The organism is Curtobacterium sp. RM9, assembly GCF_054956955.1.
Genome location: NZ_CM143271.1, coordinates 2,154,012 through 2,269,354 on the forward strand (window position 1 = coordinate 2,154,012; position 115,343 = coordinate 2,269,354).

At 72.6% G+C, this 115,343-nt stretch carries 101 protein-coding genes and 1 tRNA gene (2 of these 102 cut by a window edge); 37 read left to right on the forward strand and 65 right to left on the reverse strand.

The genetic code is table 11. The features are described from left to right. From ACY3FI_RS10165 to otsA, 13 genes are all read right to left on the reverse strand, one after another. On the reverse strand, positions 1-654 hold the 5' portion of the coding sequence (locus tag ACY3FI_RS10165) for a fumarylacetoacetate hydrolase family protein (RefSeq protein ID WP_462547409.1). The gene continues 117 nt to the left of window position 1, outside the view; only the first 654 of its 771 coding nucleotides appear in the window; its start codon is at positions 652-654; its stop codon lies beyond the left edge, outside the window. Between the two features lie 28 nt (positions 655-682). After that, the gene (locus ACY3FI_RS10170; RefSeq protein ID WP_462547410.1) at positions 683-1,792 is read right to left on the reverse strand and encodes a branched-chain amino acid aminotransferase; all 1,110 of its coding nucleotides are present in this window, start codon (positions 1,790-1,792) and stop codon (positions 683-685) included. Between the two features lie 14 nt (positions 1,793-1,806). Next, complete coding sequence (locus ACY3FI_RS10175; protein ID WP_462547411.1) at positions 1,807-2,889, reverse strand: 3-isopropylmalate dehydrogenase; 1,083 nt, start codon at positions 2,887-2,889, stop codon at positions 1,807-1,809. A 13-nt stretch (positions 2,890-2,902) separates the two neighbouring features. Continuing rightward, positions 2,903-4,492, reverse strand: coding sequence for a phosphoglycerate dehydrogenase (gene serA, locus ACY3FI_RS10180; RefSeq protein WP_462547412.1), 1,590 nt, complete (start codon positions 4,490-4,492; stop codon positions 2,903-2,905). A gap of 155 nt (positions 4,493-4,647) precedes the next feature. After that, positions 4,648-5,037, reverse strand: coding sequence for a hypothetical protein (locus ACY3FI_RS10185; RefSeq protein ID WP_462547413.1), 390 nt, complete (start codon positions 5,035-5,037; stop codon positions 4,648-4,650). Continuing rightward, positions 5,034-5,474, reverse strand: a complete 441-nt coding sequence (locus tag ACY3FI_RS10190) for a hypothetical protein (RefSeq protein ID WP_462547414.1) — start codon at positions 5,472-5,474, stop codon at positions 5,034-5,036. Before ACY3FI_RS10190 ends, ACY3FI_RS10185 begins: the two co-directional genes overlap by 4 nt. A gap of 60 nt (positions 5,475-5,534) precedes the next feature. Continuing rightward, positions 5,535-6,725 (reverse strand): mannitol-1-phosphate 5-dehydrogenase, encoded by a 1,191-nt coding sequence (locus ACY3FI_RS10195; RefSeq protein ID WP_462547415.1) that lies wholly within the window; start codon positions 6,723-6,725, stop codon positions 5,535-5,537. Between the two features lie 208 nt (positions 6,726-6,933). Then, positions 6,934-7,959: a ketol-acid reductoisomerase gene (ilvC, locus tag ACY3FI_RS10200; protein WP_462547416.1), complete on the reverse strand. Its 1,026-nt coding sequence runs from the start codon at positions 7,957-7,959 to the stop codon at positions 6,934-6,936. A gap of 48 nt (positions 7,960-8,007) precedes the next feature. Continuing rightward, entirely contained in the window at positions 8,008-8,508 is a 501-nt protein-coding gene (ilvN, locus tag ACY3FI_RS10205) for an acetolactate synthase small subunit (RefSeq protein ID WP_462547417.1), read from the reverse strand. Then, positions 8,505-10,325 carry an acetolactate synthase large subunit gene (locus ACY3FI_RS10210; RefSeq protein WP_462547418.1) on the reverse strand — a complete coding sequence of 607 codons (1,821 nt, stop codon included), beginning with the start codon at positions 10,323-10,325 and terminating at the stop codon, positions 8,505-8,507. The genes ilvN and ACY3FI_RS10210 overlap by 4 nt, the downstream gene beginning before the upstream one ends. A gap of 45 nt (positions 10,326-10,370) precedes the next feature. Then, the gene (gene ilvD / locus ACY3FI_RS10215) at positions 10,371-12,065 is read right to left on the reverse strand and encodes a dihydroxy-acid dehydratase (RefSeq protein ID WP_462547419.1); all 1,695 of its coding nucleotides are present in this window, start codon (positions 12,063-12,065) and stop codon (positions 10,371-10,373) included. An 89-nt stretch (positions 12,066-12,154) separates the two neighbouring features. Beyond that, on the reverse strand, positions 12,155-12,937 hold the full coding sequence (gene otsB, locus ACY3FI_RS10220; protein ID WP_462547420.1) for a trehalose-phosphatase: 783 nt from the start codon (positions 12,935-12,937) through the stop codon (positions 12,155-12,157). Further along, positions 12,930-14,519, reverse strand: coding sequence for an alpha,alpha-trehalose-phosphate synthase (UDP-forming) (gene otsA, locus ACY3FI_RS10225; protein WP_462547421.1), 1,590 nt, complete (start codon positions 14,517-14,519; stop codon positions 12,930-12,932). The genes otsB and otsA overlap by 8 nt, the downstream gene beginning before the upstream one ends. Positions 14,520-14,705: 186 nt before the next feature. Here otsA and ACY3FI_RS10230 point away from each other — a divergent pair, with 186 nt between their 5' ends. Both ACY3FI_RS10230 and ACY3FI_RS10235 read left to right on the forward strand, forming a co-directional pair. Beyond that, complete coding sequence (locus ACY3FI_RS10230) at positions 14,706-17,291, forward strand: hypothetical protein (RefSeq protein ID WP_462547422.1); 2,586 nt, start codon at positions 14,706-14,708, stop codon at positions 17,289-17,291. An 89-nt stretch (positions 17,292-17,380) separates the two neighbouring features. Further along, entirely contained in the window at positions 17,381-18,352 is a 972-nt protein-coding gene (locus ACY3FI_RS10235; RefSeq protein WP_462547423.1) for a magnesium transporter CorA family protein, read from the forward strand. A gap of 24 nt (positions 18,353-18,376) precedes the next feature. Here ACY3FI_RS10235 and ACY3FI_RS10240 read toward each other — a convergent pair whose 3' ends face one another. Next, positions 18,377-19,528 (reverse strand): SLC13 family permease, encoded by a 1,152-nt coding sequence (locus tag ACY3FI_RS10240; protein ID WP_462547424.1) that lies wholly within the window; start codon positions 19,526-19,528, stop codon positions 18,377-18,379. Between the two features lie 93 nt (positions 19,529-19,621). On the opposite strand from ACY3FI_RS10240, the gene ACY3FI_RS10245 reads away from it, so the two are divergent. After that, positions 19,622-19,813, forward strand: coding sequence for a hypothetical protein (locus tag ACY3FI_RS10245; RefSeq protein WP_462547425.1), 192 nt, complete (start codon positions 19,622-19,624; stop codon positions 19,811-19,813). A gap of 189 nt (positions 19,814-20,002) precedes the next feature. Here ACY3FI_RS10245 and ACY3FI_RS10250 read toward each other — a convergent pair whose 3' ends face one another. Continuing rightward, complete coding sequence (locus ACY3FI_RS10250) at positions 20,003-21,181, reverse strand: mechanosensitive ion channel family protein (protein WP_462547426.1); 1,179 nt, start codon at positions 21,179-21,181, stop codon at positions 20,003-20,005. A gap of 88 nt (positions 21,182-21,269) precedes the next feature. Here ACY3FI_RS10250 and ACY3FI_RS10255 point away from each other — a divergent pair, with 88 nt between their 5' ends. Together ACY3FI_RS10255 and ACY3FI_RS10260 are read left to right on the forward strand one after the other, a co-directional pair. Beyond that, positions 21,270-22,820: an amino acid permease gene (locus tag ACY3FI_RS10255; RefSeq protein WP_462547427.1), complete on the forward strand. Its 1,551-nt coding sequence runs from the start codon at positions 21,270-21,272 to the stop codon at positions 22,818-22,820. 41 nt (positions 22,821-22,861) lie between these two features. Continuing rightward, positions 22,862-23,167, forward strand: a complete 306-nt coding sequence (locus ACY3FI_RS10260) for a hypothetical protein (RefSeq protein WP_462547428.1) — start codon at positions 22,862-22,864, stop codon at positions 23,165-23,167. 108 nt (positions 23,168-23,275) lie between these two features. Here ACY3FI_RS10260 and ACY3FI_RS10265 read toward each other — a convergent pair whose 3' ends face one another. The 4 genes from ACY3FI_RS10265 to ACY3FI_RS10280 all read right to left on the reverse strand — a co-directional run bounded on the left by ACY3FI_RS10265 (position 23,276) and on the right by ACY3FI_RS10280 (position 25,504). Next, entirely contained in the window at positions 23,276-23,488 is a 213-nt protein-coding gene (locus tag ACY3FI_RS10265; RefSeq protein ID WP_462547429.1) for an SCO4848 family membrane protein, read from the reverse strand. A 182-nt stretch (positions 23,489-23,670) separates the two neighbouring features. Continuing rightward, positions 23,671-24,609 carry a hypothetical protein gene (locus ACY3FI_RS10270; RefSeq protein WP_462547430.1) on the reverse strand — a complete coding sequence of 313 codons (939 nt, stop codon included), beginning with the start codon at positions 24,607-24,609 and terminating at the stop codon, positions 23,671-23,673. After that, the gene (locus ACY3FI_RS10275) at positions 24,606-25,067 is read right to left on the reverse strand and encodes an ImmA/IrrE family metallo-endopeptidase (protein WP_462547431.1); all 462 of its coding nucleotides are present in this window, start codon (positions 25,065-25,067) and stop codon (positions 24,606-24,608) included. The genes ACY3FI_RS10270 and ACY3FI_RS10275 overlap by 4 nt, the downstream gene beginning before the upstream one ends. Then, complete coding sequence (locus tag ACY3FI_RS10280; protein WP_462547432.1) at positions 25,064-25,504, reverse strand: hypothetical protein; 441 nt, start codon at positions 25,502-25,504, stop codon at positions 25,064-25,066. The genes ACY3FI_RS10275 and ACY3FI_RS10280 overlap by 4 nt, the downstream gene beginning before the upstream one ends. 82 nt (positions 25,505-25,586) lie before the next feature. Here ACY3FI_RS10280 and ACY3FI_RS10285 point away from each other — a divergent pair, with 82 nt between their 5' ends. Next, a complete protein-coding gene (locus ACY3FI_RS10285) occupies positions 25,587-26,237 on the forward strand; it encodes a YigZ family protein (RefSeq protein ID WP_462547433.1) in 651 nt (216 codons plus the stop codon). A gap of 97 nt (positions 26,238-26,334) precedes the next feature. Here the strand turns inward: ACY3FI_RS10285 and ACY3FI_RS10290 are convergent. Beyond that, positions 26,335-26,407: transfer RNA gene (locus tag ACY3FI_RS10290), tRNA-Lys, on the reverse strand. Between the two features lie 114 nt (positions 26,408-26,521). On the opposite strand from ACY3FI_RS10290, the gene bcp reads away from it, so the two are divergent. Then, the gene (gene bcp / locus ACY3FI_RS10295; protein WP_462547434.1) at positions 26,522-26,992 is read left to right on the forward strand and encodes a thioredoxin-dependent thiol peroxidase; all 471 of its coding nucleotides are present in this window, start codon (positions 26,522-26,524) and stop codon (positions 26,990-26,992) included. 74 nt (positions 26,993-27,066) lie between these two features. Here the strand turns inward: bcp and ACY3FI_RS10300 are convergent, their stop codons facing one another. Continuing rightward, positions 27,067-27,489 (reverse strand): hypothetical protein, encoded by a 423-nt coding sequence (locus ACY3FI_RS10300; protein ID WP_462547435.1) that lies wholly within the window; start codon positions 27,487-27,489, stop codon positions 27,067-27,069. Between the two features lie 258 nt (positions 27,490-27,747). Here ACY3FI_RS10300 and ACY3FI_RS10305 point away from each other — a divergent pair, with 258 nt between their 5' ends. Beyond that, on the forward strand, positions 27,748-27,996 hold the full coding sequence (locus tag ACY3FI_RS10305; RefSeq protein ID WP_022904217.1) for a WhiB family transcriptional regulator: 249 nt from the start codon (positions 27,748-27,750) through the stop codon (positions 27,994-27,996). Positions 27,997-28,189: 193 nt separating this feature from the next. On the opposite strand, the gene ACY3FI_RS10310 is transcribed toward ACY3FI_RS10305, so the two are convergent. Then, on the reverse strand, positions 28,190-29,695 hold the full coding sequence (locus ACY3FI_RS10310) for a sensor histidine kinase (RefSeq protein WP_462547436.1): 1,506 nt from the start codon (positions 29,693-29,695) through the stop codon (positions 28,190-28,192). 114 nt (positions 29,696-29,809) lie between these two features. Between ACY3FI_RS10310 and ACY3FI_RS10315 the strand changes: the two genes are divergently transcribed. Further along, positions 29,810-30,292 (forward strand): Rv3235 family protein, encoded by a 483-nt coding sequence (locus tag ACY3FI_RS10315; RefSeq protein ID WP_462547437.1) that lies wholly within the window; start codon positions 29,810-29,812, stop codon positions 30,290-30,292. 101 nt (positions 30,293-30,393) lie between these two features. Here ACY3FI_RS10315 and secA read toward each other — a convergent pair whose 3' ends face one another. The 6 genes from secA to mtrA form a co-directional block, all read right to left on the reverse strand. After that, complete coding sequence (gene secA, locus ACY3FI_RS10320) at positions 30,394-33,171, reverse strand: preprotein translocase subunit SecA (RefSeq protein WP_462547438.1); 2,778 nt, start codon at positions 33,169-33,171, stop codon at positions 30,394-30,396. 179 nt (positions 33,172-33,350) lie between these two features. Beyond that, positions 33,351-34,046, reverse strand: a complete 696-nt coding sequence (gene hpf / locus ACY3FI_RS10325) for a ribosome hibernation-promoting factor, HPF/YfiA family (RefSeq protein WP_462547439.1) — start codon at positions 34,044-34,046, stop codon at positions 33,351-33,353. A gap of 187 nt (positions 34,047-34,233) precedes the next feature. Beyond that, a complete protein-coding gene (locus ACY3FI_RS10330; protein WP_462547440.1) occupies positions 34,234-34,902 on the reverse strand; it encodes a phosphoribosyltransferase family protein in 669 nt (222 codons plus the stop codon). Positions 34,903-35,012: 110 nt separating this feature from the next. Beyond that, positions 35,013-36,692, reverse strand: coding sequence for an LpqB family beta-propeller domain-containing protein (locus ACY3FI_RS10335; protein WP_462547441.1), 1,680 nt, complete (start codon positions 36,690-36,692; stop codon positions 35,013-35,015). After that, positions 36,692-38,359, reverse strand: coding sequence for an MtrAB system histidine kinase MtrB (mtrB, locus tag ACY3FI_RS10340; protein ID WP_462547442.1), 1,668 nt, complete (start codon positions 38,357-38,359; stop codon positions 36,692-36,694). Before mtrB ends, ACY3FI_RS10335 begins: the two co-directional genes overlap by 1 nt. Before the next feature lie 4 nt (positions 38,360-38,363). Beyond that, positions 38,364-39,038 carry an MtrAB system response regulator MtrA gene (mtrA, locus tag ACY3FI_RS10345; RefSeq protein ID WP_462547443.1) on the reverse strand — a complete coding sequence of 225 codons (675 nt, stop codon included), beginning with the start codon at positions 39,036-39,038 and terminating at the stop codon, positions 38,364-38,366. Between the two features lie 144 nt (positions 39,039-39,182). Here mtrA and ACY3FI_RS10350 point away from each other — a divergent pair, with 144 nt between their 5' ends. From ACY3FI_RS10350 to ACY3FI_RS10370, 5 genes are read left to right on the forward strand one after another with little or no spacing between them, the layout of a single operon-like run. After that, positions 39,183-40,781, forward strand: coding sequence for a glycerophosphoryl diester phosphodiesterase membrane domain-containing protein (locus ACY3FI_RS10350; protein WP_462547444.1), 1,599 nt, complete (start codon positions 39,183-39,185; stop codon positions 40,779-40,781). Then, entirely contained in the window at positions 40,778-41,410 is a 633-nt protein-coding gene (locus tag ACY3FI_RS10355; protein WP_462547445.1) for a DUF4129 domain-containing protein, read from the forward strand. Before ACY3FI_RS10350 ends, ACY3FI_RS10355 begins: the two co-directional genes overlap by 4 nt. After that, a complete protein-coding gene (locus ACY3FI_RS10360) occupies positions 41,407-42,663 on the forward strand; it encodes a DUF4350 domain-containing protein (protein ID WP_462547446.1) in 1,257 nt (418 codons plus the stop codon). The genes ACY3FI_RS10355 and ACY3FI_RS10360 overlap by 4 nt, the downstream gene beginning before the upstream one ends. Further along, a complete protein-coding gene (locus ACY3FI_RS10365) occupies positions 42,660-43,652 on the forward strand; it encodes an AAA family ATPase (RefSeq protein WP_462547447.1) in 993 nt (330 codons plus the stop codon). Before ACY3FI_RS10360 ends, ACY3FI_RS10365 begins: the two co-directional genes overlap by 4 nt. Beyond that, positions 43,652-45,010: a DUF58 domain-containing protein gene (locus ACY3FI_RS10370; RefSeq protein WP_462547448.1), complete on the forward strand. Its 1,359-nt coding sequence runs from the start codon at positions 43,652-43,654 to the stop codon at positions 45,008-45,010. Before ACY3FI_RS10365 ends, ACY3FI_RS10370 begins: the two co-directional genes overlap by 1 nt. 3 nt (positions 45,011-45,013) lie before the next feature. Here the strand turns inward: ACY3FI_RS10370 and ACY3FI_RS10375 are convergent, their stop codons facing one another. Next, positions 45,014-46,009: a stage II sporulation protein M gene (locus tag ACY3FI_RS10375; protein ID WP_462547449.1), complete on the reverse strand. Its 996-nt coding sequence runs from the start codon at positions 46,007-46,009 to the stop codon at positions 45,014-45,016. A gap of 82 nt (positions 46,010-46,091) precedes the next feature. Between ACY3FI_RS10375 and ACY3FI_RS10380 the strand changes: the two genes are divergently transcribed. After that, positions 46,092-46,961: an RDD family protein gene (locus tag ACY3FI_RS10380; RefSeq protein WP_462547450.1), complete on the forward strand. Its 870-nt coding sequence runs from the start codon at positions 46,092-46,094 to the stop codon at positions 46,959-46,961. A gap of 31 nt (positions 46,962-46,992) precedes the next feature. Here ACY3FI_RS10380 and ahcY read toward each other — a convergent pair whose 3' ends face one another. Further along, positions 46,993-48,471 carry an adenosylhomocysteinase gene (ahcY, locus tag ACY3FI_RS10385; protein ID WP_462547451.1) on the reverse strand — a complete coding sequence of 493 codons (1,479 nt, stop codon included), beginning with the start codon at positions 48,469-48,471 and terminating at the stop codon, positions 46,993-46,995. 164 nt (positions 48,472-48,635) lie between these two features. Then, complete coding sequence (locus ACY3FI_RS10390) at positions 48,636-48,851, reverse strand: DUF3499 family protein (RefSeq protein WP_462547452.1); 216 nt, start codon at positions 48,849-48,851, stop codon at positions 48,636-48,638. Positions 48,852-48,909: 58 nt separating this feature from the next. Here ACY3FI_RS10390 and ACY3FI_RS10395 point away from each other — a divergent pair, with 58 nt between their 5' ends. Continuing rightward, positions 48,910-49,350 (forward strand): metallopeptidase family protein, encoded by a 441-nt coding sequence (locus ACY3FI_RS10395; RefSeq protein WP_462547453.1) that lies wholly within the window; start codon positions 48,910-48,912, stop codon positions 49,348-49,350. Between the two features lie 46 nt (positions 49,351-49,396). Here the strand turns inward: ACY3FI_RS10395 and ACY3FI_RS10400 are convergent, their stop codons facing one another. The 5 genes from ACY3FI_RS10400 to manA all read right to left on the reverse strand — a co-directional run bounded on the left by ACY3FI_RS10400 (position 49,397) and on the right by manA (position 56,569). Continuing rightward, a complete protein-coding gene (locus ACY3FI_RS10400; protein ID WP_462547454.1) occupies positions 49,397-50,800 on the reverse strand; it encodes a DUF5719 family protein in 1,404 nt (467 codons plus the stop codon). Then, positions 50,797-53,658 carry a glycosyltransferase family 2 protein gene (locus ACY3FI_RS10405; RefSeq protein WP_462547455.1) on the reverse strand — a complete coding sequence of 954 codons (2,862 nt, stop codon included), beginning with the start codon at positions 53,656-53,658 and terminating at the stop codon, positions 50,797-50,799. Before ACY3FI_RS10405 ends, ACY3FI_RS10400 begins: the two co-directional genes overlap by 4 nt. Before the next feature lie 132 nt (positions 53,659-53,790). Beyond that, positions 53,791-54,123: a WhiB family transcriptional regulator gene (locus tag ACY3FI_RS10410; protein WP_462547456.1), complete on the reverse strand. Its 333-nt coding sequence runs from the start codon at positions 54,121-54,123 to the stop codon at positions 53,791-53,793. Positions 54,124-54,319: 196 nt separating this feature from the next. Further along, the gene (gene galE, locus ACY3FI_RS10415; RefSeq protein WP_462547457.1) at positions 54,320-55,282 is read right to left on the reverse strand and encodes a UDP-glucose 4-epimerase GalE; all 963 of its coding nucleotides are present in this window, start codon (positions 55,280-55,282) and stop codon (positions 54,320-54,322) included. 78 nt (positions 55,283-55,360) lie between these two features. Continuing rightward, the gene (manA, locus tag ACY3FI_RS10420) at positions 55,361-56,569 is read right to left on the reverse strand and encodes a mannose-6-phosphate isomerase, class I (protein WP_462547458.1); all 1,209 of its coding nucleotides are present in this window, start codon (positions 56,567-56,569) and stop codon (positions 55,361-55,363) included. Between the two features lie 40 nt (positions 56,570-56,609). Between manA and ACY3FI_RS10425 the strand changes: the two genes are divergently transcribed. Then, positions 56,610-58,742 (forward strand): acyltransferase family protein, encoded by a 2,133-nt coding sequence (locus ACY3FI_RS10425; protein WP_462547459.1) that lies wholly within the window; start codon positions 56,610-56,612, stop codon positions 58,740-58,742. 50 nt (positions 58,743-58,792) lie between these two features. Beyond that, positions 58,793-60,190 (forward strand): O-antigen ligase family protein, encoded by a 1,398-nt coding sequence (locus ACY3FI_RS10430; protein WP_462547460.1) that lies wholly within the window; start codon positions 58,793-58,795, stop codon positions 60,188-60,190. 48 nt (positions 60,191-60,238) lie between these two features. Here ACY3FI_RS10430 and ACY3FI_RS10435 read toward each other — a convergent pair whose 3' ends face one another. Then, entirely contained in the window at positions 60,239-61,612 is a 1,374-nt protein-coding gene (locus tag ACY3FI_RS10435; RefSeq protein ID WP_462547461.1) for a hypothetical protein, read from the reverse strand. A gap of 206 nt (positions 61,613-61,818) precedes the next feature. On the opposite strand from ACY3FI_RS10435, the gene ACY3FI_RS10440 reads away from it, so the two are divergent. After that, on the forward strand, positions 61,819-63,105 hold the full coding sequence (locus tag ACY3FI_RS10440) for an O-antigen ligase family protein (protein ID WP_462547462.1): 1,287 nt from the start codon (positions 61,819-61,821) through the stop codon (positions 63,103-63,105). A gap of 87 nt (positions 63,106-63,192) precedes the next feature. Here the strand turns inward: ACY3FI_RS10440 and ACY3FI_RS10445 are convergent, their stop codons facing one another. Next, on the reverse strand, positions 63,193-63,933 hold the full coding sequence (locus ACY3FI_RS10445) for a polyprenol monophosphomannose synthase (protein WP_462547463.1): 741 nt from the start codon (positions 63,931-63,933) through the stop codon (positions 63,193-63,195). After that, positions 63,930-66,419 carry a glycosyltransferase gene (locus ACY3FI_RS10450; RefSeq protein ID WP_462547464.1) on the reverse strand — a complete coding sequence of 830 codons (2,490 nt, stop codon included), beginning with the start codon at positions 66,417-66,419 and terminating at the stop codon, positions 63,930-63,932. The genes ACY3FI_RS10445 and ACY3FI_RS10450 overlap by 4 nt, the downstream gene beginning before the upstream one ends. A gap of 213 nt (positions 66,420-66,632) precedes the next feature. Here ACY3FI_RS10450 and ACY3FI_RS10455 point away from each other — a divergent pair, with 213 nt between their 5' ends. Beyond that, positions 66,633-67,919 carry a glycosyltransferase family protein gene (locus ACY3FI_RS10455; RefSeq protein ID WP_462547465.1) on the forward strand — a complete coding sequence of 429 codons (1,287 nt, stop codon included), beginning with the start codon at positions 66,633-66,635 and terminating at the stop codon, positions 67,917-67,919. Between the two features lie 76 nt (positions 67,920-67,995). On the opposite strand, the gene ACY3FI_RS10460 is transcribed toward ACY3FI_RS10455, so the two are convergent. Together ACY3FI_RS10460 and ACY3FI_RS10465 are read right to left on the reverse strand one after the other, a co-directional pair. Further along, the gene (locus ACY3FI_RS10460; protein WP_462547466.1) at positions 67,996-70,188 is read right to left on the reverse strand and encodes a hypothetical protein; all 2,193 of its coding nucleotides are present in this window, start codon (positions 70,186-70,188) and stop codon (positions 67,996-67,998) included. Then, complete coding sequence (locus tag ACY3FI_RS10465; RefSeq protein WP_462547467.1) at positions 70,188-70,766, reverse strand: hypothetical protein; 579 nt, start codon at positions 70,764-70,766, stop codon at positions 70,188-70,190. Before ACY3FI_RS10465 ends, ACY3FI_RS10460 begins: the two co-directional genes overlap by 1 nt. Positions 70,767-70,969: 203 nt before the next feature. On the opposite strand from ACY3FI_RS10465, the gene ACY3FI_RS10470 reads away from it, so the two are divergent. The 5 genes from ACY3FI_RS10470 to ACY3FI_RS10490 all read left to right on the forward strand — a co-directional run bounded on the left by ACY3FI_RS10470 (position 70,970) and on the right by ACY3FI_RS10490 (position 76,255). Further along, complete coding sequence (locus ACY3FI_RS10470; RefSeq protein WP_462547468.1) at positions 70,970-71,872, forward strand: ABC transporter permease; 903 nt, start codon at positions 70,970-70,972, stop codon at positions 71,870-71,872. 3 nt (positions 71,873-71,875) lie between these two features. Next, the gene (locus tag ACY3FI_RS10475; protein WP_462547469.1) at positions 71,876-73,105 is read left to right on the forward strand and encodes an ABC transporter ATP-binding protein; all 1,230 of its coding nucleotides are present in this window, start codon (positions 71,876-71,878) and stop codon (positions 73,103-73,105) included. Continuing rightward, positions 73,024-74,175 (forward strand): glycosyltransferase, encoded by a 1,152-nt coding sequence (locus ACY3FI_RS10480; protein ID WP_462547470.1) that lies wholly within the window; start codon positions 73,024-73,026, stop codon positions 74,173-74,175. The genes ACY3FI_RS10475 and ACY3FI_RS10480 overlap by 82 nt, the downstream gene beginning before the upstream one ends. Before the next feature lie 74 nt (positions 74,176-74,249). Further along, a complete protein-coding gene (locus ACY3FI_RS10485) occupies positions 74,250-75,398 on the forward strand; it encodes a glycosyltransferase family 4 protein (protein ID WP_462547471.1) in 1,149 nt (382 codons plus the stop codon). After that, entirely contained in the window at positions 75,395-76,255 is an 861-nt protein-coding gene (locus tag ACY3FI_RS10490) for a glycosyltransferase family 2 protein (RefSeq protein WP_462547472.1), read from the forward strand. The genes ACY3FI_RS10485 and ACY3FI_RS10490 overlap by 4 nt, the downstream gene beginning before the upstream one ends. Before the next feature lie 20 nt (positions 76,256-76,275). Here the strand turns inward: ACY3FI_RS10490 and ACY3FI_RS10495 are convergent, their stop codons facing one another. The 3 genes from ACY3FI_RS10495 to ACY3FI_RS10505 form a co-directional block, all read right to left on the reverse strand. After that, positions 76,276-77,991, reverse strand: coding sequence for a glycosyltransferase family protein (locus tag ACY3FI_RS10495; RefSeq protein WP_462547473.1), 1,716 nt, complete (start codon positions 77,989-77,991; stop codon positions 76,276-76,278). 99 nt (positions 77,992-78,090) lie between these two features. Next, complete coding sequence (rfbA, locus tag ACY3FI_RS10500) at positions 78,091-78,954, reverse strand: glucose-1-phosphate thymidylyltransferase RfbA (protein ID WP_462547474.1); 864 nt, start codon at positions 78,952-78,954, stop codon at positions 78,091-78,093. A 10-nt stretch (positions 78,955-78,964) separates the two neighbouring features. Beyond that, the gene (locus ACY3FI_RS10505; protein ID WP_462547475.1) at positions 78,965-79,573 is read right to left on the reverse strand and encodes a dTDP-4-dehydrorhamnose 3,5-epimerase family protein; all 609 of its coding nucleotides are present in this window, start codon (positions 79,571-79,573) and stop codon (positions 78,965-78,967) included. A 152-nt stretch (positions 79,574-79,725) separates the two neighbouring features. On the opposite strand from ACY3FI_RS10505, the gene ACY3FI_RS10510 reads away from it, so the two are divergent. From ACY3FI_RS10510 to ACY3FI_RS10530, 5 genes are all read left to right on the forward strand, one after another. Further along, the gene (locus ACY3FI_RS10510) at positions 79,726-80,667 is read left to right on the forward strand and encodes a glycosyltransferase family 2 protein (RefSeq protein WP_462547476.1); all 942 of its coding nucleotides are present in this window, start codon (positions 79,726-79,728) and stop codon (positions 80,665-80,667) included. Positions 80,668-80,693: 26 nt separating this feature from the next. Further along, entirely contained in the window at positions 80,694-82,235 is a 1,542-nt protein-coding gene (locus ACY3FI_RS10515; protein ID WP_462547477.1) for a DUF2142 domain-containing protein, read from the forward strand. A 101-nt stretch (positions 82,236-82,336) separates the two neighbouring features. Beyond that, positions 82,337-83,323, forward strand: a complete 987-nt coding sequence (rfbB, locus tag ACY3FI_RS10520; RefSeq protein WP_462547478.1) for a dTDP-glucose 4,6-dehydratase — start codon at positions 82,337-82,339, stop codon at positions 83,321-83,323. 14 nt (positions 83,324-83,337) lie between these two features. Further along, on the forward strand, positions 83,338-84,189 hold the full coding sequence (gene rfbD / locus ACY3FI_RS10525) for a dTDP-4-dehydrorhamnose reductase (protein WP_462547479.1): 852 nt from the start codon (positions 83,338-83,340) through the stop codon (positions 84,187-84,189). Beyond that, complete coding sequence (locus tag ACY3FI_RS10530) at positions 84,186-85,262, forward strand: lysylphosphatidylglycerol synthase transmembrane domain-containing protein (protein WP_462547480.1); 1,077 nt, start codon at positions 84,186-84,188, stop codon at positions 85,260-85,262. The genes rfbD and ACY3FI_RS10530 overlap by 4 nt, the downstream gene beginning before the upstream one ends. A 37-nt stretch (positions 85,263-85,299) precedes the next feature. Here ACY3FI_RS10530 and ACY3FI_RS10535 read toward each other — a convergent pair whose 3' ends face one another. Then, on the reverse strand, positions 85,300-86,457 hold the full coding sequence (locus tag ACY3FI_RS10535; protein WP_462547481.1) for a glycosyltransferase family 4 protein: 1,158 nt from the start codon (positions 86,455-86,457) through the stop codon (positions 85,300-85,302). A 128-nt stretch (positions 86,458-86,585) separates the two neighbouring features. Between ACY3FI_RS10535 and ACY3FI_RS10540 the strand changes: the two genes are divergently transcribed. Beyond that, entirely contained in the window at positions 86,586-87,728 is a 1,143-nt protein-coding gene (locus ACY3FI_RS10540) for a glycosyltransferase family 4 protein (protein ID WP_462547482.1), read from the forward strand. A gap of 24 nt (positions 87,729-87,752) precedes the next feature. Here ACY3FI_RS10540 and purE read toward each other — a convergent pair whose 3' ends face one another. The 4 genes from purE to ACY3FI_RS10560 all read right to left on the reverse strand — a co-directional run bounded on the left by purE (position 87,753) and on the right by ACY3FI_RS10560 (position 92,856). After that, positions 87,753-88,265 carry a 5-(carboxyamino)imidazole ribonucleotide mutase gene (purE, locus tag ACY3FI_RS10545; RefSeq protein WP_462547483.1) on the reverse strand — a complete coding sequence of 171 codons (513 nt, stop codon included), beginning with the start codon at positions 88,263-88,265 and terminating at the stop codon, positions 87,753-87,755. Between the two features lie 9 nt (positions 88,266-88,274). Further along, positions 88,275-89,423, reverse strand: a complete 1,149-nt coding sequence (locus tag ACY3FI_RS10550) for a glycosyltransferase (RefSeq protein WP_462547484.1) — start codon at positions 89,421-89,423, stop codon at positions 88,275-88,277. A 112-nt stretch (positions 89,424-89,535) separates the two neighbouring features. Further along, positions 89,536-91,521 carry a glycoside hydrolase family 6 protein gene (locus ACY3FI_RS10555; RefSeq protein ID WP_462547485.1) on the reverse strand — a complete coding sequence of 662 codons (1,986 nt, stop codon included), beginning with the start codon at positions 91,519-91,521 and terminating at the stop codon, positions 89,536-89,538. 198 nt (positions 91,522-91,719) lie between these two features. Beyond that, positions 91,720-92,856, reverse strand: coding sequence for a 5-(carboxyamino)imidazole ribonucleotide synthase (locus ACY3FI_RS10560; RefSeq protein ID WP_462547486.1), 1,137 nt, complete (start codon positions 92,854-92,856; stop codon positions 91,720-91,722). A gap of 139 nt (positions 92,857-92,995) precedes the next feature. On the opposite strand from ACY3FI_RS10560, the gene ACY3FI_RS10565 reads away from it, so the two are divergent. Next, positions 92,996-93,469: a GtrA family protein gene (locus ACY3FI_RS10565; RefSeq protein WP_462547487.1), complete on the forward strand. Its 474-nt coding sequence runs from the start codon at positions 92,996-92,998 to the stop codon at positions 93,467-93,469. Positions 93,470-93,522: 53 nt separating this feature from the next. Next, positions 93,523-95,187: a DUF2142 domain-containing protein gene (locus tag ACY3FI_RS10570; protein ID WP_462547488.1), complete on the forward strand. Its 1,665-nt coding sequence runs from the start codon at positions 93,523-93,525 to the stop codon at positions 95,185-95,187. Here ACY3FI_RS10570 and ACY3FI_RS10575 read toward each other — a convergent pair. From ACY3FI_RS10575 to ACY3FI_RS10585, 3 genes are all read right to left on the reverse strand, one after another. Further along, complete coding sequence (locus tag ACY3FI_RS10575) at positions 95,162-96,469, reverse strand: UDP-glucose dehydrogenase family protein (RefSeq protein ID WP_462547489.1); 1,308 nt, start codon at positions 96,467-96,469, stop codon at positions 95,162-95,164. The two genes, ACY3FI_RS10570 and ACY3FI_RS10575, sit on opposite strands and share 26 nt — an antisense overlap. Positions 96,470-96,533: 64 nt before the next feature. Then, positions 96,534-97,082, reverse strand: a complete 549-nt coding sequence (locus ACY3FI_RS10580) for a PH domain-containing protein (protein ID WP_462547490.1) — start codon at positions 97,080-97,082, stop codon at positions 96,534-96,536. Between the two features lie 4 nt (positions 97,083-97,086). Further along, the gene (locus tag ACY3FI_RS10585) at positions 97,087-97,959 is read right to left on the reverse strand and encodes a biotin--[acetyl-CoA-carboxylase] ligase (RefSeq protein WP_462547491.1); all 873 of its coding nucleotides are present in this window, start codon (positions 97,957-97,959) and stop codon (positions 97,087-97,089) included. Between the two features lie 74 nt (positions 97,960-98,033). Here ACY3FI_RS10585 and ACY3FI_RS10590 point away from each other — a divergent pair, with 74 nt between their 5' ends. Further along, entirely contained in the window at positions 98,034-99,629 is a 1,596-nt protein-coding gene (locus ACY3FI_RS10590) for an acyl-CoA carboxylase subunit beta (RefSeq protein ID WP_462547493.1), read from the forward strand. Positions 99,630-99,669: 40 nt separating this feature from the next. Continuing rightward, complete coding sequence (locus ACY3FI_RS10595; RefSeq protein ID WP_462547494.1) at positions 99,670-99,927, forward strand: acyl-CoA carboxylase subunit epsilon; 258 nt, start codon at positions 99,670-99,672, stop codon at positions 99,925-99,927. 468 nt (positions 99,928-100,395) lie between these two features. On the opposite strand, the gene ACY3FI_RS10600 is transcribed toward ACY3FI_RS10595, so the two are convergent. From ACY3FI_RS10600 to ACY3FI_RS10615, 4 genes are all read right to left on the reverse strand, one after another. Beyond that, complete coding sequence (locus ACY3FI_RS10600; RefSeq protein WP_462547495.1) at positions 100,396-101,454, reverse strand: DUF8320 family protein; 1,059 nt, start codon at positions 101,452-101,454, stop codon at positions 100,396-100,398. Then, positions 101,451-102,755, reverse strand: coding sequence for a sensor histidine kinase (locus tag ACY3FI_RS10605; protein WP_462547496.1), 1,305 nt, complete (start codon positions 102,753-102,755; stop codon positions 101,451-101,453). Before ACY3FI_RS10605 ends, ACY3FI_RS10600 begins: the two co-directional genes overlap by 4 nt. 5 nt (positions 102,756-102,760) lie before the next feature. Continuing rightward, positions 102,761-103,525: a response regulator transcription factor gene (locus ACY3FI_RS10610; RefSeq protein WP_462547497.1), complete on the reverse strand. Its 765-nt coding sequence runs from the start codon at positions 103,523-103,525 to the stop codon at positions 102,761-102,763. Between the two features lie 65 nt (positions 103,526-103,590). Next, positions 103,591-104,850, reverse strand: coding sequence for a class I SAM-dependent RNA methyltransferase (locus ACY3FI_RS10615; RefSeq protein ID WP_462547498.1), 1,260 nt, complete (start codon positions 104,848-104,850; stop codon positions 103,591-103,593). A 14-nt stretch (positions 104,851-104,864) separates the two neighbouring features. Here ACY3FI_RS10615 and ACY3FI_RS10620 point away from each other — a divergent pair, with 14 nt between their 5' ends. Both ACY3FI_RS10620 and ACY3FI_RS10625 read left to right on the forward strand, forming a co-directional pair. Next, complete coding sequence (locus tag ACY3FI_RS10620; RefSeq protein WP_462547499.1) at positions 104,865-105,674, forward strand: Maf family protein; 810 nt, start codon at positions 104,865-104,867, stop codon at positions 105,672-105,674. Between the two features lie 79 nt (positions 105,675-105,753). Continuing rightward, entirely contained in the window at positions 105,754-107,523 is a 1,770-nt protein-coding gene (locus ACY3FI_RS10625) for an acetyl/propionyl/methylcrotonyl-CoA carboxylase subunit alpha (RefSeq protein WP_462547500.1), read from the forward strand. A gap of 87 nt (positions 107,524-107,610) precedes the next feature. Here ACY3FI_RS10625 and ACY3FI_RS10630 read toward each other — a convergent pair whose 3' ends face one another. From ACY3FI_RS10630 to ACY3FI_RS10670, 9 genes are all read right to left on the reverse strand, one after another. Further along, positions 107,611-108,570 (reverse strand): hypothetical protein, encoded by a 960-nt coding sequence (locus ACY3FI_RS10630; RefSeq protein WP_462547501.1) that lies wholly within the window; start codon positions 108,568-108,570, stop codon positions 107,611-107,613. 227 nt (positions 108,571-108,797) lie between these two features. Then, positions 108,798-110,504: a phospho-sugar mutase gene (locus tag ACY3FI_RS10635; RefSeq protein ID WP_462550344.1), complete on the reverse strand. Its 1,707-nt coding sequence runs from the start codon at positions 110,502-110,504 to the stop codon at positions 108,798-108,800. Positions 110,505-110,533: 29 nt separating this feature from the next. Then, a complete protein-coding gene (locus ACY3FI_RS10640; protein WP_462547502.1) occupies positions 110,534-111,361 on the reverse strand; it encodes a purine-nucleoside phosphorylase in 828 nt (275 codons plus the stop codon). Between the two features lie 98 nt (positions 111,362-111,459). After that, positions 111,460-111,738, reverse strand: coding sequence for a PTS sugar transporter subunit IIB (locus ACY3FI_RS10645; RefSeq protein WP_462547503.1), 279 nt, complete (start codon positions 111,736-111,738; stop codon positions 111,460-111,462). Further along, positions 111,735-112,181: a PTS sugar transporter subunit IIA gene (locus ACY3FI_RS10650; protein WP_462547505.1), complete on the reverse strand. Its 447-nt coding sequence runs from the start codon at positions 112,179-112,181 to the stop codon at positions 111,735-111,737. Before ACY3FI_RS10650 ends, ACY3FI_RS10645 begins: the two co-directional genes overlap by 4 nt. A 3-nt stretch (positions 112,182-112,184) precedes the next feature. Continuing rightward, the gene (locus ACY3FI_RS10655; protein ID WP_462547506.1) at positions 112,185-113,297 is read right to left on the reverse strand and encodes an adenosine deaminase; all 1,113 of its coding nucleotides are present in this window, start codon (positions 113,295-113,297) and stop codon (positions 112,185-112,187) included. A gap of 44 nt (positions 113,298-113,341) precedes the next feature. Then, on the reverse strand, positions 113,342-114,631 hold the full coding sequence (locus ACY3FI_RS10660) for a thymidine phosphorylase (protein WP_462547507.1): 1,290 nt from the start codon (positions 114,629-114,631) through the stop codon (positions 113,342-113,344). Positions 114,632-114,635: 4 nt separating this feature from the next. Beyond that, positions 114,636-115,130: a cytidine deaminase gene (locus tag ACY3FI_RS10665; RefSeq protein ID WP_462547509.1), complete on the reverse strand. Its 495-nt coding sequence runs from the start codon at positions 115,128-115,130 to the stop codon at positions 114,636-114,638. A 19-nt stretch (positions 115,131-115,149) separates the two neighbouring features. Beyond that, positions 115,150-115,343 carry the 3' end of an ABC transporter permease gene (locus ACY3FI_RS10670; protein ID WP_462547510.1) on the reverse strand. The gene runs 1,096 nt beyond the window's last position, so 194 of the gene's 1,290 nt are visible here — the last part of the coding sequence; its start codon lies off the right edge, out of view; the stop codon is at positions 115,150-115,152.

Sequence of the window (115,343 nt, forward strand, 5' to 3'; positions counted from 1 at the left end):
GCCGGGCAGGAGGGTCCAGATGGACGACACGAACTCGACGAGCGACGGGATGTCGTGCACCATCTCGCTCGTGGAACCGACCTGCCGCAGGTCGCCGTCCACGCGGGTCTCGATGCGGATGTCCGACGGGTCGATCTCCGTCTCGATCGCCGGCCCGAGCGGGCAGAACGTGTCGAAGCCCTTCGCACGGGCCCACTGGCCGTCGCGCGCCTGCAGGTCGCGGGCGGTGACGTCGTTCGCGATCGTGTAGCCGAGGACGACGCTCGCGAAGTCCTCGCGCCGCACGTTCTTGGCGAGTGAACCGATCACGATGGCGAGCTCGCCCTCGTGGTCGACACGACCGACGCCGGCGGGCAGGCGGATCGGGTCCTCGGGTCCGATGACCGCGGTGTTCGGCTTGAGGAACACCACCGGGTCGTCCCCGGCACGCTCGTCCATCTCGGACGCGTGCTCGGCGTAGTTGAGCCCGACGCCGATGACCTTCGAGCGCGGGATGACCGGTGCGAGGAGCTTCGCCTCGGTCAGGGGTACCCGCTCCCCCGTGGTCTCGAACCCCTGGTACATCGGGTCACCCGCCAGCACGACCAGGTCGCGCTCGTCGAGGATGCCGTACCGGGGGTCTTCGCCCTTGCTGCTGAACCGTGCGATCTTCACCGTTGGAGCCTACCGACGCGATCCGCGATCAGGCCGGGTCCGTCAGGCGCGTCATCCACCCGTGCGGGTCGGGACGGCGGCCGTACTGGATGTCGGTGAGCTCCTCGCGCAGGGACATGGTCAGCTCGCCCGCCCCCTCGGTCGGCGACCCGATCGCGAACCCGTCGCCGCGGAGTTCCGCGATCGGCGTGACCACCGCGGCGGTCCCACACGCGAAGGCCTCGGTGATCGACCCGTCCGCGACACCGTCGCGCCACTCGTCGAGGGTCACGCGGCGACGCTCGACCCGCAGGCCGCGGTCTTCGGCGAGCTGCAGGATCGAGTCGCGGGTGATGCCCTCGAGGATCGAGTCGGAGTCCGGCGTGACGAGGGTGCCGTCGGACCGCACGAGCACGACGTTCATGCCGCCGAGCTCCTCGAGGTACCTGCCCTCCTCGGAGTCGAGGAACATCACCTGCTGGCAGCCGTGCTCGTACGCCTCCTGCTGCGGCAGGAGCGACGAGGCGTAGTTGCCGCCGGTCTTCGCCGCACCCGTTCCGCCCCTGCCCGCGCGGGCGTAGGTGGTCGAGAGCCAGATCGACACCGGCTTCGGCCCGGAGGTGAAGTACGCGCCCGCCGGGCTCGCGATGCAGTGGTACGCCACCGCCTGGGCGGCACGCACACCGAGGAACGACTCGGTCGCGATCATGAACGGCCGGAGGTAGAGGCTGGTCTCGGGGGCCGACGGCACCCAGTCGACGTCGGCCCGGACGAGCTGCCGGATCGAGTCGACGAACGCCTCGACCGGGAGCTCCGGGAGCGCCAGGCGCCGGGCGGACCGCTGGAAGCGTCGGGCGTTGGCATCCGGGCGGAACGTCCACACCGAACCGTCCGCGTGCCGGTAGGCCTTCAGCCCCTCGAAGATCTCCTGGGCGTAGTGCAGGACGCTCGCGCTCGGGTCGAGCGCGAGCGGCCCGTACGGGTGGATGCTCGCGTCGTGCCAGCCGGCGTCGATCGTCCACTGCACGGAGGCCATGTGGTCGGTGAAGTGCTTGCCGAAGCCGGGGTCGGCGAGGATCTCCTCGCGCTCGGCGGCGGCGCGACGCTCGGCTGACGGCGTGTGGGCGAACTCGAGGTCGAAGGAGGTGTCGGTGCTCAAGGGGAGGACTCCTGTCAGGCGGTGGTGGTGCGTGCCGTGGCCGCAGCGGCGATGGCGTCGCCGATCTCGGACGTGCGACGCTGCGTGGTGCCCCGGTCGGCGAGGTCGGCCTCGACCGCCTGGGTGACCGCCGCCGCGAGGTCCGCACGACCGAGGTGGTCGAGCAGGAGCGCGACGGACAGGACCGCGGCCGTGGGGTCGGCCAGCTGCTGACCCGCGATGTCCGGCGCGGAACCGTGCACCGGCTCGAACATGCTGGGGAAGGTGCCGTCCGGGTTGATGTTGCCCGAGGCCGCCAGACCGATGCCGCCGCTGATCGCGCCGGCCAGGTCGGTGATGATGTCGCCGAAGAGGTTGTCCGTGACGATGACGTCGAACCTACCCGGTTCACGCACCATGTGGATGGTCACCGCGTCGACGTGCTGGTAGTCGACGGTCACGTCCGGGTACTCGGCCCCGACCGCGGCCACCGTGCGCTGCCAGAGGGCGCCGGCGTTCACGAGCACGTTGCTCTTGTGCACCAGCGTCAGGTGCCTGCGCGGCCGACGCGACGCCAGGTCGAAGGCGTACCGCACCACCCGCTCGACGCCGTGCGCCGTGTTGAGCGACACCTCGGTGGCGATCTCGTGCGGCGTGCCGACGCGGATCGCGCCGCCGTTGCCGACGTACGGGCCCTCGGTCCCCTCGCGGACGACGACGAAGTCGACCTCGCCCGGGTCCGCGAGCGGGCTGCCCACCGACGAGTAGACCTTCGTCGGACGCAGGTTCACGTAGTGGTCGAATGCGAAGCGGAGCTTCAGCAGGAGCCCGCGCTCGATGATGCCACCGGCGAGCCGGGGATCGCGGGGATCCCCACCGACGGCGCCGAGCAGGACCGCGTCGTGCTCGGCGATGGCGGACATGTCGTCGTCGGTCAAGATGTCGCCGGTCTCCAGGTACCGCCCGGCACCGAGGGAGAACGCGGTCTCCTCGACCACGAGGTCGTCCGGCAGCACCGCGTGCAGGACCTTCAAGGCCTCGTCGACGACCTCGGGGCCGATGCCGTCGCCGCGGATGACCGCCAGCTTCACCGTCTGCACGGGGTTCTCCTCCGCCATGTCCACCACCGTCCTAGAGCGTGATGTCGATCTCGCGGAGCGACGCCGCGTCGATCGTCGACCGGACGTGCTCGAGGATCTCGGCCGGGACGGGCGAGTCCACCGTGAGCACGCTCAGCGCCTGGCCGCCGGCCTCGCGCCGCGAGATCTGCATCGCCGCGATGTTGATGCCGGCCTCGCCGAACTCCTTGCCGTAGACGGCGACGATGCCGGGGCGGTCGGTGTAGACCATCACGACGTGGTGCGACTCGAGGGCGACCTCGACGTCGTGGCCGTTGATCTCGACGAGCTTCTCGACCTGCTTCGGACCGGTGAGCGTGCCCGAGACGCTGATCGCCGGGCCGTCGGACTGGGCCCCGCGGATCGTGAGCACGTTCCGGTACTCAGGGCTGTCCGCGTCGGTGATGAGCCGGACGGAGACGCCCCGCTGCTCCGCGATGAGCGGCGCGTTGACGTAGGAGACCTGGTCGCTCACGACGTCGGTGAAGACGCCCTTGAGCGCCGCGAGCCGGAGCACGCTGACGTCGTACTGCGCGAGCTCGCCGTGCACCTCGACGTCGATGCTGGTGACCGGGGAGGTCGCGAGGCCGGTGAACACCTGACCGAGCTTCTCCATGAGCGAGATGCCCGGACGGACGTACGGGTCGATGACGCCGCCGGCGACGTTGACCGCGTCCGGCACGAGCTCGCCGCCGAGGGCGAGCCGGACCGACTTCGCGACCGAGACGCCGGCCTTCTCCTGCGCCTCGTCGGTCGAGGCGCCGAGGTGCGGCGTCACGACGACGTTCGGCAGCGCGAGCAGCGGCGAGTCCTTCGGCGGCTCGGACACGAAGACGTCGAGCCCGGCGCCGGCGATGGTGCCGGCCGTCAGGGCGCGGTGCAGGGCGTCCTCGTCGATCAGGCCGCCACGGGCCACGTTGACGACGAAGGCGCTCGGCTTCATCAGCGCGAACTGCGCGTCGGAGATCATGCCGACCGTCTCCGGCGTCTTCGGCATGTGGATCGTGGTGAAGTCGGCGCGGCGGAGCAGGTCCTCCAACGAGACGAGCTCGACCCCGAGCTGCTGGGCGCGGGCCGTCGTGACGTACGGGTCGTACGCGATCACGGAGACGCCGAACGCCTGCAGCCGCTGCGTGATGAGCGCGCCGATGCGGCCGAGACCGATGATCCCGACGGTCTTCTCGTAGAGCTCGACACCCGTGTAGGAGGAGCGCTTCCACGCCCCGGCCGCCAGCGACGCGTGCGCCGCGGGGATGTGCCGCGCGAGCGACAGGATGTGGCCGACCGTGAGCTCGGCGGCGGAGATGATGTTCGACGTCGGCGCGTTCACGACCATCACCCCGGCCGTGGTGGCGGCCTTGATGTCGACGTTGTCGAGGCCGACGCCCGCGCGGGCGACCACCTTGAGCTGCGGGGCCGCGGCGATCGCCTCGGCGTCGATCTTGGTGGCGGAACGCACGAGCACGGCATGTGCGTCGGCGAGGGACTCCAGGAGCGCGGCGCGGTCGGTACCGTCCACGTTCCGGATCTCGAAGTCGGGCCCGAGGGCGTCGACGGTGGCGGGCGAGAGTTCTTCGGCGATCAGGACGACCGGCTTCGGCACAGCTGCGTTTCCTCACACGAGACGGGCGGTATCCCACCATCGTAACGACGCGCGCAGGTGGTTACGACCGCACCATCGGTCCGGTACCGGACCGCAAGAGGACAGGAGGCACGGTGCCAGCCGGCACCGTGCCTCCTGTCCGTCGTCTGGCCGGGTCAGAAGTCGAGCAGTCGCGGGACGAAGAGCTGCAGGTCGAGCCACAGTGCGCCGGCCGCCGCGAACGCGACCACGAAGACCGCGATCGTCAGCCGCATGCTCGACCGCCGCGTGATGACGAGCGCCGCGACGAAGGCGACCGGTGCGATCGCGATGTCGAGGACCAGCCACAGCCACGGCGTGCTCGTCTTGAGTGACGCACCGCCCGAGGTGGACTCGAGGAAGGCGTTGAACTCGTCCACGCGCTGCGAGACCTGCGACAGGTTGCCGACGGCCTGCACCGTCATGTAGCCGAAGAGCACCGCGAAGACCACCCACACGACGATGCGGCCGACCAGCGGCGCCGGCGAGCGGCGCGCGGTCGGGGCGGTCGGCGTCGCGGCGGTCACCCGAAGCTCCGCGTCATGAGGAACGGCCACGGGAACAGCACGGCGGCACCGAGGAGCATCCAGAGCAGTCGCGTCCGGGTACGGCTCCCCCGGCCGGCCCACAGCACGACGGCGAACCAGAGCGCCGGCGCGAGGATCGACAGGAACCGGAGCACCTCGACGAAGAGGGTCAGGACGGTGTCCACCCCGGCGACGTACGAGGTCGACGCGGTGAGCAGCCAGGCGACGGTGTAGAGCAGGTAGAGCCCGCCGAAGACGCCGAAGCCGACCAGCGCGCCCGACGTCTCCGGGGCGTCGGGGTCGCGCGGAGCACGGTCCGCCACGGGCACCGGGTTGTGTGCGGCGTCGACGTGCGAGGCGTCGTCGGCGTCGCCCCAGCTGAGGGCGTCGTCGTCGTGGTCGACGGAGCCGTCGGGCGGGGATGCTGCCGTGGTCATGCCCCGATTCTACGAGGGGCCGCGGGACGGCAGGACCACCAGGACCGCCCTGTGCACGACTCAGACGTCGGCGGGCTGGGCCTCGAGGACCTCGGCGACGACCTCACGCAGCGCGGGGAACAGCGGGTGGCTCTCCATGAGCCCGGTGAGGATCTCGGTGAGTGCGTGCGCCGTCGCACCGGAGCGGAGCAGGGCGTGCAGCTCGATCGACTCCGGGTCGTTCTCGTCGTCGAACGCCAGCGCCACGCGGACCGCGCCGACGAGGTGGTCGACCGGCAGCCCCCGTTCGGCGAGCTGCGCCGCGGGGCCGACGAAGCGCTCGCGGCGGCCGAGCTTGCGGAGCGGGTTCCGACCGACGCGCACGGTGGTGTCCGGCAGGTGCGGGTTCGCGATCCGGGAGAGGTTCGCCGCGACGTAGCGGGCGTGCTCCGCCGGGTCGAAGCCGTGCTTGGCGACGAGCAGCGCGGTGGTCTCGGCGAGCACGCCGTCGACCTCGGCGCGGACGTCGTGGTCCTCGAGTGCCTCGCGGATCAGGCGGATGCCTCGGACGTAGCCGTGGTAGGCCGCCGTCGCGTGCGCCGTGTTCACGGTGTAGAGCTTGCGCTCGACGAAGGGCTGCAGGTCGTCGACCCAGGTCACGCCGTCGATGGCGGGCGGCTCGGCGTCGGACGCGGCGAACGGGGTGCGCTCGATGACCCACTCGTAGAAGGGCTCGAGCACGACGTCGAGGCCGCCGGACTGACCGAGCACGCCGGACTGGTCCGGAACGATGCGGTCGATCGCGCAGTTCGCGAAGACCGCGGCGATGTCGCGGTCCTCGAGGATCGGCGCACGGCGGATGCTGGCGTGCAGTGAGTCGGTGGCGTTGAACGCGTTCTCGCACGCCACGATCGTGACGTCACCGCGGTCGAGGGGGCGCGCGGCGAGGCCCTCGGCGATGACCGGGGCGACGAGCGGCAGGGTGCGCGCACCCACGGCGGTCGTGACGACGTCGGCCTCGGCGATGGCACGGACGACGGCGTCGCGGTCGGTCTTGCTGTTCAACGCGCGGAAGCCGTACACCAGGTGCTCGACCGGCTTCTCGCCGACCTCGTGCACGACGAAGCGTCCGGCCTCGTTGAGCGCCGAGACGACACGGGCGTCGACGTCCACGAAGGTGAGCTCGTACCCGCTGGCGAGGAGGAACTGGCCGACGAACCCGCGCCCGATCTTGCCGGCGCCGATGTGCACCGCTCGCTTCGTCACCGCCATCCGACGATCCTCCCATGTCGCGCGCCGCCGACCGGACGCGACCCGCGCACAGCGGACGACAGGTGTCGCGCAACGGGTGCGGGGTCGCCGGGGGGACGCCGTTCGGCGTCGTCGGGCTGGTTCGAGTGCTGCTGCATAACGTTCGGGTCACATCGAGAGGCGGCGGTGCAGTCGCACCGCCGCCTCGTCATCGAGTGGTGTCCGCAGACTACCGCGCGGCCGAGCCGTCCACGTAGTCGGCGTCGTTCGACTTCCACGCGAACAGGGCACGGAGCTCGCGGCCCGTCGCCTCGATCGGGTGCTCCTCGCCCTTGGCGCGGAGGGCCTTGAACTCCGGCGCACCGGCGTCCTGGTCCTCGATGAAGCGCTTCGCGAAGGTGCCGTCCTGGATGTCCGCGAGGACCGCCTTCATGTTCTCCTTGACCTCGGGCGAGATCACGCGCGGGCCGGAGACGTAGTCACCGAACTCGGCGGTGTCGGAGATCGACCAGCGCTGCTTCGTGAGGCCGCCCTCCCAGATGAGGTCGACGATCAGCTTGAGCTCGTGCAGGACCTCGAAGTAGGCGATCTGCGGCTGGTACCCCGCCTCGGTCAGCGTCTCGAAGCCGTACTGGATGAGCTGCGAGGTGCCACCGCAGAGGACGGCCTGCTCACCGAACAGGTCGGTCTCGGTCTCCTCCGTGAAGGTCGTCTTGATGCCGCCGGAGCGCAGGCCGCCGATGGCCTTCGCGTACGACCAGGCGAGGTCCCAGGCGCTGCCCGAGGCGTCGACCTCGACCGCGACGATGACCGGCACGCCGCGGCCGGCCTCGTACTCACGGCGCACGGTGTGACCCGGGCCCTTCGGCGCGACGAGCGACACGTCGACGCCCTCGGGCGCCTCGATGTAGCCGTAGCGGATGTTGAAGCCGTGACCGAAGACGAGCGTCGCGCCGTCCTTGAGGTTCGGCTTGATGTCCTCGGCGTAGACGATGCGCTGGACCTGGTCCGGCGCGAGGATGACGACGACGTCGGCCCACGCGGTGGCGTCGGCCGGCGTGTGGACCTCGAAGCCCGCCTCTTCGGCCTTCTGGCGGCTCTTCGAGCCCTCCTTCAGGCCGATCTTGACCTCGACGCCGGAATCGCGGAGGTTGAGGGCGTGGGCGTGGCCCTGCGAGCCGTACCCGATGACGGCGACCTTCTTGCCCTGGATGAGCGTCAGGTCGGCGTCGGCGTCGTACACGATGTCAGTCACGAGGGTGTGTCTCCTTGGTAGTGGTCTGGTGGGGCGGCCGGCGTCCGGTCAGCGCACCCGGTCGGTGATGCTCTTCGGCCCCCGGCCCATGCCGAGCAGGCCGGCACGCGCGAGCTCCTTGATGCCGTAGGGCTCGAGCACCCGGAGGATCGCCTGGATCTTGCCGGGGTCTCCGGTTACCTCGACGACGAGGGAGTCGGTGGCCACGTCGACGACCTGGGCGCGGAACAGGGTCACCGCGTCGAGGACCGCCGAGCGCGTCTGGTTGTCGACCCGCACCTTCACGAGCATGTGCTCGCGCTGCACGGACTGCGAGTAGTCCAGTTCGACGATCTTGATGACGTTGACGAGCTTGTTGAGCTGCTTCGTCACCTGCTCCAGGGGCAGGTCCTCGACGTCGACGACGACCGTGATCCGGGACAGGCCCTCGACCTCGGTGTTGCCCACGGCGAGCGACTCGATGTTGAAGCCGCGACGGGCGAACAGCCCGGCGACGCGCGTCAGCAGACCCGGCTTGTCCTCGACGAGCAGGGAGAGGACGTGGCTCATGCGGGGTCTCCGGTCATGTCGGCGTCCTCGACGTCCCAGCTGGGCGCGTGGTCGCGGGCGTACTCGATCGAGGAGTTGCCGACGCCCTGCGGGACCATCGGCCACACCATGCTGTCGCGGCTCACCACGAAGTCGATGACCACCGGGCGGTCGTTCGTCTCGAGGGCGAGCTTGATCGCGTCGTCGACCTGGTCGGCGCGCTCGACCCGGATGCCGAGGGCACCGTAGGCGTCGGCGAGCTTCACGAAGTCCGGCACGCGACGGCTCTGGTGGCCCGTCTCGAGGTCGGTGAAGGAGTGGCGGCCGTCGTAGAAGAGGGTCTGCCACTGGCGCACCATGCCGAGCGACGAGTTGTTGATGATCGCGACCTTGATCGGGATGTCGTTGATGACGCAGGTCGCGAGTTCCTGGTTCGTCATCTGGAAGCAGCCGTCGCCGTCGATGGCCCACACCACGCGGTCCGGCTCGGCGACCTTGGCGCCCATCGCGGCGGGCACCGAGTAGCCCATCGTGCCGGCACCGCCGGAGTTCAGCCAGGCGTGCGGCCGCTCGTACTTGATGAACTGCGCGGACCACATCTGGTGCTGCCCGACACCCGACGCGTAGACGGCCTCGGGTCCGGTCAGCTCGCCGATGCGGCGGATGATCGCCTGCGGCGCGAGGAGCCCGTCGGTCGGCTCGGCGTACCCGAGCGGGAAGTCCTTCCGGAGCTGGTCGAGCTTCGCCCACCAGGCGCTCGTGTCGGCACGGTCGGCGGCGACGTCGTTCCACGCGTCGAGGAGGTCGACGAGGACCTCGCGCGCGTCGCCCACGATCGGCACGTCGGCGAAGCGGATCTTCGAGATCTCGGCGGGGTCGATGTCGACGTGCACGACCTTGGCGTGCGGCGCGAACTCGTCGGCCTTGCCGGTCACGCGGTCGTCGAACCGCGCGCCCAGCGCGATGATGAGGTCGCTGTCCTGCAGCCCGAGCACCGCGGGCACCGTGCCGTGCATGCCGGGCATGCCGAGGTGCTGCTGGTGCGAGTCCGGGAAGGCGCCGCGGGCCATCAGCGTCGTGACGACCGGCGCACCGGTGGCCTCGGCGAAGCGGAGCAGCTCGGCGGTCGCGCCGGAGCGGACCACGCCGCCACCCACGTAGAGCACCGGCCGCTCGGCCTCGGCGAGCAGCTGCGCCGCGGCGACGATCTGCTTGCCGTGCGCCTTGGTGACCGGACGGTAGCCGGGCAGGTCGATCTTCGGCGGCCAGACGTAGGGCGCCGACTTCTGCTGGGCGTCCTTCGTGATGTCGACGAGCACGGGGCCCGGACGGCCGGTCGTCGCGATCTGGTACGCCGCGGCGAGGGTCGCCGGGATGTCGGCCGGGTCGGTCACGAGGAACGAGTGCTTCGTGATCGGCATGGTGATGCCGACGATGTCGGCTTCCTGGAAGGCGTCCGTCCCCATCAGGGTCGAGAACACCTGCCCGGTGATCGCGATGAACGGCACCGAGTCCATGTAGGCGTCGGCGATGGCCGTGACGAGGTTCGTCGCACCGGGGCCGGACGTCGCGATGGCGACGCCGACCTTGCCGGACGCCGAGGCGTAGCCCTCGGCGGCGTGGCCGGCGCCCTGCTCGTGCCGGACGAGGATGTGCCGGATCGTGGTGGACGCCATGAGCTCGTCGTAGAACGGGATGATGGCGCCGCCGGGCAGGCCGAAGACGTCGGTGATCCCGAGGTGCTCGAGCGTCCGGAGGACGGCTCCCGAGCCGGTCAGGGTCTCCGGCGACCGGCGTGCACCGGCGGCCGCGGACAGCGGAGTGGCTTCCGTGGGCATGAGGTGGTCCTTGCCTGGAGGGATGGCGGTTCGAACGTGTCGACGCTAGCCCGTGACCGCGCCCTTGGCAGCGGACTGGACGAGCTTCGCGAACTTCGCGAGGACTCCGCGGGTGTAACGCGGGGGCAGCGGGGCCCAGCCTTCGCGGCGGGCCTCCAGCTCGGCCTCGTCGACCAGTAGGTCGAGCGAGCGAGCCGCGATGTCGACACGGATGCGGTCGCCATCGCGCACGAACGCCACTGGACCTGCGTCCACGGCTTCCGGTGCGATGTGGCCGATGCACAGGCCGGTTGTGCCGCCTGAGAATCGTCCGTCCGTCAACAGTAGTACATCCTTGCCGAGTCCAGCGCCCTTGATGGCCGCCGTGATGGCGAGCATCTCGCGCATGCCCGGGCCGCCCTTCGGACCCTCGTAGCGGATGACCACCACGTCGCCCTTCTGGATGCGGCCCTCGGTGAGGGCGTCCATCGCGGCACGCTCGCGGTCGAACACCCGCGCGGGGCCCTCGAACACCTCGGCGTCGAAGCCGGCTGTCTTCACGACGGCGCCCTCGGGCGCGAAGGAGCCCTGCAGGATCGTCAGGCCACCGGTCGCGTGGATCGGGTTGTCGAGCTTCCGGAAGACCTCGCCGTCGAGCTCCGGCGGGTCGATCTCGGCGAGGTTCTCGGCCAGGGTCTTGCCGGTGACCGTCATCACGTCGCCGTGCAGCAGACCGGCCTCGAGCAGCGCCTTCATGATCACGGGGATGCCGCCGTTGCGGTCGACGTCGACCATGACGTACTTGCCGAAGGGCTTCATGTCGGCGAGGTGCGGGACCTTCGAGCCGATGCGGTTGAAGTCGTCGAGGGTGAGCTCGACCTCGGCCTCGTGTGCGATCGCGAGGAGGTGCAGCACGACGTTGGTGGAGCCTCCGAGCGCCATCGCGACGGCGATGGCGTTCTCGAACGCCTCCTTCGTCAGGATCTGGCGGGCGGTGAGCCCGAGGCGCAGCATGTTGACCACGGCCTCGCCGGAGCGACGGGCGTAGTAGTCACGACGACGGTCGGCGCTCGGCGGCGCGGCGGAGCCCGGCAGCGACATGCCGAGGGCCTCGGCGACGCTCGCCATCGTGTTCGCCGTGTACATCCCGCCGCAGGCGCCCTCGCCGGGGACGATCGCACACTCGATCTCCTTGAGCTCCGCTTCGCTCATGGTGCCGGCCTTGCACGCACCGACACCCTCGAAGGAGTCGATGATCGTGACCTCCTTGAAGGAGCCGTCCGCCTGCTTCACGTAGCCCGGCATGACCGAGCCCGCGTAGAGGAAGACGCTCGCGAGGTCGAGGCGCGCGGCGGCCATGAGCATGCCGGGGAGCGACTTGTCGCAGCCCGCGAGCAGCACGGTGCCGTCCAGGCGCTCGGCGTTGACGACGGTCTCGACGCTGTCGGCGATGACCTCACGCGAGACGAGCGAGAAGTGCATGCCCTCGTGGCCCATCGAGATGCCGTCGGACACCGAGATGGTGCCGAACTGCAGGGGGTACCCACCGCCCGAGTGGACGCCTTCCTTGGCGCCCTGCGCGAGGCGGTCCAGCGAGAGGTTGCAGGGGGTGATCTCGTTCCAGGAGGACGCGATCCCGATCTGCGGCTTGTCCCAGTCCTCGTCACCCATGCCGACGGCCCGGAGCATGCCACGCGAGGTGGTCGCTTCGATCCCGTCGGTGACGACCCGGCTGCGGGGCTTCACGTCGATGTCAGGCATGGAGCGAGTCTAGGCGCAGTTGGGATACCAGACCGACAACCCCATGCATCCGCATGGAGAATCGGGTCGGGAGGCGCGGGGCCGGGTCCTCAGCGCGTGGCGCGCAGACGGGCCAGCTGCTTCAGGACGTCGGTGAGGGCCGCCGGGTCGGCGACACGGACCGACGCACGGGTCTCGCCCTCCCCCACCTTGACACCCACGTCGCCGTCGCGGAGCACCGCGAAGGCGTCCTCGTCGGTGACGTCGTCGCCCGCGAAGAACACCGCGTCCGCGCCCCGGAGCTCGCGGAGCCGGTCGATCGCGTCGCCCTTCGTGACGTGTCGCACGGCGAACTCGACGATGTCCTTCCCGCCGCGTTCGAGCACGTCCGCGTCTGCCTCGTGTGCGGCGCGGCTCGCCGCTGCGTTCGCATCGGCGGCGACCTCGGCGCTCACCCGGCGTGTGTGCACGCCGTGCCCCGCGGGCTTGTGCTCGATGACGACGCCGGGGAACCGCGCACCGACCTCGTCGAGCGCGGCACCGACCCGGGCGACCCGGGCGAGTTCGTCCTCGGTGAGCGCGGCCTCGTCGTGACCGTCGACGCGCCACTCCACGCCGTGCGAGCCGACGAGCGCCATGTCCTCGGGCGCGTAGGACACCCGGGCGAGACTGTCGAGCGGCCGACCGGAGACCAGCACGACCTCGGTGTCACGGGCTCGCTGCAGGGTGAGCACCGCCGCCCACGAGCCGGGCAGCGCGCCGACCTGCGAGGGGTCGTCGGCGAACGGGGCGAGCGTGCCGTCGAAGTCGAGGGCGACGAGCAGTCGCGGCGCAGCCGCGAGCGTCTCGAGGGCCGACGTGACGGCGGACTGGTCGGTGGTCTGCTCAGGCACCGCGCGCCTCCCGGGTGTCCTCGGCGGCCCGCGCGGTCTGCGCGTCCTGGTCGAAGATCGACGTCGTGTCCTGCAGTTCCTCGACGTGCTCGTCGCCCGGGTCGGCAGCGGCCGGGTCGAGCTGCGCGCGACGCGGCGCGTGCCGGTCGAGCGCCTCGAGGAAGGAGCGCGACCAGCGCGCCACGTCGTTGTCCCGCACCCGCTTGCGCAGCGCGCGCATCCGGGTGGAGCGTTCGCGGCGGGGCATCTCGACGGCGCGCTGGATGGCGTCCTTCAGGGCGCCGATGTCGTGCGGGTTGACGATGACCGCCTGCTTCAGCTCGTCGGCGGCACCGGCGAACTCGGAGAGGATGAGGACACCGTCGTTGTCGAACCGGGCGGCGACGTACTCCTTCGCGACGAGGTTCATGCCGTCGCGCAGTGCCGTCACGAGCATGATGTCGGCGGCGAGGTAGAGCGCCACCATCTCCTCGCGCGGGTACCCGTGGTGCAGGTAGGCGATCGGCTGGTGCCCGATGACGCCGAGGTCGCCGTTGATCCGACCGACCGTCAGCTCGATCTCGTCGCGCAGGGTCGCGTAGGTGTCGACGCGCTCGCGGCTCGGGCTGGCGACCTGCACGAGGGTCGCGTCCTCGACCGCGATCCGGCCGTCCTCGACGAGCTCGCCGAACGCCTTGATGCGGTGACGGATGCCCTTCGTGTAGTCGAGCCGGTCGACGCCGAGCAGCACGGTCTTCGGGTTGCCGAGGCTCTCGCGGATCTCGCGGGCGCGCTCCTGCACCTCGGGCCGGTGCGCGAGCGCCTCGAAGCTCTCGGCGTCGATCGAGATCGGGAAGTGTCGCGCCTCGACGTGCCGGACCGTGATGCCCCGGCGGCTCCGCGGGGCGGCCGGGTCGTCGACGGGGACGTCGATCGTCGAGCCCTTCGTCGTGTAGCCCTTGATGTGGCGCACCGCGCGGAGGAAGTCGCTCGCGTCGTCGTGGCGCTGGAAGCCGATCACGTCCGCCCCGAGCAGGCCGTCGAGGATCTGCGCACGCCACGGGAGCTGCGCGTAGATGCCGACGGGCGGGAACGGGATGTGGTTGAAGAAGCCGATCGTCAGGTCGGGGCGACGCTCCCGCAGCAGCGCCGGGAGGAGCTGCAGCTGGTAGTCCTGCACCCACACGACGCCGTCCTGCTCGACGATGTCGACGATCTGGTCGGCGAAGCGCTCGTTCACCCGCACGTAGGCGTTCCACCAGTCGCGGTGGTAGCTCGGGTGCTCGATGACGTCGTGGTAGAGCGGCCAGAGGGTGTCGTTCGAGAAGCCCTCGTAGTACTCCTCGACGTCGTCCGCGCTGAGCGGCACCGGCACGATGTGGATGCCCTCGTTGTCGAAGGGCGCGACCTCGACGTCGGGCTGCCCCACCCAGCCCACCCACGCGCCGTCGTTGGCACGCATGACCGGCTCGAGCGCGGTGACGAGGCCACCGGGCGAGTGCCGCCACCCCTCGTTGCCGTCCGCGTCGACGACGCGGTCGACCGGGAGGCGGTTCGAGGCGACGACGAAGGCGTAGCGGGTCTGGTCGGTGGGTGCTGCCATGGGGTGGTGGGGTCTCCGTCTCCCCCGGCAGGGTCGCCGGGTCCGGACCCGAAGTTACCAGCGTGCCGACAGGGGACTCACGGTGGATCGGCGGACTCCGCTACGATCGGCGCCGTGTCGGGGGGACACGAAGGGACCGACACGGCGTCGGCGCCGGCCTCTCGGCGAGAGAGGACCCGCGCCACCGTGAGCGACCAGCCACCCGTCCCGCCCGTCCCGCCCGAGGGCGGTCCCGCACAGCCGGGAGGCGCGCCGCAGTGGTCGACGCACCCCGCGCCCGTGGCGGGGTCGGCCTCCACCTCCGCGGTCGCGTCCGACCCGCTCGGTCGGGTGCTCCGTGCCGTCCCCGGCCGCGACTGGCTCGCCGCGGTCCTCGCGGCCGTCGGCGGCTGGGTCGCCGCCTACGTCGTCGCGGCACTGTCGCTCCTGCTCACGGTGCTCGTGCTCGCCGCCGGCAGCGACTCGTCCGGGTCGTCCTCCGGGCTCGGCTCCTCGGGCGACCTCGGCTCGACCGGCGCCACCGGCGCCCCGGACGTGCAGTCGCTCGTCTCGGGCGTCAGCGTGCTGCTCGGCGCACCCGCGCAGCTCGTCGTGCTCGCCGACCTCGGGCGGCTCCACCTGTCCGGTTCGGCCGGGCTGTTCGGCGTCTCCGGAGCGGCCTCCGTCGGGTTCGTCCCCGCCGTCGTGCTCGCCGCGCAGGTCGTGCTCGCGGTCGTCCTCACGCGTCGCATCCGGACGAGGACCACCGGGTTCGTCGGCCTGCTCGTGCCGGCGCTGCTCTCCGGCGTCGTGCTCACCGCCGTCACGACGGTCACCGGACTCGCGCTCGCGATCCGCTTCCCCGACGTCCCCGGCGTCTCGATCGACCCGGTGCACGGCGTCGGCATCGGCAGTGTGCTCGGCTCCTTCGTGATCGGGACGCTGTCCGTCCTGCTGGCCCGCCCGTCGTCGCTCGTGCGCGGCGTGCACCTCGGCCGGGTGCTCGGCACGGTCCGGATCGCCGCCACGCAGTTCGTCGTGCTCCTCGCCGTCGTGTTCCTGGTCGTCGTGGTCGGCGCGCTCGTCGCCCAGCCGTCGTGGGGCTCGGCACTGCCGCTCGTCATCGGCAACGCGGCCGTCGCGATCACGGCGCTCGGGTTCCTGGGCGGCGTCGGCGCCTCGGGCATCGGCGCGGGCGGCGGCACCGCGACCGTGTTCGGCGGGACGAGCGGACTCGTCTGGCTCGCCGTGCTCCTCGTGCTCGTGACGGCGTTCGTCGCCGGCCTCGCACTCGCGGTGCGCCGCAACGACCGGGTCCGCACCACGCTCGACTGGGTGGTGACGCCGGCGGTCTGGCTGGTGGCGGGGCTCGTGCTGCTCGTGCTCGGCACCGCCGTGGTGTCGTACTCGGCATCCGGCACGTCGGTCGTCGGCGGTGCCGGTTCGCTCGGCGTCACGCCGTGGACCCCGCTCGTGACGGCGCTGTGGGGCGCGGCGATCGAGGTCGTCGCACGGTTCGTCGCGCCGGTGCTGCTGCCGATGCTCGGCGGGCGCGTGCTCCTCGGGACCGCCCGGATCGTGGGGACGGACCCGCGGGCAGCGGCCGGTCCGGCCGCTGCCGACCGGGAGGACCCGGCGGACGTCGACGGCGTCGTGCCCGGGCAGACGGTGTCCGGTCCGGCGCCCGTCGGCGTGCCGGCGCGGGACGGTGGCGTGCCGACCGACGCGGACGCCGCCGCCCCGGCGTCCGCGTGGTCCGCGACGCCTGCCCCGCAGGACGGCGCGGCCGCGCAGCCGTTCCTCGGCTCCGGGGCACCCGCCCCCGCCCCGATGTCGCCGAGGGCCCGGAAGGTCCTCGTCCGCTCGCTCATCGCCGGCGGCGCCGTCGTCGTCCTCGTGATCGCGGGCGTCGTGACGACCTCGGTCCTCAGAGCGAACGTCTGGGGACCCGCGCCGACCGTGCGTGCCTACGTCGAGGCGATCGCCCGCGGTGACGCCGCCGCTGCCGAGCGACTCAGCGAGGTCCCCGGCGACGCACCGATGCTCGACCGCGCCGTGCTCCGCAGTGCCTCCGACCGCCCGGAGGACGTGCGCGTCGGCCGGGTCTCGGCGAGCGGTGACAACGCACTCGCGACCGTCTCGTACCGCCAGGACGGCAAGCAGCGCTCGGGCCAGGTCACGCTCCGCCGCACCGGCACGGCCTTCCTGGTGAAGGACGAGTGGCGCGTCACCGAGCCGCTCGCCGAGACCGTCTCGATCACCGCCTCCTCCGCGCTCGAGGGCGCGCCGATCTCCATCGGCGGCAAGCGCGTCGGCACGATCCAGGACGGCGCCTTCCGCTCGCTCGCCTACCCGGGCACCTACGAGGTCACGGTCGGCGGCGACGAGTACTTCACCGGCGGAGAGAAGAAGCTGTCGGTCGGGTCCTCCACCTCGTCGTCGTACGTCGACTTCGAGCCGAAGGCGACCGAGAAGCTCGAGCAGGACGCCGAGCAGTTCGTCACCGACCTCATCCAGGACTGCGCCGCGAAGACCGAGGTCCGTGCGCTCGACGGCTGCCCCTGGTACGGCCCCTACGACGCGGACGGCCCGGTGAAGTACTCGGTGAAGACCATGCCGAAGCTGCGGGTCGACGCGTCGCTGTCCGGCTCGATCCTCGTCGAGAGCACCTCCGACGGCGTCATCGGGTACGACTACACGTCGTACTTCGGCGGCTCCGGGCACGCCGAGGACACCTTCGACGTGAACGAGTACCTGAAGGTCGAGGACGGCAAGCTCGTCGCCGCCTACTGAGCGAGCGCGGGGTCTGCATCGCGCACACCGCGACCGTGCGACGGCCGGCCTGGGGTCCCCAGGCCGGCCGTCTCACTAGGCTCGGGCGCATGGTGATGACACGCTCCTGGCGGAACGGCGAGCCGGGTGAGCGGGACTTCCCCGTCGAGCGCATCTCGGACCTGGTGGCGGAAGACGGGGCCTTCGTGTGGGTGGACTACACCGACCCGGGGGCCTCGGACCTCGAACAGGTCGAGGAGGAGCTCGGCATCCACGCGCTCGCCGTCGAGGACGCGGTCGAACGCGGGCAGCGACCGAAGCTCGACCGCTACCGCGACAGCCTGTTCCTGGTCGTGTACGACGTGGGCGGCCTCGGTGACGACGGTGAGCTCGCCGTGCACGAGGTGAAGGCGTTCATCACGCACCACGCCCTGGTCACCGTGCACGCCGCCGACGTCGACCCCGCCACCGTCGAACGCCGGCTGCACGCGAACGCCGACCTCGCCGACCACGGTGTCCCCTGGCTGGTCTGGGGGCTCCTCGACACGGTCGTCGACCACGCCACCGCGGCGGTCGCGGACATCGAGCGACGCATCGACGACCTCGAGGACGACCTCTTCGAGCACGGCAACCCGCGCGAGCAGCAGATCCAACGCCGGTCGTTCCGGCTCCGGAAGGCCCTGGGCGTGCTCCGTCGGCAGGTCGTGCCGACCCGGGACAGCGTCGGCTCGATGCTGCACGGCGACGCCGACACCATCGTCGACGGCATCCGTCCCTACTACCGCGACGTCGAGGACCACCTGGTGTCCGTCGCGGACTCGGTGGACCAGCTCCGCGACGCCGTGTCCAGCGTGCTCGACACGAACCTGAACCTGGCGTCGAACCGGCAGAACGTCGTGATGAAGAAGGTGACGAGCTGGGCGGCGATCATCGCCGTGCCGACCGCCATCACGGGCGCGTTCGGCATGAACGTGACCTTCCCCGGCGAGGGGCACTGGTCGGGGCTGTTCGCCGCCGTCGGCCTGGCGACCGCGTCGTCGCTGCTGCTCTACGGGTCGTTCAAGAAGCGCGACTGGCTGTAGCGCGCCGCGGCGACCGACCCTGCGTCAGAGCTGCAGCGCGAGCACGCCGGCGACGACCGTGAGCGGCGCGACGACGCAACCGAGCGCCATGTACCGCCCCCACGACAGGTGCACGCCCTCGGACGACAGCCGTGCATGCCAGAGCAGCGTCGCGAGCGAGGCCCACGGCGTGATGAGGCAGCCGGCGTTGACCCCGACGAGCAGCGCCGCGTAGCGCAGGGCTTCGTGCCCCGCGGCGGGTTCGAGCACCAGGTAGGCGGGCAGGTTGTCGATCGCGTTGGCCGCGACGCCGCCGGCGCCGCCGAGCAGCAGGAGCGAGCCGGTGTCGGTGCCGCCGGACAGCGCCCGCACGACGGGGTCGGTGACGCCGGTCGCGTGCAGCGTCTCGACCACCACGAACAGCCCGGCCGCGAAGATGAGCGTCGACCAGGGCACGCGCGACGGCCGGAGCTCGCCCGGGGCCCGGAAGGCGGCGACGACGACGAGCAGCACGGCGGCCGCCACCGCGGCGATCCACACCGTCACGCCGGCGGTGAGCGCGACGACGAGGGCGACGAGCACCGCCGACGCCGACCAGAAGAACACCGGGTCGGTCGCCTGGCGCACGGACACCGGCGTGTACCGGCCGAAGAGCTTGCCGCGGAACACCACGAGGAGCACGGCGCACGGCACGACGACCCCGGCGAGCGCCGCCCACACCATCAACCCCGCGAACGGGATCGGCCCGTCGAGCCCGATCCGGTCGACGGCGAGCAGGTTCGTCAGGTTCGACACCGGCAGCAGCAGCGACGCCGTGTTCGCCAACCACACCGTCGTCAGGGCGAACGGCATCGGCGGCAGACCGACCCGTCGTGCGAGCGTGATCACGATCGGCGTGAGCAGCACCGCCGTGGTGTCGATGGACAGGAACACGGTGCAGACGACCGCGAGGACGACGACCGCGCCCCACAACCCGATCGTCCGGCCGCCGCCGACCTTGGCGGCGACGTCGGCGAGCCGGTCGAAGACACCGGCGTCGGCGGCGAGCTCGGCGACGACGGTCAGCCCGAGCACGAACGCCAGGACCGGGACGACCCGGTCGGCGAGCTCGGCGAGGTCGGACAGCGGCAGCAGCCCGAGGGCGACACACACCGCGCCGACGACGAGCAGGACTCCCCCGATGACGGCCTGGCGCACGGTGACTCCTCGATCTGCACGCCGGCAGGGCGACCGGCGGCGCTCCAATGTAGCGGCCGGTAGCGTGGCGGGGACGACCAAGAGGAGGAACCCGTGCGGAAGTTCATGTTCAGCGGTGCGGTGTGGAGTTCGATCATCAGCGGCTACAGCGTCCTGCAGACGACGCGGCAGGGTCCGCGCGACTGGCGACTGGCCCTCACCTGGGTCGCGTGGATCGCGACGACGATCGTCGCGGTCGGCACGGTCGTCGAGGACGACCGCGCGGTGAAGGCGCGCCAGCCGTAGCAGGCGGGTCGCGTCCCCGACGCGACCCGACGACACACGGGAGGCGCGGTGCCGGCTGGCACCGCGCCTCCCGTGTGTCCGGGGGTCACCGACGAGCGGTCAGCGCTGCGGTGGTCGGCGCTGCGGTGGTCAGCGCTGCGGTGGTCAGCGCTGCGGTGGTCGGCGCTGCGGTGATCAGCGCTGCGGTGGTCAGCGCGCCTCGGGCGGGATGGCCTCTGGTCGGATGCCGGAGGTCTGGATCGGACCGGTGAAGAGCGCTGCACGCTCGTCGCCCTCGCGGAAGAGGGCGGTGTCCTGCTCGTCGGTCCGCGGTCGGCGTCGGACCGCCGTCTCGTCCCCCTGGGCGACCTGCACGCGCTGGCGCGGCAGCGCGTCGGGGTGCTCGCGCTGCACCCACTCGACCATCTCCTCGCGGACGTAGCAGCGCAGGTCGAAGAGCCCGCCGGCGTCCGGTGCCGTCACCAGGATCCGCACGCGCACCATGCCGCCCACCGCGTCGGTGACCTGCAGCACCTTGGTGCGGCCGTCCCAGATGGACGACGTGGCGAGGATGCGGTCGAGCTCGGCGCGCATCTCGGAGGGGTTGACGCGCCAGTCGAGGTCGAACTCGACGGCGCCGAGCAGCTCGCTGTTCGTGCGCGTCCAGTTCTCGAACGGCGTGCTCGTGAAGTACGTCGACGGCAGCACGAAGCGTCGGTCGTCCCACAGGTGCACGACGACGTAGGTGAGGGTGATCTCCTCGATGCGCCCCCACTGCTGCTCCACCACGACGACGTCGTCGACGCGGATGGAGCCGGAGAAGGCGAGCTGCATGCCCGCGAAGACGTTGCCGAGCGTCGACTGCGCGGCGAGGCCGGCGATGACCGAGATGAGGCCCGCCGAGGCGAGGACGCTCGCGCCGGCGGCCTCGACGCCGGGGAAGGTGAGCAGGATCGCGCCGACGCCGATGATGACGAGCACGGCGACGGTCAACCGGCGGAGGATGAGCACCTGCGTGCGGATGCGGCGCGCGACCCGGTTGTCCGGCACGTCCACGCGGTAGCGGTAGAGCCCGAGGCTCTCGAGGAACACGGCGACCTCGCACGCGAGCCACGTGCCGACGCCGATCGTGGCGATGAGGAACGTGTGCGACACCTCGTCCCGCCACGGGTACGCGCGGGTGTCCGGGACCGAGGTCGAGAAGGCCGCCCACAGCAGGACGAGCAACAGCATGATCCGGGTCGGGTGCTTCGTCCGCCGGGACAGGACCGACGCCCACCGTTCCCGGCGGGACAGGACCCGGAAGACCAGGTGCAGGACGAGGGCCGCGGCGGCCGTCACGAGCAGGGCGAACCCGATCGCGACGAGGAGTCGGAGGAGGATGTCCATCCCCCCATGCAACCAGCGCCCGTGCCCCGCATCGGAGGTTCGCGCCGGATGTCCGCCCCGGAACCGATCGACTAGTAGCGTGTCGCGCATGACAGCGCAGAACGACACCGGGGTGGACCGCGCCCCCGCGAACGACTTCTCGCACGAGCAGGAGGGCTACCAGCACGGTCTGAAGCCCCGGCAACTGCAGATGATCGCGATCGGCGGGGCCATCGGCACCGGGCTCTTCCTGGGCGCCGGTGGGCGTCTGCACACCGCAGGGCCCGCCCTGGCGATCACGTACCTCATCGCCGGGGTCTTCGCGTTCTTCATCCTCCGGGCGCTCGGCGAACTCGTGCTCCACCGTCCGTCCTCGGGGTCGTTCATCTCCTACGCCCGCGAGTTCTACGGCGAGAAGTTCGCCTACGCCGCCGGCTGGATGTACTTCCTGAACTGGGCGATGACGTCGATCGTGGACACCACCGCGGTCGCGCTCTACCTGCAGTACTGGAAGGCGTTCACGGCCGCCCCGCAGTGGCTCCTGGCGCTCATCGCCCTCGTCGTCGTCCTCGCCGCGAACATGGTCGCGGTCAAGGTGTTCGGCGAGCTGGAGTTCTGGTTCGCCCTCATCAAGGTCGCCGCCCTCGTGGCCTTCCTCGTCGTCGCCATCATCTGGCTCGTCTTCGCCTTCCCGGTCGAGGCCGGCGGTGAAGCGGTCCGCACCGGGTTCTCGATCCTCGGCGACAACGGCGGGGTGTTCCCGAACGGTCTGCTGCCCGCGGTGCTCGTGATCCAGGGCGTCGTGTTCGCCTACGCCGCGATCGAGCTCGTCGGCACCGCGTCCGGCGAGACCCAGGACACCGAGAAGGTCATCCCCCGCGCCATCAACTCCGTCGTCTTCCGCATCGCGGTCTTCTACGTCGGGTCGATCGTCCTGCTGTCGCTCCTGCTGCCCTACACGGCGTACAAGGAGGGCCAGAGCCCCTTCGTGACGTTCTTCTCGTCGCTCGGCAACCCGCACGTCGGCACGATCGTCGGGTCGATCATGAACTTCGTCGTGCTCACGGCCGCACTGTCCTCCCTGAACGCCGGCCTCTACTCGACCGGACGCGCCCTCCACTCGATGGGCATGAACGGCTCCGCGCCGAAGTGGACCACGAAGATGTCGAAGGGCGGTGTGCCGTACGCCGGCATCCTCCTCACCGCGGCCTTCACCGTGCTCGGCGTCGGGCTGAACTACTTCGTGCCGAGCCAGGCGTTCGAGATCGCGCTGAACATCGCCAGCCTCGGCATCATCACCGCGTGGGGCACGATCATCCTCTGCCAGATGCGTCTGCGGCAGTGGGCGAAGCAGGGCCTCGCGAAGGAACCGACCTTCCGCTTGCCCGGTGCGCCCGTCACCTCGTGGCTGACGCTCGCGTTCCTGGCGTCGGTCGTCGTCCTGATGGCCATCGACTACCCGGTCGGCACGTACACGATCGCGTCGCTCGTGATCGTCATCCCGCTGCTGATCGTCGGGTGGTTCCTGCAGCGCGACCGGATCCTCCGCATCGCTGCCCTCCGCGAGGGCGTCACCGGACCGTTCCCCGTCACCGGCCGGGACCCGGCGAAGCAGGTCCGTCGGGGCAGCGACGGCGACGGCGGCAGGAGCGGCCGCTAGCGGGTCGGACGGGTCCGGCACTCCTTCGGTACGATCAGCGCGTGCCGGACCCTTCTTCCTCCCCCACGCTCGACCTGCAGCTCACGTGGCGTCGGACCTTCGGTCGCGTGCGCGTGTACGCCGACCGGGTGACGGCGGAGACGAGCTTCGAGCGCGACCGGCTGACCGAGGTCCCGATGGCGTCGGTGCGGGGCTGGCGGATCGAGCAGTGCGACTTCGACGCGGTGTGCGTGGAGTTCGTGACGGCCGCCGAGACCTACCGCGTGCTGCTCGCCCCGGACGACGAGCGGGTCGCGGCGTTGGCGCTGCGACGGGTGCTCGGGGCGCCGCTGCCGTCGGCGTCCTGAGCGCGGCGCCCGCTGCTGCCCCTGTGCTCGCGCTTGCGCGTGGGGCGCCTGGCACGGCCGGACGCCTCGCTGCGTCGGGAGGGTCGTGCGCCCGCGGCGCGCGACGCGTCAGACGAGCAGCAGGATCGCCGCCACGACCGAAGCCGCCGCGATCGCGAGCGCGATGAGCAGCAGCACGAAGTGCACGCGCCAGAACGTCGTCGGGCGCCCCGCGGCGTCGCGCGCCCGGGAGTCCTTCGCGACGCGCTGGAAGAAGCGCGGCCAGGCGACGACGTTGAACACGGCGCCGACGAACAGGACGATGGCTGCGAAGACGGTCACGCCTCCAGTGTAGGAGCCGGGTGCCGCGCGCCGGGTGCGACGCGTGCCGCTCGCCGGGGCGGGTGGTGCTCGGCCGCCCCCAACGCGACCGAGTCCCACCCCGCTGCGACACCGCGGGTGTAGCAGGTGCTACAGACCCTACACGGCGCCTCGGACCGCGTCGAGGACCGAGCCGCTGCGGTTCACGTGCCGTCGGCCGGCCCCGCCAGCGCCGACTCGGCCTCGGCGAGGACCGCGCGCTCGGCGGTGGTCAGGGGCTGCCGGCTCCGGCGCGCTCCGTCCTCGATCTCGACGACCAGGCGGCTCAACCGGGTCACCGGGTCCGTCGAGGCCGGGTAGGCGTTGTCCGTGCCGACCCGCTCGTGCACCGGCGCGAGACGCTGCAGCGCGAGGTCGACCCGGCGAGCACGACGACGGCGGGACACCCGGTGCCCGATCACCAGCAGCAGCATCCCCGACGCCACGCAGATGACGGCACCAGGGGTGGTCACGTCGTACGGGAGCCCGAGGGCGCGGGTGACGTCGAGCCGCCCGACGACGTGTGCGACGTCCATCACCACGACGACGACCATGCGGACGACGCCGAAGACCCCGCCGAGCACGAGGACCCACAGCCCGACGAGGTCCGTCGCCGTGCGGGCCTCGCGCACGTGCAGGACGCAGATGACCCCGGTCGCCCCGAGCGTCACCCCGAGCCACGCCGTCTGCGCGATCGAGTACACCGCCGCAGCAGGCTGCGACCCGGCGTCGAGCATGAAGGTGGTGGTCGTCGGTGGCCTGTCGAGCACCGTGAACGCCGCGATCACCACGACGAGCACGACCACGCACGCGACGACGATGGCGTTCCGCAGCCAGGGCCGCGCGACGCCGACGGCCTTCGCCACGCCCCACAGCAGGGTGCTCGTGCCGGCCACCATGAGGCCGTCGCTGACCACCGTCACCAGGTTGACGCCGCCCACGAGCGGGTCCAGCCAGCGGTACAGCGGGTCGACGTTCGTGACGATCGTCGCGGCGAACAGCAGGAACGTCACCGCGAGCGTGCGGTCCTGCCCGCGCTGCAGCACCGCGAGCACGAGCGTCCCGGCGACGAGCAGCAGCGCCTGGACGAGGGCGATCGTCACCCGAAGACCCCGCGGAACGCGCTCGGGCGTCCGCGGTGCTGCCGGATCGCCTCGGCCAGCCGGTCGGCGAAGACCTCTGCCTCGTGCTCGTACTCGTTCGCGAAGAGCCCGCGCGCCATCGCCCGCTCGACCTTGTACCCGGGCAGGTCCGGGATCACGTCGCGGATGTACGCCGACTGCGCCGCGTGCTCCTGGTGCCGGTGCAGGACGTGGCCGAGCTCGTGCCCGATGACGAAGGACCGGAAGGTCGGTGACGGCGTCGGCGAGATCATCACGAGGTGCGAGCGTTCGAGCGTCGCGACGAAGCCGCACACCGGTTCGTCGAGGAGGAACGCCTCCTCGCGCACCACGATCGGCTTGCCGACGACGCGGGCGGCGGCGTCGACGGCCTGGTCGACGTCCGACCAGCCCTCGGCGGCCGCCAGGAGCCAGAAGTCCTCGACGAAGGAGCCGCTCATGCCACGCTCCCCCGCTCGGACTCCTCCTCGAGCACCTCGGCGATGCGGCGGAGCGCCTCGGGCGAGAGCTCGCCGGGGAACGTCCGGGCAGCGAAGCCGCTGACCCGGGCCGAGCGGAGCGACCGGACGAGCGCGAGCTGCGCCCCGATCCGTTCGGGCACCTCGCTGTCCTCGAGCAGGAAGCGCTCGTCGACGGTGAAGAACCCGGCGAGGTGGCGCAGCAACGCGGTGTCGCGGTTCCGTCGGCCGTCCCCGGAGAGCATGTAGGTCCACTTCGCCCGCGACAGCGATGCTCCGCGCGAGGCCACGTACTCCTCGATCGTGGCGAACGGCACGGGGGCGCCGCGCTGGGCCTCCTCGAAGTCGAGGAGCAGGTTCAGCCGGCGTGCGAGTTCGGCGGCGTCGAGCGTCCCGCCCCGCTGTTCCACGGTCGCCATGTCGATCGGACTCCTCCCCAGCCGCTGGTGGACGTCATGGTAGCGCGGCCTCCTGCTCCGTCCACGTCGTTAGCCTCGGAGTGTGCCCACCGTCTTCCCGTCCACCGTCGCCGCCCCGGTCGAGCACGAGATCGTCGTCACGAAGTCGCGCTTCGTCACGACGATCGCCCCGGTGTCGAGCGTCGCCGACGCCGACCGGACGATCGCCGAGGTCCGCCGCCGGTACTGGGACGCCCGCCACAACTGCACCGCGATGGTGACCGGCGTCCGCGGCGACCAGGCTCGCTCGTCTGACGACGGCGAACCCTCCGGGACGGCGGGCGTCCCGATGCTCGAGGTGCTCCGTCGCCGCGGGCTGACCGACGTCGTCGCCGTCGTCACCCGGTACTTCGGCGGGGTGAAGCTCGGGGCCGGCGGGCTGGTGCGGGCCTACTCGACCTCGGTGTCCGAGGCGCTCGACCGCGCTGCGCTCGTGCACCGCCGATCGTTGACCCGCGTGACCGTCGAGGTCCCGCACGCCGACGCCGGCCGGGTCGACAACGTCCTGCGGGACTGGGTCCGACACCACGACGCCCGGCTCGGCGACCCGGCGTACGGCGCCGCCGCGACGTTCGAGCTCTGGGTGCCCCGGGACGCGCTCGGACCGCTGCGCGCCGACCTCGCGTCGGTGTCGGCGGGCTCGCTCGAGCCCGTCGTGGGTGAGGAGCGCGTGGTCGACGTCGTCGCGGACTGATTCCCAAGCCGGACGCACCTCGGGCGTGTCTCCTTGACCGCGCGGGATCGCCCAACGAAGAAGGCCCCGATCGCAGCTGCGATCGGGGCCTTGGCGGTGCACCCCCTCGGACTTGAACCGAGAACCCACTGATTAAGAGTCAGTTGCTCTGCCAATTGAGCTAGAGGTGCGTGCTGTTCAGTTGTCTGTCGCTGTCCGGAAGTCCGTCCTGCAACGGGAAACAACAATAGCATGGCTTTCAGGTGCTCACGACCACTCGGGCACCGGACACGAACAGGAGCACCATGACCGACCGTCTCGTCGCCGGCGACACCGCCCCCGACTTCACCCTCCCGGATCAGGACGGCGTGCAGCACTCCCTCGCCGACCTCCGTGGCCGGAAGGTCATCGTGTACTTCTACCCGGCGGCGTCCACCCCCGGGTGCACCACCGAGGCGTGCGACTTCCGCGACAACATGTCCTCGCTGCAGGCCGCCGGGTACGAGGTGCTCGGCGTCTCGAAGGACGAGCAGCCGGCGCTCAAGGAGTTCCAGCACGAGCAGGCCCTCACCTTCCCGCTGCTCAGCGACCCCGACCTCGCCGTGCACCGGGCGTACGCCGCCTGGGGCGAGAAGAACAACTACGGGAAGATCGTCACCGGCACGATTCGGTCCACGATCGTCGTGGACGAGGACGGCACCGTGCAGCTCCCCCTGTACAACGTGAAGGCCACGGGCCACGTGGCGAGCCTGCGGAAGAAGCTCGGCCTGGTCTGAGACCCGGCCATGGCACGGACTGGAGGCGCGGTGCCAGCTGGCACCGCGCCTCCGGTCCGTGCGGATGGTCGCGTCTACTCGTCGCGACGTGCGAGCGCGGCCGTCACCGTCCGCGACAGCACGAGCGTGATGCCGAGCAGGGCGGGGACGAGCAGCGCCCAACCGACCCACGCGACGCGGAAGACGCCCTGGAACGCGCCGATCGCCAGTGCACCCTGCAGGACCTGCCAGACGATGATGCCGGCGCGCACCCAGGGGCGACGGTTGCGGAGGCCGACGAACAGCGCGCCGAGCCAGAGCGCGGCGATGGCGGTGAGGACGGTCAGCGCGATGCCGGACGCGATGCTCGAGGCCGGCGCGACCAGCAGTTCGACGACGAGCACGACGGTCAGCACGACGAGGGCGGCGAACTCCAGGCCGACGACCACGAGGAGGGCGACGAACGCCGGGGAGCGCCGTTCGACGGCTCCGGGGTCGTTCGGGATGGTCTCGTGCACAGCGATCCTCCAGCGTCGGAACCCTTGATTTGGCCCTACCAGTATGGAACGATATTCGAGGTCGTTTGGACGGCACGATGTGGTGTGCGTCTCCCGTGGTTCAGCGCTCCTCCCCCGAGCGTCACATGGGCGTCAGACTCGCTTCCAGCGGACTCCTCCCCCACGGGTGTCCCTCGTGCTCGTGCACGCATGCGTTCCGATCCCCCGAACCACGGCCCCGGCCTGCCGTTCGAGCATCGATCACAAGGAGCACCACACATGGACTGGCGTGACCAGGCAGCCTGCCTCACCGCGGACCCCGAGCTCTTCTTCCCCGTCGGGAACACCGGACCGGCCGTCGACCAGATCGAGAAGGCGAAGTCCGTCTGCGCTCGCTGCACCGTCACCGAGATGTGCCTGCAGTACGCGCTCGAGAACAACCAGGACTCCGGCGTCTGGGGTGGCCTCAGCGAGGACGAGCGTCGCGCGCTGAAGCGCCGCGCCGCTCGCGCGCGCCGCGCCTCCTGACGAACCGCGCCCTGCGCGTCCGACGCCCGTCGCTCCTCCGGGAGCGACGGGCGTCGTCATGTGCGGGGCGCGGGTGGGGGGGTGCGGATGGTCGTGCGGGGGGTGGGCGCCGCTCGGGAACCAGGTTCCGGACACAGCACCGGGGATCTTCGCGGTGTCGTGTCCGGAACCTGGTTCCCCCGGGCGCGGGCGGCTAGGCGGCGCCGGCGGCGGTGAGCCAGCGGAAGGGGATCGTGATCGTGACCTCGGTACCGCTGCCCGTGAGCGTGTGCCAGTCGATCGTGCCGCTGAGCTCGCCCTGGATGAGCGTCCGGACGATCTGCGTGCCCAGACCCGATCCGACCTTGCCCTCCGGCAGCCCCCGGCCGTTGTCCCGCACCTGGATGTCGAGGTGGTCGTCGAATCGCTCGGCGACGATCTCGACCTCGCCGTCGCGTCCGTCGAGGCCGTGCTCCACCGCGTTCGTCACGAGCTCGGTCAGCCCGAGCGCGAGCGGCGTCGCCGCCTCGGACGGGAGCACGCCGAACTCACCCGTCTTCTTCGGCCGCACGGTGGTGTTGTGGGAGGCCGCGACCTCGGTCACGAGCTTGAGCACGGAGTCGAAGACCTCGTCGAAGTCGACGTTCTGGCTGAGACCCGTCGACAGGGTGTCGTGTACGACGGCGATCGCAGCGACGCGGCGCATCGCGTTCTGCAGCGACGTGCGGGCCTCGTCGGAGTGGGTCCGGCGCGCCTGGATGCGGAGCAGGGACGCCACCGTCTGGAGGTTGTTCTTCACCCGGTGGTGGATCTCGCGGATCGTCGCGTCCTTGGTGATGAGCTCGCGCTCCTGGTGCCGCAGCTCGGTGACGTCGCGGCAGAGCACGATCGCGCCGATGCGGTCACCCTGGTCGCGCAGCGGGATGGAGCGCAGCGAGACCGTGACGCCCTTCGCCTCGACGTCCGCACGCCACGGGGCCCGTCCGGTCACCACGAGCGGCAGGGACTCGTCGACGTCGAGCTGCGAGCCGATGAGCTCGGTCGTCACCTCGGCGAGGGACTTCCGCTCGAGCTCCCCTTCGAAGCCCATGCGGTTGAACGCACTGAGACCGTTCGGGCTCGCGAACGTGACGATGCCGTTCGTGTCGAGACGGAGCAGGCCGTCGCTCGCGCGCGGCGCACCACGGCGGGGACCAGCGGGGGCGCCGAGGTCCGGGAAGTCACCGGTCGCGATCATGCCGAACAGGTCGTTCGCGCTCGCGGTGAAGTTGAGCTCCTGCCGGCTCGGCGTCCGCATCTCGTCCTGGTTCGAGTGCCGCGTGACGACCGCGATCGGACGCTCGGTCGTCTCGGAGCTGTTGGCGCTGAGCCGCCGGAGGACCGGGATCGCCCGCACACGGGTCGGGGTGTCCTCGTACCAGTCCGGTTCAGCGGAGTCGACGACCCGCGACCCGGCGAAGCACTCCGTGACCTGCTCGCGCCACTCCTCGCGGATCTCCTGACCCACGATGTCGCGGTAGAACAGCGTCGCCGCGGAGCTCGGTCGGGCGTGTGCGACGGCCACGAACGAGCCGTCCTCGGCCGTCGGCACCCACAGCACCATGTCGGCGAACGAGAGGTCGGCGAGCAGCTGCCAGTCCCCGACGAGCAGGTGGAGCCACTCCACGTCCGCTGCGGAGGACCGGCCTTGTGCGAGGACGAGGTCACTGAGGGTCGACACCCGCTCAGTCTAGGTGCGGTGCCGTGGGGACGACGTCGCTTCTCCACAGGTCCGACCAAGTTGTATTCCTCATGTTGCGTTCCTTCTACGCTCGCCCCGACGGAAGGGGAACAGGTGGAGGAAGCACGACGGGTCGAGGCGACGACGCCCCGGCAGGGCCCGACGGCGACGGGGCCCACGGCGACGGCGACGTCAGCCGGACCGGTGCCCGTCGCGCCGCACGACGACGTCCGGCGCGAGGTGGACGGCACGGCCTGCCCACAGACCGCCGAGGCCGTGGCCGGCGCGCTCGGACTGTGCGTCGCCGAGATCCTCACCGGCGCCCGCGAGGTCGACAGCATCGCCCGCTGGATCACCGACGACGTGCACCGGCACCTGCAGCACCGTGCCGCCCTCGCCGCCCGGGCCCGGTCCCTCGGACGACGTGCGCGAGCGCGACCGCTCCTCCGCGTGGGCAGCGTGCTGGTGAGTCATCCCGCCGACGGGGTGGCCGAGGCGACCGTGGTCGTGCACACGCGGCACCGCGCGCGGGCGGTCGCCCTCCGGCTCGAGGCGCGGCACGGCCGGTGGCGCGCGACGGCGATCGGCGTGCTCTGAGGGAGCACCTCCGTCACGACGGCGGGGTGTGGGCCCGCCACAGGACGGACAGGAGGCGCGGTGCCAGCCGGCACCGCGCCTCCTGTCAGGACCGGGTCGGGTCAGCCCTTGCGCGCCGCCTGACGACGGTCCGCACGGTTGTTCGCCGCCTGCCCCGAGGCCGTGGCCGCGTTGCCGAACGCGGAGCCCTGCTCCGGACCGGCCGCCGCCTCGGCCTCTGCCTGCGCCTTCTGCGCGCGAGCCGTCGCGGCCTGCTCGAGGCGCCCGCGCTCGTCGCGGACCTCGACCTCGCCGTCGATCGACGGCGCCGAGTACTCGAGACCGGAGACCTCGTCCTCGCCGAGGCCCTTCGCCTCGACGATCGCGTTCTCGCCGTCCGACTGGACCTGCACCTCGAGGTTGAACAGGTAGCCCACCGACTCCTCGCGGATCTGGCCCATCATGCTCTGGAACAGGGCGTAGCCCTCGCGCTGGTACTCGACGAGCGGGTCGCGCTGGGCCATCGCACGGAGGCCGATGCCGTCCTTGAGGTAGTCCATCTCGTAGAGGTGGTCGCGCCAACGGCGGTCGATCACCGAGAGGACCACCCGACGCTCGAGCTCGCGCATCGCCTCGTCGCCGAGGAGCTCCTCGCGCTGCTGGTACGCGAGCTTGGCGTCGGAGAGGATCTCACGCGCCAGGAAGTCGCGCGATGCCTTGCCCTTCGAGCCCGCCTCGGTGATGACCTCGTCGATGGAGATCGAGATCGGGAAGAGCGTGCCGAGCTCGGTCCACATGGCGTCGAGGTCCCAGTCGTCCGGGGAGCCCTCGCCGGTGTGCGTGTCGATGACGTCGTCGACGACGCTCTTGAGGAAGCTCTGCGCGCGGTCGTGGATGTCGTCGCCCTCGAGGATGTGGCGGCGGTCGCTGTAGATCGCCTCGCGCTGCCGGTTCAGGACGTCGTCGTACTTGAGGACGTTCTTGCGGATCTCGGCGTTGCGGCCCTCGACCTGGGCCTGGGCGGAGCGGATCGCACGGCCGACGAGCTTGTTCTCGATCGCCAGGTCGTCGGGGACGTTGGAGCGGCCCATGAGGCTCTCCGCCGCACCCGAGTTGAACAGACGCATCAGGTCGTCGGTCAGCGACAGGTAGAAGCGGCTCTCGCCGGGGTCGCCCTGACGGCCCGATCGACCGCGGAGCTGGTTGTCGATGCGGCGCGACTCGTGGCGCTCGGTGCCGAGGACGTACAGTCCGCCGACCTCGCGGACCTTGTCGGCCTCTTCCTTGATCTCCGCCTTCACGCGGGCGAAGACGTCGTCCCACGCGGCCTCGTACTCGTCGGGCGTCTCCGTCGGGGACAGGCCCTTCGCGTGCATCTCCTGCACGGCGAGGAACTCGGAGTTGCCGCCGAGCATGATGTCCGTTCCGCGGCCGGCCATGTTCGTGGCGACCGTGACGGCACCGAGTCGACCGGCCTGGGCGACGATCGCGGCCTCACGCGCGTGGTTCTTCGCGTTGAGGACCTCGTGCTTGACGCCCTTCTTCGCGAGGAGCTTCGAGAGGTACTCGGACTTCTCGACGCTGGTGGTGCCGACGAGGACCGGCTGGCCCTTCTCGTGGCGCTCCGCGATGTCCTCGGCGACCTGCTCGAACTTCGCCTTCTCGTTCTTGTAGACGAGGTCGGTCTGGTCGATGCGCTGCATCGGCTTGTTCGTCGGGATCGGGACCACGCCGAGCTTGTACGTCGACATGAACTCGGCCGCTTCGGTCTCGGCGGTGCCGGTCATGCCGGAGAGCTTCTGGTACAGGCGGAAGTAGTTCTGCAGCGTGACCGTGGCGAGGGTCTGGTTCTCGGCCTTGACCTCGACCTTCTCCTTGGCCTCGATCGCCTGGTGGATGCCCTCGTTGTAGCGACGGCCCATCAGGATGCGGCCCGTGTGCTCGTCGACGATGAGCACCTCGCCGTTCATCACGACGTAGTCCTTGTCGCGCTTGAACAGGGCGACGGCCTTGATCGCGTTGTTCAGGAACGAGATCAGCGGGGTGTTCGCCGACTCGTAGAGGTTGTCGATGCCGAGGTAGTCCTCGACCTTCTCGATGCCGGGCTCGAGCACGCCGACGGTGCGCTTCTTCTCGTCGACCTCGTAGTCCTCACCCGGGGTCAGGCGGGTCGCGATGGACGCGAACTCGGTGAACCAGCGGTTCGCCTCGCCCGAGGACGGGCCGGAGATGATGAGCGGGGTGCGGGCCTCGTCGATGAGGATCGAGTCGACCTCGTCGACGATCGCGAAGAAGTGTCCGCGCTGCACCATGTCGGAGGACTGCCACGCCATGTTGTCGCGCAGGTAGTCGAAGCCGAACTCGTTGTTCGTGCCGTAGGTGATGTCCGCGGCGTACTGCTCGCGACGCTCGGCCGGGGACTGGTTGGCGATGATGCAGCCGGTGGTCATGCCGAGCGCGCGGAAGACACGGCCCATGATCTCGGACTGGTACGACGCGAGGAAGTCGTTGACCGTGATGACGTGCACGCCGCGCGACGGGATCGCGTTGAGGTAGGCGGCGGTCGTCGCGACGAGGGTCTTGCCCTCACCGGTCTTCATCTCGGCGATGTTGCCGAGGTGCAGCGCCGCGCCGCCCATGAGCTGGACGTCGAAGTGGCGCATGCCGAGCGTGCGCTTGGCGGCCTCGCGCACCGCGGCGAACGCCTCGGGCAGCAGGTCGTCGAGCGTCTCGCCGTTGGCGTACCGCTCACGGAGCTCGGTGGTCTCGTTCTGGAGTTCCTCGTCGGTCAGACTCGCGAAGTCGTCCTCGAGGTCGTTGACCGCCGAGGCGTACGCCTTCAGCCGACGGAGGGTGCGTCCTTCACCGATGCGGAGGACCTTCTCCAGCACGTTTGCCACGTGAGCTCCTTACGGGGTCGTCCCGCGCGACCTGCGCGATGCGATCAGCCAGTCATGCTAGCAACCTCTGTCGATCCGCCCGCTGGGAACGACACGGGTGTGCGCGGCCCGCGAACGGGACCGCGCACACCGGGGACCGCGTCGACGACCGGGCGACGGCTGCCACCCGACCGGCAGCGTCAGGCCAGGGCGGCCGTCGCCTCGGCGTCGGCCGGGGCCTGCTGGCCGGCCCCCTGTTCGTCGATGCCGATCACGCCGTAGTCCCAGCCCTTGCGGCGGTACACCACGCTCGGCCGGTGCGTCTCGGCGTCCACGAACAGGTAGAAGTCGTGTCCGACGAGCTCCATGAAGTAGAGCGCGTCGTCGACGGTCATCGGCGCGGCCTCGAACACCTTCTGCCGGATGACGACCGGGCTGTACGGCGGCTCCTCTTCCTCAGAGGTCTCGGTCACGACCGGCACCGCGCCGGTGGCCACCTCCTCGATGAGCTTGCCGTCGGCGGGCGTGACCCCCATCCGCTCGAACGCCGTGCCCGAGGCCTCGGCGACGGAGGTCGGGCGGTGCCGTCCGCGGTGCACCTTGCGGCGGTCACGCGCTCGGCGGAGCCGTTCCATGAGCCGCGCGAAGGCCAGGTCGAACGCCGCGTACTTGTCCGACGCGGCGGACTCCGCGCGGACGAGGGGGCCTGGGCCGATCAGGGTCAGTTCGACCCGGTCCTCGCCCTGGCCGCCAGCCTTCTCGTTGTGGCGGCTCATCCGCACCTCGAACGCGAGGGCGCGGTCGGCGAGCACGTCGATCTTCTCGGACTTCTGCTCGACGTAGGTGCGGAATCGGTCGGTGACCCCGACGTTCCGTCCCGTGATCGTCACGTCCATGTGGCGGCTCCCATCCGTCAGTCAGCGCGTCGCCTCCGTCCGGCGATCCTGAACGCCTTGCCGTCACGCTAGACCCGCGGGGAGCTCGACGTCACGGCGTGTCGTGCGGTGGGAGCGGTTCGGTGCGGACACCCACCGGACGCTCAGTGGTCACGGAGCGTTCACGGACAGGGTGGGAGTTCCGTGCTCAGTCCGGCACGCTCGCGACGCAGACGCAGCGGACCGCCCGGCCGCCGGCTGCGCGCACGGCGCGGACCGCCTCGGCCATCGTGACGCCGGTGGTGACGACGTCGTCGACGATCACGACCGAGCGGCCGCCGAGGTCGGACGCGGCCAGGGTGCCCACGGTGGCGTCGATGCGCTCGATCGCGGTCCGCTCCTTCTGCCCACGTGCGCCGCCGCCCGCGGCTGCCGCCCGGACCCGGCGGAGCCGCGCCGTCCGGGCGGCGCCGCGGACGCCTCCCCGGGCCAGCAGCAGCACGACCGGGTCGAACCCGCGCCGCCGCGACCCGGAGCGGGACGGCGGGACCCGGACGAGCACCGTGCCCGGTGGCGCCTCGGCGAGCGCCGTCCGCACGAGCACGCCGAACCGGACGCCGAGCGGCCCGGCCAGGTCGACCCGGCCGCGGAGCTTCAGCTCCAGCAGCAGCGTGCGGACGAGTCCGTCGTACACGGCGGCCGCGTCGAGCCGGACCCCCGCCACGAGCCGCACGTGCCGCGGGGCCGCGTCGAGCTCCGTTCGGCATGCCGGGCAGAGCGCGTGGTCCGGGCGGCCGCAGCCCGCGCAGGCGACCGGCAGCAGCAGGCCGAGCAGCGCGCGCAGCGCAGCTGCCCAGGGGCGGTCCGTCGTCGTCATGCTCACCATGCTGGGTGGCGACCGGACGACGGACCCGGGCCGACGAGCACGACGGTGGACGCGCCTCCAGACCGGACCGGCTGTGCAGGACGACGCGAAGCGACGCGCCGTCAGCGCTGTGTGCCGAGCACGTCCGCCGTGGTCCCCGTCTCGACCCAACCGCCCCCTGTGGACTGCAGCACCTGTCCGTCCGCCATGCGGAGCAGCATCGAGCCGCCGCTCCCCCCGGCGACCGACGCTGCGCGTCCGTCCGGCTTCGGGAGCGTGCTCGACTGCCCGCCGATGGTGGTGCGGACCACCTCGGGGCCGGTCGTCGTCTGGGCCATCGAGGCGACGTCCGAGTCGCTGATCCAGGTCGCGCCGAGGCCGATCCCGGTCGCCGCCTGCAGGCGGACCGGCGACCCGAAGGCCGTCGGGGTGCGGTCCGACCCGCGGATGATGCCCATCACGTAGAGGCTCGGCCCGTCGTTCGTCTCGACGAGGGCCAGGGCACGGGCGGAGTCGCGCGAGACCTGGAACGAGACGAGCCGTCCGCTCGGCAGCGTCGTGCCGACGGTGTGCGGGTCCCCGTTCAGGCCGTAGGCGGTGATCTTCCGCGGGTCCTTCGCGGACCCGACCCACGCGAATCCGAGGTCGTCGATCGACGGGGCGACGAGACCGTCGGTCTGGTCGATCCGCACGGCCTTCCGGCCGCGGACGACGAAGACGCCGTCGCCGTTGCCGACCACCGCCACGGTGCCCGAGGCGGAGAGCGAGAAGGAGGTCGGGCGCAGGCCTGCGACCAGGTCGCCGAGTCCGTTGCCGAGTTCCGCGACCCGACCTGACCCGGACGCGTACCCGGCTGTGCCCTTCCGGACGACGAGCGGGCGGGCGTCGACGTCGGGGTTCTGCTGCGCCTCCGAGCCGTTCGGGTCGGGCACCGAGAACGTGGTGCCCTCGACCGTGATCGACACCGAGGACACGGTCGCGACCGAGGCGAGCGACTTCGTGAGCTGTTCGCGCATCCGGAGCTTGTCCTGACCGCTCGCGCGCAGGGCGTCGATCGACAGGTCGACGAGGGCGGCGCCGTTCTCGACGGTGACGGCGTTCAGCGAGAGCTGCGTGCCTTCCGGGAAGGAGGACACCACGGCCCCCTTCAGCCAGTCCGCTGGTCCGGCGAGGAGCGCACTCGCGATGCGCGTGCTCGTCGAGGACCGCGCGAGGAACCAGCGCTCGTCGGGCACCAGGAACTTGTACGTCGGGTCGAAGAAGTACAGTGCGTGCTGCTGGAAGACCGAGTCGAAGCTCGGCGGGGTCAGGATGATGCCGTCCGGGGCGTACGAGATCCGCCACTCCCCGTCGACGCGGGTGAACTGGAACGTCAGGGTGGACGACGTCGGGCGGACCGCCTGGGTGTACTCGCCGTCGGAGTCGACCGTGGCGCTCGCGGTGAGCGTGTAGGTCAGCTCGCGTTCGCCCACCCGCTCGACCGTCGCCGGATCGGGGCGGATCGTCACGCTGCGCCGCGGGTTCCACTCCTGGGCGAACCCGGGCGCGAGGAACTCCCTGGCGATCGCGTAGTCGTCCGCCGCACCGGTACCCGCCGCGATGAACCCGCGCAGGATCGCCGTCTGGTCGGCACCGGCGACGGGCTTGTCCGGGCGGTAGTCCACCCCGGAGATCGACTCGTCCTTGATCGACTGCCCGGTGCGGACGGCACCGTCGGTGGGGATCGCGGCGCACGAGACGACCGCGAGGGCGGTGAGTGCAGCGAGCGCGGTGGCGACGACGGTCCGGAGGCGGGTACGCATCAGTCGTCCTCTCGGACGGCGCGGGGGCCGTCGTACGGTTCGTCGAGTTCGGGGAGCGGGATGGCCGAGGTGGCGTCGCCGACCTGACCGGTGCGGGGCAGGGTGAGCACGAAGGTCGACCCGTTCCCCGGCTGTGACCAGACGTCGATCCGGCCGCCGTGCAGGTTCGCGTCGCCGAGGGAGATGGCGAGGCCGAGGCCGGTGCCGCCGATGGTGCGCTTGCGGCTCGGGTCGGCACGCCAGAACCGGTCGAACACCCTGGCGGTGTCCTCGGGGGGCATGCCGACGCCCTGGTCGCGGACGGCGATCGCGACCGACCGGGCGTCGCTGTCCACGATGACCTGCACGGGCTTGGCGTCGCCGTGCTCGATGGCGTTGCCGACGAGGTTCCGGAGGATCCGCCGGACCCGCTTGGCGTCGAGCTGCATCGTCGTGTGCCCGCCCGGTGTGACGAGCTGCAGGTCGGTGCCGGCGCGCTCGGCCAGCGGCCGGAACTCGTCGACGATGTCGGTCGCGAGCGCGGCCGGGATCACCGGCTCGGGGTCGAGCTGCACGGCCTGCGCGTCGAAGCGGGAGATCTCGAGGAGGTCGGCGAGGAGCAGCTCGAAGCGCTCCACCTGCGCGTGCAGCAGCTCGGCGGACCGGCCGACGCTCGGCTCGAAGGCGTGCCGCGAGTCGAACAGCATGTCGCCGGCGAGCCGGATCGTGGTGAGCGGGGTGCGCAGCTCGTGGGAGACGTCGGACACGAAGCGCTGCTGCACGCGGGACAGCTCGGCGAGCTGCGTGATCTGTCGGCTGACGGCGTCCGCCATGTCGTTGAAGCTCCGCGCCAGGATCGCGATGTCGTCGTGTCCGCGCACCGGGATCCGCTCGTCGAGGCGGCCCGCGGCGATCTTGCGGCTCGTCTCGGCGGCGCCGCGGATCGGCAGCACGACGAGACGGACCACGAGGGAGGTGACGAGGGCGATGAGCACCATCAGCGCGACGCCGCCGATCGAGAGTGTCTGGGACACGAAGTCGAGGGTCTGCTGCGCGTCGGAGAGGTCGTACACGAGGTACAGCTCGTACTGGCCGGCGCTCGGGATCTGCAGCGTGGACCCCACCGCGAGGCCGGGCTCCCGACGCCCGTCGTCCACCAGCTGGACCGGCTGGAGGCTCAGCTTGCCGGTGTTCTTCGCGACCTCGGCCCGCAGCGCGTCGGTGATCACCGCGTCCGGGAACCGCTGGCTCGCAACCGTCTGCAGGATCTGTGGGGTGGACTGCCCCGGCGTCCGCTCGATGGCGATGCTCGTGCCGCCCGGGCTCGTGGTGTTCGACTGGATCGCCTGCTGCGCCTCGCTCTGCAGCGTCTCCAGTTCGGCCTGGTTGTTGTCCTCGCCGGCGGTCGCCGCGTCGAAGATGCCCTGCGCGACGATCGTCGCCCGCGCCGACTCGGCCTCGATCTGGTCGCGCCGCTGCGCGTACACGTTGTTCGAGATGCTGATCATGACGGCGGTGCCGATGATCGCGATGGCGAGGCCGGTGGTCATCACGGTGATGGCCACCGACCGGAACATCAGGGAGCGTCGCCAGAGGTAGGCGACGGCGTGCCACCCGCGCCGCACCCACTGGCGCAGGCGACGGCCGACCCTGCCGAGGGTCCCGGGGCCGGGAGCGGGGCCCGGCACGGTCTCAGGCTCCGCCGGCCCGGTACCCGACGCCGCGCACGGTGGTCACGATCTTCGGGTTGTCGGGGTCGTGCTCGATCTTCGCGCGGAGCCGCTGCACGTGCACGTTCACGAGCCGGGTGTCCGCCTTGTAGTGGTAGCCCCACACCTGCTCGAGCAGCATCTCGCGGGTGAACACCTGGTTCGGCTTCTCGGCGAGCGCCCGGAGCAGGTCGAACTCGAGCGGGGTCAGCGCGATGACGGCGTCGCCGCGACGGACCTCGTGGCCCGCGACGTCGACGGTCAGGTCGCCGGCGTGCAGCACCGACGCGTCCGCCGCGGTCGGGCGGAGCCGTGTCTTGATGCGGGCGACGAGCTCCTTGGGGTTGAACGGCTTCACGACGTAGTCGTCGGCACCGTTCTCGAGGCCCGCGACGACGTCGGCGGTGTCGCTCTTCGCCGTCAGCATGATGATCGGCGTCCCGCTCTCGGCGCGGATGCGCTTGCACACCTCGATGCCGTCGATGCCCGGCAGCATCACGTCGAGGAGCACGAGGTCGGGCTTCGAGCTGTGGAACGCGTCGACGGCGTCGTTGCCGTCGGCGCTGAACTCCGGCTCGTAGCCCTCGGAGCGGAGGACGATGCCGATCATCTCGGCGAGGGCCTGGTCGTCGTCGACGACGAGGATGCGCGGTGTCATGGGATTGGCGGACTCCGGGTGGCGTGCGGCGGGTGCCGAGCGGCACCTGACCCCTCACGATAGCCGAGGCCCCGTCGAGGACCGATCTGCGCCAGGATGGAGGTGGTCGCGTCCGCTGCGCGGCCGGACCACGAGGGGGCGGGCATGTCGGACTGGCAGACACCGGGTGCGGGGCACCAGCCGGGCGGGGACGGGCACCAGCAGGGTGCCGCGGGGCACCAGCACGGTGACGCCGGGCACCGGGCTGGAGGCGCGGGGCCGGGCTGGGGCGGACCGCAGCCGTCCGGCGCGTGGCCCGGTCCGGGCTCCGGGCAGGTCCCGAAGGCACCGCCCGTCGCGCAGGGCGCGCGTCCGGTCATCCCGTTGCGACCGCTCGGCCTCGGCGACGTCCTCGCCGGCGCGTTCACCGTCCTCCGTCGCAACGCGCGGGTGCTGCTCCTCTGGAGCCTGCTGCTCAGCGGTGTCCTCGGCCTGCTCTCCACCCTCGTGAGCACGCTCGGACGCCAGGCCGTGCAGTCGCGGATGTTCTCGGCCATCGACACCGACGGCGGCAACACCGACGACGTGCTCGCCGGGTCGATCACCCTCTTCTTCCTCGTCTCCGTCGGGCTGCCCTTCCTCGCCTACCTCGGCCGCGCGTTCCTCGTCGCGCCCGTCGCCGCCGACACCGGGCAGCGCGTGCTCGGCCGACGCGCGAGCTTCCGCGGACTGTGGGCGCTGCTCGCCGGACGGCGCTGGTCCGTCGTCGCGTGGATCCTCGTGCAGCTCGCCGCCGGTGCCGTGCTCGGCATCGCCCTGGTCGCCGTGGTCGTCGCCGCGGTCGCGGGGCTGGCGGCCGGCGGCTCCGGAGCGGGCGGGTTCGTCCTCGTGGTGATCCTGCTGTTCCTCGGCGCGGTCGTGCTCATCGCCTGGCTCGCGACGAGGTTCGCGTTCACCGTGCCGACCATCGCGCTCGAGGGCCGGGGCGCCTTCGCCGCGGCCGCCCAGTCGTGGCGGCTCACCCGCGGGGCGTTCTGGCGGACCTTCGGCATCCTCCTGCTCGTGCACGTCGCCTTCGCCGTCGCGGCGTCGATCGCGTCGATCCCGCTGACGCTCGGCGCGGTGTTCGCCACCGGGGCGCTCGACCCCCTCGGCCAGACCGGGGCGTCCTCGGGCGTCGGGCCGGGTGCGGTCGTCGCCATCGTCGTCGGTTCCCTGCTGACGATCGCAGTGCAGTGCCTGACGGACGTGGTGAGCGCGTCGGTCGTGACGTTCCTCGCGATCGACCGGCGGATCCGGACCGAGGCGCTCGACCAGCGGATCGTCGCGCACCTGGAGACCGGGCAGCCGTCCGACCCGTTCGCGCCGGCGCCCGTGGTGGACCGCGGGCCGTGGCCGGGGGCGCAGCCGTTCGGCGGGCAGCAGTGGCCGGGCGCGCAACCGGCTCCCCAGCAGTACGGCGGGCAGCAGTGGCCGGGCGCGCAGCCGATTGCCCAGCAGTACGGCGGGCGGCAGTGGCCGGGCGCGCAGCCGGTTCCCCAGCAGTACGGCGGGCAGTCCTGGCCGGCCGCCGAGCCGGGCCCGCAGCCGTCCGGCGGACAGCCCCGCGACGCGAACCCGTGGGCAGGCGGGCAGCCGGGCCCAGGACAGCAGCCGTCGGCAACGGAGCCCACCCGACCGGACGGCCAGGAGCCGTGGCCGGGGAAGCCCACACCGCAGGAACCGGGTGCGCCGCGTCGCTACCCGCCGGACGGCACCGCATGACCCTCGGCCCGGACGAGGCGCGACGGCTCCTGGAACGCGAGCTCGAGCGCTCCGCGTACGACGGCGCCCGCGTCACGTGGTGGGACCGTGCGTCGAAGCAGTTCCTCGACTGGCTCGGCTCCTTGCGGATCGACGGCCTCGACTCCCCCGGGGTGGCGCACGCCTTCCTCTGGATCGCGGTCGTCGTGCTCGTCGCGGTCGTGGTCCTCGTGCTCGTCGCCCGCGGACTCCCCCGCCGGCGCTCCCGCGTGCAGCAGGCGGTCGACGGCGGTGTGTTCGACGACGACGACCTCCGCTCCGCCCGGGAGCTCGCGGAGGCCGCCCGGGCCGCCCTGCGCAGCCGCGACTGGTCCGCCGCGGTGCTCGACGGGTACCGCGCACTCGCGCGCGGCCTCGGGGAACGCGACCTGGTGCGCGACGTCCCAGGCGTCACCGCCCGGGCCGTCGCCGGCCGCGCCGCGCCGTTCTTCCCGGACGAGGCCGACCGGGTCGACGCCGCCGCACGGTCCTTCGACGCGGTCCGGTACCTCGGGCGAGACGCCGACGAGGCGACCGCCCGTGCGGTCCTCGACACCGAGGCCGCCGTCCGCGCGGCTCGGCCCCGGACCCAGCCGGTGGTGCCCGCATGAGCACGGCGACCGTGGCCGCGCCGGTGCGCGGGCGGTCCGGCCGGACCGGCCGGACCGTGTTCTGGGTCGTCGTCGTCCTCGTCGGCGTGCTGCTCGCCGCGCTGACGGCCGCGGTGCAGTCCTCGTCCGGACCGACCCGCGAGCCGCTCGATCCGCGATCGGCGACCGCGAGCGGCGCCCGGGCGCTCGTCCGGGTCCTCGGGCAGCAGGGGACGCGGGTCGACGTGGTGGACCGGGCGGACGGCCTCGACGCCGACGACCTCCGCGACACCACGGTGCTCGTCGACGACTCGGCGGGCGCGCTCGACGCCACCGTCGCCCGGCTCCTCGCCCGCGCGGCCCCGCACGTCGTGCTCCTGACCACGGACGACACCGCGCTCGACGCCTTCGGCCTCGACGTCGTGGCCGCCGGCCCGGTCGACGACGACGCGACGATCGCCGTCAGCGACTGTGCGATCCCGGCGGCAGCCGCCGCGGAGCGGATCACCGGCACCGGCGAGGGCTACCGACCGCCCGATGGTGAGCGGGCACCGGCGGACACCGACTTCTGCGCGCCGACCGGCAGCGGTGCCGACCGCGTCGCCGGACTCGTCCGGACGCCCACCTCCGGCGGCGACGTCACGCTCGTCGGCACGACCGCCGCGTTCCGGAACGACACGATCGCCACGGCCGGCAACGCCGCGTTCGCCCTCGACCTGCTCGGCTCCGGGGACCGCCTCGTCTGGTACACGCCGACGAGCACCTCCCCCGACGCCGCCCCGACGCTGGGCTCCCTCGCCCCGCCGTGGGTACCCGGCGCCCTCCTGCTGCTCGTGCTCGTCGCGGTCGCCGCCGGTGTCTGGCGCGGCCGACGCCTCGGCCCGCTCGTCGTCGAGCGGATGCCGGTCGTCGTCCGCGCAGCGGAGACGACCGAGGGCCGTGCCCGCCTCTACGCGCGGACCCGCGACCGCACCCACGCGCTCGACACCCTGCGGATCGCGGCCGTCCGCCGCATCGGACGCCGCCTCGGCCTCCCCCGCAGCGCGCACGTCGACGAGGTCGTGCGTGCCGCGGCCCGCGCCACCGGGCGCCCCGACGCCGCGGTCGGTGCCGCCCTGGTCGGCGGCCCCACCGGCGACGACCGGGCGCTCGTCCAGGGTGCCGCCGCGCTCGACGACCTCGAACACGCCGTCCGCGCCGCGACCGGGGAACCGACAGCGACGCACATCCGCCCCACCACGACCCGCCGCAACCGACGAGGAGCACGACCGTGACCGATCCGTCACCCGCCCAGACCACCACGGACGCCGGCCAGGAGCCGCTCCGGGACGCCTTCGGTCGGCTCCGCGCCGAGGTCGGCAAGGCCGTCGTCGGCCAGGAGGGCGCCGTCTCCGGGATGATCGTCGGCATCCTCGCGCAGGGGCACGTGCTGCTCGAGGGCGTCCCCGGGGTCGCGAAGACCCTGCTCGTGCGGAGCCTCGCGGCCGCGATGTCGCTCGACACCAAGCGGATCCAGTTCACGCCGGACCTCATGCCCGGCGACGTCACCGGCTCGCTCGTGTACGACGCCTCGACCGGCACGTTCCCGTTCCGCGAGGGTCCGGTGTTCACGAACGTGCTCCTCGCCGACGAGGTCAACCGCACGCCCCCGAAGACGCAGTCCGCGCTCCTCGAGGCGATGGAGGAGCGCCAGGTCAGCGTCGACGGCGCAGCCCGACCGCTCCCCGACCCGTTCTTCGTGGCCGCGACGATGAACCCGATCGAGTTCGAGGGCACCTACACGCTCCCCGAGGCGCAGCTCGACCGCTTCCTCATGAAGCTCACGCTCGACGTCCCGCCGCGCGACGTGGAGTGGCAGGTGCTCCGCCGGCACGCGGACGGCTTCGTCCCGCGCGACGTCCGCTCGGCGGGCATCGAGCCGGTGCTCGGGGTCGACGAGGTCCTCGCGGCGCAGCGGGCGGTCCGCGCCGTGGGCGCCCGCGACGACGTCCTGGCCTACGTGGTCGACCTCGCCCGTGCCACCCGGCAGGCGCCGTCCGTGCGCGTCGGGGTGAGCCCGCGCGGTGCGACCGCGCTGCTCGCCGCCGCGAAGGCCTGGGCGTGGCTCACCGGCTACGACGCCATCACGCCGGACCACGTGCAGGCCATGCTCCTGCCCGTCTGGCGGCACCGCCTCCGGGTCGCGGCGGACGCCGAGCTCGAGGGCGTCGGTGCCGACGGGGTGCTGCAGCAGGTCGTCGAGCAGGTCCGGGTCCCGTTCTAGTGGCGATCTCCGGCCGGTTCGTCGCCCTCCTCGCGGTCGCGATCGTCCCCACGGTGCTCCTCGGCAGCGCCTGGGCCGGTGTGGCCTGGGCGGCGGTCGTGGTCCTTGCCGCGGCGCTCGACGTCCTGCTCGCCGCCGACCCCCGCTCGGTCCGCGTCGAGCGCCGGATGCCGCGCCTCGCGCGCCGCGGGACGACCACCGACGGCACGCTCGTGCTGGCCAACGACGGCCGCCGGACACTCCGCGCGGTCGTGCGGGACATGTGGGAACCCTCGGCCGGGCAGTCGCCACGACGGCTCAGCACGACGGTCCCCGCCGGGGAACGCCGAACCGCCCGGATGCGGTTCGAGCCGTTCCGGCGCGGCCGACGCTCGACCGCGGGCGTCGCCGTCCGGGCGTTCGGGCCGCTCGGGCTCGCCGCACGGCAGCGGGTCCTGGCGGCGCCCGGGGAGCTGGTCGTGACGCCGCCGTTCCGGTCGCGCCGACACCTGCCCTCGCGACTGGCGCGGCTGCGTGAACTCGACGGCGAGACCACCCTGCAGCTCCGCGGGCACGGCACCGAGTTCGACTCGCTGCGCGACTACGTCCGCGGCGACGACGTCCGGTCGATCGACTGGCGCGGGACCGCTCGGCGGCAGGACCTCGTCGTCCGCACCTGGCGGCCGGAGCGGGACCGACGCGTGATCGTGGTCGTCGACGCCGGCCGCGCCGGAGCCGGACGGATCGACGACGAGCCACGCCTCGACACCTCCATCGAGTCCGCGCTGCTCCTCGGCGCGCTCGCGACCGCCGCGGGCGACCGGGTGGACCTGGTCGTGCTCGACGACACCGTGCGCGACCGCGTGCACGGCGCCACCCGGACGGACGTCGTCCGACGCTTCGGCGAGACGCTCGCGCTGACGGAACCGGGCCTCGCGGCGACGGACTGGTCCGCCGTGCCGGGGGTCGTCGACTCGGTGACGACGTCGCGCGCGTTCGTGGTGCTCCTGTCGAGCCTCGACTCGGTGGGCGCCTCGGCAGACCTGCTCGCGGTGCTCCCGCGGCTGACCCGGCGGCATGCCGTCGTCGTCACGAGCGTGGCGGACCCGGCGGTCGAGCGGATGGCGAGCGGTGCCCCGGAGCCGGACGACGCCGGACCGGGCCGGCGAGGCGGACGTGCCCCGCGCCTCCAGACCGGGTCCGGGGCCGGGCGCGACGTCTACCGGCGCGCCGCCGCGACGCGGACGCTGCTCGACGCGGACGGGGTCGGCGACGTGGCCCGCCGGGCCGGTGCCGAAGTGGTGCGGGGCGAGCCCGACCAGGTGCCGCCCGCAGTGGCGGACGCGTACCTCCGCGCCAAGGCGGCCGGGCGGCTCTGACCGTCAGCCGGCGGTGAGTGCGGTCGCGCCGCGCTCGAACTCCTCGACGTCGCCGCGCTCCCCCGCGCGGTGGGCGCGGCCGCCGAGCACCCACTGGTACCAGAGGACGGCGGCCAGGGCGAGCGTGCCGATGCCGATCTTGACCGGCCACGGCCAGGCCTGCCGGGTGACGACGCCCTCGACGAGCCCGGACAGCAGGAGCGTGAGGACGAGGCCGACCGCGATCGTGATGAGGGCCCGGCCGTCCTCGGCGAGGGCCTGCGCGCGCGTCCGGGCACCCGGGGCGATCCACGACCAGAAGATCATCAGACCGGCCGCTGCCGCGAGGAAGACCGAGTAGAGCTCGAGCTGCCCGTGCGGGGCGATGTAGAGGAAGAAGTCGCCGAGTCGGCCCTGCGAGTGCATGATCGCCGCGGAGACGCCGAGGCCCACGGCGTTCTGCATGATCGAGAACGGCACGTAGAGCCCGGTGACGCCGAACGCCACCATCCGGGCCGCGATGAAGGCGTTGTTCGACCACACCTGCGCCGTGAAGGCGCCGAGGCCGTGGTCGGAGTAGTACGCCTGGAAGTCCTGGGTCGCGTACTGCCGCAGGGCCTCGGGGGTGCCGAAGGTCGCGGTGGCGCCGGGGGTCGTCGCGATCCACACCGCGACGATCGCCGCGATCGCCGCCGTCGCCGCGGCCAGCCACAGCGTCGCCCAACGGATGCGGTACAGGGCGGCGGGGAGCTGGCGCGCGAAGAACGTCGTGACGGCGGTGAGCGGATCGACCGGGGTGCCCGTGAAGCGGAGGCGTGCGCGGAAGACGGTGAGCGAGAGGCGGTCGCCGATCGCGGTCCGGGGAGCGGCACCGCGGATGCGCGCGAGGTCGGTCGCGGCCTCCTGGTAGCCGGCGACGAGGCGGTCGACGTCCGCTCCCGAGGCGTGGCGGGCCCGGGCCAGCCGGTCCAGCTCCTGCCAGCGGTCGCGGTGCACCGCGCTGTAGGCCTCCAGGTCCACGTGCTCCCCCGATCGTGCGCGCTCCGCCCGGCATGGCGGGAGATCCCACCCGCCCGGCGACGAGCTCCGACAGAATGATCCCATGTCGAAGACCCGCGTGCCGCGCGACCTTGCCGACGCCCGTTTCGGGGCGACCCTCGACGACACCGTCGAGGAACTCGTCGTGGGCGAGGCCGTGGCGCTCGACGTGCAGCCGGCGGGCATCGCGCTGCGGCTCGCGGCGGCACTGCTCGACGCCGTGTGCCTGCTCGCGCTGTTCCTCATGCTGCTGTGGGGGCTGTCCCGGGTCTGGCCGACCGGGGTGGACGACGCGTGGGCCGGCCCGCTGGTGATCGGCACCGTCGTCGTCGTGCTCGTGCTCGTGCCCGCCGCGGTCGAGACGGTCACGCGCGGCAAGAGCGTCGGCCGCTACGCCACCGGCACCCGGGTCGTGCGGCTCGACGGCGGGGCGATCGGGTTCCGGCACGCGTTCACCCGGGCGCTCGTCGGGTTCCTCGAACTGTGGATGACCTTCGGATCGCTGGCGTTCCTCGTCGCGCTGTTCGGGTCGCAGCCGCGGCGTCTCGGGGACCTGCTCGCGGGCACGTTCGTGCAGCACGAGCGCGCGGTGCGACGGCAGGAGGCACACGTGCTCCTGCCCGCCGAACTGGTCGGGTGGGCCGGTGTCGCGGACGTGTCGGCGCTCCCACAGCGGCTGGAGAACCGGCTCGGGGCGTTCTTCCGCGTCGCCGCCGACCTGCGGCCGGAGTCGCGGGAGGCGACCGCGCGCACGCTCGCGGCGGCCGTGGCGGAGTACGCGCACCCGGTGCCCGCCGTGCACCCGGAGACGTTCCTCGCGGGAGTGGTCGCCGTGCGCCGGGAGCGGGACGTGCGGGCGATGCGCTCCCGGGCCGCGCTGCTCGACCGCGCTGCCGGGGTCGCGGGGGCGCGGCCGCCGGGCTTCCCGCGCTGACGCGGCCCGCGGTGCCGGCGGCGCCGCGCGCTCAGTACCGGTAGTGCTCGGGCTTGTACGGCCCCTCGACCGGCACGCCGATGTACGCCGCCTGCTCCGGCCGGAGCTCGGTCAGCGCCACCCCGAGCGCGTCGAGGTGCAACCGGGCCACCTTCTCGTCGAGGTGCTTCGGCAGCACGTACACGCCGGTCGGGTAGGAGTCACGCCGGGTGTGCAGCTCGATCTGCGCCAGCACCTGATTCGTGAACGAGTTGCTCATCACGAACGACGGGTGCCCGGTCGCGTTGCCGAGGTTCATCAGGCGCCCCTCGCTCAGCACGAGGATCGAGCGGCCGTTCGGCAGGCGCCACTCGTGCACCTGCGGCTTGATCTCGACCTTCTCGACCCCGGCCAGGGCCTCGAGCCCGGCCATGTCGATCTCGTTGTCGAAGTGCCCGACGTTCGCCACGATCGCGAGGTGCTTCAGCGCGAGCATCTCGTCGACCCCGACGACACCGAGGTTGCCCGTGCAGGTGACCACCATGTCGACCTGGTCGGCGACGTCCGCGAGGCGAGCGACCTGGTACCCGTCCATCGCGGCCTGGAGCGCGCAGATCGGGTCGACCTCGGACACGATCACGCGGGCGCCCTGGCCGCGCAGCGCCTCGGCCGCACCCTTGCCCACGTCGCCGTAGCCCACCACGAACGCGACCTTGCCGCCGATGAGGACGTCGGTCGCGCGGTTCAGGCCGTCGGGCAGCGAGTGCCGGATGCCGTACTTGTTGTCGAACTTCGACTTGGTGACCGAGTCGTTGACGTTGATCGCCGGGAACCGCAGCTCGCCGCTCCGGGCCAGCTCGTACAGGCGGTGCACGCCCGTGGTGGTCTCCTCGGTGACCCCCTCGACGTCGGCGGCGATCCGGGTCCAGCGGTCGGTGGACTGCTCGAGCGACCGCGCGACGGTCGCGAGCACGATCCGCCACTCGGCGCTGGCGTCGTCGCCGGCCTCGGGCGCTCGGCCCGCCGCCTCGGCGTCCGCGCCGGTGTGCACGAGCATCGTCGCGTCACCGCCGTCGTCGAGGATCAGGTTCGGGCCGGTCCAGTCGGCACCGGCCGCGGCGGCCTCGGCGCTCCAGTCGAAGATGCGGTCGGTGCACCACCAGTACTCCTCGAGCGTCTCGCCCTTCCACGCGAACACCGGCACGCCGGCGGGCGACCCCGCGGTCCCCGTCGGTCCGACGGCGACGGCGGCCGCGGCCTCGTCCTGGGTGGAGAAGATGTTGCAGCTGGCCCACCGGACCTGCGCCCCGAGCGCGACGAGCGTCTCGATGAGGACGGCCGTCTGCACCGTCATGTGGAGGGAACCGGCGATGCGCGCGCCGGCGAGCGGCTGCAACGCGCCGAACTCCTCGCGCAGGGACATCAGGCCGGGCATCTCGTTCTCGGCGAGGCGGATCTGGTGGCGTCCCGCTTCGGCGAGGGAGAGGTCGGCGACGCGGAAGGGAACGACGGTGGTGGCTTCGGTCGGCATGCCGTCAGTCTCCCACGCAGCGGGCGCTGGCCCACAGGCGACGGGACACGTCCCGTCACGGTGGTCGACGCGGTCGGACGGGAGGCGCGGTGCGGGTGGGCCGACGTCGATGCGGTGCGCCGCGCCTCCAGACCGACCACCGTGGCCGACCGACCGGACCGGCGTCAGTCCGCGTCGCGGCGGAGCGGCTCGCGCCGCACCACGCGCCAGCCGCGCGGGACGCGCAGGCCGGCCGCGTGCCGGGCACAGAGGTCGTAGCCGTGGGGCTCGACGCGGGTCGAGAGCGGCCCGACGACGACCATCGAGTCCGCGTAGTCGTACGTCAGGGTCGACGCAGCGCTCGCGCCGCACGCGACCTTGCTGCAGATCCTCACGTCCATACCGGCACCGAGCCTATCGGAGCGAGGCGGGACGACCCGTCGCGCGTACGATGTGGGGATGCGCCGCAGGACTCGTCTCGTCACCCCCGTCGACCGGGCCAGGGGCCGGGGTCGACACGGTCGCGGCGGTCGGTCGAGCGTGACCGGGCCCGAACTCGCACCCGTCATCACGCGGGCCGAGGCGTTCGACCGGATCGTCGGCGACACGGCGCACTACCTGCTCGGGCTGTGGCCGGAGGAACTGTCCGGCGTGGTGTTCCAGGTCGCGGACATGCCGACCGACCAGGCGCTGCCGGAGCAGCTGCCGCGATGGCGGGTGGACCGCCCGGGTCGTCGCGTGACGCTCTTCCGGATCCCGGTCGAGCGGGTGACGCACAGCCCGGAGAAGGACGACACCGACCGCCGGGTGATCATCGAGACGGCGGTGTTCCGCGCCGTGGGCGAGCTGCTCGACAAGGACCCGTGGGACCTCGCCCCGGACCGCTACCGCCACTGGTGACGCGGCCCGCCGCAGCGACGGGCGCGCGCTGCGGTCGAGCCGGACGTCAGGGGTAGACGCGGATCGGCGACGAGACCTCGGTGGCCGGGCGGACCGGGAACCCCGCGATGCCGTCGGCGGCCATGTACGTCACGCCGGCCACGAGCCCCTCGGTGCCGGACAGTTCGAGCTGCGTGGTGAGCGGCACGATGAGGGTCGCCATGCCGCCGGAGACGACGTCGACCTCTTGTTCGGAGTCACCCGAGCGGATCGTCACCGTCGCGTCCGAGCGCGTCGGGTTGACGAAGGACATCCGCTGGTTCGCGCCGGACGCCAGTGCCGTGACGGTGCGCCCGCCGAGCGGCTCGGCGGACGCGAACCACCCCAGGTCGCTCCTGCCGTCCTCGGTCGCCATCGTGGTGCGGGCACCGGCGACGAGCGGCTCGGTCGAGGACACGGTGAACGAGTAGCGCCCGTCCGGGAAGTCGTCGAGCGTGACGTCGGTCACGACCCCGGGTTCCGCGGTGGCGTTGACGGTCGAGCCGCCGCCGTCCGAGGTGGTGATGCCGAGCGTGACCCGTGCCGCCTTCGTCCCGGGTACGAACAGCCGGACGATCGGCGCGGCGTCGGCGGTGTCGCTCCCCCGCTGCGCCTCGTCGGAGTTCTGCAGCACGACGGCCGGGATGATCTGGGTCCGCGAGGGCGCCGCCCCACCGGAGACGACGTCGAAGCCGCCGGGGGTCAGCGTGCGGACGACGGTCTCCTGCAGGTGCGCGACGATCTGGCCACCGGAGGACTCCACGTGCACGACCGTCGAGCCCTGCCCGGAGACGAAGCCGGACAGCGGCACGACCTTCTGCGTGTTCGGCGCGACGACGATGCCGTTCGTGCCGGGCGCGTTCACGGTGCCGGACGCGTCGTAGACGGACAAGTCGACGGTCGCGTTCACGTCGGTGGGGTTCGACAGCGTCACGAGGCTGGTGCGCCCGGTCTCGGTCGACCCGCCGACGAGCCAGGTCGACTGGCTCGGGTCGTCGCACGAGGCCGCGCCGACGCCGACGAGGTCGCCGTTCGAGACGTCCTGGTAGCTGCTCCCCGCCACCTGCGGCGTCCGCTCGCCCGCCGGTGCGGTCAGGAGGCGCGGGTCGCTGCCACCGGTCGTCGAACCCTGCAGGGCGGTCTGGTCCACGGTCGTGCCGGTGGTCGCGGTCGCGACGGTCGGCGAGCCGACCGTGCTCGCCTTCGTCGCGTCGTTGCCCGCGTCGTCGGACAGCCGGAGGGCACTGCCGGCGCAGACGCGCTCGGCCGCCGCCGGGACGGGCTGCACGGTCCGACCGGCGGGCCGACCGGGGTCCGAGGTGGTGCCGAGGGCGTGGGCCGCGGTCACGGCACCCGCGGCGACGACCACGGCCACGGCGGTCGCGGTCCCGCGGACGACCCAGCGGCGCACGGAGCCGGTGGTGGTGCTCATTCGTCGCGCTCCTCGTCGAAGGTGGTGGCGGGTTCCTCGGCCTCGATCACGTTCGAGGTGGCCCGGCGGCGGCGCGGCGCGGTCGGCACCGCGAGCAGGGCCGTCGCGCCGAAGACGATGCCGAGGACCACGAGGTACAGGACGTGCGTCGCTCGCGAGGCGGCGCTGCCGGTCCCCGGTCGGTCGACGTCGCCCTCGTAGTGGAAGAGCTGGCCGTTCGTCGTCTCGCCGATGCTCGTGAACAGGGCGTTCTGCCCGATCGCGCCCGCGGCACGGTCGTGCACGGCCCGGGCTCCGGCGGCGCCGTCGCCGTCCGAGGCGTCGTCGAGGAGCACGAACACGACGCCGAGCTCGCGGAGCGCGGGCTCCGGGTCGTAGCCGGATCGGCTGGCGAGGTTGCCGGCGAGCGTCGCCAGGCGGGTGCCCGAGCGGGTGAGGGACAGCGCCGTCGAGTCGAGCGTCGACTGGTCGTCGAGCGTCGAGCCCTGCCCGCGCTCGAGCGACACCGCGAGGGAGCCGTCCGGCTGCGGGTCCACGACCAGCGTGCCGACGTCCGGGTTCGCCTGTGCCTCGGCGTTCACGTACGCGCTCAGCACCCGACCGGTCGTCGGCTGGACGACCGCGTTGCCGAGCGGGAACGCGGCGAACGCCGGCGCGACCGCGACACCGGTGGCCACGGCGGCGACGAGCCCCGCGACCGGCGCCAGGCGCGGCAGCACGTCGATCCCGATGCACGCCGCCGCGACGATGCCGAGCCAGTACGCCGACAGGCCGCTGCCCGGCCAGACGATCGTGGTGGTCGAGCCGACGCCGGTCACGGTGACGTGGGTGGCGGCGAACGCGGTGGCGAAGCCGAGCAGCGCGACGACGAGCGAGGTGCCCGCGACGGCCCAGCGGTGCCCGAGCATCGCGCCGAGGGCGGACGCGGCGAGCGGGAGTGCGAGCACCGCCATCGCGACGGGCAGCAGGATCGCGACGGCCGTCAGGCCCGAGGTCGCCGGCAGCCACCCGCTCCAGTCCGGGAGCGGCTGTCCGATCGCGAGCTGCAGCGCCGACGGTGCCCGGGTGGCGGAGGGCACGCCCGGGTCGGCGAACACCGCGAGGACGTTGCCTCGTCCGATCTGGGCGAGCACGAGCGGCAGGAAGAGCACGGCTGCCGGCACCGGGATGAACACCCGACGGTGTGCGCGCCGCCAGCCGACGACGAGGGAGACGAGCCACGCGACCAGGAGCACCGGCAGGAGCGACGGCGCCGAGGCCGCGACGACGGCGAAGAGCAGCGCGGCACCCGAGGCCCAGGCCCAGGAGCGGTGCGCTTCGAGCAGTGCGAGGAACAGCCACGGCAGCAGCACGTGCGCGATCACGGCGCCGAGGTGTCCGGTCGTGACCGCGCCGACGAGGGCCGGGGCGATCGTGTACAGCGCGGCGCCGACGACCGGCACCCAGGCGCGCGTCGTGACCTTGCGCACGGCGAACCAGGCGCCGAGTGCGGCGAGCGGGAAGGCCAGCAGCATGACGAGCACGACCGAGGTGGACGGCGACCAGAAGGTGATCGAGCCGAGCACCGCGACCACGGCGGCGAACGGGTCCGACGGCCCGCTGAAGCCCGTGCCGATCGAGTGCCAGCCGTAGCCGACGTTCTGCCAGAGGCGCCCGACGTCGGTGCTGAGCGGCAGGAGTCCGCCGCCGGTGAGGGCCGGCGAGCCGAGCAGCGGGGCGAGCGTCACGACGCTGAGCACCGCGGCGGCGAGCACGACCCACACACCGCCGTCGCCGAGGAACGACGCGCGGGCGATCGGGGCGTCCTCGACGCGGGCCAGCTCGACGTCGCGCGACGTGGTCCGTCGTTCGTGCACTCGCCGCCAGCTCACCCGGAGGGGCTCGACGGCCGCCCAGCCGACCTTCCGGTTCCTGGCGAGGACCTTGCGGGCACGGCCGACGCCGCCGCCGAACGCCACCGCGAAGGCGGACGCGAGCTCGCCGCTGACAGCGGCCGGGTGCTTGGCGACGAGGTGTCCGATCGCACGCGCGACGGCCAGCGGCACCAGTGCGAGCCAGTGCAGCCAGACCAGGCCTGCCGGGGCGTAGGTGAGGCGACGGTGCAGCTGGGCCTGACGGTGCAGCCGGACCCGACGGGCCTCCGAGACGCGCTTGCGACCGAACTCCTCGATCGGACCGGCGGAGGTGACGCGGGCCTCGGGCACGAGCGCGACGCGGTGACCGGCGAGGCGGACGCGCACGCAGAAGTCGAGCGCGGCGTCGACGTCGGGCAGCGCCGGGTCGAAGCCGCCGAGCTGGTCCCAGACGCTCCGCCGGACGAGCATGCCGCCGGCGGCGACGCCGAGGACGTCGGTGTGTCGGTCGTGCTGCCCCTGGTCGAGCTCGTCCTGCACGAGGACGAGCGACCGACCGGTCCGCGTCATGCTCTCGCCGAACGCACGGATCGTGGCGGGGTCGTCGGTGGCGACGAGCTTCGGGCCGGCGACGACGACCGACGGTGCGATCTCGACGGCCGACAGCAGCTCGTCGAGGGCGGTCGGGGCCGGCGCGTTGTCGTGACCGAGCAACCAGAGCCACTCGTCGACGGGTTCGTCGGCGACCGCCGGAGGTGCCTCGCGCTCCCCTCGTGCGACGGCCTCGCCGAACGGACGACCAGCGGGCAGCCGGACGAGTTCGGCGGATCCGCCGAAGTGCAGGTCGGCCGTCGAGCCGTCGGTCGACCCGAGGTCGACCACAACGAGGTTCTCGGGATGGCGGGTCTGGGCCGCGAGGGCGTCCAGGGTCCGGTCGAGGTGGTCCGCCCCGTCGGCGGCGACGAGGATCGCGGTGACCCGGGGCTGAGCGGAACTGGGCTGCATGACGGGCGCCACTCTACGCAGCCCGGAGGCGCGGGCCGGGTCGTCGAGGCGGCGCGCCGGAAACCCGCGACGGGGAATCAGGACCGAGCGGTGCGCGCCGGACGCATCCCGCGCCTGCGGGAGGCGACGCCGCTACGCGCGGCGGCGGAGCTTGCGGCGTTCGCGCTCGGACAGGCCGCCCCAGATACCGAAGCGCTCGTCGTTCTCGAGGGCGTACTCGAGGCACTGGGACCGGACCTCGCACGACGTGCAGATCTTCTTCGCTTCGCGCGTCGAGCCGCCCTTCTCGGGGAAGAACGCCTCGGGGTCGGTCTGCGCGCACAGCGAGTCGGCCTGCCACGCGAGCGGGTTCTCCTCGTCGTCGGTCTCCGGACGTCGGACGCCCGGGACGCCCAGCGCCACGGGGTCGACGTGCCAGTCCTCCGGCACTCCGGCGTGGAAGTCGGAACCGTTCACCCTGATCACCCCTGACGTCTCGTTGACGGGACCCACGGCGTTCCGTGACGCCGCACACGTAATTACAGCGGTGTGATTCGCGAGAGTCAAGTCGCGGATCATAGAAGCCACCGACCGTCGCGGCGTGTCATGTCCCCCGTACGGGCGTGTCGCACCCGGTCTGTCGGGCTTCCGGGGGACACGACCCCGCACGGAACGGTATCGATCAGTGCACGCGGCGGCGAGCCTCCCACGCACTCGTGACCATCTCGTCCAGGGAGTGCCGCATCGCCCACTCGAGGTCGCGCGCCGCAGCCTCACCGGTCGCGACGATCCGCGCGGGGTCGCCCGGACGACGCGGAGCGACCTCCGGCTCGAACGCGATGCCCGTGCCGCGCGCCATCGCGTCCATGATCTGCCGGACGCTGACACCGTCACCGCTGCCCAGGTTGTAGGCACGCTCGAGCTGCTCCCCCGCCTCGAGCTTGCGGGCGGCCACGGCGTGCGAGTGCGCGAGGTCGGCGACGTGGATGTAGTCGCGGACGCAGGTGCCGTCGGGGGTCGCGTAGTCGTCGCCGTTGATCCGCGGCGTCCGCCCGGCCAGCAGGGCGTCAAACACCAGCGGGAAGAGGTTGTGCGGGCTGGCGTCGTAGAGGTCCGGCTCCCCCGACCCGACCACGTTGAAGTAGCGCAGGGACGTCGTCGTGAAGCCCGCGGCGACCTCCATGTCGCGCAGCAGCCACTCGCCGATCAGTTTCGACTCGCCGTAGGGCGACTCCGGCGCCTTCGGGGTGTCCTCGACCACGACGTCGACGTCCGGCGTGCCGTAGACGGCCGCGCTCGACGAGAACACCGCCTTGGTCACGCCGTTCTCCGCCATCGCCCGGAGCAGCGTCGCGGTGCCCGTGACGTTCTGCTCGTAGGTGTGCAGCGGCCGCTCGACGGACACGCCGGCGTACTTGAAGCCCGCGACGTGCACCACCCCTGTGACCGCGTGGTCGCGGAGGGTGCGGGCGAGCAGGTCCCCGTCGAGGATCGTGCCCTCGACGAAGGGGACGTCCTCGGGGACGAACCCGCGGAAGCCGCTCGACAGGTCGTCGAACGCGACGGTGTCGATGCCCGCTCCCCGCAGCGCTCTGACGACGTGGGACCCGATGTACCCGGCACCGCCGGTGACCAGCCAACTCATGCTCGTCACGCTAGCGGAACCGGGTGTCGTGGCCGTGCCCGCCGGGCCGCCCGTGCGGCTTCCCGCCGACGGCGCTGCTCAGGCGCCGGTGGCGATGAACACCGTCGAGGGCACGCCGCCGGTGACGTCCGCCTCGACCGTCACGTCGCCCTCGTCCGGGGTGATGTAGCAGGACTCCCCCTGCCGCAGCAGCGTGGCGGAGGTCGCGCCGACGAGCGTCACGGCGCCGGCCGTGCAGACGGCGATCGACGGCCCGGCCAGCGGTGCGACGCCGCCGGTGCCGAGCCCGACCGGCTTGCCGTCGCCGGTGACCCGGACCAGCGCGAAGCCGACGCCCTCCGGCGCGAAGCGGTCGACACCGGCGTCGAGGTGCTCGGGCGTGAGCAGCGGTGCCGGGTACGCCGTGAAGTCGAGCACCCGCAGCAGTTCCGGCACGTCGACGTGCTTCGGGGTGAGGCCGCCGCGCAGCACGTTGTCCGACGGCGCCATGAGCTCGATGCCGAGCCCGTCGAGGTAGGCGTGGATGTTGCCGGCCGGCAGGTACATCGACTCCCCCGCCGCCAGCGTCACCCGGTGCATCAGCAGCGACACCACGATGCCGGGGTCGGCCGGGTACGTCGCCGCGAGGTCCCGGACGGTCGCGGTGTTCGGGGTGTGCGCGTCACCGGCGAGCGCCGAGGCCAGGTCACCTGCCGCCTGCACGACGGCGAGCGCGGACGGGTCGGCCTCCTCGAGCCACCGCACGGTGTCCTCGAGTCCGTGCTGCAGGTGCACGGCGAGCGCGCCGAGCCGTCCGGTGCCGGCGTCGAGGAGCTCGACGTCCGCGAGGGTCTCGGCGACGGGCCGGAATCCGCTGAGCGCCTCGAAGCGCTCGCTGAGCGCAACGACGAGCTCGGGCTTCGGGAACGGGTCCTTGTAGTTGCGGGCCGGGTCGTCGAGCGGGACGCCCGCCGCCTCCTCGCGGTCGTGGCCCTCGCGCGCCTGCTCCGCCGTGGGGTGCGCCTGCAGCGACAGCGGTGCCGCCGCGGCGAGCAGCTTGAGGAGGAAGGGCAGACCGGTGCGCTCCTCGCCGAGGGCGGCCTGCGGCTCGGCCTCGATCCAGTCGAGCAGGGTGTCCGCGCCGCCCACCATCGCCGGGTTGACGACGACGCTCGGGCTGCCGGGGTGGGCACCGAGCCAGAGCTCCGCCTGGGGTGCGCCGGTGACGGTGCGGCCGAGGAGCTCCGGGATCGCGGTGACGGAGCCCCACGCGTAGTCGCGGGGCGTGTTCGTGATGCCGAGGAACATGGGGCCGAGCCTATCGGCGGCGACCGTAGACTGCTGCGCGATGGCGAGCACCACAGCTGACACGACGACCCGGCGGTCGATGCGCTCCGCGTCCCCCCGGTCCACCGACCCGAGCCGGTGGGACATCCAGGGCCTGCGCGCCTTCGCCGTCCTGGCGGTGGTGCTCTACCACCTCTGGCCGAACCGGCTGCCGGGCGGGTTCGTCGGCGTCGACGTGTTCTTCGTCATCTCCGGCTTCCTGATCACCGGGCACCTCCTGCGCGAGGTCGTCGCCACCGGGCGCATCGGCCTGGCGGGGTTCTGGGCCCGCCGGGCGAAGCGGCTGCTCCCGGGCGCGTTCCTGACGATCCTCGCGACCGGCACCGCCGTGCTGCTCTGGGTCCCGAGCACCCTGTGGGGACAGTACGGCCGCGAGCTGATCGCGTCGACCGTGTACGTGCAGAACTGGCAGCTCGCCGCAGACGCCGTCGATTACCTGGCCCAGGGCAACCAGGCGTCGCCGTTCCAGCACTTCTGGTCGCTGTCGGTCGAGGAGCAGTTCTACATCGCGCTCCCCCTGCTGCTCCTCGCGACGCTCTGGGCCGCCCGTCGGCTCCGGCACGGCGCGCTGACGCCGGTCGCTGCCGCCCGGGTGCTGCTGGCGGCCGTCGTGGTGCTGTCGCTCGCCTGGAGCGTGGTGCAGACCCACACGGCCTCGGGCATCGCCTACTTCTCGACCGGTACCCGCGCGTGGGAGTTCGCGCTCGGTGGTCTGGCGGCGACGCTGCCCCTCGGCACACCCCGCACCGCCCCGGCCCGCACGGTGCGGATCGTCGGGGCGTGGGTCGGTGCCGCCGGGCTGCTCGTGTCCCTGTTCGCGATCGGGCCGACGACGCCGTTCCCGGGCATCGCCGCCGCCCTGCCCGTGGTGTCCGCGTCCCTCGTCGTGCTGTTCGGCGGCCACTCCGGTCTCGAGCGCCTCGGCCGCGTCGCGCCGATCGCCTTCACCGGGCGGATCTCGTACGCGGTCTACCTCTGGCACTGGCCAGCCGTGGTCGTCCTGCCGTTCGTGCTCAAGCACGAGCTGACAACGAAGGACAAGGTCGCGATCCTCGTCGGGGCGTTCCTCGTCGCCTCGGTGACCACGCTCCTCATCGAGGAGCCGCTCCGGTTCTCGGCGTGGGTGAAGGCCCTCCGGCCCCGTCGCGTGGCCCTCTACGGCGCGCTGAGCACCGTGCTGGTGATCGGCCTCGGCGCCGCGTCGCTGACCGCCCTGCACGTGCAGCAGGTGCAGGCCGCGCAGTTCGCCGAGGACCTCAGCCGCGGAGACGTCGCGTGCTTCGGGGCCGCGGCCGAGATCTCCGCGGCGGACCCGTGTGTGAACCCGCAGCTCGCCGACGTCCGCGCGCCGGGAGCCACGAACGCCCCCGACGACGACTCGAACCGGGCGGCCTGCTGGTCGAACGACTCCGACGCGTTCAACGTCTGCGCGCTCGGGCCGCGCCGCGGGTACACGAAGCACCTCATCGCGATCGGCGACTCGCACAACAACGTGCTCGTCGACACCTACGAGCGGATAGCGAAGGCACGCAACTGGCGCATCGACGTCGCCGGGCACCAGAGCTGCTACCTGACCACCGCGGTGCAGTTCGCGAACACGCAGCAGCAGGTCGACGACTGCAACGGGTGGAAGCGGAACGCGATGGCGTACCTGCGGGACCACCCCGACCTGGACGGCGTGGTCGTCACGCACTCCACCGGCAACGGCCCGGTGACCGCGACCGACGGCAAGACCGCCGCGCAGACGGTCGACGACGGACTGGTCGAGGCGTGGCAGGCAGCGGCCGACGCCGGCATCCCGATCGTGGCGCTCCGCGACAACCCGACCGCGCGCGTCGACGTCGTGGCGTGCGTGGCCCAGATGACCGGCCCGACGACCGGCGCCTGCGACAGCACCCGACGGGACGCCCTCGCGCTGCACGACGGCAGCGCCGAGGCCGTCGAGCGCATGGGCGGCAAGGCCCGTCTCGTCGACCTCACCGACCTGTACTGCACGGCGACGGTGTGCCCCGCGGTGATCGGCGGCGTCATCGTGCACCGGGACCGCACGCACATGACGAACACCTTCGCGGTGACCCTCGCGCCGTACCTGGGGGACGACATCGCCGCGGCACTGCGATCCATGGGCCACTGATGCCGGCAGACACGACCGGGGACGCGGGCGGCGGCGGGTAGCCTGTCGTCGTGACGAACACCTGGCCGCTGTCCCGCGGGAGCGTCCCCGAGCGCGAGGCCTTCGCCCTGGGCGCGACGGTGCTGTTCGTGCTCTTCGCCGGCGACGCCGTCCCGAACACGCTCACCTGGTACGGCGCCGCCGCCGTGTGGGCGGGTCTCGCCGCGTGGGGCATCGCCGTCCTCGTCCGCGCCCGGCCGCCGATCGCGCGGACGCCCCGGTCGCTCTGGGCGTTCCTGGCCTGGTGCCTGGTGTCGGTCGTCTGGTCGCACTGGCGCGAGGCGACCCTCGCGAGCATCGCCGCGCAGGTGATCTGCGTCGCCGTGGCCTTCGCGATCGCGTCGACCCTCACGTGGCGCCGCATCCTCGACGCCCTGAGCCTCGCCATGCGGTGGGTGCTGATGGGCTCGCTCCTCTTCGAGGCCGTCGTCGCGGTCCTCGTGCGGCACCCGATCGCGCCGATCTGGACGCACTACGGCGACCGGCCGATCCCGGACGCGTTCTACTTCTCGCGCGCCGAGCTCTTCACCGGGGGGCGCATCCAGGGGCTCCCCGGCAACGCGAACCTCCTCGCGATGGTCGCGTTGCTCGCGGCGATCGCCGTCGCGCTGCAGTTCGCCGAGGGTCGGCTCCGCCGGAACCAGGCGATCGGCTGGCTCGTCGTCGCCGGCGTCGTCCTGCTGCTCACCCGCTCGTCGACGGTGCTCGCCGCCGCAGCGGTGGTCGTCGTCGCACTCGTCGTCGCGCTATGGATCCGCCGCGTCCCGACCGAGCGGCGCACCCCGCGCTACCTCGTGGTCCTCGTCGGCGCGGTCGCCGTCGGGGCGCTCGCGTTCGTCGCCCGCGGCGCCGTGTCGCAGCTGCTCGGCAAGGGCGCGGACGCCACCGGCCGCGGGGAGATCTGGCAGCGCGTGCTCGGGCTGATCGACCAGCACCCGGTCGTCGGCTGGGGCTGGATCGGCTACTGGTGGCCGAGCATCCCGACGCTCGCGGACCTGGCGCACCGCAAGGGCGTGACGTACCTGCAGGCGCACGACGCCTCCCTCGACGTCTGGATGCAGACGGGGATCATCGGTCTGGTGCTGTTCGCGGTCTACGTCCTCACGACGCTGAGCCGGTCGTGGTCCTCGGCCACCCGGATCGGCTACGACGCCGCGCTCGCCCCGCGGCCGTTCGACCCGGTGTCGCTCCTGCCGCTCCTCGTGGTCGTCGCGCTGCTCGTGCAGTCGGTCGCCGAGTCACGCCTGCTCTACCAGGGCAACTGGGTGCTCTTCGCACTCTTCGCGATCAAGAGCCGCAACGTGCTCGTCGGCGAGGAGCCCGTCTCGACCGGCGACGGCCCGCGCACGCCCCCCGCGCGACGCGAGTTCCGCCGTCCCCGCGCACGGACCACGACCACCACGCGCTGAGGCCGGTGTGCCGACCCGCCGCGGTGCCGGGTCCCGCCCGACGCGCCCTCAGCGGCGGAGCAGCCACGAGCACGCCACCGCGGCGTCCCAGGGCAGCTTGTGGACGAGCGCCGTCCGCGTCGGGTCGCCGTCGCACGACGCGACGGCCGCCGGGATCTGCGCCGCCCAGACCGGACCCTGGTCGCGCCGTGTCGGGCCGGGGCCGACGTTGCCCACGGTCGCGACGAGGACCAGGCCGACCAACGCCCATCCGGTGAGCGTCCGGAGGAGGCGAGCCGCGCCTCCCGACCGGTCCGCTGCGTCGGCGCCGGAACGACGCAGGAGGGCGCTGGCGGCGACGAGGACCGCGGCCACCAGGAGCATGCCGGAGGCCGGCGCGTAGCGCTGCGGCGGGAACGCGGCGAGCGCCGCGACCGGGTGCGCCCAGGCCTGTGTGGCGCCGTCGTTGGCGAGGAGCGCGGCCCACCACACACCGCCGGACACGACGGTCAGCGCGACCAGCGTCCACCGCGTGCGCTGGTCGGCGACCACGGTCGCCACCACCAGGGCGGCCAGGAGGAACGTGGCGGGGACCGCCACGACCGCCCAGCCGTGCGTGACGACGAGTCGCACCGCCGCCCCGACGTCCGGGTTCCACACGCCGGCGACGGGTTGCAGCAGGTACCCGGCGACGACGTCGGGGACGGAGGGCGAGCCGGGCCGGCCGGACCGGCTGTCGGTGAGCGCGGTCACCACCTGTGCCGCTCCCCCACCGAGCGCGACGACGGCGACCGGGAGGGCGCGCGGCCACGCCCGGGCGGTCCTCGTCGCGCCGTCCGCGTCGCGGCACGGCAGGAACGCCAGCAGGAGGAGCGGGAGGAAGAGCACCGTCTGCACCTCGGTGAGCACGACCGGCACCGTGGCGAGCGCGACGCCCGCGGCACCCCACCAGGTGCGCGCCCGGTACGAGAACAGCCAGGGGGCGGCGAAGAGCATCGTCCAGTGCACGTTCGCGGCGTTGCCGAGCACCTCGTAGGGCGCGAGCGGCAGGAGCGCGGGGACGGCGGCGAGCAGTCCGCGGAGGAGTGGCGACGGCACGACGTCGCGGGCCAGGAGGAACACCGTGGCCGCGACCGCGCCGACGACGAGGCAGGCGCCCCCGGCCAGGGCGTGGGCGTACTGCTCGACCGGGAGTGCCCGTCCGGCGTCGACCAGGAGACGCGGGACGAGGTGCAGGTAGCCGGCGTACGGGTGCAGGAGCGAGGCGACGGGGCCGAGGTCCTCGCGTTCGCGCAGGAAGATCCCGCCGTCCTCGGCCCAGACGGTGCTCCGCGTGACGGGACCGAGGCGCCACCATGCGAGTGCGGCGGTGGCGAGGCCGAGCAGGACGGCGACGACGGTGTGGGCGAGCACGCGGGCCCTCGTGCTCGGTGTGCGCTCCATCGTCCGCTGACGCTAGCCCAGGGATGCCGGATCGTCGATATCGACGCACCGCGATACGCAGGCGCCGTCGGGCGGCCGTCGCCGGGCCAGCCGTCGCCGGCGAGGCCGTCGTCGGGCCGGGCCGTCGTCGGGCCGGGCCGTCGCAGGCCAGGCCGTCGTCGGGCCGCGCCCGAGTAGGACAAGATGGACGGGTGACGGACGGACGGGTGACGAGACACGTGCTCGCGCGCCGCTACCTCTCCGCCTGGATCGGCTTCTCGGCCGGCGGCCGCTTCAGCCAGGCCCTCGCCACGGTCATCGTCCTGTTCGCCTTCGGTCGCCCCACCGTCACCGCCCTCGTCGGCGTCGCGGGCACGTGGGCTGTCCTCGTGTCGCTGTTCGTCCTGGCCGGGCTGAGCCTGCTCGGCCAGCGCTACCGGATCGAGTGGCACGGCGTGCTCCCGCTCTCCCTGCTCGCCTTCGTCGGCTACTGCGCGCTGAGCGTCCTGTGGAGCGAGTACTCCTGGGTGGCGCTCCGCGGCTTCGTGTCCACGGTCTGCTTCATCGGACTCGGGCTGTACCTGGCGCTCGGCCGCGACCTCGTGCAGGTGATCCGCGCCTCCGGTGACGCCTTCCGGATCCTCCTCGTCGCCGCCCTCGGCCTCGAGGTGCTGTCCGGCCTCGTGCTCGACCTCCCCATCCCCGCGTTCGGCATCCAGGGCAACATCGCGTACGGCGGCCCGATCCAGGGCATCGGCGGCACCCGCAACTTCATGGGGTTCATCGCCGCGATGGCCCTCGTGACCTTCGTCGTCGAGTTCCTCACCCGCTCCGTCAGCACCTGGCGCGCGATCGCGTCGACGGCGCTCGCGGTGATCGCACTCATGCTCGTGCAGTCCCCCATCACCGGGCTCGCGATGATCGCGCTGGCGATCACCGCCCTCGCCCTCTGGTCGCTCCGGCACGCCAGACCGAGGACGCGGCCGATCGTCAACGCCGTGCTCGGTGGCGCGGTCGTGCTCATGGCCGGCGTCGCGGTGCTCGGTCGGCAGCGGGTGCTCGCCGAGATCGGCGCCGCGGGCGGGACGGCGACCCGCATCGACCTCTGGTCACAGATCCGGGTCTTCATCGGGCAGTTCCCGATCCAGGGCTGGGGCTGGGTCGGCACCTGGCCGCACGAGGCGATCGTGCCCTTCGTCGCGTTCATCGACCCCTCGGGGAACCGGTTCACCTCGGCGCTGAACGCGTTCGTCGACGCCTGGCTGCAGATCGGGCTCGCCGGCACGATCCTGCTCGGGGTCACGGCGCTGCTCGCGTTCGCCCGGGCGTGGGTCACGGCGACCACGTTCCCCGGCGTGGCGTACGTGTGGCCGGCGGCGGTGCTCGTGCTGCTCGGTGTCACGAGCGCGGCCGAGAGCTACCTGCTGCACGGCGCGGGGCTGATGGTCTTCACGGCCGTGCTCGTCATCGCGGCGCGGCGGCGCTCGTGGCGGCGGCACCTCCCACGGGTCTGACGCGGGCGCGTCAGCGCGTCGGCGCCGACCGCGCGCCAGCCGCGAGCCGAGCGTCAGCGCCGACCGCCCGCCAGCGCCAGCCGCGCGTCAGCGCCGTCGGCGGAACCGCCGCGCGAGGCCCCACTGCGTCACCCGCACCATGGCCTCGACCACGATGGAGCGGCTCATCTTGGACACCCCGTGCACGCGGTCGCGGAAGCGGATCGGCACCTCGACGATGCGGCCGCCGAGCTCGTCGACGCGCAGGGTCATGTCGATCTGGAAGCAGTACCCCTTCGAGTCCACCGACCCGAGCTCCATCTGCTCGAGGACCGACGCCCGGTACGCCCGGAAGCCCGCGGTGACGTCGCGCACCCCGATGCCGAGCATCCAGCGGGCGTAGGTGTTCGCGCCGCGGCTGAGCGCCTGGCGCCGCAGCGGCCAGTCGACGACCGAGCCACCCGGCATCCAGCGCGAGCCGATGGACAGCGCGACGGTGTCGTCCCCGGTGACGGCGGCGACGAGGGCCGGCAGCCGGTCGGCGGGGTGCGAACCGTCCGCGTCCATCTCGACGAGCACCGGGTACCCGCGCTCCAGGCCCCAGCGGAACCCGGCGACGTAGGCAGTGCCGAGGCCGGCCTTGCCGCTGCGTTCGAGCAGGTGCACGCGGTCGTCGGCCGCCGCGAGTTCCCGCACGATGGCGGCGGTGCCGTCCGGGCTGGCGTCGTCCACCACGAGCAGGTGGGCGTCCGGCAGCGCGGCGGTCACGGCGGCGGTGATCGCACGGACGTTCTCGGCCTCGTCGTACGTCGGGACGATGACGAGCGCCGTGGGGCCTGCCGCGGTCACCGGTTCGCGATGCGGCGCTTGATCTTGCTCGCGACGCTGCGCGGCCCCTCCGTGCGGAAGTAGTGCACGGCACGGCCGACGTCGTGGCGCAGACCGTAGAGCTTCTTGCGGTCCGGCACGCGCACGCGCATCTGGTGCGCCTCGACCTGCGCGGCCGTCTCGCGGACCGACTTGTCGGCGGCGCGGACGGGGTTCCGGCAGAACTCGACGAGGGGCGCGAGGACGTTCTCCCACGTGAACTGCTCGCGCACCCGGTCGACGTTCGCGATGAACTGCTTCCGGGCCTTCGTGTCGAACAGCGCGGTCTCGAGGGCCTTCGCGAGGCCGTCGACGTCCTGCTCGTGCACCGCGACGCCGAGCTGCTCCTCGGCCACGAGGTCGCCGAACGAGTCGCCGACGGTGGTCACGATGGGCAGGCGAGCCCACAGGTAGTCGAGGATGCGGGTGCGGAACGAGAACGTCGTCTCGAGGTGCTCGTAGTGCGTCGAGACGCCCGCGTCGGCCTCGAGCAGGTAGGCGCCGCGCTCCTCGTAGGGGATCCAGGTGTCGTTGAAGAAGACGTTCGTGCCGGTGAGGCCGAGCGCGTCCGCCTCGGCGCGCACCTTGGCGACGATGTCCATCTCCGGCACGTCCGGGTTCGGGTGCTGCACGCCCATGAAGAACAGCTTCACGTTCGGCTTCGTCTCCGCGAGCTGCCCGATGGCGCGGACGAGGGTGATCGGGTCGAACCAGTCGTAGATGCCGCCGCCCCAGACGACGAGCTTGTCGTCCTTGCCGATGCCCGGCACGACGCCCTTCACGCGCTGCTGGTCGTGCACCGGCGGCGTCGAGGAGAGGCCGAACGGCACGACGCCGATGAGCGAGCGGAGGTCGGCGTCGCGCGAGTAGGTGCGGGCGTTCACGCGGCCGGACCCGGCGAGCTGCCCGAGCCAGAACATGCGCTGCCGCTCCGACGCGCAGATGAAGTAGTCGCCGAGCTCGAGCTGGTGGTTGAGCGTGTCCGAGGCGTCGAGGATCTGCCGGTTCCACTGGTCGACGTCGTCGCTGCGGCCCTGTTCGAGCTGCTCGAGGTGCAGCGGGTCGTAGACGTCGACGACGAGGATCTTGCGGGTCGACTCGAGCACCGGGAAGAGCCGGAGCGCGTGGCCCTGCACGACGATGACGTCCGCCCAGGCCTCGTGCTCGACCATCTGCCGCGGGTGACGGTGCGGGACGGTGAGGACCTCGTACGACGGGTCGATCGGCGAGGAGCGCGTGAGGCTGACGACGCGGACGTCGTGCTCGTTCGCGAGCTGCTTCGCCATCTGGGTCGCACGGATCGCCGGACCGGCCATCTTCTCGCCGATGGCGTCACCGGTGACGATGAGCACGCGGCGGCGGGTGCCGACCTCGAGCACGCCGAGCGAGTGCACGATCTTGTCGTAGCCGGCGAGGTAGTTCTCGATCGGGTACGCCGGCTCGTCGCGGTTGCCGAACAGCCGGAGGAGCTCGCGGTCGCTCCGGACGCGGGTGGCCTGGATCTCGCGGCGCGAGTCGGTCATCGACGGGAGCTGCTCGACGAACTGGTCGACGCCGTAGATGCCGGCCATGCTCGTCTTCGGCACCGGGATCGTCGGGACGCTGTCGTCGCCGGGATTGCGGAGGTCGAGCTCGGTCGAGTCGAGGTCACCGCGACCGACGGCACGCCGGACGGCGAGCGCGAGCGAGCCGGGCAGGGCGGCGGCGAGCTGCTCGTCTCCGAGGTTCTTGTAGAGCGTGAACAGGGCGTTGCGCTCGAGCAGGTAGGTCTCGCGGAAGTCGCCGAACTTGTTCATCGACGCGTGGTGCTTGTGGAACGCCACCGACTTCGGCTGGTAGCGGAACCGCCAGCCGAGCAGGTTGAGCCGCCACCCGAGGTCGACGTCCTCGTAGAACATGAAGTAGCGGTCGTCGAACCCGCCGAGCTGCTCGAAGAGCTCCGCCCGGATGAACATCGCGGCGCCGGTGCCGAACAGGACGTCGGTCTCGCTCTCCCAGCGGCCGGTGTCGGGCGACCCGGCGAAGGGCTTGTAGCCCATGCCGTACCAGGTCATCGCGGCCTCGGTGAAGTCGACGTTGACGCCCTCCCAGTCGAGGACCTTCGACGCCACGGCGCCGATGTCCGCGCCGGACGCGAACGTCGCCATCGCCTCGCGCACCCACGCGGGGTCGGGGCGGGCGTCGTTGTTCAGGAAGGCGACGATCTCGCCGGAGGCGTGCTCGACGCCGAGGTTGCAGCCGCCGGTGAAGCCGAGGTTGGCGTTCGCGTCGACCAGCGTGAAGTCGAGGTCGGAGGCCTTCAGGCGACCGAGGTGCTCGGGCCCCGAGCCGTTCTCGACGACGATGACCTCGAGCTTGTCCTGCGGCCAGTCCTGCTTGCGGAGCTCCGCGATGCTCGTCAGCGTGTCGTCGGTGCCCTTGTAGTTCACGAGGACGACGGACACGACTCCCGGCTTGCGCTCTGTCACGGCGAGTTCCTCCAGCGGCTGCCGCGCGCGCGGCAGGGTTCGGTGATCCGGCCGTCGGGGGCGCCCGCCGGCCGACAACACCCTACAAGGCACAGCACGGCGCTCCGCTGAGGTCACGCCCGGTTCGTGCACAATGGCTCTCGGTCGGCCGCCCCGGCCGATCCCTCCGGGGCCGTGCATCGGCCCCGGGACCCGCCCAGAGCCGGAGTCCACGTGCACCACGCCATCCCGACCTCCCCCGCCTCGTCGCCGCTCGCCGAGGAGTACGCCGCGATCGCCCGCGGCGACCACGCGACGGGCCCGCGCGGGACCGTCCGCTTCGCGGTGTCCACCGACGACCCGACCGAGGGCAAGGGCGACCTGTTCGTCGCGCTCGGGCTGGCGCGGGCACTGCGCGCGGACGGCTGGGGCGTCGACGTCTGGCCGATCCGTCGGTGGGCGGAGGACGTGCCCGAGGACACCGCCGTCCTCGTCAGCATGATCGAGTCGTTCGTCCCGGGGCTCGTGCCCGCCGGCACCGCGACGGTCGCGTGGGTGCGGAACTGGACGGCGCAGTGGGCCGCCGCGCCGTACCTGCGGGAGTTCGACGCGGTGTGGGCGTCGTCGGGGATCGCCCGCGACGCGCTCGCACGCGCGTACGACGGCCCGCTCGAGGTGGTGCCGATCGGCGTCGACACGGACCTGTTCACGACGGACGACACCCAGGAGCGCAGCGACCGCACCGTCACCACGGTGAACTTCTGGGGCGCCCGCCGTCGCGTGCAGGACGTGCTCGCCGAGGTCGCACCCGAGCAGCCGATCGTCTGGTTCGCCGCGAACGTCGAGCACGTCGAGGCGGCCCCCGGCGTCGAGCTCCGCCCCGCCGTCCCGTACCACGCCCTGCCCGAGGTCTACCGTGCGGCGGCGTTCGTCGTGGACGACGTCATCGAACCGGCAGCCGAGTACGGAACGCTCAACTCCCGCCTCTACGAGTCCCTCGCCTGCGGCGCGCTCCCGGTGACCGACTGTGCGCTCGGACTCGACGAGCTCGGTCTCGCCGACGTGCCGGTGTTCACCGACGCCGCGTCGCTCGAGCGTGCGATCGCCATGCCCGCCGCCGAGCGGGACGCGCTGGCCACCCGGCTCCGCGCCGTCGTGCTCGACCGGCACGGGTACCGCGCCCGCGCCGCCCAGGTGGGCCCGTCCCTCGACACGGCCGTCGCGACCGCGCGCACCCGCTCCGGGAGCCGCCACCCGCTCCTGCGCTTCGCAGCGCTGCAGCGCGAGGAACTCCGCGAGACGGCGCGGGAACGCGACGTGCACCGTTCCGGGGTCGAGGAGATCAACCGCCGGCTCATCGTCTCGGAGGAGGCGCTGGCGGTCATCGACCGGGCGCGCCGCGTCGCCGAGGAGGAGCGCGACGCGATCGCGCGCCGCTACGAGGACCTCACCGTCTCGGCCGAGTTCCGCCTCCTGCAGCGGGTCGGTGGGGTGGCGCGGATCCTGCGCCGCCAGCGCTGACGGCTGGTCACCACGAACGGACGGGAGGCGCGGTGCCAGCTGGCACCGCGCCTCCCGTCCGTCGTGGGGTGACCGTCTACTGCACGGTGACGGTCTTCGAACCCCAGTTGACGTAGTTGCCGCCGGGCAGGTCCTGGTACCACACGGTGATCGTGTGCTTCCCGGCCTTGATGCCCGTGAGCGTCTTCAGGAGCCCGACGTCCGAGCCCCACCCCGGGTACGCCCGCGCGACGTCCGTGCGGACCGCGTCCGCGCTGCCCGCGGCCGCGCCGACGCCGTCGACGTGCAGCTTGTACCTGACCGGGCCGGTCGTGTCCGGGTCGATGGCCCAGCCGCTGACCCCGACCGTGCCCTTGCCGCCCCCGGCCGAGTCGAACGAGCCCATCACGGGTCCGGTCTTGCCGGTGCCGGTGGTCGGCGGCTTCGTGGTGCCCGCGGCGGCGGTCACGGTGACCGTCTTGCTGCCCCAGTTCTTGTAGGCGCCGCCGGGCAGGTCCTGGTACCAGACCGTCACGGTGTGCGTGCCCGCCGCGACGCCCTTCAGCGTCGCGGTGAGCCCCACGTCCGCCCCCCAGGCCGGGTAGACCCGGGCGACGTCGGAACGCGCTGCGTCCGCGGTCCCGGCCGTCGCACCGACCCCGTCGAGGTGGATCTTGTACTTCACCGGGTCGTAGACGACCGGGTCGATCGCCCAGCCGCGGACGTCCACCGTGCCGGCGCCGCCGGTCGCGCTGTCGTAGTTGCCGAACACCGCGCCGGAGCCACCGGTGGGACCGCTCGTCGGGGCGGTCACGGTGGTGGTCCGCTCGGCGACCTTGACCCACGTGGCGGTGGGCTTGTCCTGCGTCCAGAGCGAGACCGTGCGGCTGCCGGCGGCCACGCCCTGCACGGTCTTCGAGAAGCCGAGCGTCGTGCCGACGCCGGGGTTGACCCGGGCGACGTCCGTGCGGAGCATGTCGGCGGTCGCGGCGACCACGCCGGCCCCGTCGACCTGCACCTTGTAGGTCGGGACGGCGGACGAGTCCGGGTCCAGCACCCACCCGGAGACCGCGATGGTGCCGGTGCCCCCGGTCACGGCGTCGAGGACGCCCTTCGGCGGGTTGCTCAGCACCGTGACGGTGCTGCAGCCGAGCAGGGCGTTCGCACCCGGTCCCTGGTTGATCGCGATGGCGCAGACCGATCGGGCGCCGGGACTGACGCCGGTCAGCGTCGTCGAGAAGCCGTGGTCGGTGTTGCCCGCCCCGAGGCGCGCGGCGAGGTCCGTCCTGCTGCCGTCGGCCGTGACGGTCTGCTTGCCGACGCCGTCGACGTAGAACGCGACGCGGAGCGGGTTCGTGGTGTCGGGGTCGGCCGCCCAGCCGCTGATCGTGATGCCCGAGGTGGTGGCGGCCACGGCGTCGAGGTGCCCGTCCGGCACACCGTTGCCCGTGGGCGAGCCGAACCAGTCGGTGTACATCCGCCAGAAGTTGCGGTTGCCGTACGCGGAGCAAGAGTCGCCGGTGCCGTAGAGGTTCGCCATCGCGGCGCTGTTCGGCGTGTACGGCGTGTAGATGTAGAGGCCGGCGGTCGCCTGGTTCTGGATGTAGACCGTCTTCCGACCGCACGCGGCGTTCGGGTTGTAGAGGATCGAGTTGTTGCGACCGGCCTGGTACGCCCACGAGCTCGGCGACGCCTGGTAGCGCTTGAACTGCAGCGCGGCCGCGTAGACCTGCTGGCCGAAGCCGTAGTAGGCCGGGTCGCAGGGCGCGGTGTCGGGGCAGGCGAAACCGGTGGCGTGCAGGTACATGTAGCTCGTCGGCGAGTTCGTCGCGACGATGCCCTGCTCCTTCTGCAGCAGGACGAGGAGCACCTTCTGGCTGATGCCGCACGCCGCGCCGACCTGGGCGATGACCGTCGCTGCCGACTTCACGCCGCCGCCGATCGCGGAGCACCGGCCGGACACGGCGGCGATGCCGCTCATGTTCTGCGTGAAGTCCTTCAGGCACGCGGGACCGCCGGACTTCGCCTTGCAGTTCGGCGCGACGCTGTTCAGGAAGGACTGCACCTCGGACCCGCCCATCGCGGACCCGTTGTAGAAGTTCTTGTCGCTGATGATGTAGCCCGGGTCGAACGACGACGCGGTCGCCGCCGCGGCGGTCTCCGTCGTGGTCCGCTCGGCCGCGAGGGTGCCGAAGGTCAGGCCGCTCACCGCGACGGCGAACGCCGCCACGAGGCCGAGGGTGGAGCGCAGCGGGCGCCGTCGCCCGTCGCGGGTCAGGATGGATCGCATCACGGCACCTCCGCCGTCATCGGTTCGGAGTCGGTCGACCGGCTGCCGACCGCGTACTCGAGGGTGATCGACCAGGTGCCGCTGGACACCTGTGCGGCCGGGAACGCCACCTGGGCGCAGTTCACGGAGGAGGCGCTCGCCTCGGCCGCGCTGGTGAGCGTGCGGGTGACGCCGCCCTTCCGCGCGGTGAAGGTGCAGGTCCCCTTCGTGTTCGTGGTGCCGGAGACGAGGCCGCCGGCCTGCAGGGTCCTCGACGCCGAGTCCCAGCCGGCGAAGGTGACGACCGCGGTCGCGGGGAAGTCCGACGGGTCGGCGTCGGGCTCGTTCGTCTGCCCGGTGCCGGGGAAGGCGGTGGGGACGTCGTCGTCCGTGCCGGCTCCGGTGCCGCCCTGGGTGGGGGTGGCGCTCGGGGCGGTGGTCGGGGTCGCGTTGGTCGGGGACGCACTCGTCGACGCCGTCCGGGTGGACGAGGCGCTCGGTGTCGGATCGGGGTCTCCGCCGGCGGAACACCCCGCCGCGAAGAGACTGAGGGCACCGACCACCGCGAACGCAGCGATCGGCCGTGGAGCAAGCTGCATGCTGACGGGCCGTCCTGTGGGAGTTGACAAGGGTCCGGGTTGCGTCAACGGTAACCCGAAAGTCAAGGTTGAGAGTTGTATCTGCGCACATTCACCCCCGCTCGGGGTGCACGACGTCCGTCGGGCAACCGGGCGGCCGGGGCCCTGCTGCCGGGCCCGGTGAGTATGCTGTTCCGGTCCTGCCCCCACGAACGAAGAGACGAATGGTCGATCAAGCCCGCATGGCGGCGCTCGCGAAGGAGCCCCTCGTCGTGGTCGGCGCTCCGACGAGCGCCTTCCGAGGTACCTGGCGTGAACTCCGCGACGTCTTCCGGCAGCGCGAGATGCTCGGGATGCTCATCCGCCGCGACCTCAAGGCGCGGTACAAGGACTCGGCGCTCGGGTTCGTGTGGACGCTCGTCCGCCCGCTCACCCAGCTCCTCATCTACTACTTCGTCATCGGTCAGGTCCTCGGGGCGGCGAAGGGCATCGACAACTTCGCCGTCTACGTCTTCACCGGGCTGACGGCGTACACGCTGTTCAGCGAGATCGTCGCCGGGTCCACGAGTTCCATCGTCGGCAACTCCGGCCTCATCAAGAAGGTCTACGTCCCGCGCGAGGTCTTCCCGCTCGCGAGCGTCGGGGCGGCACTGGTCAACTTCACCATCCAGTTCGCGATCCTGCTGGCGGCGACCCTGGTGATCGGTGTCTTCCCGCTGCACGCGGGGCTCGTCTACCTGGTCCCGTCGCTGCTCGTGATCCTGGTCTACGGCGCCGCGATCGGGCTCGTGCTCTCGGCGCTCAACGTCTACCTGCGGGACGTGCAGTTCGTGATCGACGTCGGTCTCATGGTCCTGCTCTGGGCGTCCCCGATCGTCTACTCGTACTCGATGGTGCTGACGAACATCAAGGTCGGCTGGCTGCTGACCCTCTACACGAACAACCCCCTGACCCTGTCGGTGCTCGGACTGCAGAACGCGATCTGGCTGCACGACCCGGCGGACGTCACCTACCCGTCCCACCTCATGCTGCGGCTGCTCATCGCGTTCGTGATCGGGCTGTTCCTGCTCGTCGGCGCGCAGCGGATCTTCTCCCGCCTGCAGGGCAACTTCGCGCAGGAGCTCTAGCACATGGCCATCAGCACCCCCGTCACCCCGACCACGGTCGACCGCGTCGAGGAGCGCCCGGACGTCATCGTGATCGACGACGTCCGGAAGCGCTTCACCGTCCGCAAGGACAACACGATCCGCGAGCGCATCGTCACGCTCGGCCGCGCCGGACGGAAGCACCGTCAGGACTTCTGGGCGCTCGACGGCGTCTCGACCACGATCCAGGCCGGCTCCACCGTCGGCCTGATCGGGCAGAACGGCTCCGGCAAGTCGACGCTGCTCAAGGCGATCGGCGGCATCATCCAGCCGACCTCCGGCACCGTCTCCCGCCGCGGGCGCCTCGCCGCGCTGCTCGAACTCGGCGCCGGCTTCCACCCGGACCTCTCCGGTCGCGAGAACGTCTTCCTCAACGCGAGCCTGCTCGGGCTGAGCCGCGCCGAGACCGAGGCCCGCTTCGACGACATCCTGGCGTTCTCGGGCATCGGCGACTTCATCGACACCCAGGTGAAGTTCTACTCGTCCGGCATGTACGTGCGACTCGCCTTCGCCGTCGCCGTGCACACCGACCCCGACGTGCTGCTCGTCGACGAGGTCCTCGCCGTCGGCGACGAGGCCTTCCAGCGCAAGTGCCTCGACCGGATCCGCTCCTTCCAGGAGCAGGGCAAGACGATCATCATCGTGACGCACTCGCTCAGCCAGGTGCAGGAGATGTGCGACCGCGTCGTCCTGCTCAACAAGGGCAAGGTCCTGCACGACGGCGACCCGATCGCCGCGGTCAGCATGTTCCGCGACGTGCTCGAAGAACGCCGGTCGGGCGAGCTCAGCGCGGACGTGGCCGTCGGCCGCGGCACGGTGCTCGGCGCGACCGTGCACGCCGAGGGCAAGGGCCCGCGCGACGGCATCACGCCCGGCGACGACCTCGTGGTGGACATGGAGTTCGAGCACCTCGACGGTGTTGCGGACTGGGAGGCCGCGGTGCAGATCAACAACACCGCCGGCCAGGTCGTCTACGGCACCACGACGGGGATCATGGGGCTCCACCTCGAGCCCCTGCACGGTCGCCGCAAGCTCCGCCTCCGCATCGCCGACACCGCCTTCGGCACCGGCAAGTACTTCATCAACGTCTCGATGATGGACTCCGCCGGACGGCACCTGCACGACCTGCCCGAGTGCGACTCCTTCGAGGTCCCCTCGTTCGGCGACGCCATCGGCAGCGTCTACGCGAAGCCCTCCATCGAGGAGCTGGACTGACCCGGAGCCGCGACGGCCTCCGCACGGCGGTCGTCGTCGTGAACTGGAACCGCGCGGACCTCACCACCCGCGCGGTGCGCGCCGTGCTCGACGACGGTGCAGCGGACGAGGTGGTCGTGGTCGACAACGGCTCGTCCGACGACTCCGTCGCGGTGCTCCGCCGCGATCTGCCCGACGCGACGGTGCTCGCGCGCCCGACGAACGGCGGGTTCGCCGCCGGTGCGAACGCGGGCATCCGGGCCACCGGCGCCGACGTCGTCGTGCTCCTCAACAACGACGCGGAACCCGCACCGGGCTTCGTCGCGACGCTCCGCGACCACCTGGCCGACGCACGCCCGGAGGTCGCCGCGGTGACCGGCCGCATCGTGCTCGCCGGCCGCTGGGCGCGCCTGGCGGACGGCGCGGCCCCGGCCGCCGACCAGCGCGTGCTGCGCGACCACGCCGGCCACGCGTGGACCCCCGCGCCGGACGGCGAGGAGCGGCTGAACTCGACCGGCGTGCTCGTCGACGCCGACGGCAACGGCATGGACCGCGACTGGTTCGCACCCGTCGACCGGGCCGCGGCGACCGACGTCTTCGGCTTCTCCGGCGGCGCGTCCGCACTCCGCCGCAGTGCCCTCGACGACGTCGGTCTGCTCGACGAGTCGCTCTTCATGTACTACGAGGACACCGAGCTCGCCTGGCGACTGCGCCGCCGCGGGTGGCGGGTGGAGTACACGGACGCCGTCGTCGTCCACGACCACTCGGCGTCCTCCGGCGTGCAGAGCGACCTGTTCGTCTTCCGCAACGCCCGCAACCGCTTGGTCGTCGCGCTCTGGCACGCTCCGTGGCGGACCGTCCTCCGCGCCGGCGTCCGGACCGCCGCGCGCGGCCTGCGCTCGTCGGTGCGACCGGGGACCGGTCGGGAGGCACGGCTCGTCCTGGCAGCGCTGGTCGACGTCGCGAGGCACCTCCCCGCGCACCTGGCGCGGCGCCGCCACGAGACCCGTGCGGCGTCCGTGCCGCGGCGAGCGGTGCACACCGGCACCGGCGGTGCCCTCGGTGGCGGCGTCGAGGGCCCTGGCGCATGAGCGCGCCGGGCTATCCTGGACACTCCCCCGTCGACGGTCCCGGCCGCGGCGTCCCCGCACGGAAGGAACGACGCGTGCCGCAGACCACCGTCCTCGTCGACGGGACCGCGGTACCGCGCGACCTCGGTGGTGTCGGACGCTACGTCGAAGGCGTCGTGTCGCACCTCGTCGGGGCGGACCCCGGCCTCGACGTGCACCTCGTGGTCCGGCCGGGCCACGCCGCGCACTTCGCCGCCGTCGCGCCCGACGTCACGGTGCACCGGGCACCGGCGTGGACGGACTCGGTGCCGCTGCGCTTCCTCTGGGAGCAGACCGGGCTCCCGGCCCTCGGTCGCCGTCTGGGCGCCGACGTGCTGCACTCGCCGCACTACACGTTCCCGTTCGGGTGGCGTCGCGGCTCGGTCGTCACCCTGCACGACGCCACGTTCTTCTCGAACCCGGAGTGGCACTCCCGCCTGAAGCGCACGTTCTTCACGTGGTGGAGCCGACGGTCCCTCCGCACCCGTCCGGTGGTGGTCGTCCCGAGCGCGGCCACCGCGACCGAGGCCGCGCGAGTGGTACCCGGCATCCGCGCCGACGTCCGGGTCGCGCCGCTCGGCGTCGACCGCGGCCGCTTCCACGAGCCGTCCGTGGCCGAGGTCGAGGACGCCCGCATCGCCGCCGGGCTCCCCGACGACGCCGAGTGGATCGCGTTCCTCGGCACGATCGAGCCGCGGAAGAACGTCACCGCGCTCCTCGACGCCTACGCCGCCGTCCGCGCCGCACGCACCGCGACCGGTTCGCCGACACCGTGGCTCGTGCTCTCCGGTGCGCGCGGCTGGGACGAGGACGCCATCGCACGACTCGACACGCTCCAGGACGACGACCACGTGGTCGAGGCCGGGTACCTGCCGCTCGAGGACCTCGCCGGGTTCCTCGGCGGTGCCGCGTTCGTCGTCTACCCGTCCCTCGGCGAGGGCTTCGGGCTCCCCGTGGTCGAGGCCATGGCGAGCGGCGCCTGCGTGCTCACCACCCGACGGCTCTCGTTGCCGGAGGTCGGCGGTGACGCCGCGGTCTACACCGAGCCGGACGCCGAGGCCCTCGCGACCGCGATGGCCGCGCTGCTCGACGACCCCGGACGCGTCGCGGCGCACCGGACCGCCGCCGTGGAGCGCGCCGCCGCGTTCACGTGGGACGCCACGGCCGCCGTGCACGCAGCCGCCTACCGCGAGGTCGCCCGGTGAGCGCGCCCCGCGTCGCCGTCCTCACGGTGACCTACAACACGGGAGAGACGATCCGGCCGTTCCTCGCGAGCATCGCCGCCGCGTCGACGGACGAGGTCGCCGTCGTCGTCGCCGACAACGGCTCGGACGACCTCGACCACCTGCGCGCGGTCGGCGAGTCCTACGGCGCGGTCGTGGTGTCCTCCGGCGGCAACCGCGGCTACGGCGGCGGCATCGACGCCGCCCTGGCCGCGCTCGACGACGTGCTGCCCGACGTCCGGCCCGAGTTCCTCCTCGTCACGAACCCCGACGTCGTCCTGCACCCGGGGTCGATCGACGCGCTCGTCGCCGCGGCCGACCGGTTGCCCGACGGCGGGTCGTTCGGACCTCGGATCCTCGACGAGCAGGGCGAGACGTACCCGTCCGCACGCCAGCTCCCCTCGCTCCGCACCGGCCTCGGGCACGCCGCGTTCTCCCGCTTCTGGCCGGCGAACCCCTGGAGCCAGCGCTACTGGTCGACCACCGAGGTCGTCGAGCGCGAGGCCGGCTGGCTCTCCGGCGCCTGCTTCCTCATCCGCACCGACCTCTTCCGGCAGCTCGGCGGCTTCGACGAGTCGTACTTCATGTACTTCGAGGACGTCGACCTCGGGCAGCGCGTCGGCCTCGCCGGGCGGGCGAACGTGTACGTGCCGACCGCGGTGGTCGTGCACACCGGAGCACACTCCACGTCGTCGAACCGGCGCCGCATGGAGGTCGAGCACCACCGCAGCGCCTACCGGTACCTCTCGCGGAAGTACCGGGCGTGGTGGCTGTGGCCGCTCCGCGTCGTGCTCCGCGCCGGCCTGTCGGCCCGTGCCCGCTGGGTCACCCGGAAGTAGCGGCGGCGAGGAACGCCGCGTCAGCGGCGCAGGCGGGCGCGCTCGGTGCGGGCGGCATCGAGCAGCACGCGGGCACGCGCGTCGAACGAGTGCTCCGCCGCGACCGTGGCGGCGACGGTGGCCCGCTCGGCCGCCGACGGCCACGGGCGTGCCGGGTCGAGCAGGGCGGCGAGGTCGTCCCGCGACCGTGCGACCGCGAGCGTCGGCACGTCGAGCACCTCCGCCAGCCCGGCGACCGGGTCGGTGACGACGACTCCCCCTGCGGCGAGCACGTCGAACACCCGGTTCGACACGAAGCCGCCCGCCGCCATGTCCGGCCAGTGGTCGTTGAGCACGACCCGGGCGGACGAGTAGGCCCGCGCGACCGACATCCGGTCGAGGGACGCCTCGCCGAGCGCCGCCGCCGGCACGACGTCGGACCATCCGGGCCCGTGCACGCGGAGATCGGCCCCGAGCGCCACGGCATCGCGGACGACGGCCCGCTCGGTCCCGCGCGTCGAGCCGACGAAGACCACGCGCCCGACGTCCGGTCCCGCGGCGGGCACGGGGTGGAACACCGACGGGTCGGTCGCCTGCAGCAGCGTCCGGACCGGCACCCCGGCTCGGCGCGTGGCGGCCTCGGCCCACACCGGCCCCGCGGCGAAGGCGGCGTCGAAGGACCGCAGCTCGGTGTCGGCGACGTCGTCGGGGTGGCTGATCACCCAGAGCAGGTTGACGGACGCCGGGTTCGGCGGCACCCGGTCGAGGCCGCGCACGACGAGCGTCACGTCGTCCTCGCCGTCGTCGGGACGGACGTGGGCGTCTCGGCGGTCGACCCGCACGCGCTGGCCGAGCCGGGTGAGCGCGGTCGCCAGTTCGTCGGCGAAGTGCACGTCGCCCCAGCCGTCACCCTCGGGGCCGGCCGGCGCGGCGATCTTCAGCGACCACGACAGGAGCTCGTCGTCACCACCGGCCACGCGGGCGGCAGGCGCCACGGGTCGCGCGCCCCACGGCGGCAGCGGCGGTCCGGCGACGACGGCCGCACCGCCGTTGCGGTCCCGCCACGCGGCGACGACGTCCACCACGGCCGCGTCCACCGTGCGTCCCGGCTCGACGGTCCGGACGACCGCACCGACGTCGCGCGTGCGCACGGTCGCGTCCGGTGTCCCCGCGCCGACGAGCGCGTCGGCCGCCGCGAGGGTCCAGGCCGTCAGGACGGTGCGTTCGTCCGGGAGGCACGGGGCCGGCACCACGGCACGCCGCGGCATCGAGACCACGGGTTGGTCCGCACCGACGACGCGGTCGTCCGGCGGGTCGGTCCGGTCGTCGGACCACGGCAGGGCACCGGGTCGGAGGAGACGAGCGCCGTTCCGCACGGCACCGTCCGCCGTCGTGACACGGGCCTGCACGGGCGCGTCCACGTCGTCCGCGAGGCCGCGGAGGGCGTCGGCGTCGAGGACGACCGACGTGTCCACGACCACGAGCGTCCGGCCGATCCCGACCGCCACGCCGGCGTTGACGGCGGAGCCGAAGCCGTCGACGTGATCGTGGCGGACCCAGGGCAGCGCCGGGTCGAACGCGTCACGTGGTGAAGCGTCCGCGACGAACGAGACCGCGCGGACGTCGACGTCGCCCCCGAACGCCTCGCGGGCGCGGGCGACGAGCCGGGCGACCTCGGCGTGCCGGTCCGAGCGGGTCGTGACGACCACCGTGACGGACGCGTCGAGGTGCGGCAGCGGGCCGTCCCAGCCGGCCACACGGACGACGGACGCCGCCGTCGCGGACGCGGGGCGCGCCTCCAGGCCGGGGCCGGAGGGCGTCGCGTCGCGACGGCGGCGTCTGCCGAACACCGTGCGTCAGGCGGCGAGGAGCCGCTGCAGGTAGACGCCGTAGCCGCCCTTGACGAGCGGGGCGGCGAGGTCGGCGAGCTGCGCGTCGTCGATCCAGCCGTTGCGCCAGGCGATCTCCTCGATGCAGCCGATCTTGAAGCCCTGACGGTCCTCGATGACCTTGACGTACTCGGAGGCCTGCATCATCGACTCGAAGGTGCCGGTGTCGAGCCAGGCGGTGCCGCGGTCGAGGACCTGGACGCCGAGCTCCCCCGCCTCGAGGTAGCGCTCGTTGACCGTCGAGATCTCGAGCTCGCCGCGGGCGCTCGGCTCGATCGTCTTCGCGATCTCGATGACCTTGTTGTCGTAGAAGTACAGGCCGGGGACGGCGTAGTTCGACTTCGGCTGCGCGGGCTTCTCCTCGATGGAGACCGCGGTGAAGGCGTCGTCGAACTCGACGACGCCGTAGGCCGTCGGGTCGGCGACGTGGTACGCGAAGATCGTCGCGCCGTCGACCTCGGTGTTCTTCCGCAGGTTCGTGCCGAGACCCGTGCCGTGGAAGATGTTGTCGCCGAGGACGAGCGCGACGCTGTCGTCGCCGATGAAGTCCTCGCCGATGACGAAGGCCTGTGCGAGGCCGTCCGGGCTCGGCTGCACGGCGTACTGGATCTCCATGCCGAGCGACGAGCCGTCACCGAGGAGCGCCTTGAACTGCTCGTTGTACTCCGGCGTCGTGATGACGAGGACCTCGCGGATGCCCGCCATCATCAGGGTGGACAGCGGGTAGTAGACCATCGGCTTGTCGTAGATCGGCATGAGCTGCTTGCTGATGCCCTTGGTGATCGGCCAGAGGCGCGTGCCGGAACCGCCGGCCAGGATGATGCCCTTCAACGTGCTCCCCTTACTTCTTCGTGCGGAGGGACTCGGTGTACGCGACCGCTTCCTCGTAGGTCGGCAGCAGCCCCTGCTCCGCGGCCTGCTCGAGCGTCGGCGCCGTCGTGTCCTTCTCGGAGAGCACGGGCTCGCCGATGCCGTCGGGCAGCGTCAGCCCCACGGTCGGGTCGAGGATCGTGATGCCCTTCTCACGCTCGGGGTCGTAGTGGGCGCTGACGAGGTAGCTGACCGTGGAGCGGTCCTCGAGCGCGACGATCGCGTGGCCGAGACCCTCGGACAGGTACACCGCCTTGCGGTCGACGTCGTCGATGCGGACGCTGTCCCACTGGCCGAACGTCGGGGACCCGACGCGGATGTCGACGATGTAGTCGATGAACGCCCCGCGCACGGCGGTCACGTACTTCGCCTGGCTCGGCGCGACGAGGGCGTAGTGGATGCCCCGGGCGACGCCGGCCGACGAGATCGACATGTTGACCTGCCGGAGGTCGAGCGCGTGGCCCACCGTCTCCTCGAGGACGTCGGCCCGGTACGCCTCGAGGAATGCTCCTCGTGCGTCGCCGTGCTGGACGGGCGTGAACTCCCACGCGCCGGGGATCTTCAGTTCGCGGATCTGCACCACGACAGCCTAGCGGACCGGGTGGTACACCACATTCGCGAACCGACACGACCTCACCTCGTTGGCCTCGTCGCCGCGCTCGTCGCATAGGCTGTCCTGGTTCCGCGCTGTGGCGACCTCAGCCGACCTCCCGAAACGAGACCAAGCGAGCCGTGAAGCTATTCGTCCAGATCCCCTGCCTCAACGAGGAGAACACCCTCGCCAGCGTCATCGACTCGATCCCGAAGCAGATCGACGGCATCGACGAGATCGAGATCCTGGTGATCAACGACGGCAGCACCGACCGGACCGTCGAGGTCGCGAAGGAGCACGGCGTCACGCACTTCGTGCACCACACCACGAACATGGGCCTCGCGCGGTCGTTCCGTGACGGCGTCGACTACGCGCTCCTGCACGGTGCCGACATCGTCGTGAACACCGACGGGGACAACCAGTACCCGCAGGCGCAGATCGCGGAGCTCGTCCAGCCGATCCTCCGCAAGGAGGCCGAGATCGTCATCGGCGACCGGCAGACCCGGACGATCGAGCACTTCTCCGGCTTCAAGAAGGTCATGCAGCGGTTCGGGTCGTGGGTGGCCTCGCGCGCCGCCGGACTCGACCTGCCCGACGCCGCGAGCGGCTTCCGCGCGTACTCGAAGTACTCGCTCATCCGTCTGAACATCGTGACGCGGTTCAGCTACTGCATGGAGACCATCGTGCAGGCCGGCTACAAGCGCCTCGCGATCGCGAGCGTCCCGATCACCACGAACCCGAAGACCCGCGAGTCCCGGCTCTTCAGCAACATCTTCCAGCACATGTTCGAGTCCGGCTCGGCGATCGCCCGCGTCTACCTCATGTACCGCCCGATGGCGCTGTTCCTCTGGGTCGCCGCGGTGCTCGGGCTGCTCGGGCTCTGGCCCCTCGTCCGGTACCTCGTGCTGCTCGCCACGGACTCCGGCGGCAACCACCTGCAGTCGATCATCCTGGGCGTCGTGCTGCTCATCACCGCGGTGCTCTCGATGGTGATCGGCGTCGTGGCGGACCTCACGAGGTTGAACCGGACGCTCACCGAGGAACAGCTCGACCTCCAGAAGCTGCAGCGGTACGGCGACTGATGCGGGCGACCGACACGGACGGGGGCGTGCCGATCGTCACCCGCGCCGAACGCACGACGGTGATCGCGATCACCGCGGCCTTCACGCTCCTGCTCACCCTGTGGGCGTTCCTGACGCCGATGTTCGCGGCGCCGGACGAGGCCGCGCACTACGACGCAGCCGAGCAGATCGCCATCGGGAACGGCTGGCCGGACCCGGGCACGATGGACCTGCTCGCCATCACCTACGCCGAGCAGGGGCAGCAGACCACGGTCGCGGCCGCGAACCGGCAGACCGTCGCCGAGCTCATCGCGACGAACCCGGGGTTCCACGGCTACACGAACCAGATGACCCAGCACCCGCCGACCTACTACGCGGTCGGCGCACTCGTGCTGAAGGCGGTCGGGTTCTTCCACCACTCGTGGGACGTCGGCGTGATGGCGCTCCGTCTCTTCGACGTGCTCCTCATGGTGCCGCTGCCGTTCCTCGTATGGAGCACCGTCCGCCGCGTGACCCGCTCCCCGCGCACCGCGGTCGTCGGGGCCCTCGCGCTCTTCGCCGTCCCGCAGCTCGCGCAGATCGGCTCCGCCGTCACGAACGACGCCCCCGTGATCCTGCTCGGGTCGGTGATCACCTGGCTCGTGGCGCGGACCATGACCGGTGACCACCGGTGGCGGACCCTCGGGTTCCTCGGCGTCGCCGTCGCCGCGATCTGCTCGGTGAAGGGGACCGGCCTGCCGACCGTGCCGTTCGTCGCGGTCGCGCTGCTCGTCGCCGGTCGGACCGTGCTCCCGCTGCGCACCCGTCTCGTGCGCTTCGCCCTGACCGGGGCGATCGTGGCCGTCCTCGGCAGCTGGTGGTGGATCCGCAACCTCGTCGTCTTCCACACCCTGCAGCCGAAGGGCGCCGGCGACCTGCGCATCACGAAGTCCTGGGGCGACCAGACCAGCGCCGACATCGGCGGCTTCCTCAACGTCGTCTGGGACCGGCTGAGCACGTCGTTCTGGGGGCAGTTCGGGGCGCTGCAGTTCCCGATGACCCCGATCCTGACCGACACGCTCACCGTGCTGTCCCTCGCCGTGATCGTCTTCTGGGCGTTCCGCCGCAGCCCGTACCGGGACGTCGCACTCGTGATGGCCCTCCTGCCGGCCCTCACCCTCGTGATCCAGGTGCAGGACAACTTCCAGTCCTACGACGACACCCAGCTCATCGCGGGCGTGCAGGGGCGCTACCTGTTCACGTCGCTCACCGCGCTGATCACCGTCGCGGCCATCGCCTGGCGCAACCTGCTCGCCGCCCAGGCGGACCGCGAGCGCTTCGGCACGATCGCCCGCTGGGCCTTCCCGGTCATCGGGCTCTACGGCCTGACCGTCGCCTACCGCGGGTTCTACGAGAACTTCCACCTGCAGGCGACCTTCGAGGGTCTCGGACGGCTCGCGAACCTCACGCCGGCGGGCAAGCCCGGCCTCGTGGTGCTCGTGGTCCTCGTCGCGCTCGGCGGCGTCTGGGCGTTCCTCGCGGTCCGCCGGTTCGTGCTGGCCGGGCGGGCGCCCCGGACCGTGGCCGAGCGCGCGACCGTCGAGGCCTGACACCCCGGCCGTCCACCGGACGGCCTCCCTCTACAATGGTGGCCGTCCGCAGCCGCCACGAGACCGACCGCCGTGCGGCGCTACGGGAAGGAACCCCACACGTGAAGATCCTCGTCACCGGAGGAGCCGGATTCATCGGCTCCAACTTCGTCCGCCGGACCCTGCAGGACGCCTACCCGGGCCTCGAGGGCGCGGACGTCGTCGTCTACGACGCCCTGACCTACTCCGGCAACCTCGAGAACCTCGCCCCGGTGGCGGACTCCCCGCGGTACTCCTTCGTGCAGGGCGACATCCGCGACGCGGCGAAGCTCGACGAGGTCGTCCCCGGCATCGACGCGATCGTGCACTTCGCCGCCGAGTCGCACGTCGACCGCTCGGTGCGCGACTCCGGCATCTTCGTCGAGACGAACGTCGTCGGCACCCAGCGCCTGCTCGACGCCGCGCTCCGCCACGGCACCGAGCGCTTCGTGCACGTCTCGACGGACGAGGTCTACGGCTCGATCAGCGAGGGCTCCTGGGCCGAGGACCGCCCGCTCGAGCCGAACTCGCCGTACTCGGCGTCGAAGGCCGGCAGCGACCTGCTCGCCCGCAGCTACCACCGCACGCACGGGCTGAACCTCTCGATCACGCGCTGCTCGAACAACTACGGGCCGTACCACTTCCCCGAGAAGGTCATCCCGCTCTTCGTGACGAACCTCATCGACGACCGGCACGTGCCGCTCTACGGCGAGGGCAACAACATCCGCGACTGGCTGCACGTCGACGACCACACCCGCGGCATCGCGATGGTCCTCACCAAGGGCCGCGCGGGCGAGATCTACAACATCGGCGGCGGCACCGAGCTCACGAACAAGGAGCTCACCGGCATGCTGCTCGAGGCGACCGGCAAGGACTGGTCGTACGTCGACCGCGTCGCCGACCGCCTCGGCCACGACCTCCGCTACTCGGTCGACATCTCGAAGATCCAGGCCGAGCTCGGCTACGAGCCGCAGGTCCCGTTCGAGCAGGGCCTCGCCGACGTCGTGCAGTGGTACCGCGACAACCGCTCGTGGTGGGAGCCCCTGAAGGAGCGCGCGGCCCTCGCCTGAGCGGTCCGGACACCATGACGCGCTACCTCATCACCGGCGCGAGCGGCATGCTCGGCCAGGACCTCCAGCACGCCCTCGCCGACGCCGACGTGACGGCCCTCGGCCGCGCCGAGCTCGACGTCACCGACGCCGACGCGGTCGACGCTGCGGTCGCGGGCCACGACGTCGTGATCAACTCCGCCGCCTACACGAAGGTCGACGACGCGGAGACGCACGAGGCCGAGGCGTACGCGGTGAACGCGACCGGGCCGGAGCTCCTGGCCCGGTCGGCCGTCCGTCACGGCGCGAAGCTCGTCACGATCTCGACCGACTACGTCTTCGACGGCCACGGCACCGCGCCGTACGCCGAGGACGCCCCGACCGACCCGATCAACGCCTACGGGCGCACGAAGGCGGCGGGCGAGGCCCTCGTCCGGCAGATCGCGCCGGACACCTCGTACGTGGTCCGCACCGCGTGGATCTACGGCGCGCACGGCCCGAACTTCGCGGCCACCATGCTCCGACTCGCCGCCTCGCACGACACCGTGAGCGTCGTCACCGACCAGGTCGGGCAGCCCACGTGGACCGGCGACCTGGCGCGGCGCATCGTCGAGCTCGTCGAGTCCGATGCTCCGGCGGGGACCTACCACGGCACGAACGCGGGCCAGGGCTCCTGGTACGACTTCACCCGGGCGATCTACTCGGAGGTCGGACTCGACCCGGAGCGCGTGCTCCCCACGGACAGCGCCGCCTTCGTCCGCCCGGCTCCGCGTCCGGCGTACAGCGTGCTCGGGCACGACGGCTGGTCGCGTGCCGGCCTCGCGCCGATGCGCGACTGGCGCGAGGCCCTCGCGGCCGCCGTCCGTGCCGGGGCGCTCACCGCGTGACCGACGCACCGGACGAGACGCGCCCCGACCCGGCTGCCCGTGCCACCGACGCCGTGACGACCGGGCCGGCCGACCGCCCGACCGACCCCGTGTCGGCCGGGTCGGTGGCCGAGCCGGTGGTCGCGACCGGGGGCTGGCGCCGCTGGGCCGTGAACGGCATCAAGATCCTGTTCATGGTCGCGGTCGTCGTGGCCGGTGCGTTCTACATCGCGGGCAAGTGGGACGAGGTCTCCGACGCCGTCCGGTCGATGGACCCGCTCTGGCTCGTCCTCGCGTTCCTGTCCGTCGTCGTCGCGCTCCTGCTGTCGATGCTCTCGTGGATCGTCGTGTGGCCGGCGTTCGGGATCCGACTGCCGTTGCTGCGCGGCGGCCGTGTGTTCTTCGTCAGCCAGCTCGGCAAGTACCTCCCGGGATCGGTGTGGCCGATCGCCGCACAGGCCCAGATGGCGGGCGAGGTCGGTCTGGCGAAGTCGTCGTCGATCGTCCTGTCGCTCATCGCGATGCTCGTGTCCATCGCGACGGGGCTCGGGGTCGGTGCCGTGCTCGTGCCCTTCATCGACGTGCACCTGCTCGAGGCCTACTGGTGGCTGCCGATCGTCGGCGTGGCCTTCCTGGTCTGCCTGACGCCGCCGGTGATGCGGTTCGGCGTGCGACTCGCGCTGCGGGTGCTCCGGCGGCCGGACGCGCCGTTCTCGTACGGCTGGCGGGTCGCCGGCGCGAGCTCGGGGCTGCAGGCGGCGAACTGGCTCTTCGCGGGCGTGCAGCTCTGGCTCGTGCTCATCGGGCTCGGCGCCGACCCGCTGCGGAGCCTCGTCCCGGCGGTCGCGGCCATGTCGCTCGCCTTCGCGCTCGGCGTGCTGCTCATCCCGTTCCCGGCCGGTCTCGGCGTGCGCGAGTTCGTGCTGACCGCGGTGCTCGCGACGGTGACGGGTCCGGGGGTCGCCGTGACGGCGGCCGTGCTGTCGCGGCTGCTCTACGCGGTCGCGGACTTCGCGATGGCCGGCATCGCGGTCGCGGTGCGGCAGCGGTCCGCACGCACGGCACGGGCTGGACTCAACTCCGAGCGGGGCTGACCCCCGTCACGCCCCGGAGCGGCCTCCGCTGCCGACGTCAGTCGCGGTCGGCGAAGGACGCGACCGTGTCGGTGTACGCCTCCCACATCCGGTCCGACCCGTGCGGGTCGACGCCGGCGCGGAGCCGCTCCAGCTCCCCCGGCAGCGTCAGCCGCTCCAGCGCGGCCGCGAGCGCGTCCACGTCGTCCGCGGGCACCACCAGGCCGTCCTCGCCGTCGTGCACGTCGAGCGCGAGCGTGCCGGCGTCGCTGACCAGCACGGGCGTGCCGAAGCGGTGCGCGAGGGCGACGTTGATCGACGACGACCCGGTCCGGTACGGCAGCGCGACGACGTCGAACCCGCGGATGAGCGCGGCCATGTCGGCCATCGCCACGTACCCGTCGACGATCTCGACGCGGTCCTCGATCCCGAGCGCGCGGACCTGCTCGCGGTACTCCTCGACCGGCTGCCAGAACTCGCCGCGGACGACGATCCGGACGCCCGGCACGCGGGCCGCGGCCTCGATGAGCTGGTCGACGCCCTTGTACCGGCGGACCATCCCGAAGAAGCCCACCGTGACCAGGTCGCCGCCCCGCTCCGGGCCCGACGCGACGTCGACCGCGGCGCCGGTCATGCCGTCGGCCGGCTCGTCGCCGAGCAGCAGGTCGGCGAGCGGCAGGCGGGTGACCCGCACGTCGACGGTCGCGTCGTCGCCGACGATCCCGCGCGCGAGGCCGGCCTGCTCGTCACTGTGCACGAGCACCGCGCCGTACTGGCGGTACATGAACCGGACGAGTGCCTCGTCGAACCGGCCGTGCTCGTGGGGCAGCACGTTGTGCGCGAGCACGACGCCACGGGGGCGACGCCCGGCTGCGACACGCATCACCGCGTAGGGCACGGCGTGGTACGGGGTGACCCCGGTGACGACGACGACGTCCGCGCGACGCATCGACAGACCGGCGCGGATCCACGAGGACGGGTCGTACCAGGCCAGTCGGGCGGTCGACCCGGCGAACGGCGCGACCTCGGGCTCGTCCTCGGGCACGCGGGTCGTCCCGCTGCGCAGGAACGACGGGTACTGCGCCTTCCACGACAGCAGGTGCACCCGGTGCCCGGCCGCACGCAGCCGGTGCGCGAGCGAGGTGGTGTGGGTGGCGATGCCCCCGGAGAACGGGTGGGTCGGTCCGACGATCGCGATGCGCAGCTGACGGGGCATCAGTCGAGCATACTGGCCGTCCCGCGCAGCCCCGGCCGGGCGCCCGGAGCTCCCGGCGCGCCCTGGTATGGTCGGGTCGCCCACGGACCGCTCCACCGTCCGTGCTCGACGGAAGGACCGGCCACCAGATGACGACGCTCCAGGTGATCGTGGACCAGATGGTCGCTCCGGTCCCGGGCGGCATCGGTCGCTACGCGGAGGAGCTGACCCGTCACCTCGTCGCCACGGCACCGGAGGGCTGCGACGTCGTCGGCATCGTGTCCGCCGTCGGCAAGGACCAGCTCGACCACCTGCGGACGCTCCTGCCCGGGCTCGCCGCCCTCGAGCGGATGACGCTCCCCCGTCGCGAGCTGTCCCTCGCGTGGCAGGCCGGCTTCGTCGGCTCGGTCGCCGACGGCATGGTGCACGCACCGAGCGTCCTCGCGCCCCTGGTGAAGCACGACCGCTTCCGTGACCCGGGCCGCCAGACCGTCGTCACCGTGCACGACGTCGTGCCGTGGACGCACCCGGAGACCCTGACCCCGCGCGGGGTGCAGTTCCACCGCGCGATGGTGAAGCGGGCGTGGAAGCACGCCGACGCCGTCGTGGTGCCGACGCACGCGGTCGCCGACGCCCTGAACCGCATCCACCGGTTCGACGACCGGCTCCGGGTCATCGGTGGTGCCCCGAGCGGACGGCTCCGCACCCCGGTCGACGCCGACCTCCGGGCGGAGCGGCTGGGGCTGCCCGAGCGGTACGTCCTCGCCGTGGGGACGCTCGAGCCCCGGAAGGGCCTGGCGCACCTCATCGAGGCGATGGCGCACCCGGACGCGCCGCAGGACGTCCCCCTCGTCATCGCCGGACCCGACGGCTGGGGCGACGTCGACGTGTACGGCACCGCCGAGCGCGCCGGGCTCGCCCGTGACCGGGTGAAGGTGCTCGGACGCATCGACGACGCAGACCTCGCCGTGGCCTACGACCGCGCCACCGTGTTCGTGTTCCCGAGCCTGGCCGAGGGCTTCGGGCTGCCCGTCGTCGAGGCGATGAGCTTCGGCACCCCGGTCATCCACTCCGACGACCCCGCCGTGCGCGAGGTCGCCTCGGACGCCGGCGTCACCGTGGCGAAGGACCCGCGGGAGTCGTACCCCGAGCGCCTGGCGCAGGCCGTCTACCAGGTCGTGCACGATCCGCTGCTCGCCGGACAGCTCGCCGTCGCGGGGCCGGACCGGGCGCGCATGTACGACTGGCACGACTCCGCCGTCGAGACCTGGCAGCTGCACGCCGACCTGTGAGCCGGGCGGCGTCGACCGCCCGCCTCAGAGCGAGTCGCGCAGCCGTGCCGCCTTCTCCTCGACGAGCTGCTCCAGCCCCTCGGCGTACTCCTGCAGCCGCGCCGCCACCGCCTGGTCGGCCGAACCGATGATCCGTGCCGCGAGCAGCCCGGCGTTGGCGGCACCGTTGATCGCCATCGTCGCGACCGGGATGCCGGCGGGCATCTGCACGATCGACAGGAGCGAGTCGAGGCCGTCGAGACGGGCGAGCTGCACGGGGACACCAATCACGGGCAACGTCGTCATCGACGCGACCATGCCCGGCAGGTGCGCGGCTCCCCCGGCCCCGGCGATGACGACGCGGATGCCGCGCGCCGCGGCGCCACGGGCGAAGCGGGTCATCTTGTCAGGGGTGCGATGGGCGGACACGACGTCCGCCTCGAACGGGATCCCGAGCTCGGCGAGCAGGTCGGCGGCCGCCCGCATGGTCGGCCAGTCGGAGTCCGACCCCATGATGATCGAGACGAGCGGCTGGGCGGGGGCTGCGGTGTCGGTCACCCGTCGAGCCTAGCCGAGCACCGCGTCCGGCCAGGCGTCCCCCGGACCCCCGATCATCCGCTCGGACCGCACCCACGCGGTCGCCTCGGGAGCGGCTGCCCCCTGCGCCACGGCGGCACGGAGCGCGGCGCGCCAGGCCTGCGGGTCGTCGGGCACGACGGTGACCCCGTGCTGGCCTGCGACGGCGTAGGACGGCCGGTCGGACACGACGGCCGGCAGGTCGAGCGCGACGTACTCGATCGCCTTGAGGTCGCTCTTCGCCCGGTTGAACTCCTCGTCCCGCAGCGGGGCGACCCCGGCGGACCAGCGGCCGCGGTGCTCGACGAGCCAGCGGGCGAACGCCGGGTAGTGGCCGTCCGGGACCTCGACGCGGCGGTACCAGTCGTCTGCGGCGGCCTCGTCGGTGACGCCGATGACCTCGAGCCGGATCGGCAGCCCGTCGTCCGCGACGAGCCCGTCGACGGCCGCGTGCAGGAGCGCGAGGTCAGCGCTGTGGGTCAGGGTGCCCATGTAGAGCACGCGGTGCTCGGCGGCCGACGACCCGTCACCGACGGACGGCCCGTCGGCGGCGCGCGGGGCGTCCGGGCTCCAGATCGCGGGGTCGAGCGCGTTCTCCACGACGACGACCCGACCGGCGAGCGGCCGGACGACGGCGGCGAGCTCCTCGGTGCTCACCACCACCCGGTCAGCACCCCGGACCAGGGCGTCGATCGAGGCGAGGCGGTCGGGGTCGTACTCGGCGCGGGCGAGCCGGGCTCGCCCGGACTCGGTGAAGAAGTCGTCGTCGACCTCGGCGACGACGGGGATCCCGCGCGCCGCCGCGGTGGCCAGGAACGGCTCGACGAGCGTCCGCGGCAGGACGTCCCGCTGGACGAGGAGCGACGTGTAGGGGGTACCGTCGGTGCCCGCGACGAAGGCTGCGGGCTCCACCTGCCGGGCATCGGCACGACCGCTGGCGACGAGGTGCTCGACGCGGCGGACGACCCGCACGTGTGCGGAGGCGGGGTGTGCACCACCGCCCCCGGCGACGACGTACCCGAGGACCGGACGTGGCCCGTGCGCGGACGTGCGCGACCCGTCGGTCGCCGGTGAAGGAGCGGTGCCGGCGACGGCACGGCGCAGCCGTCCCGCGGCACGGCGGAGGAGGTCACGGGGCACGGCACCATCCTGCCGCAGACACCGGCCCGACCGCGCACCGGCGACCGGACCGGCCGCCGGGCGACCGGACCGAGGACCGCGCGTGCCCGCCGACCGGTGCCCCGTCGACGACTCAGCGCACCCGCACCGACGAGCACCCCAGCGAGCGGTCCCCGCCGGCCCCGACGCCCACCGCGGTCACGCACACCGACCGGACGCCGCTCGGCACCGACACGGTCCCCGCGAAGCCGTGCGCGGCTCCACCACCGTGCGCCCGGTCGACGTCCGGACGCTTCCCGTTTGCCGTCAGGGTGCCGACGACCTTGCCGCCGACGACGACCCGCACGGCGAGCGCCTTCGCCACGTCGTCGCGGTCGAACGCCCACCCCTGCACGGTCACCCGACCGCGGGACGGCGACGACACCGTGTCCCGGTGCCCGACCGGCGGCGACGCCGCGACCGTCACGGTGCGGCAGGTCGAAGCGGCGTCCGCACCGGCGCCGACGTTGCGTGCGACCACGCACACGCTGTGTTTGCCGGCCCCGCCCGGCACCGTCCGGAGGAACCCGTGTCGGTCCCCAGCACCCCAGGTGGCGCCGATGTCCGAGCGCTGGACGTCGGCCGCGATCGTCGCGACGGTGCGGCCGTCGACCCGGACGAGCACGGTCGCCGGGCTCGCCGCGGCGTCGCCGTCGAACGCCCACCCGCGGACCGCGATGCCCGCGGTGGCGACCGTCGCGCTCTCCAGGGCGACGTACGGGTCGTGACGGTAGGCCCGTGCCGAGCGGCAGCCCAGTGCGGTGTCGCCGCCGCTGCCGATGTCCACCGCGGTCACGCAGACGCTGTGCACGCCCTCGGCGGTGGGGACGACGCCGTCGAAGCCGTGGGTGGCGCCGACGCCGTACGCGGAGTCGACGTCCGGTCGCTGCGCCGCGGCCGCGACGCTCCCGACCGTCGCGCCGTCGACGGTGACGCGGACGGTCACCGGCTGCGTGGGGTCGTCCTCGTCGAACGCCCACCCGGCGACGCGGAGGCCGCCACCCGTCCCCGCGACGACCTCCACCGCCCCGCGGGGTGCCGTGGACGGCGTCGGCGCGCCGAGCTGCGCGTTCGCGACCAGCGCCTGGGCGAAGGCGGACCACCACTTGCCCGCCGCGGGACCGCCGCCGCAGGTGCCGTCGCTCGCGCCGGGGATCTTCACCCAGAGCAGGGCGTCGAGGGCGGTGCCGTCCGACGCGACGCGGGGCGAGGTGCCGAGGCCGGAGCCTGTGGCGTTGCACCAGGTGCCCTTCCACCCCTGGCCGTTGCGCGAGGTGTCGATGACGTAGTGCGATCCGCCGGTGGCCGCCGAGACCTTCTGCGCGTAGGCCTGCTCCTGTGCGGTCGGGTAGTAGTTGGCGACGTTCGTGAAGAAGCCGCGCGCCTGCTGCACCCCGGCGCGGTTCAGCCGATCGGCCATCACGGCGGGCTGCACCCAGTTCGAGTTGCCCGCGTCGAGGTAGGCGGCGACACCGGCGGCGGTGAAGGCGGCGACCTCGCGGGAGAGGACGCGGTAGCGCTGGTCGTCGAGCGCCGCACTGCACGCCGTGTTGCTGAGCATGGCGAGCGAGTCCGGCTCGACGACGACGGCGGCCGGGTGCCCGGCGAGCCGCTGGGCGATCTGGTCGACCCAGGCGGCGTAGGTCGTCTCGTCGAACCCGCCGGCCGAGTAGCCGCCGCAGTCCCGGTCCGGGATCGCGTAGGTCACGAAGACGGCCGTCATCCCGGTCTGCTCGGCGCCGGCGACCGCGGTGTCGATCGTCTTCGTGAGCGTCGTGCCCTGGGTCCACTCGCCGAGCCACGTGGCGACGGGGTACTGCGCGATCGTCCGGGCGGCGGCAGCACCGGCCGGGTCGGTCGACGCCAGCGTGGTCGCGGCCTTCGCGGCCTCGCTCGTCGGGGACCGCCACGGTCCTGCACCGTAGAGCGACGCCGCCGAGGCCGACCGCATGGCGGGGGCGTCCGTCGGCCGGGTGGCGGCGGATGCGGCGACGGGCACGGCCGTCGCGGCGAGGACGCCGACGGCACCGAGGACGGCGGCCCACCGGACGAGGGCAGGACGGGACGGACGGCGACGCATGACGGACACTCCCTGGACGGCGGACCCCTGACCAGGACATGGCAACACGTGTGTGACCGCGCGGTCCAGACGCCAGAGCGGGTGGCACCCGAGCGGGTGTCCGCCGTTCGGCCGACGCGACCGGTGCCGGTCTGGAGGCACGCAGGCGGGCCCGCACCGCGCCTCCCGTCCGGCTCGTGGCCCGTCGCGGGCCGGGGATCAGTCGTCGAAGTGCGCTGCGGCCGCCCGTGCCCGGTAGGTCACGTCGTCGAGGTCGTCGCCGACGACCGTGACGTGCCCGACCTTGCGGCCCGCCCGCGGAGCCTTGCCGTAGAAGTGGTACTTCGCCTCGGGGAAGGCGGCGAGGGCGTCCGGGTACCGGCCGGCGAGGTCGCCGTCCGCGGGTCCGCCGAGCACGTTGACCATCACCGCGGCGGGGGCGTGCACGCCGGTCGCGCCGAGCGGCAGGTCGAGGACGGCGCGCAGGTGCTGTTCGAACTGGCTCGTCGTCGCGCCGTCGATGGTCCAGTGTCCGGTGTTGTGGGGGCGCATCGCGAGCTCGTTGACGAGGATGCGCTCGTCGGCGGTCTGGAAGAGCTCGACGGCGAGGACGCCCGTGACACCGAGTTCGGTCGCGATCCTGACCGCCAGCTCCTCGGCGGCGTCGGCGAGGCGGCCGGCGCTGACCGGTGCCGGGGCGAACACCTCGGCGCAGACGCCGTCACGCTGCACGGTCTCGACGAGCGGCCAGGCGACGACCTCGCCCGAGGGGCGGCGTGCCACGGACTGCGCCAGTTCGCGCGTGAAGGGGACGAGCTCCTCGACGAGCAGCGCCTGGTCGCCGCCGGTCTCGGCGACCGCGATGAACCAGTCCGCGACGTCGGCAGGGTCGGTGACGACGCGGACGCCCTTGCCGTCGTAGCCGCCGCGGGCGGTCTTGACGACGGCGCGGCCGCCGTGGTCGTCGAGGAACGCGCGGAGCTCGTCGGGGTCGTGCACCGCGGCCCAGTCCGGCACGGGCAGCCCGAGCTCGGTCAGACGGGCGCGCATCACGAGCTTGTCCTGCGCGACGGCGAGCGCCTCCGGCCCCGGGTGGACGGCGACCCCGGCCTCGACGAGCGCACGGAGGACGTCCTGGGGCACGTGCTCGTGGTCGAACGTGACGACGTCGACGTCGCGGGCGAACGCGAGGACGGTCTCGGCGTCGTGGTAGTCGCCCTCCGCGGTGGCGGCGATGCCCGCGGACATGCCCGGCCCCTCCGCCAGGACCCGGATGTCGAGCCCGAGTTCGACCGCGGCCGGCACCATCATCCGTGCCAGCTGTCCTCCACCGATGACCCCGACGCGCAACGCCATGCTGTGTGTTCCTTCCGTCGCTCCCACCGTCCGGTGAGCACGCCCCGCCTACAATCGTCCTCCGGGTCGCCGACCGGGCGACCGCTGTTCGATCGCGCATCGCACGACCAGCGACAACTCTACGGATGATGGAGGACCCGTGCGGCGACTCATTGCCCAGCTGGCCCGCTTCGGCGTCGTCGGCGCGGTCGGCTTCGTCGTCGACACCGCGATCTTCAACCTCCTGCGGGCGACGGTCTTCAACCCGGACGAGGTCCACTCGGGTCCGTTCTGGGCGAAGGTCGTGTCCACGGTCGTGGCGATCTTCGTGAACTGGATGGGCAACCGCTACTGGACGTTCCGCGACCAGCGCCGGTCGGTCGCGACGCGCGAGGGCGTCGAGTTCGTCGTGGTGTCCCTCGGCGGCATGCTCATCTCGCTCGGCTGCCTCGGCGTCTCGCACTACGTCCTCGGCCTCACCTCGGCGCTGGCGGACAACATCTCCGGCAACGTGATCGGCCTCGTGCTCGGCACGGTGTTCCGGTTCTGGCTCTACAAGGTGTGGGTCTACCACCCCGAGCGCGAACGCCGCAGCGACGAGGCCGAACCCGAGCGGGTGTCCACGGGCGTCTGACCCGCACGCCCTAGGATCGGTGAGGCCGCGCCGACCGATCCAGGAGTCCCCACATGCAGACGGAGCCCGTCGACGTCCACCCCCGGGTCGCGGTGTGGGAGCGGGTGACGGTCGCCGTCGTGACGCTCGCCTTCGCGGCATGGCTCGTGGCATGGGCACTCGTGGTCCCGGTCTTCCAGGCTCCCGACGAGCGCGCGCACGTGGACGCCACCGTGCAGGTCGCCCTCGGCAACGACTGGGCGGCCCCCGGCGACCTCAGGATCCTCGACGCGGTCATGGCCGCGCAGCAGGAGCAGGCGTCGCTACCCGCGCCCGAGTGGTCCACCGTGACGGAGCTGCTGCAGCGCTCCCCAGGCACCTCGGACACCGTCGACCAGATGACGCAGCACCCGCCGACGGCCTACCTCGTCGGCGCTGCGGCACTGCGCGTCGCGCACTACGGGGACCTGCGGTGGGACCGGGCGATCGAGGTGCTCCGACTCGTCGACGTGCTGTGGACCGCCGCGCTGCCGCTCCTCGCCTGGGCGACCGTCCGACGGCTGACCCGGTCGCCACGGGCCGCCGTCGTCGGTGCGGTCGCCGTGTTCGCCACCCCGCAGCTCGCCTCGATCGCGTCCTCGGTCTCGAACGACGCGCCGGTGATGCTGTTCGGTGCGGTCGTCGCCTGGTTGGCGACCCGGATGCTCACCGGTGACCTGCGCCGTCGCACGCTCCTCGGGCTCGGCGTCGCCCTCGGCGTGCTCATCTGGTTCAAGGGCACCGGACTGCCGGCGATCCCGTTCGTCGCGGTCGTCGTGCTCGTCGCCGGCGCGGGCGTGCTGCCGTTCGCCCGACGGGTCGGCCGGACGGTGACGGCGCTCGTCCTCGCCGCTCTGATCGGCGCGTGGTGGTGGTTGCACAACCTCGTCGCGTACCACCACCTCCAGCCGAACGGGTACGAGCAGTACCGACCGCCGATGCCGTTCCCGCCGGGCGAGGGCCCGAGCCTGCTGCACTTCCTCGACGTCAGCTGGGGCACGATCACGCGGACCTTCTGGGGCAGCCCCGGCGGCGGCGCACAGGTCACCATCGGGGCCGTGCTGACGGCGGTGCTCACGGTCGTGGCGCTCGGCGTCGTGCTCGTCTGGGGATTCCGTCGCGGACCGGAACGCCGCGCCGTGGTCTGTCTCGCGGTGTTCCCGGCGGTGCTGATCGCCGGGCAGACCTGGACGAGCGCCCACGCCTACCTGTCCACCACGTTCGTCGCGGCGACGCAGGGCCGCTACTACTTCCCGGCGATCGTCTGCCTGATCGCCCTGAGCGCCGTCGCGTGGCGCCGGATCCCGCGCACCGCACGGGGTCGCCGGGTGCTCGCGACGGTGCTCGCCGCCGGGTCCGTCGTGATCGGCTGGTACGGGCTCGGCGTGGTGGCCGCCTGGTTCTGGAACGCGGCGCGCGGGCCGCTCGGTCCGCAGGGTGCCGCACGGTGGGCGGCGTCCGGTCCGGTGCCGCTCTGGATCGTCGGTGTGCTGCTCGTGGTCGTGGCCGTGGCGCTCGTGGCCGCCGTCGTGCAGGTCTGGCGCGCGCCGGGTGCGCGACCGGAGGGCACCTCGAGGACGGACGGCGCCGACCCGATCGCGCCCGCGACGACGAACGGCGCCGCCCCCGTGCCGGAACACGAGGGCGACGCCGTCGAGGAGACGCGGACCGGCCCTAGCGGCCCATCCCGCGGTAGGTGAAGCCCGCGGCCGTCCACGCGTCGCGGTCGAGGCAGTTCCGCCCGTCGACCACGACCGGGTCCGCCACGAGTGCGGCCACCGCGGCCGGGTCGAGCGCGCGGAACTCGTTCCACTCGGTCAGCACGAGCACGAGTTCGGCGTCGCGCAGGGCGTCCTCGGCACGTTCGGCGTACTCGAGCTCGGGGTGCACCCGTCGGGCGGTGACGACGGCCTCGGGGTCGTAGGCGGCGACCTGGGCTCCGTTCGCGACCAGCCGCGCCGCGATGTCGAGTGCCGGGGAGTCGCGGACGTCGTCCGAGTTCGGCTTGAAGGCCAGGCCGAGCACTGCGATGCGCTTGCCCGCGACGGCGCCGCCGAGCAGCTCCTCCGCCAGCTCGACGACGTGTGCGCGACGGCGCAGGTTCGTGGCGTCGACGTCCGCGAGGAACGCCAGCGACTCACCCACGCCGAGTTCGTCGGCCCGCGCCTGGAACGCGCGGATGTCCTTCGGCAGGCAGCCGCCGCCGAAGCCGAGCCCGGCGTTCAGGAACTTCCGGCCGATGCGAGCGTCGTGCCCGATCGCGTCGGCGAGCGCGGTCACGTCGGCGCCGGCGACCTCGGAGATCTCGGCCATCGCGTTGATGAACGAGATCTTCGTCGCGAGGAACGCGTTCGCGCTGATCTTCACGAGTTCGGCGGTGGGGAGGTTCACCACGAGTCGAGGGGTGCCGGCGGCGAGCGCCTCGGCGTAGACCTCGTCGAGGGCGGCCACGGCGCGCTGGCCGTCCTCGCCGTCCGGGACGCCGTAGACGAAGCGGTCCGGCGAGATGGTGTCCTGCACCGCGAAGCCCTCGCGCAGGAACTCGGGGTTCCAGACGAGCGTCGCACCGGGAACGGCCGCGGAGACCTGCTCACCGAGGCGCGCCGCGGTGCCGACCGGGACGGTCGACTTGCCGACGACGAAGTCGCCGGCGGACAGGTGCGGCAGCAGGCCGGTGACCGCGGCGTCGACGTAGGTGAGGTCGGCAGCGCCGGACGGACCCTGGGGGGTGCCGACCGCGAGGAAGTGGACCTGCGCCCCGGCGACCTCGGCCATGTCGGTGGTGAAGCGGATGCGACCGGAGGCGAGCGCCTCGGCGAGGATCTCGGGGAGGCCGGGCTCGAAGAAGGGGGCCTCGCCCGCGGCGAGTCGCTGGATCTTCGCCGGGTCGACGTCGACCGCGACGACGTCGTGTCCGAGCTTGGCCATTGAGGCGGCGTGCACGGCACCGAGGTAACCGCAGCCGATGACAGAGATACGCACGGGAAGACGGTACCGGGTTCTCGCCGGACTTCCGCCGAGGGCGTCGGCGCGCGCCGACGCGGGCTCAGGACCGGACGTCGCCCCACCGTGGGCGCTCGGGGCCGCCGACGATCTCGTCCCAGTCGGGTTCGCGGTGCCGACGTCGGGCCTCGTACGCCTCGACCATGTCGTGCAGCACGGCCACCACGAGGTCGGCGTGCGGCACGTCGGCGAGCACGAGCGCGGGTTCGTCGCCCGGGAACACGAGGACGTCGCCGGAGCGGAACATCCCCTGCAGCCCTCTCCGGCGCACCGTCACGTCGTACCCCCGGGAGTGCAGGAGCTCACGCCGGGTGCGGGTGCCGAGACCGTGCACGACGACCAGCCGCCGCGTGGTGACGACGTACCGCTGCGACAGCCAGCGGAGCAGCGGTACGGCGCCGCCGAGCACGAGCAGCAGCAGCACGAGGACGGCCACCACGACGTTCAGCCACGCGAGCTGCGCCCGGAACACCCCGAAGCCGAAGCCGCCGGCCGCCGTCACGAGCACGACGAACACCGCCGGTCGCACGAGCCGACGGGCGTGCGGCCGGAGTCGTGCGACGACGCGCTCGGTCGGCGGCTCGTCGGTCATGGCCTCATGCATACCGCAGGTGGGTGAGGTCCCCCACCGCCACGCTCCGCTCGGCGCCCGGTCGGTCCCGGATCGTGATCCGGCCCTCGTCGTCGATGCCGGTCGCGTCGGCCTCGACGGCGGAGCCGTCGGGCAGCTCCACGCGGACGCGGCGACCGATCGTGCCGCAGACGTGGCGGACGTGGGACCGGACCGCCTCGGCGGCGGCACCGCCGTCGACCAGGGCGACCACGGCCTCCAGGACGGCGCGGTGGAAGGCGGCCAGCACCGTGTCGGCGAGGTCCGGTGCGCTGCCGGCGACGCCGGCGACGGCGAGCGAGGTCGCGGTCGGGGTGGGCAGCCGGTCCGCGGGGAGGGTGAGGTTGACGCCGGCGCCGACCACGACGCTGCCGTCGGCGGCGACCTGGCAGAGGATGCCGCAGACCTTGCGGCCGTCGACGAGGACGTCGTTGGGCCACTTCACCGCGACGCGCGTCACGTCGTCGTCGGTGGCGTCCGGCGTCGACCGGGAGGCACGGGGCGCGTCGTCCGTGTCCGTCCCGTCCGCAGGCGGCGGCACCAGGGCCGCGATCGGGTCCCGCATGGCGGCCCCCGCCACGAGCGGCAGCCACCCGCGGGCACGCTCGCCGAGGTCGGCCCGCACGAGCAGGCTCACCGCGAGCGTCTCGCCGGCCGGCGCCGACCACGAGCGGTCGAGTCGGCCGCGCCCCGCCGTCTGGTCGAGCGTCGCGACGACGCTGCCGTGCGGCAGGTCCGGGGCCGCGACGAGCAGGTCGGCGTTCGTCGAACCGGTGCGCTCCGGGGAGGTGAACGTGCCCCCGACCGCGGCGACGACCGCTCGACTGCTGGGGAAGGTCGACGGCGCGGGTGTGGACATGCACGCAAATGTACGGGCAGGAACCGTGGACGTCCTCCAACCGGCCCCCTCCGCGCCGCCGGTAGGGTGAGCGGGTGACCACAGGAGACACCCCCGATCTCTCGACGACGGCCGGTCGGCTCGCCGACCTCCGCACGCGGTACCACGAGGCCGTGACCGCTGCGGGCGAGGCCGCGATCGCGAAGCAGCACGCCAAGGGCAAGGGCACGGCGCGCGAGCGCATCGAGCAGCTGCTCGACGACAACTCGTTCGTCGAGTTCGACGAGTTCGTGCGGCACCGCACGACGTCGTTCGGCATGGACGCCAAGCGCCCCTACGGCGACGCCGTCGTCACCGGCGTCGGCACGATCCACGGCCGGAACGTCGCCGTGTACGCGCAGGACTTCACCGTCTTCGGCGGATCGCTCGGCGAGGTCGCCGGCGAGAAGATCGTCAAGGTGATGGAGCACGCGCTGAAGACGGGTGTGCCGATCATCGGCATCCTCGACTCCGGTGGCGCCCGCATCCAGGAGGGCGTCGTCGCGCTCGGCAAGTACGGCGAGATCTTCCGCCTGAACACCCGCGCCTCCGGCGTCATCCCGCAGATCTCGATCGTGATGGGCCCGGCGGCCGGCGGTGCGGTGTACTCCCCCGCCCTCACCGACTTCGTGATCATGGTCGACAAGACGAGCCACATGTTCGTCACCGGCCCGGACGTCATCAAGACGGTCACGGGCGAGGACGTCGGCTTCGAGGAGCTCGGCGGCGCACAGACCCACAACGCGGTCTCCGGCGTCGCGCACTACCTCGCCGAGGACGAGTCCGACGCACTCGACTACGCGCGGTCGCTCATCGGCTTCCTGCCGGACAACAACCTGTCCGACGCGCCGGCGTACGACGTGGCGCCCGAGCTCGAGACGACCGACGCCGACCACGAGCTCGACGTCGTGATCCCGGACTCGACGAACCAGCCGTACGACGTCACCACGATCATCGAGCACGTCGTCGACGACGGTGAGTTCCTCGAGGTCCAGCCGCTGTTCGCGCCGAACATCCTCATCGGCTTCGGCCGGGTCGAGGGCCGCACGGTCGGCATCATCGCGAACCAGCCGCAGGCGATGGCCGGCACGCTGAACATCGACGCCGGCGAGAAGGCCGCCCGCTTCGTCCGGTTCTGCGACGCGTTCGGCATCCCGATCCTCACGCTCGTCGACGTGCCCGGGTACCTGCCCGGCACGGACCAGGAGTGGACCGGCGTCATCCGACGCGGCGCGAAGCTGCTCTACGCGTACGCCGAGGCCACCGTGCCGCTCGTCACCGTCATCACGCGCAAGGCCTACGGCGGCGCGTACATCGTGATGGGGTCGAAGCAGCTCGGCGCGGACATCAACCTCGCCTGGCCGACGGCCGAGATCGCGGTCATGGGCGGACAGGGTGCGGTCAACATCCTCTACCGCGCGGAGATCAAGCGCGCCGAGGAGTCCGGCGAGGACGTCGCCGCGGTCCGGGCGAAGCTCGCGAACGAGTACACCTACAACGTGGCGTCGCCGTACCTGGCGGCGGAGCGCGGTGAGCTCGACGGCATCATCCAGCCGCACGCCACCCGCGTCTCGGTGATCAAGGCGCTCCGGGCACTCCGGGGCAAGCGAGCATCGCTGCCGCCGAAGAAGCACGGGAACATCCCGCTGTGACGACCGCCCACCGCACCGAGCACGCCGGGGGCGAGGCCTGATGGGCCGGCACGCCGCCGCCGTCCCCGCCGACGAGCCCACGCACGTCGGCGCCGACGTGCGCGTCGTCGCCGGTGATCCGTCACCCGAGGAACTCGCGGCCGTGATCGCCGTGCTGCAGCGCCAGGCCGACGAGGCCGCCGCAGCGGGTCGCGCCGAGGTCACCGTCTCGCCCCGGGCCGGATGGGACGCGTCGGCGCGCGGCGTCCGGCGACCGCTCGACCACGGGCACGGCGCCTGGAGCCGCTCGCTCCGCTGACGGTTCGGGTGTGCCCCGACGTGATCCAGATTCCGCGAGACCCCCGCCCTCCCGAGGGCGGGGGTCTTGTGTCGTCGGGGGCCGTCGCGCGACGATGTACCCCTGGGTATCGAGGCGACGAAGACGTTGCGCGGTGCACTTCCCGGTCGGTCTCCCCTCACTCGGGGGACACATCGGCGGGGAACCGCACGGAAGCCGCCGAATTTGTCCCCCATAATGACGACTGACATCCCTGTTGCGCCGAGGCATAGTAGTTCGTGTTCGGTGTCCTTCATTGAAGAGCATCGCGGGTCGGTGGCCGACTAGGGTACGAAGCCACTGGCCAGCTACGAGTCAGGGCGATATTCGGGTTGTCGCTCAGACTCGGGTCGTGAACGGGCCGGTCGGACTCCGACCGGCCCGTTCCCCGTTTCCGGGTCCGCCGTCGTGCGGCCCCGGGTGCGCCCGCACCGGATGCGTGCGCTGCGCTCAGACGGTCGCGTGCCGCGGGATCTCGAGCCAGACGACCACCGAGTCGTCGTCCTCGTCGTCCTCGTCGTCCTCGTCGTCCGACCCGGCGCCCAGCGCCGCGGACTCGCTCGCCGCCATGTCGAGCCGGAGCCCCACGACGGTCACGGCCGAGTCCGACCCCTCGGCCACCGTGCGCACGATGACGTTGTCGGCGTCCCGGGCACGGCGGAGCGCGTCGGCGATGCTGGCGTGCACGCGGCGCAGGTCGTCGATCTCGAGTTCGTCGAGCCCACCGTCGTCGTGCAACTGCACCGTGGCGCCCCGACGACGCAGCCGCATGACCTCCTCGCGGACGTCGTCGGAGAGCAGCGAGCGCCCGCGGATCTCGTCGCGGATCGCCTGCTCGAGGTGCAGGCACTCGGCACGTTCCTCGGCGGACAGGTCGCCGCCGGTCTCGATCACCCGCTGGAGCATCGGCAAGGCCATGCGCGTCGTCTGGCTCAGGCGGAACTGCCGCTCGAACACGTGGGCGTCCTGCGCCGCCTGCCAGTCCGCGGTCTCCTGCTCGGCGCGGACGAAGTCCCGGGTCACCCGGGTCGCGCGGTTCATCGCGGCGGTGAACCCTGCCGCGATCGCCACCCACGCCACACTGCCGACCACCCCGAGGGACCCGAGCGCGCCCAGGCCAGCCCACGCCACGGTGTGCACGAAGAGGAACCCGACGCCGATCCAGGCGAACGGCCCGCGCCCGCGGACGACGAGCACGACCATGAGCGTGCCGACGGCCGCGATCCACCACGTGGCGTAGGTGTCGTCGGTGTTGAGCTCGACGGCCGGCGCGGCGATGACCGGCATGACGATCGCGGTGGCCAGGGAGAACGAGGTCGCCCACACGGGCAGCACCCGGCCGGGGACGAACAGTGCGACACCGGTCGCGGCGACGTAGAGGACCATGCACGCCACGACCGGTCCGACGTCGAGCACCCGGGGCAGGGTCGTGAGGCCGAGGACCACGTGGTACACGGAGAAGAGCGCGGCCAGGCCGATCGCGATGCCCGCGGGGATGGAGACCCTCATCGTCGGACCTCCGACCCGGGCTGCCACGTCAGGTGGATCCGCGTCCCGTCGCCCGGCGCGGTCTCGATCTCGGCGTGTCCGCCCACCGCGCGCACGCGTTCGACGATCGACCGGCGGACGCCGAGCCGTTCCGCGGGGATGGTGTGGACGTCGAAGCCCGAGCCGGTGTCAGCGACCTCGATGTGGACGCCGCCGTCGCGCCGATCGACCGTCACCCAGCGCTCCACCGCCGCGTCGCCGGCGTGCTGCACGCTGTTCACCGCCGCCTGCATCGCTGCGGAGGCGAGGGCGTCCGCGACGTCGGCGGGCATGCTCGCGGCTCCCGCGGGCGCCGGGCGGACGTGCACGGGGGCGGCGAGGGTGCCCACCGCGGCGGCGATGCGCTCCCGCAGCTGGACGAGGGACACGGGCGCGCTGTTCCCCGGGCTGTCGGTCGCCGCCGCCTCGAGGTGGTCGATCGCGTTGCGAGCCATCCGCGCCGCGAGGGCCTCGGCTTCGGGGGTCTCGGCCCTGGCGGCGGACAGCAGCGTCGTGAGCACGCTGTCGTGCACGATGGCGTCCACCTGGACGCGCTCGACCTCGGTCGCGTGCTCCCGGATCGCGTGCGAGTACCGGCGGACGGCCGTCGCCTGCGCCACGTCGACCGCGGCAGCCGCACGCCGGAGCACGACCGCGATGACGAGCACCGCGCCGCTGAGGATCGCGGTGTACACCCCGTCGAGCAGTGCGCTCACCACGCCGGGGTCCCCGCCGCCCGGCGACAGGCGGATGACCACGTACACGATCGGCACGAGTGCGGTGTACACCGTCGCCCGCCAGACCGCGAAGCCCATCGCCGCGGCCGTCGAGGCGACCGTGCAGAACCACCACGGCCACGGGTGCTCCGACGCCGCGATCGGATCGCGGACGACGAGCGGCCAGGTCACGAGCGCGACGAGGAACAGCAGCGCGCAGACGATCTGCGCGACCTGCGCGACCCGCTGGAAGAACGCGGACGCGCCGACGAACAGGAAGGACGCGGCGACGGCACCGGTCGTGACCGGTCCCCACACCGGGTCGAGGTGCGGGAGCTGCCCGATCACGGCCGGGAGGTTCACCGCGCCGAAGCCGATCGCGGCGACGGCGATGAGGATCGCGAAGACCCGCTCGACGGACGACTGCGTGATCGATGCGCGGACGGACCGCGAGGGGTCGGCGCCGAACGGCGCGGGTTCGGAGACCGCGCCCTCGGTGCCGACGGCCGGCCCCGCCCCGGCAGCCCGTCCCGACCCCGTCGCGGGGACCGCGTCAGCGGCAGCCATCCGACTCAGCGGCCGTCGCTGTCGGGGTCGATCCCCGAGTCGAGACCCGGCAGGATGCCGTCCTCGACCGCACGGCGGAGCAGGTCGACCTTCGTCGGCGCCGGACGACCGACCTCGACGTACTTGACGCGGATCCGGTCGAGGTACTCGCGTGCGGTGGAGTACCCGATGCCGAGCTGCTGGGCGGCGAGCTTGAGCGGCAGGCCCGAGGCGTAGAGGTGCAGGATCTCGCGCTCCCGCCGGCCGAGCTGCGCCTTGGCGAAGTCGCGGTCCGCGTCGATCGCGCTCGCCCACTCGAGGTTGTTGAGGACGTCACCCCTGGCCACGGTCGCGACGGCGGCCATCACGGTCTTCGTCGCCGAGGACTTCGGGATCACCCCGGCCGCGCCGGCGGCGAGCGCCTCGCGGACGTTCGCGACGCGGTCGGCGATGGAGTGCACGAGCACGGCCGAGCCGGTGCCCTGCACGCCCTTGACGTTGCTCGTCACGGTCGAGCCGTCGCCGAGCGACAGGTCGAGGACGACGACGTCGACCTCACGCCCGTCGAGGTTCGCGATGTACTCGGGCACGCTCGCGGCGGTCAACACCACCTCGAAGCCCTCGTTCTGGCACGCCGCCTGGATCCCGAGTCGCACGGACTCGTGGTCGTCGACGATCGCGACGCGGACCGGCCTGGTGGCGAGTCCGGTCGTGCCGGTGGTGGTCGTGTCTGTAGCCACGGTGACCTCTCTCGTCGATGCGCTCCCCGGCCCCTGAAACCGGTTCGCCATCACCGACCAAGGATACCCAGGAACGACCCAGGTCGAGGCCTCCGGAGGCGGGGCGCGCCGGACGGTCAGCCGAGGGGCACCAGGCGCGCCACGGCCTCCAGGTGGTGGGTGTGCGGGAAGAGGTCGAACGCGCGCAGCGCCTCCAGGCGGTATCCGAGGTCGGCGAAGGTCGCGACGTCGCGGGCCAGCGCGACCGGGTCACAGGCGACGTAGACGACCTGCGCGGGCTGGAGGGCTGCGATCTGCACGACCACCTCGCGCCCGGCGCCGGAGCGGGGCGGGTCGAGCACGATCGTGCCGGCGCGGAACCGCTCGAGCTCCGGGCGCGACGCAGCAGCCGCGGTCCGCGCGAGCCACCGGTCGACGCGGCCGGTCTCGGCGCGGGCACCGATCCACTCGGCGAGGTTCTCCTGCGCGTGCTCGGTGGCACGGGGGGCGCTCTCGACGCTCGTGATGCGCGCCTTCGGGCCCACGACGTCGCCGAGTGCGGCGGCGAGGAGCCCGACGCCGCCGTAGAGGTCGAGGTGCTGCCCCTCCGGGTCGAGTCGCTCGCGGTCGACCAGGTCCTGCACCGCGGCGGTCAGCACGGCCGGCGCCTGGCGGTGGACCTGCCAGAAGCCGTTGTCGTCGACGGCGAAGGAGCGCTCGCCCACGACCTCGGTCACCACGGTCGGCTTCTGCTCGTCGACGACGAGTCGGGCGCCCTCGGCACCGCTCGGCGCGAGGACGTCGACGACCGCCGAGCCCGGCATCGCGCCGCGGCCGAGCGGTGCGCTGTCCTGCACCCGCTGCGAGGCGAGCGGCAGCGACGTCACCGGGACGACCGTGTGGGAGCGGGCGGCGAACGGGCCGGCCGTGCCGTCCTCGTCGACGTGCAGGCGGACGCGGGTGCGCCAGCCGAGACCGTTCGCGGCGTCGTCGCCGGGGGCCGCCTCGACCCGGACGTCGTGCCCGAGGACCTCGGCGAGGTCGGTGCGGGCGAACCGCGAGAACGCGTCGATCAGGACGTCGTGCTTCAGCGTGCGCTGGTGCGCCAACGCGATGTGCCCGAACTCCGCACCACCGGCGCGGACGGCCGGGTCGCGGTCGAGCGCGGCCTCGGGCCAGACGTGGTCGACGCGGTGCTCGCTCGGCGTCACGACGGACACCGTGTCCGCGCGCCAGAACGACTTCTTGCGGTCCTCGGTGACCCGCGCCACGACGCGCTCGCCCGGCACCGCGTCCGAGACGAAGACCACGCGCCCCTCGTGCCGTGCCACCGAGATGCCGCCGTGGGCGATCCCGGTGACGTCGAGTTCGAGCAGCGTTCCGACGGATTCACCCATGGTTCGATGTTCCCATGCGTCTGTACCTCGCGAGTACCTCCCCCGCCCGTCGTGCGCTCCTCGCCCAGACGGGCATCGAGCCGGTGCTCGTCGCGCCGGGGGTCGACGAGGACGCCGCGGTCGCGTCCGCGTCCACGGCGCTCGGGCGGGACCTCACCGGTCCGGAGCTGGTCGGCCTGCTCGCGGTCGCGAAGGCCGACGCCGTCGCCGACGCGCGGATCGCCGGCTCCCCCGTCGACGGCTTCGTGTTCGGCGGCGACTCCGCGTTCGAGGTGGACGGCGTCCTGTACGGCAAGCCGCACGACCCGTCGGTGGCCCGGGAGCGCTGGCGCCAGATGCTGGCCGCCGGCGGCGGCACGCTCTGGAGCGGTCACTGCGTCGTGGACCGGCGTCTGGACCGGGGGCCGGCCCCGGCCCTGGACGCGGCCACCGGCCGGACCGGAGGCGCGGGGCGGGCCGGTTCCGTGCCTCCCGTCCGACAGGTGGACGCCTCGGGCGGCGGGGCGCTCGGCGTGGCCGGGCACCTGGGCGACGTCGCGCCCGGCGGGTCGACGCTGGTCGCCGCCGGCGACCACGTCGTCGCGGTGGACAGCGCGGTGCTGACGTTCGCCGACGACATGTCCGCGGACGAGATCGACGCGTACGTGGCGACGGGCGAACCGCTCGAGGTCGCCGGGGCGTTCACGATCGACGGGCGCGCCGCGGCGTACATCACCCGCATCGACGGCGCCCCCTCGGCCGTCGTGGGCCTGTCGCTGCCGGTGCTGCGGTCGATGCTGCTGCGCGGGTTCGGCGTCGCCTGGCACGACCTCTGGGCACTGTAGACATCCACACTGCGCGGCCCTGTTTCTTTGTACGTGCCGGTCAAAACCGGCCGCCGTGGCACGAATAGGCTGACTCACCATGCCCCGTATCAGCAAGGTCCTCATCGCGAACCGCGGCGAGATCGCCGTCCGCATCATCCGCGCGGCCCGCGACGCAGGCAAGGCATCGGTCGCGGTCTACGCCGACCAGGAGCGTGACGCTCTCCACGCCCGCCTCGCCGACGAGGCGTACGCGCTGAACGGCACCACGAGCGCCGACACCTACCTCGTCATCGACAAGATCATCTCGGTGGCCCGCCGGTCCGGCGCGGACGCCGTGCACCCGGGCTACGGGTTCCTGGCCGAGAACGCCGACTTCGCGCGCGCCGTCATCGACGCCGGGCTGACGTGGATCGGTCCCTCGCCCGAGTCGATCGAGCGTCTCGGCGACAAGGTCTCCGCGCGCCACGTCGCCGAGAAGGTCGGTGCACCGCTCGCGCCGGGCACCATCGAGCCCGTGCAGGACGTGTCCGAGGTGTTCGATTTCGTCGACCAGGTGGGCCTGCCCGTCGCGATCAAGGCGGCGTTCGGCGGCGGCGGTCGCGGCCTGAAGGTCGTGCGCTCGCGTGACCAGGTGGCGGAGCTCTTCGAGAGCGCCACGCGCGAGGCGATCGCGGCGTTCGGTCGCGGCGAGTGCTTCGTCGAGAAGTACCTCGACAAGCCGCGCCACGTCGAGACCCAGTGCCTGGCCGACGAGCACGGCAACGTCGTCATCGTCTCCACGCGCGACTGCTCGCTGCAGCGTCGCCACCAGAAGCTCGTGGAAGAGGCACCCGCGCCGTACCTGACCGAGTCGCAGACCGAGCGCCTGTACGAGTCGTCGAAGGCGATCCTCCGCGAGGTCGGCTACGTCGGTGCCGGCACGTGCGAGTTCCTCATCGGTGCGGACGGCACCGTCTCGTTCCTCGAGGTGAACACCCGCCTGCAGGTCGAACACTGCGTCTCGGAAGAGGTCACCGGCATCGACCTGGTCCGCGAGCAGTTCCGCATCGCCGAGGGCGGCACGCTCGACTACGACGACCCGGCGCCGCGCGGGCACTCGTTCGAGTTCCGCATCAACGGCGAGGACCCTGGTCGCAACTTCTTCCCCGCGCCCGGCCCCGTGCACGCGTTCAACGCACCGTCCGGCCCCGGCGTCCGCGTCGACTCAGGTGTCGTGTCGGGCGACGTCGTGTCCGGCTCGTTCGACTCGATGCTCGCGAAGCTCATCGTCACCGGTGCCACCCGCTCCGAGGCGCTCGAGCGGTCGCGCCGTGCCCTCGCCGAGTTCGAGGTCACCGGCCTGCCGACCGTGCTCCCCTTCCACCGCGCGGTCGTGTCCGACCCGGCGTTCGCCACGTCGGACGACGAGCCGTTCAGCATCTACACGCAGTGGATCGAGACCGACTTCCAGAACGACATCCCGGCCTGGAGCGGTGCCACCGAGGACCTGCCCGCGCCGGCGTCGCGCGAGACCGTCGTCGTCGAGGTGCAGGGCAAGCGCGTCGAGGTCACCATGCCCGCGATCGTCGGCGGCGGTGCAGCCGGTCGTCGTCCGGCCGGCCCCTCCGCTCCCCCGAAGCGTCGGTCGTCCGGCGTTCGCGGGGGCCTCGCCTCCTCGGGTTCGGTGACGTCCCCGATGCAGGCCACCGTGGTGAAGCTCGCGGTCGCCGAGGGTGACACCGTGGTGAAGGGCGACCTGCTCGTCGTCCTCGAGGCGATGAAGATGGAGCAGCCCGTGCAGGCCCCGCGCGACGGCGTCGTCACCGGGCTGAACGCCCCCGTCGGCCAGACGATCTCGTCCGGCCACGTGCTGCTCGAGCTCGCGTAGCGCGGCGCCGCGGGCGCTCGTCCCGCGCCGCCTCCGCCGCACCCCGCCGCGAACGTCGCACCCCGTCACATCGGGGTGCGACGTTCGTTACAGGGTGCGTTGCGCGGCCGCTCGCCACGCAGTGGCCCACGCGCGGCCGAGCGGTACGCCGGCCTCGCTCAACCGCCGCGGAAGCTGACCACCGGGCATCGCGTCAGCCCACGTCACACGGGCCACACCGTGCACGTCCGGACGGCGCCGGAGCCGGTCTTCGCGGCGCTTCTCGTCGAACAGCACGTCATCGGGGCTCCTGCCCTGTCGGAGTTCCCGGTCTGCGTACTTCGACCGTCCGTCGAACTCGACGACGACCCCCTGCTCCGGGAACCAGAGGTCCACGCGGTCGACGAACACGCCGTCGTACCGGAACGGCTGCTGCAGGACGGGACGCGGCGCCCCGAGCACGTGCGCGCCCCACCGCGTGATGCTCTCCCCCGGTGACTCCGCGAGGGGGCTCGCACACTCGACGAGCTCGCGCGCCGCTCGGTGCCGCTGCGCCCGGCGTCGCCCCAGTTCATCGAGGATCGCTGCCGTCGGTACTCCTCGACGCAGGACGGCATCGAGCACGACGATCGCACGCCATGGGTGCTCCCGCACCGCGGCGTCCACCGCGGTCCCGACGAGATCCGTGACCGTCAGCCCGTCCAGGACGGTGCGCTCGGGCTGCCGACCTGCACTGCCGACGCGCTCCACGCTGCGCTTCGCCTGCCCGCGGTCCCGGCCCGGGTCGGTGACGACGACACGCTCCCCGAAGCTCCCGATCCACGGCAGGCCGTGCAGCGCGACCGCCGATCGGTGCGACACCACGGGCTCCCCCGCCAGCCGCGGCACGACGGACTCGAGGAGGAGGCGGTGCCGTTGGTGCTCGGGGGCCGATGCCCACGCCGCGCCGTCGACGTAGAGCCCTCGGTGCAGACGGTGCAGATCGCCCGCGGCGGCCTGGCGTCGCACGGAGGCGGTCACCGCAGGATCGTGGGCGAGACCGGCCGTGGAGATCACTTCGAGCGTCATGCCGAGAGCATCGCCGCCCGGTGCACGCGTCCGTGCTCGTGCCGGCCGATCGGTGGACGACGGCGCACGTCAGACTCACTGCGACGGATGCGCCGCGGTCGAGCCGCGGCGCGGGGACGGAACACGAACGCCGCACCCCGCCCCGAACGTCGCACCCCGGTGTAGCGGAGTGCGACGTTCGTGACGGGGTGCGGCGAGGGCGGGGCGCCGTGGGCGGGCGCGGCGCGCTAGGACACGCGGGGGCGCACGTCGGCGGCGAGGGCGTCGACGAGGGCCTGCGCCTCGGCCGGCGACGCCGCCACGGTGTCGATGTACACCTTCACCTTCGGCTCGGTGCCGCTCGGGCGGACGATGACCCGCGCGCCGCCGTCGAGGTCGTAGCGCAGGATGTCCGACGGCGGGAAGCCCTCGACCCCGTCCGAGTAGTCCGTCACGGCGACCACGTCGAGGCCGCCGAGCGACGTCGGCGTCGACGACCGCAGGGACGCCATGATCTCGCCGATGCGCGAGAGGTCGTCCACGCGGGTCGCGACCTGGCCCGAGGCGAACGCCCCGAACTCGGCCGCGAACGCGTCGAGCTGGTCGGCGATGGTCTTGCCGGAAGCGGCGAGCCCCACGGCGAGGTCGAGCAGCGCGAGCGCCGCCGAGATGCCGTCCTTGTCGCGCACGACGCCGGGGTCGACGAGGTACCCGAGCGCCTCTTCGTACCCGAACACGAGCGACGGCACGCGCGAGACCCACTTGAAGCCGGTCAGCGTGTCGCGGTACTCGAGGCCGTACCGCTCCGCCACCCGGGCGAGCGCGGGCGACGACACGATCGACGCCGCGAGCACCCCGTCCGACGAGCCCGCGGCCTGGGCGCGTGCGGCGGCGCGCCAGCCGAGCAGCCACCCGACCTCGTTGCCGGACAGCCGACGGAACGACCCGCGACCGTCGGGGATCGCGAGCGCCAGCCGGTCGGCGTCGGGGTCGTTCGCGATGACGAGGTCCGCGCCGACAGCGACACCCCGTGCGACGGACAGGTCCATCGCGCCGGGTTCCTCCGGGTTGGGGAACGACACCGTCGGGAACGCCCCGTCCGGCTCGATCTGCTCCGGCACCACGACCGGTTCGGCGAAGCCCGCCGCCGCGAACACGGCGCGGGCGGTCTCCCACCCGACCCCGTGCATGGCCGTGTAGACGACCTTCGGCTGCGCGTCGACCGGGAGGCGCGGGGTCGGCACGGTCGCGGCCGTCGCGTCCACGTACGCCTGCACCAGGGCGTCGCCCGCCACCGTGTAGTCCGTCGCCCGGACGAGGTCGCGGACGTCGCCCGCCGCGACCGCGTCGATCGCCGCGGCGATCTCGCCGTCGACCGGCGGCACGATCTGGGAACCGTCGTCCTCGCCGCCGAGGTACACCTTGTAGCCGTTGTCCCGCGGCGGGTTGTGGCTCGCGGTGACCATCACGCCCGCGCCGACCCGGAGGTGCCGGACGGTGAACGCGAGCACCGGCGTGGGCAGCGCCGACGGCAGCAGCGTGACGTCGAGCCCGAGGCCGCGCATGACCTCGGCCGAGTCGCGGGCGAAGACGTCCGAGTTCACCCGGCCGTCGTAGCCGATCACGACGCTGCGGTCGCGGCCGGTGTCGATCAGGAAGCGGGCGAGGCCGGCGGCGGCCTGCGTCACGACCACCCGGTTCATCCGCTGCGGGCCGGCGCCGAGCTCAGCGCGCAGCCCCGCCGTGCCGAAGGCCAGACGACCGGAGAAGCGCTCGCGGAGCGAGTCCGCCGCGGCGGCGTCCCCCGACGAGGCCGACGCGACGAGCGCGTCCAGCTCGGCGCGGGTCTCGTCGTCCGGGTCCTGGGACGACCAGTTCCTGGCGGTGGCGAGCAGGGCCTCCAGGCCGGAGCCGGCGGCGGTCTCGGTCCCCTCGCTCAGGTCGCCGTCCGCCATCGCGCCGTCCGAGGCGCCCTCGTGCCGGGTCACAGGGCCGCCACCACGCGGGCGAGCAGGTCGGCGATGACCGGCTCTGCCTCGCGACCGGCCTCGAGCACCTCGGCGTGCGACAGCGGCGTCTTCTGGATGCCGGCGGCGAGGTTCGTGATGAGGGAGAAGCCGAGGACCTCCATGCCCGCCTGACGGGCGGCGATGGCCTCGAGTGCGGTGGACATGCCGACGATGTGCCCGCCGATGGTCTTCGCCATCTGCACCTCGGCCGGGGTCTCGTAGTGCGGCCCGCGGAACTGCGTGTACACGCCCTCGTCGAGGGTCGGGTCGATCGACTTCGCGACCTCGCGCAGACGCGACGAGTACAGGTCGGTCAGGTCGACGAACGTCGCGCCCTCGAGCGGGCTGTCCGCCGTGAGGTTGATGTGGTCGCTGATCAGGACAGGGGTCCCCGGGGTCCAGGTCTCCTTGATGCCGCCGGCACCGTTGGTCAGCACCATGATCGACGCGCCGGTGGCGGCCGCGGTGCGGACGCTGTGCACGACGCGGCGGACGCCGTGGTTCTCGTAGTAGTGCGTGCGGGCACCGATGACGAGCGCGTGCCGACCGTCGGGCAGGCGGATCGAGCGGACGGTGCCGGAGTGGCCGGGGACGGCGGAGGCACTGAAGCCCGGGACCTCGGCCGCGGGGATCTCGGACACCGTCTCGCCCACGAGGTCGGCGGCCTTGCCCCAGCCGGAGCCGAGGGTCAGGGCGATGTCGTGCCGCTCGATGCCGGACCGGTCAGCGATGACGGCGGCGGCGTCGCGGGCGACCTCGAACGGGTCGGCGGCGGGGTCGTTCAGCGGGTTCTCCGTGCTCATGCCCCGATCCTAGGGCGACCCCGCCCCGGACCCGGCCGGGCACGCCAGCCTGTGGGCGCTCGCACGCGGGGTGCTCCGATGGAGGAGCACCGGACTGCTCAGTGCTCCCCGAGCGCCCGGTCGACCGCCGCGGTGATCTCGTCCTGGTCGAAGTGGTTGCGGATCACGATGACCTCGGCGTAGGTGTCGCCGATCGCCTCGACGAACTCCTGGCTCGTGAGGATGACGTTCGCGTCGTCGGACACCTCGCGCACCGAGGCGACGTCCGCCGCGACGACCTCGGCGTCGAGCGCGAGGGACTGCAACGCCTTCTCCGCGTTCACCTTGAGGATGCCGCTCGAACCGATGCCCGCACCGCAGATGGTCACGATCTTCACGCCGACACCCTCAGGATCGTCCGGACCTCGTTCGCCGAGGTCGCCGCCGCGAGCCGACCGGTGACCGTGGCGTCGTTGAACGTGTTCGCGATCTCCCCGATGGACTCGAGGTGCGTACCGACCTCGGCGACCGCGAGTCCGAGCACCACCCGGACCGGGTCGTTGTGCGGGTGCCCGAACGCCACCGGCTCGGCGAGCGTCACGACCGTGAGCCCGTCGTGCCGCACCGTCGGCCCCGGCCGGGCGTGCGCGAACGCCAGCCCGGGCGAGATGACGATGTACGGCCCGTGCTCTTCGACGAGCGCGGTCATCGCGTCGGTGTACGCGTCCGTCGTGGCGCCCGACGCCACCAGGGCGTCGCCGGCGAGCCGGAGTGCCTCGTGCCACGAGGTCGCGGTTGCCCCGAGCACGACGGCCTCGTCGGGCAGCGGTGGGAGCGGCATGCGTCAGACCCCCTGGTGACCGGCCGTGATCGTCGCGATGATCTCCTCGCGGTCCTCCAGCGGGAGGAAGGAGCCGAGCGCCGCGTTGATCTGGAAGGCCGCGAGGTCGTCGAGGTCGTAGCCGAACGTGCCGGCGAGGAGCGCGAGCTCCTTCGACAGCGAGGTGTTGCTCATCAGCCGGTTGTCGGTGTTCACCGTGACGCGGAAGCCGAGCTGGTAGAGCACGTCGAACGGGTGGTCGGCCAGGTCGTCGCCCCACGCCGCGATCGCACCGGTCTGCAGGTTCGACTGCGGGGCGACCTCGAGCGGGATCTCGCGGTCACGCACCCACGAGGCGACCTCGCCGAGCGACGCCAGGGTGGAGCCGTCACCCGCGTCGGACAGGGTGACGTCCTCGAAGATCCGGACACCGTGGCCGAGTCGGAGCGCACGGCCGTCGACGAGTGCCGAGCGGATCGAGGCCAGGCCGTCCGCTTCGCCGGCGTGCACGGTCACCGGGAAGAGCTCGGACGCCAGGTAGTCGAACGCCGCGCGGTGGTTCGCGGGCGGGAACCCGGCCTCGGCCCCGGCGATGTCGAAGCCGACGACGCCGCGGTCACGGTGCCGGACGGCGAGCTCGGCGATCTCCTGCGCACGGTCGGCGTGCCGCATCGCGGTGACGAGCTGCCCGACGCGGATCGATCCGCCCGCGGCGTCGACGGCCTCCTCGATGCCGGCCTGGACCGCCTCGACCGTCTCGTCGAGCGTCAGCCCGCCGCGCAGGTGCTGCTCCGGCGCCCAGCGGACCTCGCCGTAGACGACGCCGTCGGCGACCAGGTCCTCGACGAACTCCTTCGCGACGCGGTGCAGCTGCGGCGCGGTCTGCATCACCGAGGTGGTGACGTCGAAGGTCTTGAGGTACTCGACGAGCGAGCCGGAGTCGGACTGCTCGGCGAACCACGCGCGCAGCGACCCCGGGTCGGTCGTCGGCAGCTCCACCCCCGCCTCGGCCGCCAGCTCGACGATGGTCGCCGGCCGCAGACCGCCGTCGAGGTGGTCGTGCAGCGAGACCTTGGGGAGGTCGTTGATGACCGCTCCGGCGTCGGGCAGGCGGTAGGTGGGGGCGTCGGCGCTCATGCACCCAGGCTATCGGTGCCGACCGACGACGCGCAGGTCCCGCCTCAGCCCGTGATGCGCTCCCGCACGATCGGCCCGCGCTCCGGCGCCGTCGTCCCGATCGCCCACGCACCGTCGAGGGACTCGAGCGCCCGCTCGAACCGGGCCGGCTCGTCGGTGTGCAGCGTCCAGAGCGGCTGCCCCGCCGTGACGGTGTCGCCCGGCTTGACGTGCAGCTCGATGCCGGCACCGGCCTGCACCGGGTCCTGCGCCCGTGCCCGCCCGGCGCCGAGGCGCCACGCGGCGATGCCGAACGGCAACGCCTGTTGTTCGACCAGGACCCCGGACTCCGTCGCCGTGACGACGTGCTGCTCGCGGGCGACCGGCAGCGCGGCTGCGGGATCCCCGCCCTGCGCGGCGATCATCCGGCGCCAGGTGTCCATCGCCCGGCCGTCGGCCAGCGCGGCCGCGGGGTCGGCGTCCGGCAGCCCGGCCAGGCGCAGCATCTCCTCGGCCAGCGAGACGGTCAGCGAGACCACGTCCGCCGGACCGCCGCCGGCCAGGACGTCGACGGACTCGCGGACCTCGAGCGCGTTGCCGATGGTCAGGCCGAGCGGGACCTCCATGTCGGTGAGCAACGCCGAGGTCGCGACCCCGGCGTCGTTCCCGAGGTCGACCATCGTCTGCGCGAGCTCCTTCGACGCCTCGTACGTCGGCATGAACGCACCGGAGCCGAACTTCACGTCGAGCACGAGCGCGCCCGTGCCCTCGGCGATCTTCTTCGACATGATGCTCGACGCGATGAGCGGGATGCACTCGACGGTGCCGGTGATGTCCCGGAGCGCGTAGAGCTTCTTGTCCGCAGGAGCCAGGCCGGAACCGGCCGCGCAGATCACCGCCCCGACGTCCTCGAGCACCGAGAGCATGCGGTCGTTCGACAGCGCCGCCTGCCAGCCCGGGATCGACTCCAGCTTGTCGAGCGTGCCGCCCGTGTGGCCGAGCCCCCGGCCGGAGAGCTGCGGGACCGCGACGCCGAACGACGCCACGAGGGGCGCCAGGGGCAGCGTGATCTTGTCGCCGACGCCGCCGGTCGAGTGCTTGTCGACCGTGGTCTTGCCGAGCGAGCCGAACGACATGCGCTCCCCCGACGCGATCATCGCGAGGGTGAGGTCCTTGATCTCGCGGCGCTCCATGCCGTTCAGGAAGATCGCCATCGCGAGGGCCGCCATCTGCGGGTCCTCGACGTAGCCGCGCGTGTAGGCGTCGACCAGCCAGTCGATCTCGGGCGTGCTCAACGCGTCGCCGGAACGCTTCGTGCGGATGAGGTCGACGGTGTCGAAGGGCTCGACGGCCATGTGATCAGTGCTCCTGCTGGTAGGTGGCGAGGGTCCGCGGCCCGAAGGCGTCCGGGAGGACCTCGTCGATGGTGCGGATCCCGGAGACGGTCTCGAGCAGCATGCCCTCGGTCGAGTGCTCGAAGAGCAGCTGCCGGCAGCGTCCGCACGGCATGAGGGTCGCGCCGTCGCCGTCCACGCACGTGAACGCGACGAGCTTGCCGCCACCGGTCATGTGCAGCTGCGACACGAGCGAGCACTCCGCGCACAGGGTGACCCCGTACGAGGCGTTCTCGACGTTGCAGCCGGAGACGATCCGGCCGTCGTCGGTGAGCGCCGCGGCGCCCACCGGGAACGACGAGTACGGCGCGTAGGCGCGCCGCATCGCGGCCGTGGCAGCGTCCCGCAGGGCGCTCCAGTCGACCTCCGGTGCCGTCTCGCCGGACTGGAGGCGCGGGGCTGCGTCCCCCGCGTCCGTGGCGGTGACCTCCTGGTCACCGGATGCATCCATGTGGGTCATGTGCCGCGCCTCCAGGCCGTCAGCTCTTGATGTACGGCTTGCCGGCGGCCGCCGGTCCGCGCGACTGCCCGACCAGGCCGGCGACCGCGAAGATCGTGACGACGTAGGGCAGCATGAGCAGGAACTCGCTGGGGACCGGCGAGTTGATCGCGCCGAGCGTGTTCTGCAGGTTGGACGCGAAGCCGAACAGCAGCGCGGCCAGCGTCGCGCGGA

Coding starts and splice junctions, on each gene's coding strand:
- ACY3FI_RS10175 (WP_462547411.1), bottom strand. CDS start 2,889: ATGGCGGAGGAGAACCCCGTGCAGACGGTGAAGCTGGCGGTCATCCGC.
- ACY3FI_RS10190 (WP_462547414.1), bottom strand. CDS start 5,474: ATGACCACGGCAGCATCCCCGCCCGACGGCTCCGTCGACCACGACGAC.
- ACY3FI_RS10195 (WP_462547415.1), bottom strand. CDS start 6,725: ATGGCGGTGACGAAGCGAGCGGTGCACATCGGCGCCGGCAAGATCGGG.
- ilvN (WP_462547417.1), bottom strand. CDS start 8,508: ATGAGCCACGTCCTCTCCCTGCTCGTCGAGGACAAGCCGGGTCTGCTG.
- ACY3FI_RS10210 (WP_462547418.1), bottom strand. CDS start 10,325: ATGCCCACGGAAGCCACTCCGCTGTCCGCGGCCGCCGGTGCACGCCGG.
- ilvD (WP_462547419.1), bottom strand. CDS start 12,065: ATGCCTGACATCGACGTGAAGCCCCGCAGCCGGGTCGTCACCGACGGG.
- otsA (WP_462547421.1), bottom strand. CDS start 14,519: ATGGCAGCACCCACCGACCAGACCCGCTACGCCTTCGTCGTCGCCTCG.
- ACY3FI_RS10235 (WP_462547423.1), top strand. CDS start 17,381: ATGGTGATGACACGCTCCTGGCGGAACGGCGAGCCGGGTGAGCGGGAC.
- ACY3FI_RS10250 (WP_462547426.1), bottom strand. CDS start 21,181: ATGGACATCCTCCTCCGACTCCTCGTCGCGATCGGGTTCGCCCTGCTC.
- ACY3FI_RS10255 (WP_462547427.1), top strand. CDS start 21,270: ATGACAGCGCAGAACGACACCGGGGTGGACCGCGCCCCCGCGAACGAC.
- ACY3FI_RS10275 (WP_462547431.1), bottom strand. CDS start 25,067: ATGAGCGGCTCCTTCGTCGAGGACTTCTGGCTCCTGGCGGCCGCCGAG.
- ACY3FI_RS10280 (WP_462547432.1), bottom strand. CDS start 25,504: ATGGCGACCGTGGAACAGCGGGGCGGGACGCTCGACGCCGCCGAACTC.
- bcp (WP_462547434.1), top strand. CDS start 26,522: ATGACCGACCGTCTCGTCGCCGGCGACACCGCCCCCGACTTCACCCTC.
- ACY3FI_RS10305 (WP_022904217.1), top strand. CDS start 27,748: ATGGACTGGCGTGACCAGGCAGCCTGCCTCACCGCGGACCCCGAGCTC.
- hpf (WP_462547439.1), bottom strand. CDS start 34,046: ATGGACGTGACGATCACGGGACGGAACGTCGGGGTCACCGACCGATTC.
- ACY3FI_RS10330 (WP_462547440.1), bottom strand. CDS start 34,902: ATGACGACGACGGACCGCCCCTGGGCAGCTGCGCTGCGCGCGCTGCTC.
- ACY3FI_RS10335 (WP_462547441.1), bottom strand. CDS start 36,692: ATGCGTACCCGCCTCCGGACCGTCGTCGCCACCGCGCTCGCTGCACTC.
- mtrA (WP_462547443.1), bottom strand. CDS start 39,038: ATGACACCGCGCATCCTCGTCGTCGACGACGACCAGGCCCTCGCCGAG.
- ACY3FI_RS10350 (WP_462547444.1), top strand. CDS start 39,183: ATGTCGGACTGGCAGACACCGGGTGCGGGGCACCAGCCGGGCGGGGAC.
- ACY3FI_RS10355 (WP_462547445.1), top strand. CDS start 40,778: ATGACCCTCGGCCCGGACGAGGCGCGACGGCTCCTGGAACGCGAGCTC.
- ACY3FI_RS10360 (WP_462547446.1), top strand. CDS start 41,407: ATGAGCACGGCGACCGTGGCCGCGCCGGTGCGCGGGCGGTCCGGCCGG.
- ACY3FI_RS10380 (WP_462547450.1), top strand. CDS start 46,092: ATGTCGAAGACCCGCGTGCCGCGCGACCTTGCCGACGCCCGTTTCGGG.
- ahcY (WP_462547451.1), bottom strand. CDS start 48,471: ATGCCGACCGAAGCCACCACCGTCGTTCCCTTCCGCGTCGCCGACCTC.
- ACY3FI_RS10390 (WP_462547452.1), bottom strand. CDS start 48,851: ATGGACGTGAGGATCTGCAGCAAGGTCGCGTGCGGCGCGAGCGCTGCG.
- ACY3FI_RS10395 (WP_462547453.1), top strand. CDS start 48,910: ATGCGCCGCAGGACTCGTCTCGTCACCCCCGTCGACCGGGCCAGGGGC.
- ACY3FI_RS10400 (WP_462547454.1), bottom strand. CDS start 50,800: ATGAGCACCACCACCGGCTCCGTGCGCCGCTGGGTCGTCCGCGGGACC.
- ACY3FI_RS10405 (WP_462547455.1), bottom strand. CDS start 53,658: ATGCAGCCCAGTTCCGCTCAGCCCCGGGTCACCGCGATCCTCGTCGCC.
- galE (WP_462547457.1), bottom strand. CDS start 55,282: ATGAGTTGGCTGGTCACCGGCGGTGCCGGGTACATCGGGTCCCACGTC.
- manA (WP_462547458.1), bottom strand. CDS start 56,569: ATGTTCCTCGGCATCACGAACACGCCCCGCGACTACGCGTGGGGCTCC.
- ACY3FI_RS10425 (WP_462547459.1), top strand. CDS start 56,610: ATGGCGAGCACCACAGCTGACACGACGACCCGGCGGTCGATGCGCTCC.
- ACY3FI_RS10435 (WP_462547461.1), bottom strand. CDS start 61,612: ATGGAGCGCACACCGAGCACGAGGGCCCGCGTGCTCGCCCACACCGTC.
- ACY3FI_RS10460 (WP_462547466.1), bottom strand. CDS start 70,188: ATGCGATCCATCCTGACCCGCGACGGGCGACGGCGCCCGCTGCGCTCC.
- ACY3FI_RS10465 (WP_462547467.1), bottom strand. CDS start 70,766: ATGCAGCTTGCTCCACGGCCGATCGCTGCGTTCGCGGTGGTCGGTGCC.
- ACY3FI_RS10470 (WP_462547468.1), top strand. CDS start 70,970: ATGGTCGATCAAGCCCGCATGGCGGCGCTCGCGAAGGAGCCCCTCGTC.
- ACY3FI_RS10475 (WP_462547469.1), top strand. CDS start 71,876: ATGGCCATCAGCACCCCCGTCACCCCGACCACGGTCGACCGCGTCGAG.
- rfbD (WP_462547479.1), top strand. CDS start 83,338: ATGACGCGCTACCTCATCACCGGCGCGAGCGGCATGCTCGGCCAGGAC.
- ACY3FI_RS10535 (WP_462547481.1), bottom strand. CDS start 86,457: ATGCCCCGTCAGCTGCGCATCGCGATCGTCGGACCGACCCACCCGTTC.
- ACY3FI_RS10540 (WP_462547482.1), top strand. CDS start 86,586: ATGACGACGCTCCAGGTGATCGTGGACCAGATGGTCGCTCCGGTCCCG.
- ACY3FI_RS10555 (WP_462547485.1), bottom strand. CDS start 91,521: ATGCGTCGCCGTCCGTCCCGTCCTGCCCTCGTCCGGTGGGCCGCCGTC.
- ACY3FI_RS10560 (WP_462547486.1), bottom strand. CDS start 92,856: ATGGCGTTGCGCGTCGGGGTCATCGGTGGAGGACAGCTGGCACGGATG.
- ACY3FI_RS10570 (WP_462547488.1), top strand. CDS start 93,523: ATGCAGACGGAGCCCGTCGACGTCCACCCCCGGGTCGCGGTGTGGGAG.
- ACY3FI_RS10580 (WP_462547490.1), bottom strand. CDS start 97,082: ATGACCGACGAGCCGCCGACCGAGCGCGTCGTCGCACGACTCCGGCCG.
- ACY3FI_RS10585 (WP_462547491.1), bottom strand. CDS start 97,959: ATGTCCACACCCGCGCCGTCGACCTTCCCCAGCAGTCGAGCGGTCGTC.
- ACY3FI_RS10595 (WP_462547494.1), top strand. CDS start 99,670: ATGGGCCGGCACGCCGCCGCCGTCCCCGCCGACGAGCCCACGCACGTC.
- ACY3FI_RS10600 (WP_462547495.1), bottom strand. CDS start 101,454: ATGAGGGTCTCCATCCCCGCGGGCATCGCGATCGGCCTGGCCGCGCTC.
- ACY3FI_RS10605 (WP_462547496.1), bottom strand. CDS start 102,755: ATGGCTGCCGCTGACGCGGTCCCCGCGACGGGGTCGGGACGGGCTGCC.
- ACY3FI_RS10610 (WP_462547497.1), bottom strand. CDS start 103,525: ATGGCGAACCGGTTTCAGGGGCCGGGGAGCGCATCGACGAGAGAGGTC.
- ACY3FI_RS10615 (WP_462547498.1), bottom strand. CDS start 104,850: ATGGGTGAATCCGTCGGAACGCTGCTCGAACTCGACGTCACCGGGATC.
- ACY3FI_RS10620 (WP_462547499.1), top strand. CDS start 104,865: ATGCGTCTGTACCTCGCGAGTACCTCCCCCGCCCGTCGTGCGCTCCTC.
- ACY3FI_RS10625 (WP_462547500.1), top strand. CDS start 105,754: ATGCCCCGTATCAGCAAGGTCCTCATCGCGAACCGCGGCGAGATCGCC.
- ACY3FI_RS10630 (WP_462547501.1), bottom strand. CDS start 108,570: ATGACGCTCGAAGTGATCTCCACGGCCGGTCTCGCCCACGATCCTGCG.
- ACY3FI_RS10635 (WP_462550344.1), bottom strand. CDS start 110,504: ATGGCGGACGGCGACCTGAGCGAGGGGACCGAGACCGCCGCCGGCTCC.
- ACY3FI_RS10640 (WP_462547502.1), bottom strand. CDS start 111,361: ATGAGCACGGAGAACCCGCTGAACGACCCCGCCGCCGACCCGTTCGAG.
- ACY3FI_RS10650 (WP_462547505.1), bottom strand. CDS start 112,181: ATGCCGCTCCCACCGCTGCCCGACGAGGCCGTCGTGCTCGGGGCAACC.
- ACY3FI_RS10655 (WP_462547506.1), bottom strand. CDS start 113,297: ATGAGCGCCGACGCCCCCACCTACCGCCTGCCCGACGCCGGAGCGGTC.
- ACY3FI_RS10660 (WP_462547507.1), bottom strand. CDS start 114,631: ATGGCCGTCGAGCCCTTCGACACCGTCGACCTCATCCGCACGAAGCGT.
- ACY3FI_RS10665 (WP_462547509.1), bottom strand. CDS start 115,130: ATGACCCACATGGATGCATCCGGTGACCAGGAGGTCACCGCCACGGAC.